Consider the following 97,274-nt stretch of genomic DNA (forward strand, 5'->3'; position numbering starts at 1 on the left):
AGCCGAACCACCTATCGCCACCCCTGCGCCAGCCGGCAGCAGGTAACCACCGCTCCATCAAAGCGGGGGAAACTCAGAACTGCCTCTAGGCCACACGTGTCCGGCAACCAGCCTGGCGTACCGGTGGCTGGTCCAGGATCTTGCCGGAGTCGGCTGGCTCAACGATCACCACGGTCTCCTCGATTGAAGCCGGTTAAGCGACCAGAAGTCGAGACGGTTCTGAGCACCGGCAGCTCTTCCTGATGCAAAATCGCGGTATCAGCCTCACCTTGGTTGAACTCGATCATTTACTCATCGAGCGGTTTTGGTTCTCGATCACATACGAGGAAGCAGGACTCGGGTTCAACAACCACAGCTGGTCTCGCGGACCCGTCTATCCCCATTCCAAGAGCGTCTTACTGCGAGCCTTGGAGAACAACAACGAGGGTCGCGCGGGTTCACCTGGACAACGAGGTCGGCGTCGATCATTACGCCGACGTTCCGCCGCTTGGAGCGTCGGCTCGTGGCATTCTGCGTGCGCCGACGGCTTCTGGCATCTCTCGGTTGGCGTCGGCACCTTCGCGCCGCTCCCGGAGAGGCGTCGTACTTCCGACCACTCTTCATCCAGCCACAGGCATGAGACGCTGCCGCCGCGCGGACGAGGCGCCCGGAAACCCCTCGGGCCTCGTCGGCTCGTAATGAGCCTGGCGGGGTAGTGCCATTGCCCTGTCGGTGCGCGCTTATCGACAGATCCAAAAGCCGAGCGGCGCGGCGCTCGGCTTCCGACCGTCACGCGGTCTGAGCCACCCGTACCCCGGGGGCGGCGAGAACACTCCTCGCCGCCCCCGCGTTCGGTGTCCGGTGCGGGTCAGGCGACCGTGCAGGCGGTGCCGTTGAGCGTGAAGGCGGTCGGCTTGCCGGCGTTGCCGGTGTGGGTGGCCTGGAAGCCGATGTCGACCGACGTGTTCGGTGCGATGGTGCCGTTGTAGGAGACGTTGCGGGCGGTCACCGCGCCGCTCGTCGGGGAGTAGCTGGCGTTCCAGCCGCCGGTGATGGTCTGGCCGCTCGGCAGCGTGAACGCCAGGGCCCAGCCGTTTATCGCGCTGCTGCTCGTGTTGGTGACCGAGACGGCCGCGGTGAGCCCGTTGTTCCAGGCGTTGACCGTGTACGTGACCCGGCAGCCCGCCGCCGGCGGTGGCGTGGTGGGCGGGGGAGTGGTGGGCGGCGGGGTCGTCGGCGGCGGCGTGGTGGGCGGCGGGGTCGTCGGCGGTGGCGTGGTCGGGGGTGGGGTGGTCGGTGGCGGAGTCGTGGTCGGCGGCGTGTCCCCGCCGATGCTGCCGGGAACCGCGCGCAGCGCGTCGTACCAGGCGACGGCCATCTTGCGGTAGCCCGTGGCGTTGGGGTGCACGCCGTCGGCCAGGTCGCTGAGCGTCAGCGCGCGGTACATGTCGACCAGGTGCACGCGCTTGCCGGCCGCAGCGCGGGTCTGCACGATCCCCGGGATCGCCGCGTTGTAGCCCCGTACCACGTTGTCCGCGCCGGACTTGGGGATGATCGTGGCCACGAACACGTCCGCGTTCGGTGCGGTGTTGGTGATGCGGTCGACCAGGGTGGCCAGTCGGCCCGGCGCTCCGGAGGTGTCGCCGTACATGTCGTTCGTGCCGATGTGCAGCAGCACGGTGCGCGGGTTGGTGGCGCGCAGCCAGTTCACGAAGTTCGCGTCGATCTGCGAGATGGTCCAGCCGGAGTGGCCCTCGTGGTCGTGGTCACCGAGGTTGGACGGGCCGTTGAACATCGAGCCGACGAAGTCGATCCGGTAGCCGCCGGACGCGAACCGTTGCCAGAGTTCGATCCGGTAGCCACCCGCGACGTTGAAGCCGTCGGTGATCGAGTCGCCGAGGGGCATGACGCGTACGCCGCCGTTGGACTCGGCGCTCGCGGGCGCGGTCGCCACCGGTACGGCGGCGGTCATGGCCGCGACGGCGGCCAGCGCGGCCCACCACAGCCGGGCTCGGCGGGGCCTCGGGGTCTTCGCGGGCCTGTCGGGTTTCGGGGGGACGGGTTTACCAAGGGTCACAGTGCTCATGGGACTTCCTCGGGTGGTGGAGCGACGACCAGGAACCCGGACGTCGGGATGTGCCCTTCACCCCGCCCGGACGCACCATAGCTTGTTATCGCTAACACCGGCAATGCATCGATCGCCGACCATGGGTACGGTCAGCTCGCGAGCGTCTCGGCGAGCCAGCGCAGTTGCCGCCGGACGTGCAGGGCCTCGCCACTCTCGTGACCGTTGAACGGGTACACGTGCATCTCCCGCCGTGGCGCGTCGGGCCGACCGGTCGCGGCGCCGTACTGGTTGTAGGCCGCGAAGCCGGTGCTCGGCGGGCACACGGTGTCGCGCAGGCCGATGCCGAAGTGTGCCGGCGCGGTGGCCCGCCGGGCGAAGGTCACCCCGTCGACGTAGGACAGCGTGCGCCGGACCGCGGCCTCGGCCTCCCGGTTCACCGCCAGGTACCGGGCGATCTCACCGTACGGCGAGGCGTCGCTGAGCTCGATGGCGTGCTGGACGTCGCAGAGGAACGGCGCGGTGATCAGCGCCGCCGCGAGATCGTCGACCAGGCCGGCGACGGCCAGGGCCACGCCCCCGCCCTGGCTGTTGCCGAGCAGGGCGACCTGGCCGGCGTCCACTCCGGGCAGGGCGCGCACCGCCTCGACGGCCCGGACGGCGTCCGTGATCAGACGGCGGTAGTGGTAGTCGTGCGGGTCGAGGATTCCCCAGGTCGCCGGCCAGGGCCCGCCGGGTGCGCCGTGCCGGTCGGCGGTGTCCCCGACGGCGTACAGCCCGGACTGGCCCCGGTTGTCCATCAACAGGTGCGCGTACCCGGCCGCCGGCCAGACCAGCCGCTCGTGTGGCATACCACGGCCGCGCCCGTAGCCGGCGTACTCCACCACTGCGGGCAGCGGTCCGGGTACGCCCGCCGGGCGGGTGAACCAGGCCCGTACCTCGTCTCCGCCGAAGCCGGCGAACGTGACGTCCCAGGTGTCGAGCACGCGCAGGTCGGTGGGCTCGGGACGGACGTCGACGAGTACCGGCCGGGCGGCGGCCGCGGCGAGCGTGTCGCCCCAGAACCGGTCGAAGTCCTCGGGTTCGGCGACGGTGGGGCAGTATCGCTCAAGCTCGTCGAGGCGCACAGCGGCGTCGGGCACGGGTCCTCGCAGGGGTCAGCGGGGTGGGGCGGGGGGCGCGGTGCTCTCCCGGACGACCAGCTCGGTCACCAGGTCGATCCGGCTGGTCGCCGGCTCGGTGCCGGCGGACAGGTCGAGCAGCATCTGGGTGGCGATGCCGGCCATGTCGCGCAGCGGCTGGTTGATCGTCGTGAGGGGCGGGTCCGTCCAGGTGGCGAGCGGCAGGTTGTCGTACCCGATCACCGAGAGGTCCTCGGGGACACGCAGGCCGCACCGGCGTGCGGCCCGGAGCACCCCCATCGCCTGGATGTCCGAACCGGCGAAGATCGCCGTGGGTCGGTCCGGTCGTTGCAGGAGCTGGAGGCCGTGAGTGTGCCCGGTGCCGGCGGAGAAGCTGCCGAAGCGGACCAGCTCGCGGTCGAGGGTCAACCCTGCCTCGTCGTGCGCGGACTGGAAGCCGGCGGCCCGGGCCCGGCTGCACAGCATGTCGGGTGGCCCGCTGATGACCGCGATCCGCTGGTGCCCCAGCTCGATCAGGTGCCGGGCGGCGAGCAGGCCGCCGTTGAAGTTGTTCGAGCCGACCGTGGGTACGGACGCCGAGGTCGCGCTGTCGGTGTCGATCACGACGAACGGTACGCCCTGACGCCGCAGGAGCTGCTGTTGCGCGTCGGTGAGGTGACAGAGGACGAACAGCACGCCCAGCGGACGCTGACCCAGCAGGATGTCGAGCCATCGCGCCGCCGGGCGGTGCGCGCCGCCGAGCTGGGATACGGCGAGACTGATGCCGGCGACGCTCGTCACCGCCTCGACCCCGCGCATCACCTCCATCGCCCAACCGGTGTCGAACTCGTGGAAGACGAGGTCGATCCGACGGGTGGCGGACGAGGAGCGCCGAGTGCGGCGCTGGTACTGGTGGCGGTCGAGACTCGCCTCGACCCGGGCTCTGGTGCCGGGGGAGACGTCCTCGCGGCCATTGAGGACCTTGGAGACCGTCGCGACCGACACGCCGACGTCGTGGGCGATCGTCGCGATGGTGGTGGTGGAGCCGGGTGGGCCGAGCGGGTGGTGCTCTGTCATCGCAGCCTCATACCGCATCCGAAAGTTTCGGACGACACTAACACGATCAGCCGACGATTCCCGTCGATGCAGCTGAGCGCCCTGGTAGGCATCCCACGACACATCGAAACTCTTGACAGGTCCAGGCGGCGGACTTAGGTTGCCGAAAAGGTTGCTCTGGTTTCCGGAAAGTTTCGGATTGTGGAACCGCGCACCACCAACCGGTCCCACGACGGCGCAGTTCGTGGCCGGAGCTAAGGGGTCTCGGCATGAGAAGTCAGCAGCCCGTCGACGGCGAATCGGCGTCACGCGACGCCGCACCGTGGCGCGACACCCGGCTGTCGCCGGCCGACCGGGCCGAGGCGCTGCTCGCGGTGATGTCCGTCGAGGAGAAGGTCGCCCAGCTCTTCGGGGTCTGGGTCGGCGCCGACGCGTCCGGCGAGGGTGTCGCGCCGCACCAGTCCGACATGGTCGCCAACACCCCGTCGTGGGACACGATCATCCGGTACGGGCTGGGTCAGCTCACCCGCCCGTTCGGCACCGCGCCGGTCGACCCGGTGCTCGGCGCCCGTTCGCTCGCTGCCTCCCAGGAGCAGATCGTGGCCACCAGCCGGTTCGGCATCCCGGCCCAGGTGCACGAGGAGTGCCTGACCGGGTTCGCGGCCTGGAAGGCCACCGTCTACCCGACCCCGCTGGGCTGGGGCGCCTCGTTCCACCCCGAGCTGGTCGAGGAGATGGCCGGGCGGATCGGCGCGTCGATGCGGGCCGCCGGCGTACACCAGGGCCTCGCGCCCGTCCTCGACGTCACCCGCGACTACCGCTGGGGCCGCACGGAGGAGACCATCGGGGAGGACCCGTACCTGGTGGGAACGACAGGTGCGGCGTACGTGCGGGGCCTGGAGAACGCCGGCCTGGTGGCCACCCTCAAGCACTTCGCCGGCTACTCCGCCTCCCGGGGCGGACGCAACCTCGCCCCGGTGTCGATGGGCCGCCGTGAACTGGCCGACCACATCCTGCCGCCGTTCGAGATGGCCCTGCGGCTCGGCGGCGCCCGTTCGGTGATGAACTCCTACGCCGAGATCGACGGCATGCCCGCCGCTGCCGACGAAGACCTGCTGACCGGGCTGCTGCGTGACGAGTGGGGCTTCACCGGCATCGTGGTCGCCGACTACTTCGCCGTACGGTTCCTCGAGACCCTGCACGGTGTCGCCGCTGGTGCCGTCGACGCCGCCCGCCTCGCCCTGCGCGCCGGCATCGACGTGGAACTGCCCACCGTGGACGCCTTCGGCGACGCGCTGGTCCAGGCGGTGCACGCCGGCGAGGTCGACGCGGCGCTGATCGACCGGGCGGTGCGCCGGGTGCTCCTCCAGAAGATCGACATCGGCCTGCTCGACGAGGAGTGGCGGGCCCTGCCCGACGACGTCGCGGCCCTGCGCCTCGACGACGAGGCCAGCCGGGACGTCGCCGTACGCCTGGCCCGCGAGTCCGTCGTGCTGGTGCGCAACACCGGCGTGCTGCCGCTGCCCGTCGCGACCCGGGTCGCCCTGGTGGGTCCGCTCGCCGACGACCCGATGGCGATGCTCGGCTGCTACACCTTCCCCAACCACGTCGGCGTCAACCACCCCGACCACGGCCTCGGGGTGGAGATCCCTACGCTGCGCGACGAGTTGGCCCGCCGCGTCCCGCTGCTGGTCCACGAGCCGGGCTGCGCCGTCACCGGCGAGGACGCGTCCGGCATCCCGGCGGCGGTCACCGCGGCGACCAACGCGGACGTGTGCGTGCTCGCCGTCGGGGACCGGGCGGGGATGTTCGGCCGGGGCACCTCCGGCGAGGGCTGCGACGCCGCCGACCTGCGGCTGCCCGGCGTGCAGGCGGACCTGGTCCGGGCCGTTCTCGCCACCGGCACCCCGGTGGTGCTGGTGCTGCTGACCGGTCGCCCGTACGCGCTCGGCCCGGAGTTCGACACGGCGGCGGCCGTGGTGCAGGCGTTCTTCCCCGGCCAACTCGGCGGGCAGGCGCTCGCGGAGGTGCTCACCGGCGCGGTGAACCCGTCCGGGCGGCTGCCGGTCAGCGTGCCCCGTCACGCGGGTGGGCTGCCGGGCACCTACCTGTCGCCACCGCTCGGGCGACGCAACAAGGTGTCCTCGATCGACCCGACCCCGGCGTACCCGTTCGGCCACGGCCTGAGCTACACCACCTTCGAGTGGTCCGACGCCGTGGTCGTGGGCGGGGTTCACGATGAACCGACCCCCTGGCCGGTGGACGCCGAGGTCCAGGTGCGGATCACCGTCGGGAACACCGGTGACCGGGCCGGCACCGAGGTGGTGCAGCTCTACCTGCATGACCCGGTGGCGCAGACCACCCGCCCGGTGCACCGGCTGGTCGGCTTCGCCCGGGTGTCGCTGGAGGCCGGAGCGCGGGCGCACGTCACCTTCGGCGTACCGGCCGACGTCACGTCGTTCACCGGTCGCTCCGGCCGGCGAGTGGTCGAGCCCGGCGCGGTCGAGCTGCGGTTCGGGCGCTCCAGCGCGGAGATCGAGGACGCCCTGACGCTGCGGCTCACCGGTGCCGAGCGCGAGGTCGGGCACCAGCGGGACCTACTCACGTCGGTGCGGATCGAGCCGCTCGTGGCCGTTCCGCACTCCGCATAGGAGGCGAGGATGACATCCGAGACGTTGCGGCCCCCGCCGCCGGCGCCACCCGGCGACGTGGTGGAGGCCACCGTCCCCGCCCCGCGCGCACCCCGTCGGCGTCGCACCTGGCGACAGGCGGTGCGCCGGGACTGGCAGCTCTACTCGCTGGCCGTCCTACCGCTGATGTTCTTCCTGGTCTTCCGGTACCTCCCGATGATCGGCAACATCATCGCGTTCCGCCGGTTCAAGCCGGGCGGGAGCATCTTCGGTGAGTACTGGGTCGGGCTGCGCTACTTCCGGATGTTCCTCGCCGACCCGACGTTCTGGGACGTCTTCACCAACACGCTGGTGCTCGGGGCGCTGACCCTGCTGTTCTGCTTCCCGCTGCCGATCATCCTCGCGCTGCTGCTCAACGAGGTACGCGCCCGGCGGCTGCGGCGGTTCGTGCAGTCCGTGTCCTACCTGCCGCACTTCCTGTCGATCGTGATCGTCGCGGCGATGGTCATGCAGCTGACCTCCGTCGACGGGACCGTCAACCAACTCGTGCAGGCCACCGGCGGCGGGGCGGTGCCGTTCCTGCAACGCGCCGAGTGGTTCCGGACGATCTACGTGTCGTCCGAGGTCTGGCAGACGGTCGGCTGGGGCACGATCCTCTACCTCGCCGCGCTCACCACCGTCGACGACGACCTGTACGAGGCGGCCCGGATCGACGGGGCCAACCGCTGGCGGCAGACCTGGCACGTCACGCTCCCGGGCATCCGACCCACCATGGTCACGTTGCTGATCCTCAACATCGGCACGTTCATGGCGGTCGGGTTCGAGAAGATCCTGCTGCTCTACAACCCGCTGACCTACCCGACCGCCGACGTGCTCTCGACGTACCTGTTCCGGATGGGCTTCGGGTCCAGCAACTTCAGCTACGCCGCCGCCATCGGGCTGTTCGAGGCGGTCATCGGGCTCACGCTGGTCCTGACGGCGAACCTGATCGCCCGGCGCACGGTGGGGACGAGCCTGTGGTGACCGTCGACGCCACCGACACGGCCCGCGCCGACGACCTGCCCGCCCGCGTCCGGCCCCGCGGTATCCGGCCCACCCGGGGCTACCGCGTGTTCCAGGCGTGCAACGCGGTCGTGCTCACCATCGTGGTGGTGGTGACCCTGTTTCCGTTCGTCAACGTCCTGGCCCGCTCGCTCAGCGACGAGGGGTACATCATCGCCGGCCAGGTCAACCTCGTGCCGCGCGGATTCAACCTGGACACCTACCGGCTCGTGCTGCACGACTCGCTGTTCTGGACGAACTACCGCAACACCGTCTTCTACACGGTTGTCGCCACGACCATCTCGATCGTGCTGACCATCTGCTACGCCTACGTGCTGTCCAAGAAGCACCTCCGGGGGCGTACGGCACTGATCGGCATCGCGGTCTTCACCATGTTCTTCACCGGCGGCCTGATCCCCAACTACGTGCTCGTCACCAGCCTGGGCATGAAGAACAGCGTCTGGGCCATCGCGGTGCCCAACGCGATCAACGTGTTCAACCTGCTGGTGATGAAGGCGTTCTTCGAGTCGCTCCCCACCGACCTGGAGGAGGCCGCGGCCGTCGACGGGCTCAACACGTACGGCATCCTGCTGCGCATCGTGCTGCCCCTGTCGAAGGCGATCGTCGCCACGATGGTGCTGTTCTACGCCGTGGCCTTCTGGAACTCCTGGTTCGCCGCCTTCCTCTACATGGACCAGCAGGAGTTGTGGCCGGTGACCGTGTATCTGCGCAACCTGATCGCCGGGGCCACCGGCGCGGAGAACGTCGGCGCGATCGCCGAGGCCGACGAGGTGCAGGCCGACGCGACGCTCAAGTCCGTGACGATCGTGCTCACGACCCTGCCCATCCTCCTGGTCTACCCCTTCGTCCAGCGGTACTTCGTCCGCGGCGTGATGCTCGGCGCCGTGAAGGGCTAACCAGCACGTCCACCCTTTTCCTCCACCGAACCCGAAAGGACCGCCATGCTCCACCGATCGTGGCGCCGCGTCGCGACAGCGGTAGCCGTGCTGCTCACGGCGACCAGCATCGCCGCCTGCAGTGATGACCCGTCCGACGCCAAGGACCTGTCGGAGAACAAAGCCGGTGCGATGGCCGACTACGGCATCGGCAAGCAGTTCAAGGCGAGCGAGCCGGTCTCCTTCTCGATCCTGTACAACAACCACCCGAACTATCCGCTGCGCGAGGACTGGCTCTTCTGGTCGGAGCTGAAGTCCCGCGCCAACGTCACCCTCACCCCGGTCGCCGTGCCGCTGAGCGACTACGAGCAGAAGCGCAGCCTGTTGATCGGCGCCGGTGACGCTCCGATGATCATCCCGAAGACCTACCCGGGGCAGGAGGACGCGTACGTCTCGTCGGGGGCGATCCTGCCGGTCAGCGACTACCTGGACCTGATGCCGAACCTGCAGGACAAGATCTCGAAGTGGAACCTGAAGCCCGAGATCGACACCCGACGTCAGGAGGACGGCAAGTTCTACCTGCTGCCCGGCCTGCACGAGAAGCCCTGGCACGACTACTCGCTGGCGATCCGCACCGACATCCTCGACGAGCTGAAGCTCAGCCCCCCGAAGACCTGGGACGAGCTGTACACGGTGCTTAAGGCCATGAAGGCCAAGTACCCGGACGTTTACCCGTTCTCGGACCGGTGGAGCAAGCCCAACCCGGCCGGCAACCTGCTCAACCTCCTGGCCGTGTCGTACGGACTCCAGGGCGCGGGCTGGAACTTCCAGCACACGAGCTGGGACGCCGACACCAAGAAGTTCGTCTACACCGGTGCGAGCGACAAGTACAAGCAGATGCTCCAGTACCTCAACAAGCTGGTGAAGGAGAAGCTGCTCGACCCGGAGAGCTTCACCCAGACCGACGATCAGGCCCGGCAGAAGCTCGCCAACAGCAAGTCCTTCGTGATCAGCGCCAACGCGCAGGCCGTGGTGAACGACTACCGCCCGGACCTGGCGAAGACCAACCCCAAGGCCAAGATCACCAAGATTCCGCTGCCGATCGGGCCGGCCGGTGAGATCAACCCGGCCAGCCGGCTGGAGAACGGCGTGATGATCTCCTCGAAGGCCCGCGACAGCAAGAACTTCGTGGCGATGATGCAGTTCATCGACTGGCTCTGGTACTCCGACGCCGGCCAGGAGTTCGCCAAGTGGGGCGTCGAGGGCAAGACCTTCGTCCGGGACGGCGGCATGCCCAAGCTCGCGCCCGACGTCAACGTCATCGGGCTCAACCCCAATGCCCCCAAGCACCTGCAGAAGGACTTCGGCTTCTACAACGGGGTCTTCGCGTACGGCGGAAAGCCGGAACTGGTGCAGGGCTTCTTCGCCCCGGAGGAGCAGGAGTTCCAGAAGGTCATGAACGCGCGGACGCCGGTCGCGGTGCCCCCGCCGCACCCGTTGAACGACGAGGAACGGGAACAGGCGTCCCTGTGGGAGACGCCGCTGAAGGACGCCGTCTACCAGGCGACCCTGCAGTTCGCGCTGGGCCAGCGGGACCTCGCCCAGTGGGACGCCTACCTGGCCGAGCTGAAGGGTAAGAACATGGACTCCTACCTGGACATGGTCAACAAGGCGTACGACCGCTACCAGAAGGACCATCGCTGAGGTGTCGGCCGGTCCGGGGAAACGCCCGGAACGGCCGACCACGGCGGCTCGCGCGACCGGCGCGGGCCGCCGGCCCGATCCGGGAGGAGGACGACGGTGAACGACGCGGCCCAGGCCGGGCGACAGATCGGCGACGGACCCCTGTCCCGGATCGCGTCCCGCGTCTACATCCTGCTCGTGGTCGAGGCGCTGCTGCTCGTCACCACGGTGCCCGCCCTGCTCCCGCTGCTGCTGCTCGACCGCGACCCCAGCAACCTGCCGCTGGTCGCGCTGCTGCTGACGCCGGTCGGACCGGCGGCCTCCGCCGCCCTCTACGCCCTGCGCCACCAGCGACCCGACCTGACCGACCTGCGGCCCGCCGCGCTGTTCTGGCGGGGCTACCGCGGCAACGTCGGGGGCGCACTGCGGGTCTGGACGCCGACGCTGCTGTGGTTGACGGTGCTCGCGCTGAACCTCGCCTACCGCGACGCGATCGGCCTACCGAGCTGGTGGGTGGTCCCGCTGATCGCGGTCGCGGTCGGGGTGACCCTCTGCGCGCTCAACGCGCTGGTGATCACCTCGCTGTTCGAGTTCCGCACCCGTGACGTCCTGCGCCTGGCCGTGCACTTCCTCGTCCGTACCCCCGGTGTCACCGCCGGCAACGTCCTGCTGCTCGCGGCGGCGGCCGGGATCACCGCGGTCTTCTCCGAGGCGGTACCGGCGCTGCTCGCCTCGGTCCTGGCCCTCGGAATTCTCCGCGTCGCCGACCCGATGGTCCACCTGATCCGGAAGGAGTTCACCGCATGAGCCGCTCCACGACCGCTGAGGTGATCGTCACGCGGGGGGTCGCGTGAACGCCGACCTGGAGGATCCGGTGTTCGTGGCGGAGCCGCACGACGTCGAGGATCCGCGCGTACACCCCGCCTGGCTGCCACCGGAGGCGTTCCGGACCCTCGGCGCACGGCGCGTCCTCGTACACGGCGACGGGCTGCTCGTCGACACCGTTCTCGACGAGGTGACGCGCGCCTGCACGCGCTATGGCGGGCGGGTCTGGCACTCCCCGTCCTGGGACGTCGACGTCGACCTGGTGCTCACCCTGCGCGGGGCGCCCGAGCTGCCCAGCTCGGCGGTGCGGGCGGCCCGCGCGGCGGGGGAGGCGGCGCTCGCCGACCTCGGCGAGACACTCGGCGACGAGGGTTTCCTGCTGGCCCGCAGCGGTGAGACGACGGCGGTGCTGGCCGACGCGCCCGCCGGCCTCCTCTACGGGCTGTTCCACGTCGTACGGCTCTGTGCGGCGGCCTTCGACCCGGCCCGCCCACCCGAGCTGCACCGGCCCGCGCTGCGCCGCCGCATGCTCAACCACTGGGACAACGTGGCCGTGCACCCGGTGATGGGCCAGGTCGAACGGGGGTACGCGGGCGGCTCGATCTTCTGGGCCGGTGGCCGTCCGCGCGGGGACCTGACCCGGACCCGGGAGTACGGGCGGCTGCTGGCGGCCAGCGGGATCAACGCCATCTCGGTGAACAACGTCAACGTGGGTCGTGCCGAGGCGCTGCTGCTCACCGACCGGCTCGGTGACGTGGCCCAGATCGCGTACGCGCTGCGCCCGTACGGCATCCGGGTGCACCTGTCGGTCACCTTCGCCGCGCCGCTGGTCCTCGGCGGACTGCCCACCGCCGACCCGTTCGACGAGGAGGTGCGCGCCTGGTGGGCGGCCACCACCCGGCGCGTCTACGAGCGAATCGACGACTTCGGCGGCTACCTGGTGAAGGCCGACTCCGAGGGGCAACCCGGCCCGTTCAGCTACGGGCGGGACCACGCCGACGGTGCGAACCTGCTCGCCGAGGCCCTCGCCCCTTACGGGGGAGTGGTGCACTGGCGGGCGTTCGTCTACAACCACCACCAGGACTGGCGGGACCGGTCCACCGACCGCGCTCGGGCCGCGTACGACCACTTCGCTCCACTCGACGGACGGTTCCGTACCAATGTGGTCCTGCAGGTGAAGTTCGGTCCGGTGGACTTCCAGACGCGCGAGCCGGTCTCGCCGGTGCTCGCCGCCATGCCGGCCACCCGGGTCGCGGTGGAGGTGCAGGTCACCCAGGAGTACACGGGACAGCAGCGACACATCTGCCACCTCGGCCCGTGCTGGGGCGAGGTGCTCAGCTTCGCGCCGTGGGGCCCCGGTGGGCGCACCATCGCCGACGTGGTCACCGGCGAGGCCGGCAAGGGCGGCGGCCTGGTCGCCGTCGCCAACACCGGCGACGACCCCTTCTGGACCGGGCATCCGCTGGCACAGGCCAACCTCTACACGGTCGGCCGGCTCGCCTGGGACCCGCGGCTCGACCCGACGGCGGTCCTCGACGAGTGGATGACCCTGACGTTCCCACCGTCGGCGACGGCCGACCCGGAGCTGGTCCGGCGGACACTGCACGAGATCATGGACGACTCGTGGCGTACCTACGAGCGGTACACCGCCCCGCTGGGCGTCGGCTTCATGGTCCACCCCGGCGACCACTACGGCCCCGACGTCGACGGGTACGAGTACTCGCGGTGGGGCACCTACCACTTCGCCGACCGCGACGGCGTGGGCGTGGACCGCAGCCGCGCCTCGGGCACCGGCTTCGCCGGCCAGTACCCGCCGTACTGGGCCGACGTGTACGAGTCGCCGCAGACCTGCCCGGACGAGCTGCTGCTGTTCTTCCACCACGTGCCGTACGACCACGTCCTGCACAGTGGGTCGACGGTCATCCAGCACATCTACGACACCCACTTCGCGGGCGTCGAGGAGGTGGCGGTGATGCGACGCCGGTGGCAGACCCTGAACGGGATGATCGACCCGGCCGTGTACGAGCGGGTGGCCGAGCGCCTCGATGAGCAGGTCCGCAGCGCCACCGAGTGGCGGGATCAGATCAACACGTACTTCTTCCGCAAGTCCGGGGTGCCCGACGCGCGGGGGCGGCGCATCTACTGACCGGGGCGGATCACCAGGGGTGCACGGTCCCGTCCTCCAGCCGGTTGACCGGCAGGTACGCGGGCGCGTACGGGTAGCGGGCCGCCGCCTCCTCGTCGATGTCGACGCCCAACCCGGGCGTCTCGGCGGGGTGCAGGTAGCCGTCGGCGAAGTGGTACCCGTGCGGGAACACCTCGTCAGTCTGCGCGGTGTGCCGCATGTACTCCTGCAGGCCGAAGTTGGGGATCGAGATGTCGAGCTGCAGCGCGGCGGCCATGCAGACGGGCGACAGGTCGGTGGCGCCGTGTGAGCCGCTCCGGACGTGGTGCAGCGCGGCAAGGTCGAAGATGCGCCGCAGGTGGGTGATCCCGCCGGCATGCACCACCGTGGCCCGGACGTAGTCGATGAGCTGCTCGCGGATGAGCTGAGCCGCGTCGAAGACGGTGTTGAAGACCTCGCCGACCGCGATCGGCGTGGTGGTGTGCTGCCGGATCAGCCGGAAGCCCTCCTGCAGGTCGGCGGGGACCGGATCCTCCATCCAGGTCAGCGCGTACGGCTCCAGGCTGCGGCCGAGCCGGGCCGCCTCGATGGGGGTGAGCCGGTGGTGCACGTCGTGCAGCAGCCGCAGGTCGGGGCCGAACTCGTCGCGGACCCGCGCGAACACGCCCGGCACGTGTGACAGGTAGCGCTGCGTCGACCAGGTCGCCTCGCTGGGCAGGGCCGCGTCGGCCGGCTCGTAGAAGAACTTGTCGGCGCTGACCCCGTACGTCTTGGGCAGGCCCGGCACACCGCACTGCACGCGTACGGCCCGGTAGCCGAGGTCGACGTAGCGGGCGACCTCGACCAGCACCTCCTCGACGGTCTCGCCGTTGGCGTGGCCGTACACGGTGACGCCCTCGCGGGACCGGCCGCCGAGCAGCTGGTAGACCGGCAGGCCCGCCACCTTGCCCTTGATGTCCCACAGGGCGGTGTCCACCGCGGCGATCGCGCTCATGGTGACCGGGCCGCGCCGCCAGTACGCGCCCTGGTACAGGTACTGCCAGGTGTCCTCGATCCGGGCCGGGTCCCGGCCGATCAGCAGCGGCGCCACGTGGTCGCGCAGGTACGACGCGACGGCCAGCTCCCGACCGTTGAGGGTGGCGTCCCCGACTCCGGTGACGCCCTCGTCGGTGACGATCTTGAGGGTGACGAAGTTGCGGCCCGGACAGGTCACGATGACCCGGGCGTCGACGATCTTCACTCGATCTCCTTCGTGCCCGCGGGAGTCGGGTGAGGACGCTCGCAGGGGGGTGCACGCGAGGACGGTCTGGTTATCGGGAACATGCCGATAATAGCCCGCCGCCGGCCGGTGGCGAACGGCCCCGCCGCCCCTGGCACGTGCGCAGGTGACCGCGCAATTCCTTGCGCCGAAAGGTTTCCGGAAGCCTTGACAATCGAGCGACCTCGATTGAAGCTGACATCGGTCACGCGAGCCGCGGTCACGGTCGGGCGAAGGGCAGTCCTCGACTAACCCCCTTCCATGCGCCATTCTCCCGAGGAATCGCGAACCATGACACTGAAGACAAGGCTGCTCGGCGTCCTCACCGCGGTCGCGACGGTCGCCGCCGCCGCGCTGGCGTTCGCCACGCCCGCGTCCGCCGCGACGCTCACGCAGGTGACCGGCTTCGGCAACAACCCCACAAACCTCCAGATGCACCTGTACGTCCCGGACCGGGTGGCATCCCGCCCGGGGATCCTGCTCGCCCTGCACTACTGCACCGGCACCGGCCCCGCCTTCTACTCCGGCACGCAGTACGCCTCCCTCGCCGACCGGTACGGCTTCATCGTCATCTACCCGTCGGCGACCCGCAGCAGCAAGTGCTGGGACGTGGCCTCGCCGCAGGCGTTGCGCCGAGGCGGGGGCAGCGACCCGGTCGGGCTCATCTCGATGATCGACTACGTCAAGCAGCGGTACTCCGCCGACGCGGACCGCGTCTTCGCCACCGGCACCTCGTCGGGCGCGATGATGACCAACGTCATGCTCGGTGACTACCCGGACGTGTTCGCGGCCGGCGCGTCCTTCGCCGGGGTGCCGTTCGCCTGTTTCGCCACCGGGGGCACCTCGGAGTGGAACAGCCAGTGCGCGAACGGGCAGTCCATCAAGACCGCCCAGCAGTGGGGGGACCTGGTCCGCGGGGCGTACCCCGGCTACAGCGGCCGGCGGCCGCGGATGCAGATCTGGCACGGCACGAGCGACGACACCCTGCGCTACCCGAACCTCGGTGAGCAGGTCAAGCAGTGGACCAACGTGCACGGTCTGAGCCAGACCCCGACGTACACCGACTCCCCGCAGTCGGGTTACACCCGCACCCGGTACGGCAGCAGCGGCCCGATGGCCCCGGTCGAGGCGATCAGCATGCAGGGCGTCACGCACAACATCCCCGTCGACGCCGCGCAGGTGATCCGCTTCTTCGGCCTCGACGGCACCGCCCCGCCGACGACGCCGCCGCCGACCACGCCGCCCCCGACGACGCCTCCGCCGACGACGCCGCCCCCGACGACGCCGCCCCCGACGACCCCGCCGCCCACCACGCCTCCTCCGACCACTCCGCCGCCCACCACGCCGCCGCCCAGCGCGGGCGCCTGCGCGGTCACCTACACGGTCAACGCCTGGAACAACGGGCTCACCGCGAGCGTACGGATCACCAACACCGGCGCCACGGCCGTGAACGGGTGGGCGCTGACCTTCACGCTGCCCGGCGGCCAGACCATCACCGGCGGCTGGAACGCCGCCTACTCGCCGACCAGCGGCGCGGTGACGGCTCGCAACGTCTCCTACAACGGCACCATCGCCCCGAACACGTCGGTCGAAATCGGCTTCCAGGCCACCCACACCGGCGACGCCGGCAAGCCCACGGCCTTCGCCCTCAACGGGGCCACCTGCTCGGTCTCCTGACCCACGCCGCACCCCACCCACAAGGAGTCGCACGAATGCGAAACGCGAGATGGAGAGCGGCGTCGAGAGCCGCCGTCGCGCTGGCCGGGGCGGGCGCGCTCGCCGCCGGCATGACGCTGGTCCTGACGGCGCCCGCCGCCGCCGGGACCACGCTCGGCGCGTCCGCCGCCGAGAAGGGCCGCTACTTTGGTACGGCAGTGGCCGGTTTCAAGCTCTCGGACAGCACGTACACCACGATTTTGAACCGTGAGTTCAACATGGTGACGGCCGAGAACGAGATGAAGATCGACGCCACCGAGCCGCAGCAGAACCGTTTCAGCTACGGCTCGGCCGAGCAGATCGTCAACCACGCCCGCAGCCGCGGCATGCAGGTACGCGGTCACACGCTGGCCTGGCACGCCCAGCAGCCGAGTTGGATGCAGGGCATGAGCGGAAGCGCCCTGCGGCAGGCGATCCTGAACCACGTGACGCAGGTGGCCACGCACTTCCGGGGGCAGCTCTACTCCTGGGACGTGGTGAACGAGGCGTTCGCCGACGGCAACTCCGGCGGCCGGCGCGACTCGAACCTGCAGCGCACCGGCAACGACTGGATCGAGGCGGCGTTCCGAGCCGCGCGGGCCGCGGACCCGGGAGCGAAGCTCTGCTACAACGACTACAACATCGACAACTGGACCTGGGCCAAGACGCAGGGCGTCTACAACATGGTCCGCGACTTCAAGTCCCGTGGCGTGCCGATCGACTGCGTCGGCTTCCAGTCGCACTTCAACAGCGACTCCCCGTACGTCAGCAACTACCGCACCACGCTGTCGAGCTTCGCGGCGCTGGGTGTGGACGTGCAGATCACCGAGCTGGACATCCAGGGCGCTCCGGCGAACACGTACCGCAGCGTGGTCGAGGACTGCCTCGCGGTGGCCCGCTGCAACGGCATCACCGTGTGGGGCATCCGGGACAGCGACTCGTGGCGGTCCTCGCAGACGCCGCTGCTGTTCAACAACAGCGGCCAGAAGAAGCCCGCGTACGACGCCGTGCTCGCCGCGCTGAACAGCGGCACCACCCCGACGACCCCGCCGCCCACCACCCCGCCGCCGACGACTCCACCACCCACGACTCCGCCGCCCACCACGCCTCCGCCGGGACAGGGTGACTGCTCCGCCTCCGTGACGGTGAACCAGTGGAACGGCGGCTTCGTGGCGAACGTCCGGGTGACCGCCGGCTCCTCGGCCCTCAACGGGTGGACCGTGACGATCGACCTGCCTTCCGGCGCGACCGTCACCAACGCCTGGAGCGCCACCAACAGCGGTAGCACCGGCACGACGACCTGGAGGAACGTCTCCTACAACGGTCAGGTCGGCGCCGGACAGTCCACCGAGTTCGGCTTCCAGGGCACCGGCAACGCCGGCACCCTCAGCCCAACCTGCGCGCCAGCCTAACCCCAAACCCCCACCCCGGTACCACCCCCGCTCCACCCTCGTGATCAAGAGGTTTGCGTCACCCGCCCCGGCGTGTCGTGACGCAAACCTCTTGATCAACGGGGCCGTGGGGTGGGCCCGGGGTGGGGGGACCGGGGTGGGTGGGGTGGGTTAGCCGTCGATTCGGGTTATGTTGCGGATCTTGTTTGACGCGTCCAGCGCGGCTACCTTGTACGCCTCGGCCAGGGTCGGGTAGTTGAACACCGCGTCGATCAGATAGTCGATCGTGCCGCCGCAGCCCATCACCGCCTGACCGATGTGGACGATCTCGGTGGCGGCGGTGCCGAACACGTGCACCCCGAGCAGGCGGCCATCCTCGGGGGAGACGAGCAGCTTCAACATCCCGTACGAGTCACCGACGATCTGACCCCGGGCCAGCTCCCGGTAGCGGGCGATGCCCACCTCGAACGGCGTCGCCGCGTCGGTCAGCTGGGCCTCGGTCTGGCCGACGAAACTGATCTCCGGGATGGTGTAGATGCCGATGGGTTGCAGGCCGTGCATCTCCCGGATCGGTTCGCCGCAGGCGTGCTGGGCGGCCAGCCGACCCTGCTCCATGGAGGTGGAGGCCAGCGCCGGGAAGCCGATCACGTCACCCACCGCGTAGATGTGCTCGACCGACGTGCGGTAGTTGGCGTCGACGGCGATCCGGCCGCGTCGGTCCGCCGTCAGCCCGGCCGCCTCCAACGCCAGGTCGTCGGTCTGCCCCTGTCGACCCGCCGAGTACATGACGGTGTCCGCGACGATCTTCTTGCCGCTCTTGAGGATGCACAGCGCCGCCGTCTGGTGCTTCTCCACCGCGGCGACCTCCTCGCCGAAGCGGAACGCCACCGACAGGTCGCGCAGGTGGTACTTGAGCGACTCGACGATCTCCTCGTCGCAGAAGTCGAGCATCTGCTCGCGGCGTTCGACGACGGTCACCTTTGTGCCGAGGGCGGCGAACATCGACGCGTACTCCATGCCGATCACGCCGGCGCCGACCACGACCATGCTGCGCGGTACGGCCTGGAGGTTGATGACTCCATCGGAGTCCACGATGGTCCGCTCGTCGAAGTCGACACTGTCCGGGCGGGCCGGGCGGGTGCCGGCCGCGATGACGGCCTTGTCGAAGGTCACCTTCGAGTCGCGCCCGGCGCCCGCGTCGACCCAGATCGAGTGGGCATCCGCGAAGCGGCCGGTACCGGTGATCATCGCGACCCGGTTGCGGGCGAGTTGGTTGCGGATGACGTCGGTCTGGCGTGTGATGACGTGCTGGGTGCGGGCGGCCAGGTCGCTGACCGTGATCTCCTCCTTGACCCGGTAGCTGCTGCCGTACAGGTCGCGCTGGCTCAGGCCGGTCAGGTAGAGCACGGCCTCGCGCAGCGTCTTGGACGGGACGGTGCCGGTGTTGATGCACACCCCACCGAGCATGTCGCGGCGGTCCACGATGGCAACCCGCCGGCCGAGCTTGGCGGCGGCGATCGCGGCCTTCTGACCGCTGGGTCCGGAGCCCAGCACCAACAGGTCGTAGTCATACACGATCGTTAGCGTCGCAAGATGTCGCCGTCGACACCAGACCCCGGACGCGAGCGTTACTCGTCTGCCGCCACGCAGACGCCGCCGTTCAGCGTGATCTCCTCCGGCAGTTGGGTGCCGGTGGCGACGATGCCCAGCGACACCGTGCCGCCGGGCCTGATCAGCGCGTTGTGGCTGGTGTTGCGGACCCGCAGATAGCTGTTGTTCGGCCGGTCGACGACCTGCGCGCCCCAAAGGGCCCGTACCTGCTGGCTGGCCCAGAACCGCCAGGTCATCGTCCAGCCGTTCACCGCCGTCGTGCCGGTGTTCTCGACGGCGAGGTACGCCACGAAGCCGTCCGGCCACTGCCGGACGACCGTGCGGACCGCGCAGCTCGGCGGGGGCGGCAGGGTGGTCACGGTGACCGGCGACGACAGCGCCGACCAGTTGCCCGCCTCGTCGCGGGCGCGCACCACGAAGGTGTACGTCGTGTTCGGCGTCAACCCGCTGACCTGGGTCATGGTGGGGCTCGGCGGGAACTGGTACAACTCCCTGACCAGGGTCAGCTGACCGCTCGCGTCGACCCGCTACACCTCGTACCGGTCGAGCACGACGTTGTCGGTCGACGGGGTCCAGCGCAGCCACACCAGGGTCGCCGCGACGTCGTACGCGACCGGCTGGCCGGGCGCGCTCGGCGGCTGGCTGTCACCCGGTGGCATGGTCAACCGCAGCGTCGGGTTGGACACCGACCGGTTGCCCGCCGCGTCCAGCCCCGCGACGCTCAGGGTGTACGTCCGGGACGGGAGCAGGTCGGTGAGGCGGATGGTGGTGGTGTCGGTCGAGTACGCCCGGCCGGTGTCCTCGAACAGCGCCGAGACCGCGTAGCCGACCACGCCCACGTTGTCGGTCGACGCCGTCCAGGTCAGCTCCACCGAGGTGGTGTCGATGGCGGTGACCGTGATCGGGCCGGGGGCGGTGGGGCGTTCGGAGTCGTCGGCGGCGTGCGCCGGACTCGGGCCCAGCACGACCGCTGCGGCCACCAGCGCGGCGACGGCCCGGGTGGTGGCCCGTGATCGGGGCCGTGTTCGGATTGGGTGCACGATGAATCCCTCGCCTCCGGTTGTCCGCAGCGGGCCGGCGATTCACTGCCGTCGATCTTACGGCAGCGGGAGGTTCGAATATGCCCCGTCGCCGCACTCACCCCGAGGGCCGCCTGAGTTGGTCGGTGCCGGCGGGATCCGGCAGGCAGGGTGTTGCCCGGGTCCTTTGGAGCTGAATCGTCTACGACATCGCCGGCGTCAGACCAGCGGGCCAGCGGCCTAGCGGCCCGACGGCCCAGCAGGCCGGCGGCCCGACGGCCCAGCAGGCCGGCGGCCCGACGGCCTAGCGGCCCGACGGCCCAGCAGGCCAGCGGCCCGACGGCCCAGCGGCCCGACGGCCCAGCGGCCCGACGGCCCAGCGGCCCGACGGCCCGACGGCCCAGCGGCCCAGCGGCGCGTCGGCTCAGCGACCCGGCGGGCCCCGCGACTAGTCGGCCGGGTCTGATTCGTTTGCGGCATCAGCTCCAAAGGCTTCCCGCAAGGCATCCGCCTCCCATGAGGTTGGCGCGATCTCGTCGCCGGATCGCGGTTCAGCGGCCGGCACTGTCATCGGTGCGTGGCGCGATCGGCAACGCGATCGGCAACCGGAGCAGCCGGTCAAGGTGGCCGCTAGCTGACCAGGCGGCGTTCCCAGGCCCAGGCGGCGATCTCGACGCGGTTGCGGGCCGGGAGCTTCGCCTGCACGCTGGCCAGGTGTGTCTTGACCGTGCCGACGGCGATGAAGAGTTGGCCGGCGATCTCGGCGTTGGTCAGCCCCCGGGCGACGAGCTTCACGACGTCGAGTTCCCGTGGGGACAGGCCCGCGTCGTCGCGCGGCGCGGCGGGCGAGCTGAGGTGCTCCAGCAGCCGTACGGTGATGGACGGGCTGATCAGCGCGTCACCGGAGACGGCGGCGCGGACCGCCTCGACGAGCAGCGTCGGGCCGGAGTCCTTGAGCAGGAAGCCGCACGCGCCGTGGGACAGCGCGGTGTGCACGTACTCGTCGAGGTCGAACGTCGTCACCACGACCACCCGCACCGGGTCCGCGACGCCCGGCCCGGCGAGCAGCCGGAGCGCCTCCAGGCCGTCGAGGCGGGGCATCCGGATGTCCAGCAGCACCACGTCCGGACGTAGCCGACGGGTCATCTCGACGGCCGCGATCCCGTCGGCGGCCTCACCGACCACCGTCATGTCCGGCTGCGCCCCGATGATCATGCCGAAGCCGGTGCGGACCATCGCCTGGTCGTCGGCGATCAGCACCCGGATCATCGGGTCACCGCCACGCGCAGGGGAAACGCGGCGTCGAGCACCCAGCCGCCGGAGACGCCCGGTCCGGCGGTGACCGTGCCGTCGAGGGCGCGTACCCGCTCGGTGAGGCCGACCAGGCCGAAGCCGTGCCCCCGGGCCGGCGTCGAGCGCGGGCCCGCGCCGTCGTCGGCGACCCGGACCAGCAGCCAGTCCGGCGTACGGTGCACGGACACCGCCACCGATCGGGCGTCCGGCGCGTGTTGGCGGGCGTTGGTCAGCCCCTCCATCACCACCCGGTACGCCGAGGTGGAGACCTCCACCGGCAGCCCGTCGAGCGGACCGTCGACGTACAGCCGGGCCGGCGTGTTGGTCGTGCCGTTGTGGCCCTCCAGCAGGGGCGCGAGATCGGCCACACCGGCCAGCGGGGCCAGCGGCGCGTCCGGCGGGGCGTCCGGATTGCGCAGCACGCCGACCATCCGCCGCATCGAGGCCATCGTCTCGGCCCCGGCCCGCTCGATCTGCTCCAGGGCGACGATCACCCGTTGTGGGTCCTGTTCCGCGACGAACCGGGCGCCCTGCGCCTGCACCACGATTCCGGTCACGTGATGGGCGATGAAGTCGTGCAGGTCGCGGGCGAACTCGGCGCGCTGCTCGGCGCGTACCAGCGCGATGGCCCGCTCCCGGCCGCTGGCGACGACGCGCAGGTAGATCCCGGCGGCGGCGGCGCCGACCGCGCCGAGCGCCTGGAGCAGCCCGAAGATCACGTAGACGAGGTCGGCGCCGCCGCGCAGCGGAAGCGCGGCGGCGGCGAGCGCGGCGACCACGGCCGCCCACGGGGCGAGCCGGGCGGAGCCCCACCGGGTCACCACGAACACCACCGCGATCATCCCCGCGGACTCGGCCAGCCCCCAGGTGCCGCCCAGCAGAAGGAACCGGCTCGTCCTGAGCACCAGGAAGCCCAGAGTGACGGCGAGTGAGATGACGCCGAGCACGAGCGCCGCGATCGGCAACGACCGGGAACCCTGCCGGTGCACCGGCAGCCAGACCACCGTGGTCGCCGCCGCCATCCCCACCTGTAACAGGGCTCGCAGCGCTTCGGCCATGCCCATCCCGCTGTAGAGGCCGTACCGCAGGTCGAAGGCACAGAGCAGGACCAGCGCCGCCAGGCCGGCGAGCTGACCCAGGCGTACCCACCAGGCTGAGAATTTCGGCGCGTTCATCGTGACCCAGCGTAGCCACGCGGGCGGCTCGGGCAGATCGGCCGAAAGACAGACCCCTCGGCCGCGTTCCCCGACCGCGGACCGATGCGGCCGCCGCCCGGCGGGGGCGAGGCTTCCGGCGGTCACATCGCAACCACCGGAGGAACCCATGACAACCCACGCCCCACCGCAGACCGGGCCGGCGGCCGTCGCGGCCGTCGACCTCGTGAAGGTGTACGGCAGCGGCGACACCGCGGTCCGCGCCCTGGACGGCGTCTCGGTCGGCTTCGGCCGGGCCGGGTTCACGGCGATCATGGGCTCGTCCGGGTCCGGCAAGTCGACGTTGATGCACTGCCTCGCCGGCCTGGACACCCCCACGTCCGGGCGGGTCCTGCTCGGCGGCACGGAGCTGACCGGTCAGTCCGACCGCACGCTGACCCGGGCCCGCCGTGACCGGATCGGCTTCGTGTTCCAGTCGTTCAACCTGCTGCCGCAGCTCACCGCCGCGCAGAACATCACCCTGCCGCTGGACCTCGCCGGCCGGGAACCCGACCGTGACCTGCTCGCGCACCTCGTCGACGTGCTGGGCCTCGGGCAGCGGCTCGGGCACCGGCCCAGCGAGCTCTCGGGCGGCCAGCAGCAGCGGGTGGCGCTGGCCCGGGCCCTGGTGTCGCGGCCCGAGGTCGTCTTCGCCGACGAGCCGACGGGCAACCTCGACTCCCGCTCCGGCGCGGAGGTGCTCGCCATCCTGCGCGACTCGGTACGCGACCTGGGCCAGACGGTGGTCATGGTCACCCACGATCCGATCGCCGCCGCGTACGCCGACCGGGTGGTGCTCCTCGCCGACGGTCGGATCGCCGGTGAGATCAACGAGCCGGACCAGGGCTCGATCACCGACGCGCTGCGCGCGCTGGCGGTGGCCGCATGAGGGCGACCGTGCTGCGTACCCAGGTGATCGCCGCGGCCCGACGGCCGGGCCGGCTGATCCTCACCGGCCTGGCGATCCTCGTCGCGTCGTTTGTGGTCTTCGGCACCGTGCTGGCGCGGGACATCACCGAACGGACCGCCCGGGACACCCTCAGCGGCACACCGGCGGTCACCGACCTGGCGGTCGGTGACCCCGAGCGGCCGCCCGCCCTGACGGAGTTGCGGGACGTCCGTGCGGTGCCCGGCGTCGTCGAGGCGGTGGGTCGGGTGACCCTCGGTGTCTCGGTCGGCGGGGGATACGTCAACCTCCAGGCGGATCCGGGCCGGGGCCCGCTGGCCACGGTCCGCCTGGTCCAGGGCAGCTATCCCGACCAGCCCGGCGAGATCGCGGTGAGCCCGCGTACCGTCGAGCGGCTGGGGCTGACGGTCGGCACGGTGACCACCGGAACGGGCGGCAACCTCACGGCCGAGTCGCCGCTCACCGTCACGGGAGTGGTCGACACCCCCGCCGACGACGGCGCGAACGCCTACGCGCCGGACGACGTCGTGGCCGCGTGGTGCCATTTGACCTTCGTGGAACGGATCGACCTGCGGGCGGCCCCGGGCGCGACGCAGGCGGTCCACCAGCGCCTGGCCGCGGCGGTCCCCGCCGAGCAGCCGATCCGCTCGGGCGCCGAGGTACGCGACGCCGAGGCCGACGCGGCGGCCGAGCAGGTCGGCAGGCTGTTCGCGCTGGTCGGGATGTTCGTCGGGATCGCGGTGGCCGCCGCGGCCCTGGTGGTCACCTCCACGTTCCGCATCGTCTTCGCCCAGCGGATGCAGCACCTCGCGCTGCTGCGGGCGGTCGGCGCGGGCCGGGGAGCGTTGGTGGGCGCGCTCACGGCCGAGGGCGCCCTGACCGGGTTCGTCGCCGGTGTCGTCGGGGTGGCCGCCGCGCTGGCCGTCGGGCAGGCGCTTCCGCCGGTCCTGCGCGCCTTCGGCACGGTGGTGTCGTCGCCGGGGCTGCCGCTGACGGCGGCGGTCGCGGTGGTGGTCGGGGCGGTCGTGATCACCGTGCTGGCGGTCCTCGCCCCGGCGTTCTCCGCCGCTCGGGTCTCGCCGCTGGAGGCGTTGCGCGCGGCCAGCGTCACCGCCGGCCGGCGTGGCATCGGAGCGGCCCGCCTGGTGTCCGGGGCGCTGCTGGCCCTCGGTGCGCTGCTGGCCGGCGTCGCGGCGGTGCGCCGCATGCCGACGCCGGGCGCGGAGTCGTACGACCCGACGCTCGGCCTGCTCCTGCTGGTCGCCTCGGGCGCGTTGGCGTTCTTCGCCCTGCTGACCCTCGGGCCGCTGCTGGTGCGTCCGGTGCTGGCGGTCGTGGGCTGGCCACTGCGCCAGCTCGGCGCCCTCGGACGGTTGGCGGTCGGCGGGATCGGTGGAACACCGCGCCGAGCCGCGGCCGTATCCGTGGTGGTGGCGCTCGGCGTGACGCTGATCTCCGGCGTGGTCATCGGTGGCGCGTCCATGCGGGTGGTCGCCGATCGCGACATGGCCCTCTCCGCGCCGGCCGACTTCGAGGTCGCCTCCGCCGAGGGTACGGCCCTGCCGGTCGCCGTCCTGGCGCGGGCGCGGGCGGCCAGCGCGGCGCTGACCCGGGTCGTGCCGTACCGGATGCTCCACGACGTCACGCTGTCGCGGGGCGGTGAGCGCATCGGTGACGTCGAGGCCGGGTACTCGACGACCGACCTGGACCTGTCGGCGTTGCCGACCCTCGCCGACCTGCCCGTGGCGCAGGGCAGCCTCGCCGACCGGGGACCCGGCCGGATCGTGCTCGGCCAGGCGGTCGCCAGCGTCACCGGGCTGCGGGCCGGCGACACGGTCACCCTCGGCCGCGACGCCTCGACGGTCGACGTGCGCGTGGCGGCGGTCCTGCCCGACCGTGGCCCCCTGTACGCGGGCATCCTCGTCGACCGTGCCGACCTGGACCGGATCGGTGGACCGACGGCGTACAGCGGCCTGCTGGCCGACGCCGCCCGCGCGGGTGAGGACGGCCGCACCGCCGGGGCGCGTGCGCTGCGGCAGGCGGTCGGGAACGCCACCGGGCTGCAGATCAGCGTGCTCGCCGACGATCGGGACCGCAACGACGCGGTGCTGACCGCGCTGGTCTGGATCACCGCCGGCCTGGTCAGCCTCACCGTCCTGATCGCCGTGGTCGGGGTGGGTTCGACGACCGCCCTGTCGGTCGTGGAGCGGGTACGCGAGTCCGGGCTGCTGCGCGCCGTCGGCCTGTCCCGGGCCGGGCTGCGCACGATGCTGACCGTCGAGTCCGGCCTCTACGGGGTGATCGGGGCGACCTTCGGTCTGCTGCTCGGCGTCCCCTACGCCTGGTTGGCGGTGCGGGCGCTGGGGCTCAACGCGCCGCTGACGCTGCCGGTGCTGCCCCTGGTCGGGCTCTTCGTGGCGCTCGTCGCGCTGACCGCGTTGGCCGGGGTGCTGCCGGCGCGGCGGGCCTCGCAGGTCAGCCCGGTGGTGGCGCTGGGCGTCGAGGGATAGGTGCGGGGCGGGCCGGCGTCGAGGGTGCGACGCCGGCCTGCCGCGCGGTCAGTTGGGGTTGCTGGCGTGGGTCAGCGTCTCCCAGGCGACGAAGAGGTTGTTGCTGCCGGCGGGACGTTGTTGCAGCGTGAGGGTCTGCGTGTTGGTCATGACGTTGCCCAACCGGTTGCTCATCGCGTTGAAACCGACCTCGGTGATCGGGCCGAGGCCCCGGGTGAGGGTGCCGCCGCAGAGCCAGGAGGGTGCCGCCTCGCCGAGTTGGTAGCGCGAGTGGAAGCCGAGGGCCTGCCGCAACCGCTCACCGACCTGCGGGTACAGGTCGCGCTCCTGGATCCGTGAGGTCTCCGCGACGTGTGAGATGGCGGAGATGCCGTACCCGGTGTGGACGAAGTCCCGGCAGGTCTCCTGCGCGAGTCCGGCGACGAAGGTGGACTGGCCCTGCCAGTAGCCGATGATCTCGCCGCTGGTGTCCAGGCCGCTGCCGGGCACGGTGTACGGGAGCGCGCCGTCACTGGGCAGGTAGATGAAGGCGCGGGCGCGGTTGAGGAAGCGGGTCACCGCCGCGTCGTAGGCCGTCCGGTCGTCCAGGTGGACGGCGATCCCGATGGCGGCCTCCATCATGGTCAGTTCCCAGTTGCCGTTGCTGTTCGAGCCGTTGCGGACCACCGGCAGGTAAACGGTGCGCAGCATGGTGGCGAACCGGTTGGCGTTGGGCCAGCTGCTGTACGTGTACTTGATGATCTCGGCGGCCCGGGGCCAGGTCGAGCCGCCCAGCCGGTCTGCAGGGGCGCGTTGCTGCCGGTGTGGGAGGTGATCGTCGCCGACCAGGCGTCCATGATCTGGATCGCCTTCTGCGCGTACCGGGCGTCGCCGGTGATGTACCAGGCGAGCGCGTCGGTGTACGCGGCGATCGCGTCCTCGCGCTCTTCGGTGCAGCCGTTGTTGGGGTTGGAGTAGGAGCCGCACTCGACAACCGCGCGCGGCGCCGGGGTGCGGGACAGTGAGGCGTACCGGCTGGACATCATCTGGTTGTAGGCCGCCGCCCAGGGCTGTGCTCCCGCCTGGACCCGCCCGCGTACGAAGTCGAGCTGACCCCTGCTGACCAGCACTCCGGGGTGGGTGAAGCCGCTCGACGGCGGTGGGGTGGTGCCGCCGGTGGGCAGCGTCCAGAGCTGGTTGGCGGTGCCGGTGCAACTCCAGATCTGTAGCGGCGTGCCGTCGGCGGAGCTGGTGCCGGTCGCGTCGAGGCACTTGCCCGAGGCCGGGTTGACCACCTGCCCCGCGCTGGACGACCACTGCTGCGCCCCGGTGCCGTTGCAGTCGTAGATCTGCGCCCGGGCGCCGTTGGCGGTGCTGGCGGCCGCGATGTCCAGGCACTTGCCCAGGGCTCGGATCGTGCCGTCGTCGGCCACGGTCCACTGCTGCGCGGTGGAGCCGTTGCAGGTGTAGAGCTGCACCGGGGTGGAGTTGGCCGGGTTCGCGGCGGCCACGTCGACGCACTTGCCGCCGTACCCGGTGATGGCGCCCGTGCCGGCGGCGGACGCGGGGGAGACGCCGACGACAAGGCCGGTCGGTACGGCGAGCAGGGCCGCGGCGAACGCGGCGGCCAACCTGGTGCGGCGGGGCGTGTGCCCGACCGTTCGTCGCGCCATGGCGGGGTCCTTCCGGGGCGGCGGAAACAACTGTAAAGTGTGTTAATCATTACAGCCGCAGGCATCGATATCAATGTCTTCGCCGCAATTGCCGCCGTGCCGGCCTCGACGCTCAGACGAGCTGACCTCCGGTAACGGAGAGTAGGCGCAACCTGTCGTCGCTCTCGGAACCGGGCACCGCCGTGAAGACCAGCAGGGTCTGGGACTGGTCTGGATCGACGAGCGTCTGGCAGTGCAGCTCCAACGCGCCGACCTCCGGGTGCAGGAGGTGCTTCGGTGGGCACTGGCCGCCCGGCACCGGGTGCTCGCGCCACAGTCGGGCGAACTCCGGGCTCGCGGCGAGCAGGTCGTCGACGAGCGCCGCGGCCCGCGAGCCGCGGCCATCACGGGTGTACGCGGCGTGCAGGTGCGCCACCAGCAGCCGGCTGTGCTGCTGGTGGTCCTGTGCCCGATACCGCTGGCGGACGTGGGGGTCCGTGAACCAGCGGTGGTGCGCGCTGCGCGCCAGCCCGGTGTGCCGGGTCTCGTCGCCGAGCAGGGCGACGGCCGGCGCGGTCTGCGCCAGGGTCTCGCCGAGGTGGTTCACCACCTGGGCCGGGGTGTCGTGCAGCCGGTCGAAGATGCGCATCATCCCGGGGTTGACGTGGTCGGCGCGTACCGCGCGGTGGGGCACGGCGTGCCCGGCGAGCTGGAACAGGTGGTCCCGTTCGGCCAGGGACAGGCGCAGGCCGCGGGCCAGGGCGGCGAGCATCTGCTCGGAGGGGTGCGGCCCGCGCTGCTGCTCCAACCGCGTGTAGTAGTCGGTGGACATACCGCTCAACGCGGCGACTTCCTCGCGCCGCAGCCCACCGGTGCGCCGCCGCGGGCCGCGCGGCAACCCCACGTCCTCGGGGCGCAGCGCCTCGCGTCGGGTGCGCAGGAAGCTGGCGAGGTGGGCGCGGTTCACGGTGACTCCGATCGGGGTGGGCGCCGGCGGGTGGACCGGCACGGTGGGTGCAACAGACGGGCCGGCGCAGGATGTTCCGCGCCGGACGCTGGCTGCTCGACGCTGTGGGCCACTCCGCCGACCGGCTGCAATCGGACAGCTGATCGGTTTACGCCACACGGCCGTCACGAAATCCGGAGGCAGAGCGTCACAGTCCCCGGTTAGTCTGCCTCCGCGCGTCGTCGCCCCGGCACGTCGCGTCCCGCGCCTGGTCGGCGCGGCGATCGCCGCCACCGCCCACCATCGGTCCGGATCAACCGACCTCAGGAGAGTTAGTGACACAGCAATCCGTCGCGACATCGGACAAGCTCGACGCCGCGGTGCTCAAGGTGGCGGGTGTCGTCGTCCTTGGCGCGATCATGTCGATCCTCGACGTGACCGTGGTCAGCGTCGCGCTGCCCACGTTCCAAAGCGAGTTCGACGCCACCTACGCCCGGGTGGCCTGGACGATGACGGGCTACACGCTGGCCCTGGCCACGGTGATCCCGCTCAGCGGGTGGGCGGCCGACCGGTTCGGCACGAAGCGGCTCTACATGGTGGCGCTCGCCCTGTTCACGATCGGGTCGGGGCTCTGCGCCACCGCCGACTCGATCGGCCAGTTGATCGGCTTCCGTGTCCTGCAGGGCCTCGGCGGCGGCATGCTCATGCCGCTCGGCATGACGATCATGACGCGGGCGGCCGGGCCGCACCGGATCGGCCGGCTGATGGCCGTCCTCGGCATCCCGATGCTCCTCGGTCCGATCGGTGGCCCGATCCTCGGTGGCTGGCTGATCGACACCGCGAGCTGGCACTGGATCTTCCTGATCAACCTGCCGATCGGTGTCATCGCCCTGATCTACGCGCAGTTCGCCCTTCCGAAGGACGCCCCCGAGCCGTCGGAGTCCTTCGACTTCCTCGGCATGCTGATGCTCTCCCCGGGTCTCGCGCTCTTCCTGTACGGCGTCTCGTCGCTGCCGGAGGCGGGCACGTTCAGTGCGAACAAGGTGTGGGCCCCGATGCTGGTCGGCGGCGCGCTGGTGGTGGCGTTCGTGCTCTACTCCTTCAAGCCCCGGCACCCGCTGCTCGACCTGCGACTGTTCCGCAACCGCAACCTCACCATCGCGGCGTCCACGCTGTTCGTGTTCATCATCGCGTTCATGGGCGCCGGCCTGCTGTTCCCGAGCTACTTCCTGCAGGTGCGCGGTGAGTCCACGCTGGCCGCCGGCCTGCTGATGGCTCCGCAGGGCATCGGCGCGATGATCACCATGCCGATCGCCGGAACCCTCGCCGACCGGGTGCCCATCGGCCGTACCGTCCCGTTCGCGCTGGCCCTGATCGTCGTCGGGTTCTTCGGCTTCACCCAGGTCGACCCGCAGACGTCGTACTGGCTGCTCGGTGGGTCGCTGTTCGTGATGGGCCTGGGCATGGGCGGCACGATGATGCCGATCATGACGTCGGCGCTGCGGACGTTGCAGGCGCAGGAGGTCGCGCGCGGCTCGACGCTCGTTAACATCCTGCAGCAGATCGGCGGCTCGGTCGGCGCCGCCGTGATGTCGGTGATCCTCACCAACGAGCTGAACGGCTCCCGGCCGATCCCCGGCCTGGTGGACGAGAGCGGCAAGCCGGTCACCGAGGCCGGGCTGGCCATCGCCTCTCAGCAACGACCGGAGGTGCTCGCGCAGGTGCCGGTGGACCCCTCGACCCTCGCCTCGATCATCGAGCGCGGTCTCGACTTCGCCGCGAAGTCGTTCGCCCACACGTTTTGGGTGGGGTTCGCGCTCGTGCTGGCCACCTTCATTCCGGCCGCCCTGCTGCCGCGTCGGCGTACGCCCGCGCAGCCGCTCGGTGACGAGCAGACCGAGCTGCCGAAGACGCCGGTCGTCATCCACTAACCGACGCGCCCGCCGCGCTCGACGCCCGTTGCGGTGTCGAGCGCGGCGGTGTGCCGGTCAGCGCAGAGGACCGTCGCCCGGCCCGTTCGGTTCCTCGACCACGTGCACCGCAGCCTCCTCGGCGCTCGCGCCGCCCGCGTCGATCCCGGCGTCCCACGCCACCGAGTCGGCCTCGTCGTCCTCGCGGACGCCCTCGTCGTACTCGACGAGACGGCCCGCGCGCGCCTCGGTCTCGTACCCCCGGCGGGTCAGCTCGTCCTCGTCGTCGCCACCCTCGGCGTACGGGTCGACGTCCGGCTCCTCCTGGGCGAGGTACTGGTCCAACGACTCGCCCGCCCGCTCCTCGGCGGGGGTGGTGCCGAACCGGTTCGCCGCCGTCCAGTGGTCCGCGGCGACGATGCCGGTGTCGAGGGGGTCGCCGACCCGATCGTCGTCGAGGGTGTCGGAGGCGTCCAGCACCCCGTCGTCCTCGGCCACGTTCCACTCGTCGACGGAATCCGTCTGGCTCACGGCGATCTCTCCTTCGTCACGGCGCAGCGAAGTGCCAAGCCTATGACCGTGCAACACGGCCGGCTCCCGAGGCCTGCCCGCTGTGACGAACAGGCCTCGGGGGCGACGGGCATCACCGCTTCAGCAACTCCACCACGGCTTCGGTGAACTCCGCCGGCTGCTCGATGTGACCGAAATGCCCGCTCTGCTCCAAGATGGTCAGCCGCGAGTCCTTCAGGCCGGCGTGCAGTTCCTCGGCGTAGCGCGGGCCGCAGATGAAGTCGTACGCCCCGACGATCACCACGGCCGGAGCGGTGATCTCACCGAGCCGGTCGCGCACGTCGAACGGAACCGGGTCCTGCGCGCCGGCCGGCGCCGCCCAGGCCCGCAGACCCGCCTGCAACGGGGCGAACTCGGCCTGTCGAGCCCAGAAGTCCGCGAAGTAGACCGGCAGCGCGGCGCCCAGACCGGCGCTCAGCGTCTCGTCGTCGGTGGCGGTGAGGGCCCGTTGGAGAGCGGCCGGGATCTCCGCCGCCTCCGGCCGATCCGGGTGCCGCTGCGGGTAGGCGGCGAGGTTGGTCATCGCCTCGGCCCAGAAGTCGGCGCCGGTGAGCGGCGAGGTGTCGTACAGGATGAGCCCGGCCACCCGGTCCGGGTGCTCCAGGGCGTAGCGCTGAATGACGAAACCGCCGTACGAGTGCCCGAGCAGGTACACCCGGGGCTCCCCGAGGTGCGCGACGACCGCGTCCAGAAAGCGGACATAGGTGTCCATCCGGTAGTCGTCGGCACTGTCGAGTCTTCCCGACGCGCCGGTGCCGACCGGCTCGAGGTACACCATCGTGTAGTGCTCTTCGAGGCTCGGCGTCCGCAGGTAGGACCACTCGATGCCGGGGCCGCCCGAGTGCGCCACGCAGACCGGGCCGGTGCCGGCGACGTGGTAGACCTGCCGCACCCCGCCGACGGTGAACGAGTGGGCGCCGGGCGCGAGCGCGCCGGTGTCGTGGTGGGTGGAACCCATGAACTGTCTCCCGATCTCCTGGCCCGTGCGGCGTGTGCCGCGACGGCAACTGGTGGCTGGACACCGACCAGATGCGCGGGTCGCCGGGAAAGTTCGCTCGGCGGGAAAGTTTTCTCAGAGCCGCGCCGGAACGGGGTGGAACAGCGTGAGCTGACGTACCCGCCCCTCGCGCAGCACCTGCAACCACAGCGCCGCCGGTGGGCAGTGGTCCGGGTTGTCCGGCGGGCTGAGCAGGTCGGTCTCCCAGATGAGCACGTCGCCGCTGGACACGACGGTGCGCAGCCGTTGTCGTACCCCGGCGTGCAGGTCGCTGGTCATGCCACGCACCGCCAGCTCGCGGCCACCGCGTGGCCCACCGGGAACGACCATCTGAGCGTCCGGCCACCAGGTGTCGTGGACCACATGGTCGAAGTCGCCCCGCATCGCCGTGGCGATCATGTCGACGCCCTCGCGCCACCGCGCGTCGCCGGCCGCGCGGACGTCGGCGTGGGTCGAGGTCGCCGCCGCGCGCAGGCCGCCGGCGAGGGCCCGCCGGGCGTGGCTGAGGCGGCTGCGGACGGTGCCGACCGGCACGCCGCACACGGCCGCGATCTGGTCGTACGACGAGGCGTCGCTGAAGTACCGCAGCATGGTGACCAGGCGGTCGGGCTCGGACAACTCCCCGATGGCGTGCCACACCCAGTCGCGCAGCGCGCCGGAGTCCAGGGACTCCTCCGGGGTGGGTTCGGTGGCGGGGTGGGCGAACCATCCCGGGTCGGCGACCGGCGTCGGACGCGGCGCGCGCAGTGTCATCCGGGCGTTGTTGCGGACGACCGTGCGCAGCCACGGCCCGACGGCTGCCGAGTCACGGATCTCGCCGACGCGCCGCAGCGCCGTCACCATCGCGTCCTGCACGGCGTCCTCGGCATCCGGTCCGTAGCCGAGCAGGCTCACCGCGACCGCCCGCATGCCCGCCTCGTGGCGGGTCAGCAGCACGCCGAGCGCCCCCGCGTCGCCTGCCTGCGCGAGCGTCACCAGTTCGGCGTCACCCACCGTCATGCCCAGTTCCTCCCCGAACCGCCCGTTCTGAACATGTCTGCTCTTCAAGCGTACGGCGGACGCGGCGGGCCGCTACCGCAGGCGGTGTGGAGCGCAGGGGCGCCGGCCCGGGCCGGTCCCCGCCGCAGCTACCCGGCCCGTCGGCGGGCCGTGGGTCGGTGCGCGCGACTGCGTCAGGATGAGGGGCGTGGACATCGAACCGGTCGACGACGCGCCCCGCCGAACGTTCCCCCGGACGATCCTGCGCCAGCGGTGGGAGGACCTCACCTTCCTGCACTGGGCTGTCGCTCCGGAACTCGTCGCGCCGCTGCTGCCCGCCGGCACTCGTCCGGACACGCTGGACGGCGTGAGCTTCGTCGGCCTGATCGGCTTCCGGATGGTCGGGCTGGGCTTCGGTCGCGGGCCGGGGGTGCCGTACTTCGGCACCTTCGCCGAGACGAACGTCCGGCTCTACTCGGTCGACGACACCGGGCGGCGGGCCGTCGTGTTCCGGTCGCTCGACGCCTCCCGCCTGGTGCCCGTGCTGGTGGCCCAGGCGACGCTGCGTCTGCCGTACCTCTGGTCGTCGATGCGGTTGGACCGCGACGGCGACCGACTCACCTACCGGTGCCGGCGTCGCTGGCCCGGCCCGGCGGGTACGACGAGCCGGATGGAGGTCCGGGTGGGGGAGGGCATCGCCGACCCCACCCCCCTGGACCACTTCCTCACCGCCCGGTGGGGGCTGCACACCCGGGCATACGGTCGCACGCTGCACCTGCCGAACTGGCATCCCCGCTGGCCGTTGTACCGGGCGGAGCTGCTGCGCCTGGACGACGAACTCGTCGCCGCCGCCGGACTGCCGGCACCGGTCGGACCGCCGGTCAGCGTGCTCTACTCGCCCGGCGTCGGGGTGCGGTTCGGCCCGCCGGTGACGGTCCGGCAGCCCGGCTGAACGCCGGGCCGCCGGATGCTCAGTAGCGACCGCCCTCGGGAGCCGGCAGGGCGTCGAGGTCGGCCAGTTCCTCGGCGCCGAGTCGCACGTCGCCCGCCGCGCAGTTGTCCACCAGGTACTTCGGGGTCTTGGTGCCGGGGATCGGAATGACCTGATCCTCCTGGGCGACGACCCACGCGAGGGCGACCTGCGCGGGGCTGACGCCGGCCCGGTCGGCGATCTCCCGGACCCGGCCGACGATGGCGAGGTTGGCGGCCAGCGCCTCCTGCTGGAAGCGCGGCAGGCCGCGTCGGAAGTCGTCGGCCGGCAGGTCGTCGAACGACGCGAACCGTCCGGTGAGGAAACCTCGACCCAGCGGGGAGAACGGCAGGAACGCGATGCCCTGCGTGGCGCAGTACGGCAGCACCTCGGTGAGCGGATCCCGGGTCCACAGCGACAGCTCGGACTGCACCGACGCCACCGGATGCACCGCCTGGGCCCGTACGATCTGGGCCACCGTCACCTCGGACAGGCCGATCTGTCGCGCCTTGCCCGCCGCGACGACCTCCGCCATCGCGCCCCAGGACTCCTCAATGGGCACGTCGGGGTCGACGCGGTGCAGTTGGTAGAGGTCGACGTGATCGGTGCCGAGGCGGCGCAGACTGTCGTCGATCGCCGCGCGGATATGCTCCGGCCGGCCGTTGTTGCCGAGCTTCGGTGAGTTGCCGGTGCCGCCGGTCCGGGACGTCGCGACCAGCCCGACCTTCGTCGCCAGGACGGCCCGCTCCCGGTGGCCGCCGGCCAGCGCCCGCCCGACCAGCTCCTCGTTGGTGTACGGCCCGTACACATCGGACGTGTCGATCAGCGTGGCGCCCAGATCCAGCGCCTGCCGGATCACGGAGATCGAGGTGTCGTCGTCGCGAGGACCGGTGATGTCGTATCCGTGGCTCATGCCCATGCACCCGAGACCGATGACGCCGACCTCGGGCCCCGCACTGCCCAGCGTGGTGGTTCGCATGACCCCCACGCTACGACCGCTGGCCGCCACCCGCTGCGCCGGCGGCGCCCTGTCGTAGCCCTGTCGTAGCCCTGTGCTGAGCTGTCGGCCATGGAGAACCCACGATATCTCGACTGCCTGACGGACGACTTCGTCCGGCTGCGGGCGCTCGTGCCCACGGACCCCGGCGCCGCCGTGCCGAGTTGCCCCGGTTGGACCGTCGCCGACCTGGCTCGCCATGTCGGCGAGGTCTACCTACACAAAACCCTGGCCATCCGCGAGGGCGTCGAACCCGAGCCGTGGCCGCCAGCGGAGCTGGCATCGGAGGACCCGCTGGCGTTGCTCGACCGCGCGTACGCCGGGCTGCGTGCCGAGTTCGTCGCCCACGACCCGGCGGACCCTGCGGGTTCGTGGTACGCGCCCGGTCGGCATGTCGGCTTCTGGATCCGCCGGATGGCGCAGGAGACCGTCATCCACCGCGTCGACGCCGAGCTGGGCGTCGGGGCGCCGATCGCGCCCATTCCCGACGACCTCGCCGTGGACGGCGTCGACGAGCTGCTCCGGGTGTTCGTGGAGTACTCGGTGGCCGAGTGGACCCCCTACTTCAGCGAGATGCTGGCGGGCTCGCCGGGTTGGACGATCGCCGTCCGTACCGACGGCGCGGCCTGGTCGGTGCGTACCGGACGGGATCTGTTTCGGGTGACCGACGGCGTGGCCGACGTCGCCGACGCGACGGTGACCGGACCGCCCGCGGCGATGCTGCGCTGGGTGTGGGGGAGGGAGCTGCCCGGCGGGTCGAGCGGCGTCACTGTCGAGGGGGCGCCCGAGGCGATTGCCGAGTTGCGGCGTTGCATCGTGATCGCGACCCAGTGAGGCCGTGCCGCCCGGCCAGGTGCACTGGCTGCCGGCCTGCCGGCCTGCCGTTCGGCGTGGGCCCCGGTGATGATCGTCGGCCCGCACTAGAATCGACAACGCTCACTGCTTTTGCCGGTGTGGGCTGGGGGCTGGCGCGAAGGGCGGTGGGCGGCATGGGACCGGACGAGCGGCGACGGTTGTTCGAGCAGGCACGGGAGCGCTCGACGCGACAGGAGACGTGGGCGGAAGCCGACCGGCTCTGGACCCGGGTGATCGAGGCGTACCGGGAGGCCGTGCGGGGGCCGGGCCGGGCCGCGCGGGAGGACCAGCAGCAGTTGGCCCGGGCGCTGTGGCGGCACAGCATGCTGCTGTCCGCGCGGGGCCGGGCCACCGACGCGATGGCCCCCGGCGGTGAGGCGGTCGTCGTCTTCGAGCGGGTGTACGACGCCGTGGCGGCCGAGGGCGGGAGCATCGCCGCCGCACCCCGGGACGACGCCCTGGCCGAACTGATCACCGCGCTCGTGGATCTGGCCGAGGTCTCGTTCGCCGCCGGTCAGCCCGCCACCCGCAGGGACCTGTTGGAGCGTGCCGTGACGGTGGGCCTGACCTCCGCCGGCTCGCCCCCGTCCGCCGGGCCGCGGACGCGGGAGGCGATGGGGACGGCCTACCACAACCAGGCGGTGGCGCTGCTGCACCGGCACCTCACCCGGCCGTCGCCGACCGAGGGCGCCCAGGAGGCGGCGCTGGCGGCATCGCGGGCCTGTGAGCTGCGACAGGGTCTGCTGGACATGGCGCGTCCGCTGTCGTTCTGGGAGATGGCCAACACCTACGGGGTGTACGCCCAGTGCCTGATCCTGATCGGTGACCTGGACCGGGCGGCCATGGTGCTGTCGATGGGCAACCGGTTCGTCGAGACGCTGGGTCCGGCCGCCGCCGAGCCGGCCCAGAAGTTGCGCGTCGCGGCCGAGATGCTGGCCCGGGAGAAGGGTGGGTCGCGGGGCGCGGCCGGTTCGCGTCGCTGGGGCTGGCGGCGCTGAGCCGTCCGACCTGGCTTGCATGACATCGTCAACGATCGATACTGTGCGCGAAGGCGCCGCCCCGCCGCAGACCACCACCGTCGATCCGAAGCGGGTTCCGCATGCGCACACTGAGACTTGTCACGTCGCTGGCCGTCGCCGGCCTGCTCGCCGGCGCGGTGGCGACGATCGCCACGCCGGCCAGCGCGGCGACCGCCGCGTTCTCCGTGACCAACAGCTGGGGCAGTGGCTATCAGGGCCAGGTCACGGTCACCAACGACACCTCCGCGCCGATCAGCGGCTGGCGGGTCGAGTTCGACCTGCCGGCCGGGTCGCGCATCAGCCAGTCCTGGAACGCCCAGCAGACGACCTCCGGCAGCCACTACACGTTCAGCAACGTGTCGTGGAACGGCACCCTCGCGGCCGGCGCGTCGACGTCGTTCGGCTTCCTCGTCGAGGGCTCGGGCACGCCGGTGAACTGCACCGTCAACGGCGCCGGCGTGTCCTGCTCCGGCGGCACGCCCCCGCCGCCGACCACGCCGCCACCGACCACGCCGCCGCCCACGACTCCGCCGGCGACGACCCCGCCACCCACCACGCCGCCGCCCACGACCCCGCCGCCGACCGCCGGTACGCCGGTCGAGCGGTACGGGCAGCTCCGGGTCTGCGGTACGACGATGTGCGACAGGTCCGGCGCCCGGGTGCAACTGCGCGGCGTCAGCAGCATGTGGCTCAACTGGGAGACCGCTCCCTACGCCGAGAACCTGTCCGCGCTGCGCTGGATGCGGGACAACTGGAACCTCCAGGTGATCCGCGCGGCGATGGGTGTCGAGCCGGCCGGGGCGTACCTGAGCGATCCGGGCAGGGCGCGGGCGCAGGTGGAGACCATCATCAACAACGCGGTCAGCGCCGGGGTTTACGTGATCGTCGACTGGCACGCCCACGAGGCGCAGAACAACCAGTCCCAGGCGGTGGCGTTCTTCGGTGACCTGGCACGCCGCTACGGTCACCTGCCCAACGTCATCTGGGAGACGTGGAACGAGCCGTTGCAGTTCAGTTGGACCGGCGTCATCAAGCCGTACCACCAGGCGGTCGTCTCCGCGATCCGCGCGGCCGACCCGGACAACATCGTGGTGCTCGGAACGCCGACGTGGTCGCAGGACGTGGACGGCGCGGCGGCCAGCCCGCTCTCCGGCACCAACCTCATGTACACATTGCACTTCTACTCCTGCACCCACGGCGCGTCGCTGCGCGCCAAGGGCGACGCGGCGATCCGGGCCGGCCTGGCCCTGTTCGTCACCGAGTGGGGCGCCAGCAACGCCGACGGTGGCCTCGACGGCCGGGCCTGCCTGCCGGAGGCGCAGTCCTGGATCGACTGGATGAGGGCGAACGGCATCTCCTGGACCGCCTGGAAGCTCGACGTCGGCACCGACACCACCAACCTGCTCAGCCCTGGCGCGCCGGTGACCGGCGGATGGAACAACTACCTGCACGGTCACGCGCCGTTCGTGGTGGCCAACATGCGCTGACCCGACCCGCCCCGGGAGGGCTCGCACGAAGGACGAGCGGTGTGCCGCGCGGTCAGAACGATGACCGGCGGCATGCCGCTCCTCGCTGTCCGAAGGTGATCAGAGGGGCCGTTGACCACGGGGCGGAACAGCGCGTCACCTTAACGTGCCGGAAACACCCTCGGTACCAAGCCTGGGAACGCTCGTCGGACAGTCGAGACCACCGACACGCGAACCGGGGTGACCATGGTCGACAACACCACGAACGCGGCGACGTTCGACGGGCCGGTGGGCCGGTCCGGCAACGGAAGAGCCGTACCCGCATCCCGTCCGGCTCCGGCCCCACCGGGGCACGACGACCCGGCGGACCTCGCCACCCTCGGCGTGGAGGAGGAGTTCCACGTCGTCGACCTGCACACCCGGGAACTGGTGCCCCGGGCCGGCGAACTGCTCGACCGGCTGCCGGCCACGTCGTTCACCGCCGAACTGCACCGTAGCGTGGTGGAGACCAACACCGCCGTCTGTCGCACCCTGGACGAGATCCGCGCCGAGCTGACCCGGCTGCGGCAGTCGGCGATCCAGGTCGCCGACCGGGCCGGGCTGGGTATCGTGGCGGCCGGTACGGTGCCGCTGCGCGCCGACGGCGACCCGAGCGTCACACCCACCTCGCGGTACCGGCGGATGGTCGACGAGTACCAGTTGCTCGCCCGCGAGCAGTTGATCTGCGGCGCGCAGGTGCACGTGGGCGTCTCCGACCGGGACCTGGCGGTGGCCGTCACCCGCCGCGTCCAGCCGTGGCTGCCGGTGCTGCTCGCCCTCTCCACCAGTTCGCCGTACTGGATGGGTCAGGACAGCGGCTACGCCAGCGTCCGCTCGCTGGTCTGGCAGCGCTGGCCCACGGCCGGCGACCCGGGCGAGGTGACCAGCGCGGCCGACCACGAAGCCCTGGTCGCCGAGCTGATCGCGTCCGAGACCATCACCGACCCCGCCATGATCTACTTCGACGTCCGGCCGTCGGCGCACGTGCCCACCGTCGAGCTGCGCATCACCGACGCCAACGCCGACGTCGAGACGATCGTCCTGCTCATCGGCCTGTTCCGGGCGATCGTGCGGCGGGAGGTCGCCGCCCTGCGCGCCGGTGTCGAGCGCACCGCCGTCCGGCCGCCGGTGCTGCGCGCCGCCGTGTGGCGGGCCGCCCGCTCCGGGCTGGAAGGTGACCTGCTCGACCTGCCCCGCTCGGCGCGGCCGGTGCCCGCCGCCGAGGCGGTCCGCCGCCTCGTGGCCGACCTGCGCCCACAGTTGGAGGCGACCGGCGACTGGGAGCAGGTCCGCGAGCTGACCCGGTACGCCCTCGACCGGGGCAGTTCCGCCGCTCGACAGCGACGGGCGTACGAGCGACGGGGTCGGCTGGCCGACGTGGTCGACCTGCTGCTCGACGAGACCCGGGGCCGGGTGCGCACCCCCCTGGCCGGGGCGACGCCCCCGCCCACGCTGCCCACGTACGCCGACGCCGGCGACGAGGTCTTCGGTCCGGCCGGGCCTTCACCCGCGTACCGTCCGCTGCTCACCGCCCTGCGCGCCCTCGGGTCCGTCGGCCTGCGCCACCGCGAACACGACCGGGACGAGGAGCAACGCGCCCGGGGCGTGACCTTCAGCGTGGCCGGCGAGGCCAGCACCCGTCTCTTCCCGGTGGACCTGGTGCCCCGGGTGGTGCCCGCCGACGACTGGCGGACGCTGCGTGCCGGCCTGGTACAGCGCGCTCGACGCGTTCCTGCGCGACGTCTACGCCGACCGGGCCGTGGTGGCCGACGGTGTCGTACCGGCCTGGGTGGTCGAATCCTCGCCGGGGCTGCGCCCGACCGGCGCGCTCATGGGCCGACACGGCACGCGCGCCCAGGTGTCCGGAACCGATCTCGTGCGCGACCCCGACGGCGGCTGGTACGTGCTGGAGGACAACCTGCGGGTGCCCTCGGGCATCGGTTATGCCGTGCAGAACCGCCGGCTCACCCAGGCGGTGCTGCCCGAGCTGCCGGTGCCCGACGATCTGCTGCCCGCCGACGAGACGCCGGCGATGCTGCGCCGGGCGCTGGTCGCCGCCGCGCCGGCCGCCGCCGACGACCCCGCCGTGGTGGTGCTCAGCAGCGGTCCGGGTGACCCGGCCTGGTTCGAGCACCGGCTGCTCGCCGACGAGATGGGTGTGCCGCTGACCGAGAGCGGTGACCTGCTGGTCCAGGACGGCCGGGTGCACATGGTCGCCGAGGGGCACCGCAGCCCGGTGGACGTGATCTACCTGCGGATGGACGAGGAGGCCCTGCTGCACGCCCAGGGCGCGGACGGTGTGCCGCTGGGCTGGCCGCTGCTCGCGGCGGTGCACGCCGGGCGGCTCACGCTGGCCAACGCGCTCGGCAACGGCGTCGGGGACGACAAGGCGCTGTACGCGTACGTGCCCCGGCTGATCGAGTACTACCTCGGGGAGAAGGCGCTGCTCGGCGACGTGCCGACGTACCTGTGCGGGGTGCCCGAGCAGCGCGCCGAGGTGCTGGGCCGGCTCGGCGAGCTGGTGCTCAAGCCGGTCGACGGGTACGGCGGCGACCGCGTGGTGATCGGCCCTCGCGCGGAGGCGGAGGAGCTGGACGCCGTCCGGGAGCAGATCCTCGCCGCCCCACACCGGTGGATCGCCCAGGAGATGGTCACGCTCACCACCCACCCGGTCTTCGACGGTACGGCGCTCGCGCCTCGCCACGTTGACCTGCGGGCCTTCGTGTTCCTCGGCGAGACTGCGGAGGTGGCGCCGGTGGCCCTGACCCGGGTCGCGCCGGCCGGCAGCATGATCGTCAACTCGTCGCGGGGAGGTGGGTCGAAGGACACCTGGCTGCTCGGTGGAGCCGGAGAGCCCCCGGTGTAACCCACGCTTGATGTGGATGTCATCGGGACGCAACCGGGTCCACCAAGCCTGGACCGGTCAGCGGCCCGAGCGGACCGAGCCGATGAGAGGTGTGTGCCATGTGCGGTATCGGAGGCGAGTTCCGCTTCGACGGGGCGTCACCGGATCTGGCGGCCCTGGAGCGGATGCTCCCCGTCCTGTCCTCCCGCGGTCCGGACGGTGAGGGGCGGTGGCAGCACGGTCCGGCGGCGCTGGTGCACCGCCGGCTGCGCATCATCGACCTGTCCGACACCGGCGCCCAGCCGATGGTCGATGCTGAGCTGGGCCTCGCCCTGGTCTTCAACGGCTGCATCTACAACTACCGGGAGCTGCGCGACGAGCTGAGCGCCGCCGGCTACTCCTTCCGGTCCACGTCGGACACCGAGGTGATCCTCAAGGCGTACCACCGGTGGGGGACGGCGTGCGTCGAGCGGCTGTTCGGGATGTTCGCGTTCGCCCTGGTCGAGCTGGCCACGCACACCCTCGTGCTGGCCCGCGACCGGCTCGGCATCAAACCCCTCTACCTGGCCGAGACGCCGGGCCGCATCCGCTTCGCGTCGACGCTGCCGGCGCTGCTCGCCGCCGGTGACGTGGACACCGACCTGGACCCGGTGGCGCTGCACCACTACATGAGCTTCCACTCGGTGGTGCCGCCGCCGCGCACCATCCTGGCCGGCGTCCGCAAACTCCCGCCCGCCACCGTGCGGGTGATCACCGCCGACGGCCGCAGGACGGACACCGTCTACTGGCGGCCCGAGTTCAACCGCGCCGCCGCGCCGGCCATGTCCGCCGAGGAGTGGCAGGAACGGATCATGGCGGCGCTGCGGACCGCCGTACGGCGGCGGATGGTCGCCGACGTGCCGGTCGGGGTGCTGCTCTCCGGGGGGCTCGACTCCAGCCTGATCGTCGCCCTGCTCGCCGAGCAGGGCCAGACCGGGCTGGCCACCTTCAGCATCGGCTTCGAGGCGGCGGCGGGGGAGACCGGCGACGAGTTCCACTACTCCGACCTGATCGCCCGCCACTTCGACACCGACCACCAGCAGATCCGCATCGACGCCGCCCGTTTCGTGCCGGCCGTGCACGACGCCATCGCGGCGATGAGCGAGCCGATGGTCAGCCACGACTGCGTGGCGTTCCACCTGCTCTCCGAGGAGGTCTCGAAGCGGATCACCGTGGTCCAGTCGGGCCAGGGCGCGGACGAGATCTTCGCCGGCTACGACTGGTATCCGCCGATGGCCAACGTCTCCCGCGAGGACGCCGTCGAGGCGTACGCCCGGGTGTTCTTCGATCGTCGCCACGACGCGCTGGCCGGCCACCTGGCACCCGAGTGGATGCTCGACCACGACGCGAGCCTGGAGTTCGTCACCGCCCACTTTGGCGCGCCGGGCGCGGACACCGCGCTCGATGCGGCGCTGCGCCAGGACAGCCTGGTGATGCTTGTCGACGACCCGGTCAAGCGGGTCGACAACATGACGATGGCGTGGGGGTTGGAGGGCCGAGTGCCGTTCCTCGACCACGAGGTCGTCGAGCTGGCCGCCGCCTGCCCACCGGCGCTCAAGCTGGCCCTGGGCGGCAAGGGCGTGCTGAAGGCCGCGAGCCGGGGCATCGTCCCCGACGAGGTGATCGACCGGCCCAAGGGCTACTTCCCGGTGCCGGCGATCCGGCACCTCTCCGGTCCGCTGCTGGACGACGTCCGGGACGCGCTGACCGCGCGCCCGGCGCGCGAGCGTGGTCTGTTCCGCAAGGACTACCTGGAGGAGTTGCTGGACACGCCGAACGCCCAGCGGACCACGTTGGGTGCCAACGCGCTCTGGCAGCTCGGGCTGCTGGAGCTCTGGTTGCAGCGGATCGGGGTTTAGATGAGCGTACGGACCGAGGTACCGCGCCGGACCCGCCCCGCGCGGCACCGGCCGACGGTGACCCCGCCTCCCGGCGAGGACTTCGCGCCCGCGCCGTCGCCGGACGGCCGGCGGGTGGCGTACGTGTCCGACCGGGCGGGCACCCCGGCCGTCTGGGTCCGGGACGTGGACGCCATCGAGGCCGTCGCGCTGCCCGGCGGCGACGAACCGGTCCTCTCGGTGAGCTGGTCCTCGGACGGGCAGTGGTTGGCCTGCGTCGTCGCGCCCGGCGGCGCGCCCCGCACCGAGCTGTGGGTGCTGCGCCCGGACGGTACGGGACTCTGCCAGGTCGCCGGCTTCGGCCGCCGCAGCGCGAGCCTGTCCCGGTGGCTGCCCGGCGGCGCGCTGATGGCGGTCACCGAGAGCGCCGAGCGGAGCGCCGCCGTACTCGTCGACGCCGAGACCGGGCACCGGCGGGTGCTCGCCGAGGACGACCTGCTCACCCTCCTGGACGTCACCGACGACGGCGGGTCCGCCCTGCTGCGGCGTGGCCCCCGCAACGCCCGCTGGCTGGAACTGCTCGACGTGACCACCGGCGACCGGGTACGCCTGCTGCCGGACACCGGCCGGGGCAGCACCGACCAGGGCTGGTTCGGCCCCGACGGGACGAGCGTGCTGGCGCGTACCGACGCGTTCTCCGAGCTGGCGGCGCTGGTGCGCGTCGACCTCGCGCGACCGGCGCTGACCCCGACGCGCGTCGCGGCGCGGCCGGACGCGGAGCTGGAGCACGTCGCGCTCGACACCCGGCGGGAGCGGGCCGCGCTGCTGTGGAACACCTACGGCGGGCGCAGCGAGCTGAGCCTGTTCGACCTGACCAACGGTGTCCAACGGGCGGTGACCGCCCCCGGCGAGGTGCTCAGCGACGCCGTCTTCGCCGACGGCGGTGACCTGCTCTGCCTCACCGCGCAGGGGCCGGTGCAGCCCCGTGAGGTGTGGCTGGTCGACCCGGCGACCGGCGATCCGCGCCCATTGCGGCCCGACACCGACGCCGCGCGTACGGGTGGCCCGGGTGTCGCGCCGCAGCTGGTCGACCTGCGTGCCCACGACGGGTTGCCGCTGTCCGGTTGGCTCTACCGCCCGGCCGGCCCGGGCCCCTGGCCGACGGCGATCAGCCTGCACGGCGGACCGGAGGCGCAGGAACGCCCCGGCTACAACCCGCTGTTCCAGGCCCTCGTGGCGCAGGGCATCGCGGTGTTCGCGCCGAACGTGCGCGGCTCGTCCGGCTTCGGCCGCTCCTTCGTCACCGCCGACAACCTCGCCGGCCGGTACGGGGCCATCGCCGACGTGGCGGCGTGCGCCGAGCACCTCGTCGACAGCGGTGTCGCGATCCCGGGCCACCTTGGCTGCCTGGGCCGCTCCTACGGCGGCTACCTCGTACTCGCGGTGCTGGTGAACTTCCCCGGCCTGTTCGCCGCGGGTGTGGCCGAGTGCGGCATCTCCGACTTCCGCACCTTCTACGCCGGCACCGAGCCGTGGATCGCCGCCGCGGCCGTCAGCAAGTACGGCGATCCGGCGCGTGACGCGGAGCTGCTGCGCGACCTGTCGCCGATGACCCGTATCGACCAGCTCGACGTGCCGGTGCTGCTCATCCACGGCGCGAACGACACCAACGTGCCGGCCGGGGAGTCGGCGCAGGTGGCGCGGGCGCTGGCCGCCCGGGACGTGCCGCACGGGCACCTGGTGCTCGCCGGTGAGGGGCACGACTTCCTGGCCCGCGACAACGCCGAGGCGGCGCGTACGGCCACCACCTCCTGGCTGACCCGGCACCTCGCCACGACGGTGATCACCCTCGGCTGAGGCGTTATCCTGCGCTGGTGGACGTCACGGCGCAGGGTGAGCGGCTGGCCGCCGACCTGGGCCGGTCCCTCGCCGAGCTGACCTTCGTCGACCTGGACACGGACGAGGTCACGGCGCTGGTGATCGACGCGGTGGTGCGGTGGGCCAGGGCGCAGGGCTGGCGGGTCTACCGGCGGGCGCGCAGCGTGCTGCCGTTGCCGCCGCCGATGCAGCAGCGGCACTCGGTCCTCGACGTGGCGTGCGCCCGCCCGGACGGGCCGCCGGTGGTTCTGGAGGTCGACCACACCGACCGCGCCCGTACGGTCCAGAAGCTGACCGCGGAGGCGGACGCCGGGCGGATCCCCATCTGGGTGCGCTGGGGCGTCGGCCGGTTCACCGTCCCGCCACCACCGGTGGCGATGGTGACCGTCGGGGTCACCCGACGCCCCGGGCCGGCCGGGCGGGGACGCCTGCACAGCCGCGTCGACGACCGGCCCGCGCCGGAGCACTCGGCCGGCGGCGGCACGGCGGCCCCGCAGGCGCTGCCGATCCCGCTGGTGGAGCCGCTTCCGGACCCGCTTTCGGACCCTCGCAAGGGCATCTGAAGCGAATCGTAAGCGGGGCCCGGCAGTGTCCTGGGTGTCACCGGAGAACACGACCGACACCCAGGAGATACCGATGCGCAAGCTCGTCAACTCGACCTACATCACCCTCGACGGCGTCATCGAGAACCCGATGTGGACCGCGCCGTACTTCGACGAGGAGGCCATGGGCCTCGCCGGCGAGCTGACCGACGCCGCCGACGCGATGCTGATGGGCCGGGCCACCTACGACGGCATGTCCGTCGCCTGGCCGCAGCAGGACGAGAGCGACCCGAGGACCGGCGCGGCCTACTTCAACAACGTCAAGAAGTACGTCGCCTCGACCACCCTCACCGACCCCACCTGGAACAACACCGAGGTGCTCCAGGGCGACCTGGTCGAGGCGGTCCGCACGCTCAAGGCCCAGGACGGCAGGAACATCATCCAGTACGGCTTCGGCTCGGTCACCGCCCAGCTCGTCGACGCGGGTCTGGTGGACGAGGTCCGCTTCTGGATCCACCCGGTGTTGCAGGGCGCGTCCAGCGTGACGTCGCCGCTGAACGACTTCACGGCATCGTTCGACCTGGTCGACACCCGGGTGCACAAGAGCGGCGTGATCGTCGCGACGTACCGGCCGAAGAGCGCCGCCTGACTCCTCGCCGGGGCCGTCGCCCGACGGTCGCCTCAGAGCTGGGCCCGGGCCTCGCCCGGGCTCAGCTTCGTGCCCTCGGCGACGAGCGCGTCGAAGCGGTCCGGCCCGAGTGCGGCCCGCAGTCGCCGGGTCACGCGGTCGATCTCGTCACGTTCGGCGGGCGCGCACGGCGAACGGGTGGCCAGTCGGGCGGCCGTCGCCGCGCCGAGCAGCCGGGCCGCGACCTCCGGCACGCGTACCGCCGACGCCATCCCCTCCAGCGCGAAGATCGCGTCCCGGGGCGCGGCCATCGCCTCGGCAGCCTCGAACGCCTCGACGTGCAGGGCCAGCGCGGCGTCCGGGTCGCCACCCTGCTCGATCGCGTGCCCCAGCTCGACCAGGACCGGCGGCAGGTACAGCGCGGTCTGCGCCTCCGCGCGCCCCCGCTCGGCGAGGTTGCCGAGGTGGGTGACGGCCAGGTCGAGCTTGCCGTCGCGGCGGGCGGCCAACCCGAGGCTCAGCTCCGCGAAGACCAGCGCGCCCGGGGCGTCCTGCTGCACCGCCAGGTGGTACGCGCGTTCGGCCAGCTCCCGGGCCTGCGGATAGTCCCGGGTCTGCACCGCCAGCCAGGCCAGCCAGGACAGTTCGGTGCACACCTGCGGCCACAGCCGTAACTCCTCGGCCCAGCGCAGCCCTTCGGCGTGCAGCGCGGCGGCGCGTTCGTGGTCGCCGCGCATCTCGGCGAGCCCGCCCACCCACTCGGTGGCCTGGAGCCGGCCCCACCGGTCGCCGATCTCGGCGAAGAGCGTCGCGCTGCGGGTCGCCGTACGCTCCAGGGTCGCCTGGTCACCCGCGACGTGCGCGATCTTGGCCTGCGAGGCGAGCACGGCCGCCTCGGTCCACGTGTCGACGTCTGCCGGCATCAGCTCCATGGCCAGTGCCAGGTCACTGTGCTCGATCAGCGCGTTCGCCGCGAACCACGCGCCCCGGCCGCCCGGGTCGCCGGCGACTGCCGCCCGGACGTCGGCCGGCGCGACCGCGGCGCCCCGCAGCAGCGCGAACCCGACCCGCCAGAGGGCTGCTCTCCGCTCCTGTTCCGGGTCGCCGGTGACGGCGAGCGCCCGGCCCGCCTCGGTGAGCCGGCCGCGCAGATACCAGTACCAGCTCAGCGCGACCGCCAGTCGCAACCCGCCCCCGTGGGTCAGCGCCGCGCGCAGGTTCGCCGTCTCGGCGTCCAGCAGCGCCAGCCACCGCCGCTGCTCGGGCCCGCGCAACTCCGGGTCGGCGCGCTCGGCCAGCTCGGTGTAGTAGCCGGCGTGCCGCGTCCGGACCTCGTCGGCGTCGTCCAGGCGGTCCAGGCAGAACGCGGCGACCGATTCGAGCAGCCGGTAACGCGGCCCGTCCGGTGCGTCGTCCAACACCACCAGCGACCGGTCCACCAGCCGGGCGAGGGCGTCTAGGTCGGTGCGGCAGACCAGCTCGGCGGCCTCCGGCGTGCAGCCGTCGCGGAACACCGCGAGCCGGGCGAGCACCTGCCGGTCGGCCTCGTCGAGCAGGTCCCAACTCCAGCCGATCACCGCGGTCAGCGTCCGTTGGCGCGGCGGCACGTCGCGCTGCGGGGTGCTGAGCAGCCGGAACCGGTCGTCCAGGCGTTCCACCACGCCCTGCACGCCCAGGGCGCGGACCCGGGTCGCGGCCAGCTCCAACGCCAGCGGGAGACCGTCCAGGCGACGGCAGAGCTGGGCGACGGCCGGCGCGGTGCGCTCGTCGAGGCGGAAACCGCGCTGCTGGGCGGCGGCGCGGGCGGCGAACAACCGGGCCGCCGCCGAGCGCCGGACCGCGTCCGGGTCACCGTCCGACGGCGGCAACGACAACGGGGGTACGTCCCAGAGCAGTTCGCCGGTCAGGCCGAGGGGTTCCCGGCTGGTGGCGAGCACGCGCACCCCGGGCGCGTCGCGCAGCAGCCGGGCGACCAGCGCGGCGACCGCCTCGACGACGTGTTCGCAGTTGTCCAGGACCAGCAGCAGGTGCCGTTGGCGCAGCGCCGTGACGAGCCGGTCGGTGGGGGACAGGCTGGCGCCGGCGGCTTCGCGAACGTCCAGCGCGCCGAGCACCTGCTCGGCGACGCCCGGGTCGCCCGCCGGCAGCGGCGCCAACTCGACCAGCAGGACGCCGTCCGGCGGAGACTGGGTACGGGCGGCCTCGGTGGCCAGCCGGGTCTTGCCGACACCACCCGGCCCGACCAGCGTGACCAGGCGCTGCCCGGGCAGCAGGGCACGCAGCTCGGTCAACGCCTCGGCCCGGCCGACCAGCTCGTCGAGCTGCGCCGGCAGGCTGTTGCGGATGATCGCGGCCTTCGGCGGCGCACTCAGACCGGCGTCCTGTTCGAGGATGCGGCGGTGCAGGGCAACCAGTTCGGGGCTCGGGTCGAGGCCCAGCTCGTCGGCGAGCCGATCCCGCAGGTCGGTGTAGCTGTCCAGCGCCTCGGACTGGCGGCCGGCCGCGTACAGCGCGCGGAGCTGCACCGCCCGCAGCCCCTCGTGCAGGGGATTGCGAGCCACCAGCTCGGCCAGGTCGGCGGCGGCCAGGTCGTGCTCGCCCCGGGCGACCCGCGCCTCGGCCAGTCGCTCGTGCACGGCGAGACGCTGCTCGGCGAGGCGGGTCGCCTCGGCGCGGACGAACTCGGCGTCGGCCACGTCGGCGTACGCCTCGCCCCGCCACAGCGCCAGGGCCTCGGTCAGCCGGCCGACGTCGGTGTGCCGGGCCAGTTCGGCGAACCGGTCGGCGTCGACCGTCCCGGCCCGCAACAGGTAGCCGGGCGCGCGGGACTCGACCAGGTCGCGGGCACCCGGCTCGGCGTCGTTGAGCGCCTTGCGCAGCTGCGACACCCGCACCTGGAGCGCCCCGGTGGGGTTGGCGGGGGAGTCGTCACCCCACAGGTCGTCGATGAGCCGGTCGGCGGAGACGACCTGATTGCGGTTGGTGAGCAGGTCGGCCAGGAGGACGCGGACCTTGGCGCCGGGCACCACCACCGGCTCGCCGGCGTCCGTGGTGACGGCGAGCGGCCCGAGCACCCCGAACTGCACGGCGGTCATCTTAAGCCGGTGTCGACATCCCCGGTCGGACCGAAGGCTTCGGCACAGTTCCGAACGCCGGTAAGCCGACCTGAAGCGGACCGTAAGCGGGCCGGCGCACCGTGTGGGCATGGACATCTACCACGAGACCCACGGCGCCGGCGAGGGCCGGCCACTGCTGCTCATCCACGGCGCGCTCTCCGGCATCGGCACCTCGTTCGGCACGATCCTGCCGCTCCTCGCCCGGTCCCGGCGGGTGATCGCCGTAGAGTTGCAGGCGCACGGCCACACCCCGGACGTCGACCGTCCACTGACCGTCGAGCACTTCGCCGCCGACGTGGTCGAGCTGCTCGACCGCCTCGGTGTCGCCCAGGCCGACGTGTACGGGTGGAGCATGGGCGCGGCGGTGGCGCTGCGCCTGGGCACCCACCACGCCGACCGGGTGGGGCGGCTGGTGCTCGCCTCGGTGAGCTTCGACGACGCGGGCCTGCACCCCGGACTGCTCGACGGCATCCAGGACCTGCGACCGGAGCACCTGCACGGGTCGGAGTTCCACGACGAGTACCTGCGCACCGCCCCGGACCCGGCCGGCTGGGCCAACCTGGTCACCAAGATGAAGGTGCTGGACGCGAACCTGCCCCGCTGGACGCCCGAGCAGATCGCGGCCCTGTCCGTACCCACCATGATCGTGCTGGCCGACGCGGACATCATCCAGCCCGAACACGCGGTACGGATGTTCCGGCTGCTCGGCGGCGCGGTGCCCGGCGACCTGACCGGCCTACCCGCCTGCCGCCTGGCCATCCTGCCCGGCACCACCCACACCACGATCCCGCACCGCGCCGACTGGCTAACCCCGATGATCGACGAGTTCCTGGCCGAGCCGGCGCCAGCCCGGTGACCCACACTCCTCGCGGCCCGGGCTGCGGCGTCGATCATGGACTTGTGGTGGCCACTTTAGCAACCAAAGTCCCTTTTGCACGCCACCACAACTTCATGATCGACGGAGCGGGAGGCGGAGCGGGAGGCGGAGCGGGGGCGGAGCGGGGGCGGAGCGGGTGGGTTACGGCTGTTCGGGGGAGCGTCGGAGCCACAGCCAGGCGCCACCGAGGCCGCACGCCACGCCGACAACCGCGATCGCCGTTCGTGCCGCCAGCGGGGCGTCGTCCAGGAACGGCGCGGCCTTCGAAGCGGCCAGGCTGAGCAGTGCGACTACCAACAGCAGTCCCGCGACGGTCCGATCACGCGTCATGGTTGCTCTATATAGCAGCAACACGCCCAAGCTCTTCGTGCGCCTCCTGCGGCGATCTTGCACTTTCTGCGGTGATATAAGGCGCGAAAGCCGCAGAATGTCGACACGAAGTGCAAGATCGCGGGGAGGTGGGGGGCGGGGCTCAGGGGTGGAAGGCTTGGCGGTAGGCCGTGGGGGTGGCGGCGAAGGCCCGGCGGAAGTGGGCTCGCAGGTTGGTGGCGGTGCCCAGCCCGGTCCGTCGGGCCACCTCGTCGATGGTGACCGTGCCGTCTTCGAGCAGACCACACGCCGCCCGTAGTCGTTGCTGCGTCAGCCATGCCTGCGGGCTGAGGCCGAAGCGCCGCCGGAAGTTGCGGTGCAGCGTACGGGTGGACTGGTGGCCGCGCCGGGCCAGGTCCGCAACGGTCAGTGGCAGGTGCAGGTGGGCTGTCGCCCATTCGGTGACCAGCGCCAGGTCACTGTCGTCGGTCGGTTGGAGGGGAATGAACTGCGCCTGACCGCCGGCTCGGTGCAGTGGTGTGACCATGACGCGGGCGCGCTCGATGGCCGCCGTCTGGCCGTGGTCCCGGCCGACCAGGTAGAGGCACAGGTCGAGGCCGGCGGCCAACCCGGCGCTGGTCAGCACCCGGCCTTCGTCGACGTACAGTGCGTTCGCGTCGACGGTGACCCTGGGGTGTTCGCGAGCCAGCGCCTCGGCATGGACCCAGTGGGTGGTGGCCCGCCGGCCGTCGAGCAGCCCGGCCTGGGCGAGCGCGAACGCGCCGGTGCAGATCGACGCGACGCGAGCACCCCGGTCGTCTGCAGCGACCAGGGCGTCGAGGGCTCGGACCGGCGCGGGTCCGCGTCTGAAGCCGGGCACGATGACGGTGTCCGCGTGGCGCACGGCCTCGAGGTCACCGTCGACCGTCATGCCGAGTCCTGCCGTTGTCGTCGGCACCGCACCGCCGTCCGGGGAGCAGATGGTGGTCGCGTAGCGGCCCTGGCCCTCGTGCCCGAAGACGTGCGTCGCGATGGTCAGGTCGAAGGCGACGACGGGCGGTAGGGCGAGTACGGCCACCCGGTGCGTGGCGGATTGCTTGTGCACGGTGGCAAGAATGCCACTCGCCAGGGCCGGCGGCCGGACGAGATCCTGACCGGGTGCGAGTAGAGATCGTGGTGTTCGACGGCTTCGACGAACTGGACGTGTTCGGCCCTTTCGAAGTGCTGGCGATGGCGGGATTCACCGTCGAACTGGTCGCGGTCGAGCGGCCGGGGCCGGTACGCAGCATGCGGGGCGTGAACTTGCACGTGCCAACGGTGCTCGGGCCGGCCGACGGCATCGTCGTATCGGGTGGGGGCTGGCTCAACCGGGCCGCGGCGGGGTCCTGGGCGGAGGCGCAGCACGGGGTGCTGCCTGCCCGGCTGGCCGAGCTCGCACCCGCGACGCGCTGGATGGCGTCGGTGTGCACCGGTAGCCTCCTGCTCGCCGCCGCCGGACTGTTGACCGGCCGACGGGCGACCACCAATCGCAACGCGTACGAGGAATTGCGGGCGTTCGGTGTCACCGTCCTCGACCAGCGGGTGGTCGACGACGGGGACCGCATCACGGCGGGCGCTCTCTCCGCTGGGCTGGACCTGGCCCTCTGGATCACCGAACGCGAGCTGGGCGTCGTCACCGCGGATCGGGTCGCCGCGACGATCGAGTACCAACGAGCGGTCAGAAGCGTCGGCGGCACAATGGTGGACGATGACTGACCCTGCCCTGTCCGTCCTGGGTCGCGAGATCGACGCGTTTGTCGGTGCGCTGGCTCAGGTGTCGGCATTGGGGTGGGAGCGGCCGACGCGCTGCGACCCGTGGCGGGTACGCGACGTGGTGGGGCACGTTATCGTCGTACTCTCGCGGGTGCCGGACATGGTCGCCGCGCCTGCTCCCGAGCGGGCGGTGACCACCGCCGCGGGTTACTACCGCGCGGACGGGCGGTTCAGCGACGACACGAACGACGAGCGGGTACGGACGGCGCAGCGTCGTGCGGCCGACCCGGACGCGGCCACCCTCGTGCGGGATCTCGCGAACATTGGGCGGACCGTCGTCGAGGTGTGCCGCGAGGAGCCCGTGGACCGGGTGGTCCGGACCCGGCACGGCGACGCCATGCTGCTGTCGGACTTCCTGACGACCCGCCTCGTCGAGGTGGCCCTGCACGGGCTCGACGTCGCCGACGCGCTACCCCACGAGCCGTGGCTCACCCCGGCCGCCACCGAACACCTGTTGCGCCTGCTCTTCGGCTCACAGTGGCGGGTCGCGGTCAAGGCCACCGGAGACCCGATCACCCTCCTGCGCAAGGCGACCGGGCGCGAACCCGTCACCGCCGACGATCGCCGCGCCCTGGACCACCTGGGCCTGCGCCCCCTGACCCTGGGCTGACCACCACGGGGCCGCCGGCCTCCCCGGCAGCAACTTCGGGGATGTTGCTGCCTCCGGCGCGTCTCAGGCAACAACATCCCTGATGTTGTGACGATCTTGAACGCGACTCGCGGCGCGGTCCATTCTCGGCTCCACCGTGGACGTCGTCGACCGGGGCGATGGCGTACGGGGCGTCGAGCGGGTAGAAACGGGGTCAGAGAGCGCTCTCACCGTCGAGTGCGCCCATGGTCCGCCCAGTGGATAGGACGAACCACATGACGAGCCCGTCCCGACGTACCTTCACCCTTGCCCTGCTGGTGACCGCCGCCGTCACCATGAGCGGCACCGCGGCCAGCGCCGGCCGCCCGACGCACAGCACACCCGATTTCGGGCCGAACGTGACCATCTTCGACCCGTCCACGCCGGTCGGGGAGATCCAGCAGACCCTCGACGCCGCGCACGCCCGCCAGGTCGACAACGAGATGGGCACCGAGCGGCACGCGTACCTCTTCAAGCCGGGCAGCTACGGCACGGCCGAGCAGCCGTTGCAGGCGAAGGTCGGCTACTACACCGAGGTCGCCGGCCTCGGCGCGTCCCCCACCGACGTCGCCGTCAACGGCAAGATCGAGGTCTACAACCGTTGCCTCGCCGATGGCGGCACCGGCAACTGCCTCGCGCTTGTCAACTTCTGGCGCACCCTGTCGAACCTGTCGCTCACCGTCAACGCCGCCGGCCAGGACGGCTGCCGCTCGACGGCGAACTTCTGGGCCGTGTCCCAGGCGGTCTCGATGCGCCGGCTCAACATCACCGGCGGCGGACTGTCCCTGATGGACTACTGCACGGCCGGCCCGCAGTACGCCAGCGGCGGCTTCATCGCCGACTCCCGGCTGCCCGCCACCACCAACGGCTCCCAGCAGCAGTGGCTCACCCGTAACAGCGAGGTCGCCGGGTGGTCCAACGCGGTGTGGAACCAGGTGTTCGCGGGCGTCGAGGGCGCCCCGGACGACGCGACCTTCCCGGACCCGCCGTACACCACCCTCGACACGACCCCGGTGAGTCGGGAGAAGCCGTACCTGTTCGTGGACGCCAAGGGCCACTACAACGTGCGGGTGCCGGCTGCCCAGCGCGACAGCCGGGGCGTCTCGTGGGCGAACGGAATGACCCCCGGACGGACCATCGGCATCGACGACTTCTTCATCGCCAAGCCGTCCGACCCGGTCCGCGTGATCAACGCGCAGCTCGCGCGCGGCAAGCACCTGCTGCTCACCCCCGGCGTCTACGACATCGCCCGCACCATCGAGATCCGGCGGGCCAACACGGTGGTGCTCGGCATCGGCCACGCCACCCTCACCGCCGTGAACGGCGCCGTCCCGCTGGACGTCGCGAACGTCCCCGGTGTCATCGTCGCGGGCGTCACGATCGACGCCGGTACGGTCGAGTCGCCGGTGCTGCTGCGGGTGGGCCGGCAGCACGGCCACGACGCCAGCAGCGCGGCCAACCCCACCACGCTGTCCGACGTGTACTTCCGGGTCGGCGGCCCGCACATCGGCCGGACGAACACCGCCCTGGAGGTCAACAGCGACAACGTGCTCATCGACCACACGTGGGTGTGGCGCGGCGACCACGGCGTCGAGGGCTTCACCGAGGGCGTCAACGGCGACACCGACCGCTGGCGTACCAACACCGGTCGGTACGGCGCGGTCATCAACGGCGACCACGTGACCGCCACCGGCCTCTTCGTCGAGCACTTCCAGCGTTACAACACCGTCTGGAACGGCGAGCACGGCACCACGGTCCTGTACCAGAACGAGCTGCCGTACGACCCGCCCACGCAGGCCGACTGGATGAACGGCCCGGTCGAGGGCTACGCCGGCTACAAGGTCGGCGACCGGGTACGCCACCACGACCTCTACGGCGGCGGGGTGTACGTGTTCAACCAGAACAACCCGTCGATCCACACCGAGAACGGGTTCGAGGTGCCGAACCGGCCGGGTGTGCGGCTGCACCACATCATGACCGTCAACCTGAGCGCCGGCACGATCGACCACGTCGTCAACGGCGTCGGCGACGCGGCCGACATGACGAAGGTCGGCGTGCCGGTCTACCTCGCGCAGTACCCGACTTCGTAACGCTTTCAGGCGTACCGAAGGGGGCCGGAGCCGGCGTGCGGCTCCGGCCCCGGCGGTGTCACTCAGACGGCGTGGTGGCGATGGTCTGGCTGTGCTTCGACGGCGCGGTCACGGCCGGAATGCCCGGTATCTTGCTCTCCGGCCTGACCGCTGTCGTGGCCCGGCTCGGCGGGACCAGGAACGTCAGGTCCGGCGTGCCGGACCGGTTGGCGCGGCGCAGCGCGGCCCCCGCCTTCGGAATCGGCTGCGTCGACCGGCCGTGCCGCGCGCCGGCCTGGTGCCGGCCGGTCGATGGGCGTGTCTCGGCCCTCGCAACGCCCACCGGGCCGGTGGCGCGCTGCGGACGTTGCCGGGCGGCCTGGTTGGCGACCCGGTGCCGGGCGCGTCCGCTGCCGGTCTTGAACCCGAGTGCGGGACGTTCGACCAGGTGCCAGGAGAGGGCGGCGCACAGGACGCTGCCGAGCAGACTCAGCACGATGTAGCCGATGATCCCGAACCGGGTGCCGCCGAGCAGAGCGACCATCTGCTGCACCGGGAAGCCGTAGATGTAGATGCCGTACGTGTAGTCGTTCCGGCGGCTGATGTGCGACCACCTCTTGGGCAGCGCGACCGCCGCGAACAGCACGAGGTAGGCGAACGCCGGGAGACCGACCGCGAAGAATCCGCCCAGCCACAGCGAGCCGACCAGCGTGACGGCGGCCAGCACGGCCAGCCGGGAGTTCACGGGGACCCGGTGTGCGTACAGGCGTGCGGCGGCTCCCAACAGGAACAGGAAGCCGAGCATCAACGTCCAGTCCGCGGCGAACGCCCCGATCAGCGGGAACGGCCCGACCGCGCCGTGCTGGGGCGGCCGGGAGCTCCAGCCGGGCGCCGCGAAAAAGTCCGCCAGGATCAGGGCGTAGCAACCGCCGGTCAGCACGAGCACCGCGCGAGGGGCGCGGTGCAGCACTGAGGTCACCATGAGGACGGCGACGACGGCGTACAGCGCCAGGTCGTACCGCAGTGTCCACAGTGAACCGTCGAAGGCGCTCGGTCCGCCGACAATCTGTCCGTACGGGGTGTCGGCCAGAAGCCCGGAGATGGGGAACTGCTCCATCGAGGCGATGACGTTGGTCGTGACGTAGTCGAACGGGCCGTCCGGGTGCCCCCAGAACCCGTCGAGGTTGCCGTTCTCGTACAGCGCCGCCAACGGGGCGAACACGAACGCCGTGACCAGCAGGCAGACCCACAAACCGGGGAACACTCTCAGCACTCGGGCGCGGACGTACTGGCGCAGTGTGGAGCGCAGGGCACTGTCGGCGATGAGGAAGCCGGAGATCAGGAAGAAGCCGTACAGGCACATGGTGCCGAGGTCGCTCTGCCGGCCGAACGTCGCCGCGCCGATGTTCGCCCGGCCGAAGCCCAGCGGCCCGGTGTGCGCGATGATCACGCCACAGGCCATCGCCAGGCGTAGCACGCCGAAGGCGTTGTGTTGGGCGGAGAACCTGCTTTGCAGAGTCGGGGACTGCTGCCCGTTGAACAACGCCTGCACCTGACGACTCCTTCGATCACTGATCAGTGAGAACCTCGGCGCGGAACGCTGCCGATCGATGGGTCAATTATCAGGTGATCGAAGAGGTTTGTCCCAGAATTCTAACGATTGTCCGAATTCGTGCGTGTCAGGTTGCGGCCCCGATCGTCCGGCGGACCTGCGTGACGCGCCGAGCCGACACGTCCAGGAGCCGCGCCATGGCGGCGACGCACCGTTCGGCCGCCCGTCCATCGCCGAACGGCGAGCCGACCGCCGACGCGCGTGGTGTGGCGAGGTGCCGGAGGCCCGCCGACAGCAGCAGCTCCGGATCGGTGCCGACCAGCTCGCCCCGACCCGCTGCCAGAGCCTCCGGACGTTCCGTGGTGTCCCGGGTGACCAGCAACGGCACTCCCAGGGTGGCCGCCTCCTCCTGAAGGCCGCCGGAGTCCGTGACGACCAGGTCGGCCATCCGCAGCAGCCCGACCATCTGCGGGTAGGCCAGCGGCGGGGTGACCCGCGTGTTGGCGATGCCCGCGAGGCCCGCGCTGACCTCGGCGCTGAGGCGGGGATTCGGGTGGGCGACCATGACGACCTGCACGTCGGGGCGTTGCCGTGCCAGACGGCGCAGCCCGTCTATCGTGGCCGCCACCCCCTCGCCCCAGTTCTCCCGGCGGTGCGCGGTCGCCACCACCAGCTTGCGGGTCGGCTCGACCCAGGCCGGTGGCCGGGCCGCGCCGCGCTCGATCAGGTCCTCGAGCGCGTCCACGACGGTGTTGCCGGTCACCGCGATCGCCTCGGCGGCGATGCCCTCGGCCAGGAGGTTCGCCCTGGCGGCTTCCGTGGGCGCGAGGTGCAGCGCGGCGATCCGGGCGAGCATCGCGCGGTTCGCCTCCTCCGGGAACGGCCGGTCCAGGTCGTTGGTCCGCAGGCCGGCTTCCAGGTGCACGATGGGGATGCGCCGCCAGAAGGCGGCGGTCCCGCCGGCCAGGGCGGTCGTGGTGTCCCCCTGCACCACGACCGCCGCTGGACGGTGGTGTGCGAGCAGGTCGTCGACCCCCGTGATGAGGGCCGCCGCCAACTCCGCAAGCGAGCCGCTGCGCCGTTGTGGGCGCAGGCTCACCTCGGGGCGGAGGCCGAACGGGAGGAGTGCCTCGGCGACGCGTCCCGGTTGTTGGCCGGTGTCCGCCACCCGCACCGTGAACCTCGGATCATCGAGGAGACGGCGGATCAGAGGCGCGGTCTTCACACCCTCCGGCCTGGTGCCGGCGAGAATCAGGACCTCTCGTGTCGTCGACCTGCTCGCACACATGGTGGGTCAGCTCCTGGCGGTCGCGCGGCGACGCCGGTAGAGCGAGAACCCGCCGGTGGTGCCGGCCACGAGCGCGCCGATACCGAGTGCGAGCGGAGCCCCGGCGAGCGGGATCACCGGGATGGGCGGCGCGACCGCGTTGGCCCCGCAGTTCGACGTGCCGATGGTCACGCCCGCCAGCGCCCCGCCGAGAGCCGTGAGGTTCAGCGCCGTGACGCTGAGCTGACCGACGCCCGAGCTGGACTGCGCGTTGAGGGTCAGGTTGAGCAGCCCCGGAACGTTCAGCCCGGTGTTCGGCGCCGGGTTGACCGGCAGGCTGAGCAGCGTCGTCTCGATGCCGAGCAGCGTCGACGTGATCCGGGCGTTGACCAGGCTCGTCGAGCCCGTTGCCGACGGGCTGCTGGTGGCCGTGCACTGCGAGGTGATGGCGTCGGCCACCAGGGCGATCGTGGCGAGGCCGCTGGTTCCGAGGGTCAGGGTGACCCCGGCACCCGGTGTGACGAGGCACGACCCACCGGGACCGATGGTCACCGTGCCGCCGACGCCGAGTACGCCGGCGCAGGCCGCCGAGGAGCCGTCGTTGAAGGCCCTGACGTTCTGCGCCAACACCCCGGCGGTGATGACGGTCTGTCCGCCGAGCACACCCAGCGGGGGATTCTGGTTACCGGAGATCGACTCGGTGGTGCCGTCGTTGGTCGCCGACGCGGTGCCGGAACTCGCGAGCCCTCCACCGAGCAGGCTGATCTGCAGCGCGGAGGCCGAGGACTGGGAGGTGTCGGCCAACGCCGGGGAGGCCGCCAGGACGGCCATGGCGAGGCCACCGGCCAGCACCACAGCGGTACGGGCGAGACCGGATCTGACTCGTGGCATAGATGTCTACTTTCTGACGTGGGCGGTTGTGGGGCGGTCTGTGGTGGGGGTGGCGGTCAGGTGCGTGAGGTGGGTCAGGTGGCGGGGCGGCCGGATCGAGCGGGGCCCATCCGCACGGCCCGATCGGCGCGGCGGTTGCACCCGGTTCGGCTGGGTCGGAACGGACACCCGGCCGATGGCCCGGACCGGAGTCGACGGTGCCGGCGGGTCGGCGGCGCGGGCGGTCTTCTGCCAGTCGGTGCGGGCGGTCACCATGCGGGCGAAGGCCAGCCAGACCGCGAGCGACTGGGCGTAGCTGTAGAGCCAGTGGCAGACGCCGAGCAGCAGAGCCTTGCCCACCGACAACTGCGGCTCACAGCGAACCCGGTAGACGACTCCCCACAGGGCGAACGGTCCGACGCCGAAGACGAGCACCAGCGGCGGTACGCCCCACCCGCCGCTGTCCCACCAGCCGCCCAGCCCGCCGGCGGTGTGGTCGACGTAATAGATCATGACCGCCAGGCAGGCGACGTAGATCGGCGTGCCGAGGAGCTGAGTCCACGGTGCGGCCAGGAAGTGGGCGATCTCCAGTGTCGCGGAGTTTCTGATCCGGGGGGAGCGCAGCACCCGGCCCAGATAGCGGCCACACTGCATCGAGCCCTGAGCCCAGCGGGTCCGCTGCCGCACCAACGGTCCGATCCGGGTCAGCGCCTCCTGGGCCACCCAGCTCTCCGCGCAGTACTCGGTGCGTCCGCCGGCCAGCAGGATGTGCAGGCCCAGCTCGAAGTCCTCCAGCAGGGCGCCGTGCCATGGCGTGCCGTGCTCGGCGGCGATGTCGTTGAGCAGCGACAGGCGGGTGAACTGGCCGTTGCCGCCCATCGCCACGCTGCCGGTGTGCCGGCGCAGGGACTGCATGGCGGCGATCGGCGCGCGGAACTCCATGTCCTGTAGCCGGATCAGCAGCCGTCCCCAGCGACTGACCGCGGTCGCCGGGGCGTACCGGCGCGGCGCGCACTGGAGCATGCGTACCTCCACCTGTACGGCGCCGACGCCCGCTGCGCCGAAGTACTGCCGGCCGGACAGGGCGACGGCCCCCTGTGGGTCGAGCCGGCTGTCCGCGTCCAGGACCCCGACGATCACCCGGCTGCGGTCGACGTCGACCGGAAGCGACTGCTCGATACACCGCCAGGCGGCGTTCAGCGCGGCGCCCTTGCCCTGCCGCGCGTCCGGCAGCTGACGCCGGATGACGTGCACCCGGGGCTGGTCGGCGAACGCGGCCAGTTCGGCGAGCGTGCCATCGTCGGAGGCGTCGTCGACGCACCAGACGGTCACCTGCGGGAAGTCGCCGAGCAGCCGCCGCAGCGTGTCGCCGATGACGGACGCCTCGTTGCGACACGGCACGATGATGTGCCAGTCGAAGCCGTCCGGGCTACCGCCCCGACTACGTCGGGTCTTCAGGTGGAAGACCAGGATGCTCAGCACGTACGCGCAGAAGCTGACGCAGAGCAGGAACGCCGCCGTGTTGAGCAACGCGAGGGTCTGGGTCTCAGCGGACACCGGCGACCGCCCCTCGCATGCGCGTGGTCCGGCTGACCAGGACGATGAACAGGATCGCCACGGCGATCAAACCGGCCGTCGTGATCACGGATCCGATCAGCACGTGGCTGCGCTCGTAGCCGAGCCGGAAGCCCCAGGTCTGCATCGAGACCACCACCGCGGCGAGGCGCACCTGGTTCACCGTGACCAGCAGCAGGGTGGCGATTCCCAGGGCGTTCAGTCCCCGGAACATCGAGATGCGCCGGAACCCGACGAGGGTCGAGGCCAGCACGATCGGCGGTATCAGCAACATGGCGACCGAGCATCCACTGGAGACCATGAAGCCGACCCAGCGCTCGTCGAGCGGGAAGATGACCGCCGCGCCGATCGACCTGGTGTGCGCCAGGCCGACGGCGTCGACCAGGCGGGCGTTCAGCCAGGCCTCGCCGCTGGCGATGTCGTGCCAGCGCCACAGGGTCGCGGCGGCGGCGGCGACGCCGAACAGGATGCCCGTCGCCGCCCGCAGCCATGCTCCCCAGGTGGAGGAGCCTGTCATCGCTCGCGGCCCAGCATGGCGACGAACCACAACGCCAGGCCGAGCACGACCAGGCCGATGCCGACCAACAACCACGACTGGACGGCGACTCCGGTGGCCGCCAGCCCCCCGCCGATGTGTGGACCCTTGGTAGGTCTTCCGTACATGGCCAACCCCCTCGTGAACTCGAAGGTCAGGATGGCATCGGCAGAATCGGGCAAACGGGATAAAAGCCTATAGAGACCCTAAAGGGTGATTAAATACCCCTGGTGTGGGTGACGCCGCGGTGGTCTGGCGGCATCCCTTGCGCCGCAACAGATTCGACGTCCCGACAGGTGGTGCAGAGGTGGTCAAGATGGTGACCGGTACCCGCCGGACGGGCCCGCCGGCAACGTCCCGATGGCGGGCCTTGCCGGGCTGGCAGAAGGCCATGGTCGCGTTGACCGCGATCTTCGCGGTGCTCTGCGCGGGCGTCGTCACGGTCGGCTTTGGTCTGAAGCACCGGTACGAGAGCCGGGTGCAGCGCGAGGACATTCTCGGTCAGGGCACCGGTCCCCGCGACGAGCGCCGCTGGAAGTCGGGGCCCCTCAACCTGTTGCTGCTCGGGTCGGACTCCCGCGACGGTGAGCCGGATCAGGCGCTCTACCCGGGTCAGCGCTCGGACACCATCATGCTGGTGCACGTCAACGCCGCTCGGGACGCGGCCACCATCGTCTCGATTCCCCGGGACAGTTACGTCGACGTTCCCGCGGCTGGAACGGTGTGGTCCGGCGGCCTCAACAAGATCAACGCTGCCTTCGCCTTCGGCGGCGCCGCGCTGGCCGCCGAGACGGTCGCCAAGCTCACCGGCCTACCCCTGGACGGGGTACTGGTGGCCAACTTCGCCGCCGTCCGCAAGCTCGTGGACGCGGTGGGCACCATCAACGTCTGCCTGCCGTACGCGGTCACCTCCTCGGACACGAAAGTCACCTGGACCGCCGGCTGTCACGACCTGGACGGCAGGGCGGCCGACGACCTGATGCGGCAGCGGCACGGCGTGCCCGGCGGCGACTTCGGGCGCATCTACGACCAGCAGCTGGTGGTCCGTGCCCTCGCGGAGCGGATCAGCGCGACGAGTCTGCTCACCAACCCGACCCGACTCGACCGGGTGCTCACCACGGCGGCCGAGTCGCTGGTCGTCGACCGTGACCTCGACCTGGCCGACCTCGCTCTCGCGGTGCGCCGGGTCCGGCCTGAGACCGTCCAGTTCGTCACGGCACCCTTCAGCGACGCCAACCTCCAGACCCCGGCCGGTTCCGCGGTACGGCTGGACGAGGTCAAGGCTCCGGCGCTCTTCGCGGCCGTCCGCGAGGACCGTGTCGCGCAGTGGCTCGCGGCCAACCCGCAGAGCGCGCCGACCAACTGAGCCGCGCACGGACGTATCAGCACGCCGCCGGCTCCCGCACCCAACCCGTTTGCCTACCGTGAAGACCGTGAACAAGCGACAGCGGAAGAAGATCGCCAAGCGCCTGATGGAGGCGGTGCTCCGCGAAGACCCGGCGGCCGCCAGCGCGCTCCTGCGCGTCGGAGCGGACCCCAACGCCGCCGACCGCGAGGGCACGACCCCTCTCTACCAGGCATCCGTGCATGGCGCGGTCGATCTCGTGCGGCTTCTCCTCGCCGCTGGCGCTACGCCGGACACCGAGAGTGGGCACGGCCAGGAGGGAACGCCCCTGTGCGCTGCGGCGGCCTGGGGATACACCGACGTGGTGCAAGAACTTCTCGCCCACGACGCCGACCCGAACCTTCGCGAGGATCGAGGGACCGGCTACTCGCCACTGGACTGGGCGCTACGAGGCGACCACTCACGGACGGCAGAGCTGCTCGTGACCGCTGGCGCCTGCTCCGCCGCCGCTGACACCTGAAACACGCCCTGAACGAGTGGTTCCTGACCTCGTCGAGGCGGACGCGGTCGTGAGCGGTATACCTCAGAGTCATATTGATACCTCTGAGGTATACCGCTCAACAGCACATCGACACGGCGGGCAGCCGAGCGGATCGCCGGCGCCCGTCGGCGACCACTCGTCTAGCGCGACCGCTGCCAGTAGCGGCACGTCCAGTCGACCTGGTGCAGCTCGTCCTCGATGCCGTGCTCGGCACGGAAGTCGTCGACGGCCTGCTTGCATCCGCGTACGGCGTGGTAGTCGTCGATGATCACGTACCCACCGACCGACAGCTTCGGGTAGAGCGAACGCAGCGCCACCATCGTCGAGTCGTAGAGGTCCCCGTCGAGACGCATCACCGCCAGGCGTTCCACCGGCGCGGTGGGCAGCGTGTCCGAGAACCAGCCCTTGAGGAACCGGACCTGGTCGTCGAGGAGCCCGTACCGTTCAAAGTTCTTCATCACCTGCTCCTGCGACACGGCCAGGAAGGGCACCTGCCACAGCGCGTCCTCGACGTCCTCGACCCGCCGAGGATCCGGCTTCGGCAGGCCGCGGAACGAGTCCGCGACCCACACCGTGCGGTCCCGGTCACCGTAGGCGCGCAGCATCCCGCGCATGAAGATGGTCGCGCCACCCCGCCAGACCCCGGTCTCGATCAGGTCGCCGGGCACGCCCCGATCCAGCACGTCCGCGATGCACCGCTCCAGATTGTCCAGCCGGCGCAGACCGATCATCGTGTCGGCCTCCGGTGGCCAGTCCCGGCCGTTGGCCCGTGCCTCCGCGTCGAAGGGGAACTGGAGCACCAGTTCCAGCCCCTTGCGTTGCAGCAGGTGCCGGCCGCGCTGGTAGAGCTTCCCGTGCAGGGAACCGCGGCGCGGCTGGTAGGGCATCCACGTCTCGCGGAAGACGTATCTGGTCAACGCCTTCTTGAGCAGGTCGCAGTAGAGCGCGCGGGGATCGTCCAGCATCGGGTCGGACGACTGGGTCGGCGCCAACATCTCACTCATCGGCAATCTCCTTGTCGGTGTTCCTGATCGGCAACTGGCGGCTCGCCTCGGGGCGTGCGGGCAGCCGCCCCCTCGTTCGTCAGCCCCAGCGTTCGGCGTCGCCGACGGCGACCGCGCGGCGCAGAACAATGGATGTGGAAGAGAGTCGTTCCGTACTCGGTCGTCCTGCGGGCAGTAGTTCCTGCCCGTAGGCCGACCACCGGCCCGCCAGGTCGGGGATGGGCGTCTGCGGGGACGACGGCGGCGGCACGGGCTCGGGCATCGCCGTCTGCCAGGTCGCCTCGGGCCGGGCCAGTGGCCGTCCGAGCACGCTCACCCCGGCACTGCCGCCCCGGACCGGTGAGCCGTTCGCGTGCTCGGGACCGCGCGGAACGTCGGTAACGACCGGGTTGGGCTCGGTGATGGCGTCCTCGATGCGGGTCGACCTGACCGGCGTCTGAGGGGGGTGGGCCTTCGCGTCGCCCACGGCCCGCTCGGCCGGCATGGCCCGTTCGGCCGGCGCTGCCCGTTCGGCCGGCGCTGCCCGTTCGGCCGGCGCTGCCCGTTCGGCCGGCGCTGCCCGTTCGGCCGGCGTCGCCCGGTCGGTCGGCGCCGCCCGGTCGGTCGGCGTCGATTGCTCGACGACGGTGCCTTCGACCGTCCTGCCGCTCCCGGACGTTCGAGCCGAGCCGCCCGACTCTCCGGTCTGCCGGCGGTGCCGCCCGCCCGTGCTGCCGGAGGAGTCCTCGACGAGCGCGCTGACCAGCTCCCGGATGACGGCGCCCGACCTCGACGCCGGCACCGAAAGGGTCTCGTGTGCCACGTCCGGCGTCGGAGTCGGCTGCTGACCGGCAACCCGGTGGTCCGTACGCGCCTCCGCGCCGATCACCACGACACCGGCCAGGGGGAGCCCGAGGCGCTGCACGAGCCGGGCTGCCCGCGTACCGTCGTCGAGGTTGGTCCGGCCGGCCCGAATGACCAGCAGCACACCGTCCGCGTGCTGAGCGAAGGCGGAGATCTCCCGGCCCGCCAGGATCGGCGGCGCGTGTACGAGTACGCAGTCCTCGTCCTCACCCAACGCGTTGAGAAGTCCGCCCAGGTCGTGCAGGGCCTGCGTGTCGGCGCCCTCGCGGGGTTCGGCCGGCAGCACGGTCAGGGTGGGTAAGTCGACCAGGCGCACCGGAGAGCACTTCTGCGTGAGGACCTGTTGCCAGGTGTGTGGCGCCTCCGGGAAGTGACCGGACAGCACCGGGTCCCGTACCGCCCCGTCCACCAGCGTGGCCCGGCAGTGCTCGTCGGCCAGACCGAGACCCAGCAGCGCGGTGACCAGCGCCTTTCCGTCGTCGTCGTGGGCGCTGGTGACCAGCAGCCTCCGGCGCGGCAGCGGGGCGGTGAGCACACTGAGGGTCGAGATCGTGGCACGTACGGCGTCGGTGACGTCGGTCCGCGCGTAGAGCGCGCTGGCGTGGTGGCGGGAGAACCGGCGCGGCAGCTTCGGCAGCACGCCGAGGACCGGCAGGCCCAGGCGGGTCTCGACCTGCCCGACGTCGCGCAGTCGGCTGTCGAACCGGTCGCGCAGGATTGTCGCGCCCCAGCCGGCGAGCAGTCCGGCCAGGGCTCCGAGCACGCCGTTCAACAACGGTTTCGGAAAGGCCGGGGTGGCGGGCGCGCTCGCGGTGTCGAGCACCCGTGCGCTGATGCTGGTCGAGCCGCCCATTTCCAGTCTGCTCAGGCGGTCGCTGGCGGCACGGGAGGCCACGTTCGCGATCGCGGCGGCCTGGGCCCCGGAACCGGCGCTCGCGTGCACGGTGATGATCTGTAGACCGAGCTCGTACTCACCGCTGACGTGGCCGAGCACCGCGTGCTCGGGCAGTCGCAGCGTGCGCGCCGTCTCGATCGCGACCTCCCGGGAGCCGACGAGCCGGGCGATGGTGGGTGTGAGGTTCTGCGCGAGAGCCAGATCCGCAGGTCGGCTCTCGTCGGTCTGTTCGGCGCTGACCAGTACAGACGCCTCGGCCTCGTAGCGGGCCGGCAGGAGTGCGGTGACCCCCTGGGCGGCGGCCAGGCCCGCGCACAGGCCGATCAGCGGTACGCCCACGCGGCGCCGTGAGGCACCGAGCAGGCCCTTGACATCTATCGACGCGCTCATCAGGCGATCGCCTCTCTTGTTGAGTGCCCGGCCTCGGCGGGCGGTGTGCGAAGGGGGCGAGTGGGGGAGCGAAGCCCGCGCCAGGTGGCGCAGAGGGTGTCGACGATGCGTTCCCAGTCGAACTCGGCGTCCGCTCGGCGCAGCCCCTGGTTGGCCAGTCGGCCGGCGAGTGGGGGATCGTCGCGGAGTCGCGCGAGGCAGGCCGCCAGCGCGGGTACGTCGCCGGCGGGAAAGACCAGGCCGGCGTCGCCCACCACGTAGGGGATCTCGCCGACGTCGCTGCCCACGACCGGTACGCCACAGGCCATGGCCTCGACCAGCACCCGGCCGAACTGCTCGCGCAACGGGATGCCGACCCACGGCAGGGTGTTGCGCTGCACCACCTCGACCGACGGCATCGCCAGCGCGTCCATCCGGTTCAGCAGACCGGGCAGGTCGGCGTGCCCGGCCCAACCGTGCCGGTGCACCCGGCCGGGCCGTCGCGCGGCCGCCCGTTCGATCTCGCCGCGCAGGCTGCCGTCCCCGACCAGCGACACGTCGCAGTCGATCAGCTCGGCGGCGCGCAGCAGGTCCGTCACACCCTTGTGCGGCTCGAACCGCCCGACGAATCCGGCCGTGAACGGGCGCATCGCCGGATCGGTGGGCAGTGGGCGGAAGACCCGGGTGTCGACACCGAGCGGCACGATCGTGGCCGGACCGCGGTATCCCTTGACCCGTAGGACGTTGAGCGCCGCGGGCGTGATCGGGAAGGCGTGGTCGACGGACAGGTACGACTGCCGCTCGATGCGGGGGAACGGCGCCGGGAACCGGGTCACCACGTTCTGCGCGGCGTACAGGGTGGTGGGTACGCCGGCCCAGCAGCGCTGACGCAGCCGCAGGGCCTGCCAGGTGGTGAAGTAGGCGGCCTCGCCGATGACGTGCAGGATGTCGGGGCGTGCGGTGGTCACGTCGTGCTGGCCGGGCAGCCGGAACAGCACCGAGGCCATGTGCCCGGTCAGCGACTCGCCGAGCAGGTGCGGGACGATGTGGTACCGCAGGCCCAGGTGCCGGCCGGCGAGCCGGGCCAGCTCGCGTCGCGTCACCGGCGACACGTCCGCGGCGAGGACGGTCAGGGTGACGTCCGGCTGTTCACACAGGACGTCGAACAGGTCCGTCCAGTGTTCGGTGCGCTTGCCGACGACCGTGATCAGGACGTGCATCACGCTCCTCCTCTCGTCTCTCCTCGGGTGACCGCGATTCGGCCGATGCGGGTCCAGGCCCGCAGCCGCGCCGTTCCGGCGCGGGGTTGCAGCGGCATTCGCGCTCCGGCCAGACCGATACCGATCAGGGCGCGCAGCAGCACCGCGCCGCGTACGGCGCGCAGGGTGCCGGCACGGTGCCGGGCGAAGTACCGCAGCATGCTGCGGTACAGGTGGGGCCAGATCCAGGCCGGGTCGGAGCTGCTCGCGCCGCCGGTGTGCCGGGCGGTCACCGACGGCACGTACAGCACCTCGGCACCCCGCCGGGCGGCCTGGAGGCACAGCTCCTCGTCCTCGTAGTACAGGAAGTAGCCCTCGTCGAGCCCGCCGACCGCCTCGAACAGGTCCGTGCGTACCGCCAGGCAGGCCCCGGAGACCCAGTCCACCGCCACCGGCTGCGCTCCCCGCACGCGGGCGTCGTAGGCGGCTCGGCGCTGCCGGCCGCTGAGCAGCCGGCGCAGCGCGACCGGCGCCAGCGACCCACCGAAACGGCTGGCCAGCACCGTGCCCAGGGACTCGAACCGGTGCGCGCTGATCGCGATCCGGCCGTGCGCGTCGACGAGCCGCGGTCCCGCGATGCCCACCGACGGCCGGCTCCTGATGACCCGGACCAGCTCCGCGGCCATTCCGGGGGTGACCACGCAGTCCGGGTTGACCAGGAGGACGACGTCGGTGTCGATCCCGGCCGCGGCCCGGTTCACCGCGCTGGCGAAGCCGGTGTTGGCCGTGTTGGCGAGGACCGTCACCTCCGGGAAGCGGTGTCGGACGAGCGCGACCGTGCCGTCGGTGGAGGCGTTGTCCACCAATCGGACCGGCAGTCCCTCCTGCCGTAGCGCGGTCAGGGCGGCGACGATCTGCCGCTCCGAATTGTGGGTCACCACGACGGCGGTGGCGTCGGCGTTACTCATACCGTGACTCCCGTCCGGTGCACCGGACGGTGCAGGAGCGCTCCTGCGAATCGTCGGAGCGGTGCGCCTTCCTGTTCTGCGGTGAGCAGGGTCAGTGCCGGCAACAGGCCCAGTTCCCAGTGCCCGTCGGTCGGCGCGGCGAAGACGGCGGCGGCCAGGAAGCCGCAGGAGAGCGCCGCGAACGGCAGCGTGATCCCGTTCCGACTACCCAGGCCGACGCGGACGCTGCGCAGGATCGGCCAGAGGACGAGCAGGAGGCCGACCAGCCCGATGTTGGCCAGCACCGTGACGTAGAAGGCGTGGTAGACCGGCCCGACGTCGGTGAGGGTGAAGCCGGACAGGTAGACGCCCGGCGTGCTCTGGCCGAGGCCGGCGCCGACCAGCGGCTGGTCGGCGAAGACACCCAGGCCCACTGACGACTCCGCACCCCGGTAGCCGGCCGACTGCGCCAGGCCCTTGGCGATCTCGCCGGACCGGTCGCGTACCCCCGGTTGCAGGGCCAGGACCGCCGCCACCGCGACGCCGGCGGCGGCGGTGGCGGCCAGCCCGGTGCGGACGGCCCGACCACCACGGACCAGCATGATCAGCAGGGCCAGCGCGGCGGCGAGCCAGATTCCCCGGTACGACGCCAGGAGGACGTCGACGGCGAAGAACCCGGCGAGCAGGAGGACGCCGTTGCGACGCCACCCCCGCAGTCGACCGGCGGCCCAGATCAGCGGCGGGACCGCCATGAGGGTGATGAGTCCGCCGTGCCGGCCGGGCGTGGTGACGGCGAGCGCGGTGAAGACGCCCGCCAGCACCACGTACAGGACGCCGGCCGCCAGGATCCGGCGGGTCGTGGTCAGGGTGTGTGTCGCGACGAAGAAGTACACCGGGATCGTGGCCATCTGGTAGGCGGCGACCAACACCTCCTCGGCCTGGTTGCCGACGGCGAGGCCGTAGATCGCGGCCACGACGGTCAACCCGATCAGGCACAGCATGCCCACGTCGGCGGGCGTACGCCCGGCTGGCCGTTCCACGCGGAGCCAGTGGCGGACGGCCAGCGCGACGCCGCCGGCGGCCAGCAGCAGCATCTTCACCGCGATGAACCCGCGGACGTCACCGCCGCTGAGCATGGCACCGATCACGGCGCCGCCGATGATGCCGACCGGCAGCACCGCCCAGGGCCAGAGCAGGAACACGCCACAACAGAGGACGCCGGCGGCGGCGGCCAGCCCGACCGGCCCGGGCAGCAGGGTGACCACGGTGACCAGGGCGCCCAGCCCCGCGCCGCCGAGCAGCACGGTCGGTGCGACGATCGGCACTCTCATCGCGGCAACCCCGCCAGCAGTGAACGCAGTCGCACACCCCGCACGGCCCAGGTGTTGCGAACGGCGACCGCCCGGCGTCGGGCGGCCTGCTCGGGTACGCCGGCACCGTCCAGCGCGTCGCCGACGGCGGCGGCGAAGCCCGTCGCGTCGCCGGCGAGGGTGATGACGTCGGCGAGCGCGTGCAGCGCCGGCAGCGGCGTGGCGACCACGGGCTTGCCGAGGGCGAGGTACTCGTAGCACTTCTTCGGGTGCACGTAGTCCACGAGGCTGCCGACCCGGTACGGGATGATGGTGACGTCGCAGGCTCGCAGGATGTTCGGCACCTCCGCGAAGCCGACGGGGTCCACCAGGTGCACGTTGGACAGGTGCGTCAGCGGGGCGCGGCCGGCACGGGTGGACGGTCCGATCAGCAGGAAAGTCCACTCGGGGTGTGCCCTCGCCACCTCGGCGACCAGGTGCGCGTCGAAGGCGCGGGTGTCGACCGCCCCGCTGTAGCCGATCAGCGGCCGGCGCAGCCCGGCCAACCAGGGCGCGACCGGGCCGTCCGGCGAGAAGTGCTCCGGGTCGCAGCCGTTGGCCAGGACCACCGGCGCGGGGTCGACGGCGGGCATCCGTTCCGGCAGGGCGCTGGACGAGGCGAGCACGAGGTCGGCCGCGCCGACGGCGGAGTGCAGCGCACGGCGCAGGTGCCGTCGGTTCCAGGGGCGCGTGAACGTCCAGTCCAGGTCGGTGGCGTCGTACACGACCGCGGACGCGTCCAGTCGGGCGGCGACCGGCGCGGCCAGGTCCTCGTCCAGCCACAGCAGCCGTACCGAGTCGGCGTGCCGGCGGAACCAGCGGCGCAGCCGGAGCGCGGCGAACCAGCGGTTGACCCGGTTGACCGGCGGTACGTGCCGGCCGAACGGCAGGAGAGCCGGCCCGGCGCACTGCCACAGGCCGTCGGCCACCTGCCGGACGCGCAGCCGCCACCGTGGGAGGTGCCCGGCGGGATCGACGAAGAGCACCCGGTGGTCGACGGTCAGTTCGCGTGCCAGCGCGTGCTGCCGGTGGGCGCCGTTCGCCCACGGGATGCCGCTGAAGACGACCACCCAGTCCGGGTCGTCGGTGACCGTCGGGTCGGCCGGTGCCACCGGTCGGCGGGCGGTGCGCTCAGCCACGACCCGACCGTTCCATCGGCCGGGGCGCTGCGGCCGGCAGCACCTCGTCCTCACCGAGCCGGCCCAGCACCGGACGCGCGCGCTCGTCGTCGAGCCGCAGCAGGCGTGCGCCGGCTTGCCGGTCCAGCCAGCCACGCAGCACGCTGGCCGCGACCCGCCGGTTGATCCAGTTGACCGGCGGCAGCGCGTCACCCAGCGGCAGCGCGGTCGGCGCGACCGCGCGCCAGGCCGTCGAGCCGATCGGGGTCATCTCGCACCGCCAGCGGGGACGACGGCCCGGCGGGTCGACGAAGAGCAACCGTTGCCCGGGCGTCAACTGGTCCGACACCGCCTGGTGCCGCTCGACCGACCAGCGGTCGCGGCTGAACAGCACCACCCAGTCGCGGGTGTCGCCGTCGGGCAGCGGACCGACGTCGCCGCGCAGCGCGGCGAGCAGGTCGGTCATTCCGAGCTGTACGGGGCGGCCAAGGAGCCGCTTGACGAGGTGGTCGAGGACCAGGACGACCTGGAACACCGCCATCCGGTGCCGAGGCTGGGTGGTCCGCAGGTAGCTGACCATGCTGCCCAGCAGGTGTCGGAAGCGGATGGCCGGTCCGAGCAGCCGGCAGGACGCGCCCCGGCTGTGGGTCACCACCGCGTCGGGGAGCATCCACAGTTGGTGGCCGGCCTGCTGGAGCTGACGGGCGAGGATGGCGTCGTTCCAGTAGACCGGGAACGTCTCGTCGAAGATGGTCTGCCGACCGAGCACCGAACGGCGCAGCAGCATGCAGCTACCGGAGGCGAGTTGCCGGGGGCGGCTGAAGTCCTCGCCGCGCATCTGGAACCGGTGCAGCGCCTGGCGGAACCCGGGCATGCGGCGCAGCACGGTGACCAGCGCGATGCTGGCGGCGAAGCTGGGCTGCTGGACGTAGTGCTGCTGGAAGGTGCCGTCCGGGTTCAGGTAGAGCGGGCTCACCCCGGCGACGTCCGGCCGCTCCCGAAGATGGTCGATCATCCGGGTCAGCGCGCCCGGATGGAACCGGACGTCGCTGTTGAGCAGCAGGACCAGCTGTCCGGTCGAGCGGCGGTACGCCTGGTTGACGGCGGCGGCGAAGCCGGTGTTGTGGCTGTTCCGGATCAGGCGGACCCGGGGTTGGTCGGCGAGCATGTCGGCGGAGCCGTCGGACGATGCGTTGTCGACGGCCACCACCTCGTAGTCCAGGTCGGCGGGGGCGGTCGCGGCCAGCGACTCCAGGCACTGCCGGGTCTGCTCGCGCGTGTTCCAACTGATCAGCAGGACCGACAGCAGTGGGGCGCCCATCACGACCCGCTCCGGTCGTTCCGGCGGGCGAAGATCCGCAGCAGGTCGCCCTGGCGGGGGTGTGTCACCCGGGGCGAACCGCAGGCGGCGACGTCGGCGACCAGGAGGTTCCGCGCGTTGCGCCACCGGGCCGCCGCGCGCCAGTAGAACCGCGAGAAGACCGTGTCGTGGGAGATGACCCGGAAGCCCGTCTCCACCAACATCCGGCTGAGCGTGTCCGGGGTGAAGTGCCACCGGTGGTACGCCGGGGCGATGGCGGGCCAGTCGGTGCCGAGTCGGCGGGCGGCGGCGGAGGCGATGTTGGGTACTTCGAGGGCGAGCCAGCCGCCGGGGGTGAGGGCGGTGTGGGCGGCGTGCAGGAAGGCGCGGGGGTCTTGGACGTGTTCGAGGACGTGGAAGGCGCAGATGGTGTCGGCGGTGAGGGTGGGTGCGATGGTTTCGAAGTAGCCCTGGCGTACGGGCATGTGGAGGTGGTCGCGGGCGTAGGTGGCGGCGGCGTGGCTGACTTCGATGCCGGTGGCGTTGATGCCGGCGTGGTGGGCGGCTTCGAGGAAGTAGCCGCCGGCGCAGCCGGCTTCGAGGAGCGTGCCGGGGCGGGTGGCCGAGAGTAGCCACCGCAGCCGGCGGCCCGCCTCGAACCGGCGCTGACCGGCCGAGGAGAAGTACTCCTGGTACCCGTCGGTGGTGTAGTAGGCCTCGTCGTACAGCTCCTCGGGGTCCGGCGCGTCGCCGGCCGTCCACACGAAGCCGCAGTCGGCGCAGCGCCAGAGCAGGTCGCCGAGCGTCGGCGAGTGCCCGCCGGCGCGGCCGCAGAGCCGGCAGCGGACCAGCTCGATCCCATCCAGTTTCATCGGGTACTCCGTCGGTGTTGTGGCGTCCGGGCGATCACCCGGAGCAGGTCGCCGAGTCGCGGATGGGTCAGCCGCGGTGAGCGGAGCCCGATCAGGTCGGCGGGTAGGAGGTGTCGCGCGTGCCGCAGCCGGTACCGCAGCGGCATGTAGTAGCGAAAGACGGTGGTGTCCTGCTGGACCACCTCGAAGCCGGCGTCGGTGACGAGCCGGACCAGCGTGGCGGGGGTGAAGTGCCAGCGGTGGTAGCGCGGTTGCAGACCCGGCCAGTCGGTGCCGAGTCGGCGGGCGGCGGCGGAGGCGATGTTGGGTACTTCGAGGGCGAGCCAGCCGCCGGGGGTGAGGGCGGTGTGGGCGGCGTGCAGGAAGGCGCGGGGGTCTTGGACGTGTTCGAGGACGTGGAAGGCGCAGATGGTGTCGGCGGTGAGGGTGGGTGCGATGGTTTCGAAGTAGCCCTGGCGTACGGGCATGTGGAGGTGGTCGCGGGCGTAGGTGGCGGCGGCGTGGCTGACTTCGATGCCGGTGGCGTTGATGCCGGCGTGGTGGGCGGCTTCGAGGAAGTAGCCGCCGGCGCAGCCGGCTTCGAGGAGCGTGCCGGGGCGGGTGGCCGAGAGCAGCCACCGCAGCCGGCGGCCCGCCTCGAACCGGCGCGGTCCGGCCCGGAAGTAGTCGTCGTAACCGCCGTCGGCGAAGTAGTCCTCGTCGTAGCGGCCGTCCGCCTCGGCCTGCTCCTGTGCGGTCCAGGCGAACCCGCAGGCCGCGCAGCGGCGCAGCAGCCCACCGAGTTCGGGTCGGTGGTCCTGCCGCGGTCCACACACGAGGCACCGGGCGGTCCGGCGGTCGACGCTCATCGCGGACCGCCCGCCGTCGACGCGAGGATGGCCGCGGGAGCGCGCAGCAGCCGGTGCAGGCGCATCCGGTCGCCCGCGCTGACGTGTCCGCCGATGACCAGCAGGACGGCGGCGACGAGCAGGGTCAGACCCGTCCGGCTGGACACGGCGAGGGCGGCGTCGAGTCGCCCCGGGCCATCCGGCAGGTATCGGCTTGCCGCGCTCGCGACCAGTCCGGCCGCGACCGCCACGGCGATCGGCGGCCAGACCGCCCGTGCCAGCGGCGTCAGCCGCCGGGCCGTCGCCGCGTGAAAGTGGACCAGGAAGTACGCGGTGCTGAGCACCACGGCCAGGGCGGTCGACAGGGGTACGCCCAGCGGTCCGCAGAGCCAGATCAGCGGCGCCGTGAGGGCCAGGTTGAGAACGACGGACAGCAGCACGTACCGCGTCTCCAACCCGGGTCGGCCCTCGGCCCGGGCCACCACGGTGGTCGCCCCACTGATCAGATTGAGGGCGTAGGCGGGGGTGAGCACGAGGATGTTCACCGTGGCCCAGGTGACCTGGTGTCCCAGCCAGAGCCGGACCAGCGGGTCGGCGCTGACCATCAGGGCCGCGGCGGCCGGCGCGAGGAACAGGGCCAGGTAACGGGTGGCCGCCAGGTGGAACCGGTCCGCCCAACCGATGCCTTGGGCGGCCGAGCGCGCGACCGCCGCGGGGAACAGCACGACCAGGGCGAGGCTCGGCGGTAGCCGCAGCAGGTTGAGCAGGCGGGTGCCCAGGTCGAACTCGCCGGCGACAGCGGGGCTGAAGACGCCGCCGAGGACGAGGCGGTCGAGTTCCACGTTGACCATGCCCGCGCCGGCGGACACCTGCACCCGCATGCCGTACCCGCCGATCCGGCGTACGTCGCGCCGGTGCAGCCGTGCCCAGCGCGGAGACAGGTCCGGACGCTGTCGGTGGGTGGCCCCGGCGAGCAAAAGGGTACGGATCGCGCCGGTGGCGGCGGCCGAGGCGGCCAGTGCCGCGAGGCCGCCGCCGAGGCGTACCACCAGGATGGCCAGTGCCGCGCCGAGCACGGCGGTGCCGGCGCTGATCGCCGCGAGCGACCCGTACCGCTGGCCGCCTTCGAGCACGGCACGCCAGGGCAGCTCGACGGCGCCGGCCACCAGGCCGAGAACCAGCCAGAGCGTGGCGTGCCACGCCTCGTCGGCGAGGTCGCCCAGCCGCAGCAGCCCGCTGATCCACGGCCAGCAGACGCCGAGCGTGCCCACGGTGAGCAGACCGAGCAGCACTGCCCAACCGAGCGTCAGCCCCTGCAGTCGGCGCACCAGGTCCCGGTCCGCCGCGCTCACGGCCTTGGCCACCTCGCGCACCAGCGCGGAGCCGAGTCCGAGATCGATCAGCGCGGCCATCGTCAGCAGGCCGGTCAGCACGATCCAGACGCCGAACTCCCGGGGCCCGAGGCTCTGGTAGACGACCGGCACCGAGACCAGCCCGGACAGCGCCATGACCACCCGCGCGCCCAGCATGCTGGCCGTGTTGCGGGTGACCCGGGTGTCGACCGTGTCGGTGGCGCTACCCACGGGGGAACCCCCGGAACAGCTCGACGACGGTCAGCAGCAGCAGGGCCAGGTCGACCCGCATCGACCGGCAGTTGAGGTAGAGCAGGTCGCAGCGGAGCTTGTCCTCGACGGTGGCGGCGTAGCCGCCGGTGAGTTGCGCGATGCCGGTCAGGCCCGGGCGGATCAGGTGCCGCAGGTCGTAGTGCGGCAGGCGTTCGAAGCCGGCGATGAACTCCGGGCGTTCGGGGCGTGGGCCGACGAGGCTCATCTCGCCGCGTACGACGTTCCACAGTTGCGGGAGCTCGTCGAGGCGGGAGCGTCGTAGCCAGCGTCCGATCGGGGTGATCCGGGCGTCGTCGGGCTGGGCCAGGACGGGCCCGGTGGCCTGTTCCGCGTCGACTCGCATGGTCCGGAACTTGACCAGCCGGAACAGCCGGCCGCCCGCGCCGACGCGCTCCTGAAGGTAGAACGGTGGACCGGTGAACGAGACCACGGCGGTGATCAGCGCGATCAGCGGGATCACCACGACAGCGCCGAGCAGGATCACGGCGAGGTCGAAGGCCCGCTTGAGTCGTTCGTGCCGGGGTCGGCCCGCGCCGGAGGCCAGGCGGATCCAGGGCAGCCCGCCGAAGCGGGCCATCGCCGGCGCTCGCAGCAGCCCGTAGACCGGTCGTGCCAGCACCAGGATCTCGACTCCGGCGCTCAGGCAACTGGTCATGAGGCGCTCGTCGATGCTCTCCAGGGAGTGCTTGAGCAGCAGGAGTCGGGGACGGACACGGGCCAGGACCGCCGCGACGTCCTCGGCGCGCGACGGCATCGGCAGCCGGGCGGCGACGTCGAACTCGTCGTCGAGCCGGTCGGGTACGGCGGCGACGTCGTCCGGCTCAATGACCACCACGCGTACGCGCCGGTTGTTCTCCTCCGACCTCGGGGTCCGCTCGCGCCGCTCGGCGCGGGGCACGGACACCTGGTAAACCGCCGGTGACCTCGACGCCGTACCGACACCGATCGGGACGTCGGCGCGGCCGAGCGACGCCGGAGAGTGGCCCGTACGGATGGGACCCCCGGTCTTCCTCAACGCGTCGACCTCCTCGGTCAGGGACTCGCAGGGCATGCCAGCCAGCACCCCGGGAGCAAGTGTCAAGGACAAAAACCCCAAGAGGGTCAAAACGGCAAAAAAAGGATTCCGGGGACGAGCGCGCCTATATGGCGTCAACCTGGGTGGCGAAAGGTTCCCTTTTTGGGCGTTCCAGGCCAGCGCCCGGTGGCCCGAGCCCGGGTTGCCGCGCCGGCCGACGGCCCTGTCGCACCGAGGAGTTCCAGATGGTCCTGTCCGACATCGCTGCCAGTGGAGAACCGACGGCAGTCCCGGTGCCCCGGCGCGTTCTGGTGATCGGCGGCGCCGGCTTCATCGGCAGCCACGTGGTCGCCCGGATGATGCTGATGGGAAGCGAGGTTCGCGTCCTCGACAACTTCTCCACCGGGCGGCTGGAGAACCTCGCCGACGCCGCGTACGGCGGGCTGACCGAGGCCGACGTGGTGACCGGCGACATCCGTACTCCAGAAGGGCTGGAGATCGTGCACCAGTGGCAACCCGAGGTGGTGGTGCACCTGGCCGCGCAGCCCAGCGTCCCGGCGGCCCGCCGCTCACCCCTCTACGACGCCGACGTGAACGTGTTCGGCACCGTCAACGTGCTCGACGCCTGCGTGCGCAGCGGCGTACGGCTGGTGATCAACGCGGCCAGCAGCGCCATCTTCGGCCGGATCCCCGCCAACGAGCTGCCGATCCGTGAGGACCACGCGATCGCGCCGGTCAGCCCGTACGGCATCAGCAAGGCCGCCGGCGTGCACTACCTCGACTGGTACGGGCGGCAGCACGGCCTGGCGTACACCTCGATGGTCTTCGGCAATGTCTACGGCCCCCGGCAGGAGGGCGGTGACTGCGGCGTCGTGTCCCTGATGGCCGATGCCCTCGTCCGTGGTCGGCAGGTGGTTATCTACGACGACGGCGCTCAGACCCGGGACTTCATCCACGTCAGTGACGTGGCCGAGGCGGTGGCCGTCGCCTCGCACCACCCGGGGGCGGGGATGGTCAACATCGCCTCTGGCCGGCAGACGAGCATCAACGAGGTGTACGACGCCGTCCGGGACGCGTGCGGGGTCGACGCGGCGGCCCGCTACGAGCCACTGCCGTGGCCGGGGGAGGTGCGCGCCATGGCGCTCGACATCCGCAAGGCCCGTGAGCTGCTCGGGTGGTACCCGAAGGTCGGCCTCACCGAGGGTGTGCGGATGACGGTGCGCGACGCTCGCCGTCGCCACGGCGGCCAGGTCCTCACCCAGGCGCGCGACCTCGACCCGGTGGCGGCGACCCAGTAACGGCGTCGGGACGCCCGCGCCGTGCGGTTACCGCCCCAGCGTCTCGAGGCGCGGTGAGCGGGCGCGGGCGGTCCCGGCGAGGGCGGCGAACACCGGTGTCCGCAACGCTTCCTCGAGCTGCTCCCGCCACGGCGCCTGCGGGCTCACCCCGGCCACCCGCCACCGCCCGTGCCCCAGCACGCCGTAGGCGGGACGCTGCGCGGGGCGGGGGAACATCGTGTGCGACACGGGCTGGACCCGCTCCGGGTCCAGCCCGGCAAGCTCGAACAGCGCACGGGTCAGGTCGTACCAGGTCGAGTGGCCCGCGCTGGTGCCGTGGTAGATGCCCGGCGGCGCCACCCCGGCGTGGGCTGCCTGGCCCAGCTCCACCAACTGCCGGGCCAGCGCCCGGCTCCAGGTCGGCTGTCCGGTGTGGTCCGCCACCGCCCGCACCACGCGGGACTCGGCGGCCTGGGCGAGCATGGTGGCGACGAAGTTGCGTCCGTGTTCGCCGTACAGCCAGGCGGTACGGACGATGTAGCCCTGCTCGGGCAGGTACTGCCGCAGCGCCTCTTCACCGGCGAGCTTGCTCCGGCCGTACGCGTTCACCGGGCCGGTGGGTTCGTGCTCCTGGTAGGGGCTGCGGGCGGCGCCGCCGAAGACGTAGTCGGTCGAGATGTGCAGCAGGCAGGCCCCGGAATCCGCGCAGGCCCGCGCCAGGTGACCCACGGCTGTGCCGTTGACGGCTGTCGCCTCGTCCTCGGCGTCCTCGGCGGCGTCCACATTCGTCCAGCCGGCGGCGTTGACCACGATGTCGTGGCCCGGCACGAGGCTCGCGACCGCCGCGGGATCGGTGACGTCGAGCGTGGCGTGGTCGGCGATGGTCACGGACGCGCCGGGGTGGTGTGTCAGCGCGTCGACCATGTCCCGACCCAGCATGCCGTGCGCTCCGGTCACCAACCAACGAGCTGCTATCTCCATCGAAGAAGGATAAAACGTACAAAACAACCAAGCAGCACCTTTGAGGCACGAAACATGGCAGGCCTACATCGCTTCCCGGAATCTGACGAATTTTTGCATTGATCAGTCCTACTCTTGCTGAACCACATTCGGAACTGCCACGATGACCGTCAATGCCTTCCGTCCCGAAGGAGTGGTCCCCATGGCGGTAACCCGCCGCAGGTTCGTCACGTCCGTGTTGGCGGGCTCCGCCCTCGCCGCCGCCTCCACCACCGAACTGCTCGCCACGCTCGACAGCCCCGCAGAGGCCGCCAGCCCTGTCGGGGACGTGGTCGGCAAGGTCACCGTCGGCTACCAGGGCTGGTTCAGCGCACCCGGCGACTCCGCGCCGATCGGCGGCTGGTGGCACTGGAGCCGCGACCGGTTCCAGCCGCCCTCGCCCAGCAACACCACAATCGTGTCCTGGCCGGACATGCGCGAGTACACGCGCAGCTATCCCACCGCGTACCCGAACCTCGGCAACGGATCGCCGGCCACCCTCTTCTCCTCCTACGACCAGCAGACCGTGGACACCCATTTTCGCTGGATGCAGGAGTACGGCTGCGACACCGCCGCACTGCAACGCTTCAACCCGACGGGCGACGAGGGGCCGACCCGCGACGCCATGACGCTCAAGGTCCGCTCGGCGGCCGAGCGCTACAACCGCAAGTTCTACATCATGTACGACGTCACCGACTGGCTCACCATGCAGGCGGACATCAAGACCGACTGGCTGAACAAGATGTCGACGCACACCGCGTCCAGCGCGTACGCCCGCCAGAACGGCAAGCCCGTCGTCTGCATCTGGGGTTTCGGCTTCAGCGAACCGAGCCGGCCCTTCACCCCCGGGCCCTGCCTGGAGGTCATCAACTGGTTCAAGGCGCAGGGCTGCTACGTCATCGGCGGTGTGCCCACCTGGTGGCGGCAGGGCATCGAGGACTCCCGCTCCGGCTTCCTCGACGTCTACCACGCCTTTCACGCGATCTCGCCGTGGATGGTCTACCGGACCGACACCCTCGAAGGCCTCGACTCGTACTACAACAACGTCAACATCGGCGACATGGCCGACTGCGCGGCGCGCGGCATCGACTACCTGCCCTGCGTGATGCCCGGTGACCTCGCCGGCGGGCACCGCCGCCACGGCGACTTCTACTGGCGGCACATCTACAACATGGTCCGGCTCGGCTCCCAGGGCCTCTACGTGTCCATGTTCGACGAGTACAACGAGGGCAACCAGATCGCCAAGACGGCCGAGACGCAGGCGATGACCCCGGCCGGCGCGAACATCCGCGCCCTCGACGAGGACGGCGTCGCCTGCTCCTCCGACTACTACCTGCGGATCACCGCCGACGGCGGCCGCATGCTCAAGGGACAGCTCGCCCTCACCGCCACACGCCCCACCCCGCCCACGGTCGGCACCCCGCCCCCGACCAGCGGCGACCTCGCCGCCGGCCGGTCCGCCTCGGCCAGCAGCCAGAATGGCTCGTTCACGGCGGCGAACGCGGTGGACTCCGACGCCGGCAGCTACTGGGAGAGCGGCGGCGGTTCATTCCCGCACTGGTGGCAGGTCGACCTGGGCGCCAGCCAGCAGGTCAGCCGGCTCGTCGTGCGACTCCCCGCCGGCTGGGGCGCGCGTACCCAGACCATCACCGTGCAGGGCAGCGTCGACGGCAGCTCCTTCTCGACCATCGCCGGCGCCTCGGCGTTCGCCTTCGACCCGGCGACCGGCAACACCGTCAGCCGCACGCTGACGACCACCACGGCCCGCTACCTCCGGCTGAGCATCGCCGGCAACACCGGCTGGCCGGCGGGCCAGCTCGCCAAGGTCGAGGTGTACGGCTCCAGCGGCACCACGGACAACCCGCCGACCGCCCCCAGTGGTCTCGCCGTGACCGCCAAGACGTCGAGCAGCGTCTCCCTGGCGTGGACGGCGTCGACCGACGACAAGGGTGTCACGGGTTACCAGGTACGCCAGGGCGGCACGGTCGTCGCCACCGTCACGGGCACCACCGCGACCGTGAGCGGGCTCAACGCGTCCACCTCGTACACCTTCACGGTCGTCGCCCGCGACGCCGCCGGCAACACTTCGTCTGCGTCGAACGCCGTCACCGTGACCACCGACGCCGCCGCCAACTCCGACCTCGCCCGCGGCCGATCCACCAGCGAGAGCAGCCACGTGCAGAGCTACGGCTCGGGCAACGTGGTCGACGGCGACGCCAACAGCTACTGGGAGAGCGCCAACAACGCCTTCCCCCAGTGGGTGCAGGTCGACCTGGGCGCTGCGCGCACGGTCGGACGGGTGGTGCTGAAGCTGCCGCCGTCGTCGGCGTGGGGTGCTCGTACGCAGACTGTCGCCGTGAGCGGCAGCACGGATGGTTCGAGCTTCGGGACGCTGGTCGGGGCGGCGGGGCGGGCGTTCGATCCTTCGACGGGCAACTCCGTGACGCTGACGTTCAGTGCCGCGCAGACCCGTTACGTGCGCATCACCGTTACCGGTAACACCGGCTGGCCGGCCGGGCAACTGGCGGCGCTGGAGGTGTACGCCAGCTGACCGGACGTGGGGCGGCCGCCGGACGCCGACCGGCGGCCGCCCATCCCGTCAAGCGTGCGCCAGCCGGTGTATCACCGAAGTGCTGATGGCCAAGGGCTGCAGCAAGCGATCGAGGATGACGGCGAGCGTGTAGCCGCTCGGCGATCCACCTGCTCGCAGTGTTTCGGCAAGCACGGCTTCGGCCGGCGCGTCGATAACGGTGAGGATGCCCTCGTGCTCCAATAGCTGACCCGCCATGTAGGCGTCCTTCACGACGAGGGCCTGCCCGATCAGCTCGGCGGCGAAGCTGCGAAACCCAGGCTTATCTATGTCACCTGCAGCGTCGATGATCGAGAGGGCTAGGCGAGTATGGAAGGTGGCGAGACTGGGCGTGGGCGTCAGCCGTAGGCAACTGTCGAGCATCGTGCCGAGGAGGGCCTCTTCCGCCTCGCCAGTGTTGCTCAGGTAGGCCAGGCATGCGGTCACGGCCTCTTCCCAGGGTTCACCGCTGACGGTTTCGGCGACGATCGTGCGTGCCTGCTTGACCTCTCCAGCGATGAGGTGCGCGATGATCGCTACCTGTCGTCCGTCGAGCATCCGTTGGCCGATCCCCTTGTGGCGCTTGAGGTGGTCGTATGCGTCGTGCCACCTGCCAGTGCTGGTCAATGCGCGAGTGCCCTCCGCGAGGAGTACGCCCCAGAGCCACTGCCCTACGTCCCGATGGTCGTCCGCGTTCCGGGTGAGCTTGCTCGCCGCCAGCGGGTAGTCGTCGATCATTGCGTCCGTGCACGTGGAGACCGCACGAAAGAGATTGGCGAGGATTCGATGGGCGGCGTGGCCGTTGCCGCCTCTGATGTGCAGACGGGCGAGGTTCACCAGTGGCTCCAGAGCATGCCGTGCAGCCTGCGCACCCAGTGGGCGGGCAGGTAGAAGATAGGCGTCGGCGTGGTCGTGGCACCACCTCCGGGCCAGCTCGGCCTGGCCGCAGTCGGAGGCGATCAGGGCGGCCTGGTTGAGTACCGCGGAGGCCGCCGAGAGGTCGTCCTCACGCTGTGCAAGCTCGGCGAGCGCACAGAGGTCGTCGATGCGAGCGGCTACTGATTTCGCGACGGGCCGCGGCCGGGCCACCAGGGGGAACCGTCTTAGGAGTTGGCTGTTCGGGTCCATGTCACTGCCAGGTGACGGTGATCGGGTGGTGCGGTCGAGGTAGAACGAAGCGCCCGATGGAGGGGTCTGCGGCGCCGAGTACGTCCGGCATCCCGAAGGAGACGTCGCGGGTGCGGTAATCGGCGTCCCAAGTGCTGATCTCCTCGCTGACCTGCTGAGCGAGATCCTTGCCGCCGGGGCCGTGGCCGAGGACGCCGACCTCGTAAACCTTGCCGCCGTCGCGCGCCGGAGGTGCCGGGCGGAGGGTGAGGTAGGCGAGGTCTTGGCCGCGCGCGGTTGCCATCGCGCCCCATTGGAACATCGGAGCGACAGCGCCTCGCTCCTTGGCCTGAGGCTGCACGTTCATCCGCATGATGGCGTTGTCGAGGCGACAAGCCAGCCAGAGGTCCATCCACTCGAACGAGACCATCGGCGGGAAGAGCACGCCGGTCCACAGCTCGTGCCGCTCGGAGTCGAGTACGCCGTAGAGCGCTGTGCCGTCGACGGTCTGATCTTTGTTGACCTGCAGGGTCACGTCCTGCTCCGTGTTCAAGGCGACCAGTCGTCGGGCGTCGTCGCCGATACCGCGTAGTGGCATGAAGACGGCAAGTTGGCTGCCGTTGTCGCGCCATCCATTGTTGTGCCGTTCGAAGGTGATGCAGCGGGATGCGGCGCCGCGCAGGCGCAGTGGCACCACCAGCCGACCGCCGGGGGCGAGCTGATCGAGCCACTGTGTGGGCGTCTCCCAGGCTCCGACGGTGGCGATGATCCGCTCGTATGGAGCGCCGGTGGGATGTCCGAGTGCTGCGTCAGCGTGGATGACCTCGACGTTGGCCACGCCTGCGGCGGCGAGGTGTTCGCGAGCTCCGGCGACGAGGTCCTCATCGACATCGATCGTGACGACGTGTCCCGTGTCGCCGACGATCGCGGCGAGGAGGGCGGCGTTGTAACCGGTCCCGGCGCCCGCTTCCATGATGCGGTGGCCAGGTAGGGCGTTGAGTTGTTCGAGCATCATGGCGACGATGCGCGGTTGGGAGGCGGCGCTGATGGAGGTGCCGCGGCCGTCGGTCTTGGTGTAGACCGGTGCGTCGGCGTATGCCTGCTCCAGCGGGACGCCGGGCAGGAACAGGTGCCGGGGCGTCTGCCGCACCGCGGCCTCGACTCCGGAGGTCCGGATGACCTTGTCCGCGCGAAGCTGATCCACGCGCTGGTTTCGCAGGTCCGCGGGTTCGATGTGCGTGGTCACCTGGACGACGCTAACGGCTGGCAGCGTGGGTTCTGGGGTCGACACGGCACTCCTTCGTGGGTTGAAAACCGTCTCTACCGCGAGTGCGGCGAGGATGGACTGGTCCTCTAGAGGCAGGCCGATCCGGTTGGCATGGAAGATGACGTGATGGGCGATGACCGCACGCAGGCCCCGTCGGAGGCGACCGTGCCGCGCCAGGTCGGCGAGGTCCTGACCAGCAGCCTCGAACGCGTCGAGCCAGGTGCTGTAGCTGGCGAGTGGGCTGTCTGAATTGGGACGGGCGAGGCTGTGGACGTCCGCGGTCATGAGCCGCTTCACTGCGCGGCCCAGTACTGCGGCCGCCTGGTCCGGTAGGACTGCGGCGGGTCGGTGCTCGGCGACCTTGGCCCACACGTCGCCCTGCTCGTACCAGTCCAGGCCGGCGCCGCGCATCAGCACGCTGCACAGCAGCACGGCGAGTTCGCGTCTGCCGAGCGGAGCCGACTCCGTGCAACCAGGATCGAGGAGCAGGTGCCGGGAGTCGTCGTGGAAGAGGCGGTGCGCGATCTGCATACCGGCCGTGCCACCGAACGCCAGCGTCTCGGGCTCGTAGACACCTCTGGTCCAGTTCGTGATCAGCTTGTCGACGGTGAGCTTCTCCAGCAGGTCCTCGACCACGCAGGAGGCGGGGTCGTCGGCGAGGTATCGCAACCGCCACCAGGGGTACTTGCGGATGTACCACCAGTTGTGGAGGACGCCCTCGTTCTGCGCGGTGGCGAGTGCGGGGGCGAGCAGGGTGGTGGCGACGTGTTCGGCCGTTGCGGGATCTGCGCTTTCGACGGTGTACTGCCGCCAGGCGGGCACGGGCATCAGACTGGGTGTCCTCACGTGAGGGGGCGAATGGCTGGCATGGTGAGCAGGCAGGAGTCCCAGGCGCTGCCTGTTGATGCCGGGCCGCTATAGCTCAGCGCGGCCAGAGCGACTCCGGCGGCGCCGTCCAGAAGCCCAGGGCGCGTCTGGTCGCCGAGCAGGGCGGCGGCCGTACGCTGCGGGTCTGTTTCTGCCGGTCCGATTCCGTCAAGCAGGCGCGGAACGAGACCCTTCAAGCGAGCGGCGGTTTCGTCTGAAGCGTCGGAGGCAGTGCGGTGTGCAAGGTGGGCGAGGCCCGCATACCCATGACACAGCGACGCGTCGGTCACTAGGGCGAGTTGGTGGGGGTCGCCGAGGGCGTGTGTCAGCGCGTCCTCGGCGGCGGCGCGACGGACCGGATCGCCGACGGCAAGCCCGGCGAGTTGCTGAGCGCGGCCCAGCCCGGCGGTGCCATAACACCATGATGGCCGCTGTGCACACCCGGTCGGAGCACGGCCGGCGTACAGCTGGGCTCGGCTGATCCAGTACGGCCAGGTCGGGCCCGCGTCCGTCCCGCCGCGCCACCGGTCGAGCCAGGCGCAGATGGCGGTGATCGCGGCGATCTGGCCGTCGACGATGATGCCTCGCAGGGCGGCAAGCGACAGCAGGGCCAGAGGTCCGCCGATGCCATGGGCCACCCCGTTGTTGCTGTGACCGCCGGGGAACCGGTCATCTGCGCGTCCGTCGGGGCCACTGCCGGTCCACCAGCCGGGTAGCACCTCATTGTCCTGGCGCAGGGGAGCGGTGAGCCGGACCAGGTATTCGAGCACGGCTCGTAGTTCCTGATCGCTGCTGGGGCGGGACAGCAGGTAGGCGCCGACCCCGGTGAGGCCGCGGATGGCGTCGAACTCGGCCAGGGCAGGCAGGACGCCGGCGTCGATCCGGGCGTGGCCGGCCGCCACCCGGCAACGGGCGTCGGCGGCGATGGCTGCGTCCAGCTCGTCCAGGGCGCGGGCGTACGTACCGGGCCGGTGGGCGGCAGCGCAGGCAAGGACATGCGCCAGTGCCGGTGCGCCGTGGAACGGGTGGCTGTCCGCGCCTGCCGTTACCGGACCGCCGGTAACGACGGCGAGCCATCGGTGGACCCGTTGCCAGGGTCTTAGCCCCGCCGCTGCCAGCTCGACGTGCAGCAGCGCAATGCCGGGTACGCCGAGGGCGAGCGACTGCCGCCACCACGGTTGGCGGGTCGGTAGGGCGGGGGCGTCGGGATGGGCCAGCAGGTCGCCAACCGTGACGGCCAGCTGCTCGCACTGGGTCGGGTTCACGAACGGCTCCGGGCGAAGTAGGCGAGGGCAGTAGCGCGGGCGAGGTAGCGGCACTGGTCCTCGTCATCGAAATCGATGCCCACCGCACGGATGAAGTGGGCGTGCAGGAGCGAGCCGAGGACGTCGTCGACGTTGATGCCCTCGGTGTGCGGGCCTGGCAAATGGGTGCGGTAGGCGGCGAGTGCCACGTCGCGGTTCTTCCAACCGTCGACAATCGCGGCGCCACCGTCGAGCTCGCGCAGGGCCGCCCAGTCGTCGCCGGGGTGGGCGAGCCGCACCGCTTCACGGAACACCGGCCGGGCGATCGGGTGCGGTGCCGCCGCGGGTACGTGGTCGATCAGCCAGCGCATGCCCGCTTCCAGGCCACCGGCGTACGCGATGGCGATCGCCACGATGTGCGCGGCGACCAAGGCCTGACAGCTCGGGCGTACCGGCTGCCGCAGGTGCGTGACTACCGCGTGCGAGTCGGCGACGAAGACCGCCTCGGCCGCTCGCATCGCCGGACCGGAGCCCCACCGGCCGGTTTCCGGATACGAGGTGGCGTACTGCACCTCCCGCAGCAGACCACGTTGACGTAGGTCGTCAGCCCAGGCGCTGACCCGTCGCGCCGCAGGTCCGAAGGCGGACACGTCGGGTAGCACGATTCGTAGACGCAGGTGCTGGTCGGGGTCGCGGAACCGGAGGAACCACCAGTCGGGTGTCACCTCCCATTCGGCGAGCAGCCGTGGCAGATGCTCGGCGAGGAGGAGGTCCTGGCGGCGGATGTCCCCGTAGAGCTTGGCGAGCAGGATCCGGGAAGCGGCCGGCGTCTGGCCCTGATCGCGCGTGATGACGCGGGCTGGGCTCGGTGTGGGTAGAGGTGGCCAGGGCGGCGGCTCGGTGGCGTGTAGGGCGACGATGACCTCGTGCGCCCGCCCGGCGCACCATCCGAGGCTCTCGGGGGTGGGTGCCTCTGCGAGGACCGCTCGGGGCGCGGTGAGCAGATGGGTGCGCAGCAGGACCCGGTGCGCCGACTCCTCGAGGTTCAGCGGCAGACGCCGGTCGGCCTCGACGAGATACACCAGGCGCGGCAGGTGACGGCGAGTTCTCCACCTATCGAGGGCGTCGTCCCAGGCGTACCAGGGTTGGTGGCGGTCGGGGAGTTCGGTCGCCTGCAATCGCCACGTGGCTGGGGCCAGGATCGCTCGTCCGTACCGCAGTCGGGGAAGGAAGGGCAGCTGGGCTCGGGCTGCGGCACCCCAGTCGAAAGCGGTCACCTGCGCGCACTGGGCGCGCCCGACCTCGACGATGAACCGGGCCAACGGCGGGGTGTGAGTCCGCAGGTTCAGCGCGTGCATCCCGACCGCCTCGACCCGGCGACCTCGCTCGGGCACGGCGAGGAACATGCGCCGGCCGTCGCACCCGACGGCCAGATCGTCGACGGTGAGTACCGACCGTGCCGGTCGACGGTGCTCGGCCAGACTTAGCACCGTCGGCAGAAGCTGAGCAGCGCGCGCAACGTGGGCGGTCGCCGGGTCCAGTGGTGGGAAGGACAGCTGGACGGGCACCGTTTCCCGGTCGCCGGCGGGCAGATCGGTGAGCCCGGCGGCCAACCGCCCGGCGTCAGCCGACCGCAGAACGCTCAGGAACCTTCCGGTCATTCCGCCGGCCGCTCGGGAGACGGCGACAACCTCGATCCGGAAGTCGCCGCGGGCCAGGGCGGCCTCGTCGCCTGCGTGAACGCGGACACTCGCCTCCAGGTGCGGAGGCAGCCGTAGCCGTTGGGAACCCAGCTCCATCTGTGCGATCAGCGCGTCGTCGAGGACAACCTCGTCCGCGGTATCGAGCGCAGCGCGCTGGGCGATGGCGAGGAGCACCTCATCTCGTCGGGAGGTCGGCGTGCGAGCTTCGGCCGGTGCAGCCCCGGGGTACCCGTCCGGGAAACCCAGTCCGCTGTCCGGGTCGACGACATCTCGCAAGGGCACCAGTGACCCGATCCCGTATCGCTCGTAGAAGCGCTGGTGGTACACCTTCCAGGCGGCGGTGCCAAAGGGCTGGGCGCTGAGACGTGTCAGAACGAGGGTGGCGCGCTCGACGTCCCGTGCTACCTGATCGGGAAGTGTCACCGAGGCGTCCAGGCGAAGGTCCACGGCGAGAGGTTCGTGCGTCGACAGGGCGAGGCTCCGCATCTGTGAGGTCACCTGCCGGCGTGCCGCCCGGGCGTCTGTGGATTGCGCGGTGTTGTGGCGGTGCAACTCGGCATGTGCCTCGCGGAGCACCTGCACAACGTCCGCGACCACGGCGACCGTGGCGGCACCCGCCTCGTCCAGTTGGAGCAGCAGGTAGCCGAGTGCGTCCGGCTCAGTGCTGGGCGCGTGGAGGTTGGTGATGAGGGCGTTATGAGTGATCAGCTGGGTGACCATCGACGTCACGGTCGTCGCACTGGCGTGGGGAAACGCGGCATGCACCCGTGAGACGAGCACATCAACCCGGATCGGGCTCTGCGTGGCTGCGAGGGCAATCCGTACCGGTGCCGAATACCGCAGCGACACCTCCGCTGCGGTCGGTCCGCCCCTGGGACGGGCTTGTGGCTGGTAGGGGACGACGAGCCGACCGTCGCGTACGGCCATCGTGTTGTTCGCGACCACCGCAAGTCGGGCGACCAGCTCAGGACATGCCTCCAGGTGCGCGATCACGTCACTGATCCACGCCGCACCGGCCCTTGCTACAGCCTGATGCGAGGTGCCCCACCGGCTGGGCATCCGTGAGCCGAACACCGCCGGCGCCACGCCCGCGAGGAGTCCGAACGGGGTGGGGCGGCCGACAAGACGCTGCGCGTATCGGCCAACGGACTGTATTACCCGCCGTGTCTCACGGGCCGTGGGCGCGGTGCCCGCAAGCATCTTGCCCACCTGTTCGCTGAGAACCGGACTCGCCTGACTCACCGCGTCAGCCACCGCGTCGATGGCCCAGACCTGGCGCAACCAGGCGACCCAGACGGGCACCAGATCGGCGCGAGGTTCGGTCAGGTCCGGCCACGGCGGCAGCGCGATGCCCGGCTGGGCAACGGCGCGGACGAGCGCGGTGTCGGTTGATCGGTAGGCGGGAGAGCCTTGGGGAGAGCGCACACTGCACCTCGGTGAGGATCTGGACGGGTGGCCGGCCGGCGCGAGCGGCACCGCTGCTTGCCGTCGCGCCGGCCGGCGTTGGACTATTGCCGGTCAGGCGACGTTGGTGGTGCAGGCGGTGCAGGTGCTGCCACAGCCGTCGTCGGTCAGGTTGACCAGGCCCGCCAGGTCGGTCACCTCCAGAAGGCTGACGTCGAGGTCGAACTCGTCGTCATTGCCGGTGACCGTCTGCTCCAGGGTGCTGTTTGCCATTTCTCCTCCGATCCGGAGATCCGGGCCAACCTGACCCGGGGTGATGCTGAGGTGGCGGCGGTGCCACCCCTACCGCCCCTTGCGGGCGGAGCTGCGCTGCCGGTAGCTGCCGGGTGTGGGCAGGTCAGGGCCGTGTGGGATCGCCGGCGCCGATGGTCTTGCCGCGCTCGACGGTGAGCACGTACGAGAACAAGCCGGGCCGACGTCCGGTCACCCGTTCCTGAGCCGCGAGGATCTCCCCGGTGCGCGGGTCAATCACGAGCTTGGACGTCGACCGTCGGCGGACACGGCGAAGCCCAGCCCGCTGCGCCCCACGAGGGTCACAGCGACCGCCGACCCGGCAACGGGCCGCTCGTGGGAAAGCCACTCGGTCGGGCGGCGTACGGCTGCCCCCGCCACATCCGCCAGATCGTCGGTCCGCTCGTGGGCAGGATCAACGGTGGCCCGGCGCAATAGCCGAGTCGGACGTACAGCTCCCGGTTGCGCCCGTTGCTCGCCTCCAGGTACGCCGGCATGCCGAGCTCGTCGAGCTGGCGGTGGCGGTAAGTGAGCAATGCCGCGCCAACGCCGCGGCTCTGCTGCTCGGGCTTGACAGCGACGTACGCGAGATAGTGGTGTGGCTCGCTCGGATGGAAGGCTTCGAACACGGCGTCGAGGAGGGCGAACTTTGGCGCGTACGCCTCCGTGGCCGCTTCTAGCGCTGCCTGATACCCCGGCGACTCTCCGAGCGGAGGTTCGGCCCTGGGATACCAGATCGACACGGCGGAGAGGTCGGTGGTGGTGTCCACGCGACCGTGGTCGAGGCCGTGGTTGAGGACGAGTTCGAAGTACTGGTGGTAGACGGCCTTGCGATCGCCATGATCAGGGACCAGCCAATCGGCAACGGGCCCGTCGAAGAATGCCGCAGCGAGAACGGAGGTCAGGGGCCTCATGTCGTCGCGAGTTGCCTGGCGCACGGTTGGGGTGGTGCTGGTGGCGGTCATGCTCACTCCCTCGTTCGGGGTCAGGCTGGCTGGCGGATGGCGTTAGAACTGCGCAGGGACGCGGTAGCGCTCTCCGCGCCGAGTCCGACGGCCTGATAGATGTCGGGCTTCGTGGCGCGGAGAATGTGCGCCCAGACCGTGCCGACGAGCGCGGCAGCGACGTACGCGGCCGGGAAGAGCCAACGGAGCGGCGATTGCGGGGCGACGCCGAGGAGGGTGTCGAATTCGCGCACGGTGATGGCGAGGATCGCGGCCAGTGCCAGGGTGGCGATCATCGGCGTGATCGTGCACCGCCAGGGCCCCTCGGAGGGCCGGATGCGGGCGAAGAAGCCAACCACCGCAGCTGAGGTGACGGTCATGAGGACCAGGACGCCGAGGCCGCCGGTAACGGTGACCCAGAAGAACAGGTGCACGACCGGGTCGGCGCCGGCGACGGCGTAGCCGATGAGGACAGCGATCGCGAGCGAGCTCTGGATGATGGAGCCGATCTTCGGCGCACCGGTGCGGTGGCTGGTCCGGCCGAGGGCGGCAGGCAGGACGCGCTCCCGTCCGAGCGCGAACAGGTATCGGGCCACGGTGTGGTGGAACGACAGCAGTGCGGCGAACAGACTCGTGATGAAAAGGACCCGGCCGATCGTGACGACACTCGCCCCGAGATACGGCGACACCAGATTGAAGACCAGCTCGGTGCCGTCCGCGCGGGCCGCGTCCACGATCATGTCCGGCCCGGTGGCGACGGACATCGCCCACGCCGACAGGCCGTAGAGCAGGCCGGTGGTCGCTACCGCGATGTACGTGGCCCGCGCGACGGTCCGGTGTGGGTCCTTGGTCTCCTCGCTGAAGACGACGGTGCCCTCGAAGCCGACGAAGCCCGTGATCGCGGTGACCAGCGCGGCACCGATACCAGCGGCAACCAGGTGTGACGGGTCGAGCGTGTCGAAGGTGACCGTTCCGCCGGCAGGGTTGCCCACCATCCCCGCGTCGAAGATGAGGGCGACTGCGCATTCACCGACGAGCATCGCGGCCAGCACCTTGCCGTTGAGGTCGATGCGCAGCAGACCGAGGACGGCGACGACGGCCCAGGCGGCCAACGCGCAGACCCACCATGCGACGTTCCAGCCGTACTGGCTCTGTAGGAACTGGGCGAGGACGGCGCCGAACCCGCCGTACAGTCCGATCTGCATGGCGTTGTACGCGAGGAGCGCGACCATGGCCGCCGCGACGCCGGCCGGTCGGCCCAGTCCGTGCGTCACGTAGGTGTAGAAGGCGCCGGCGTTGACGATCCGCCGGGACATGGCGACGTAGCCGACCGCGAACAGGGCCAGCACCGCCCCGACGATCAGATACGACACCGGGATGCCACGGACGCCGGTGACGGCGTACCCGGTGGTCGCGCCGCCCGCGATGACGGTGAGGGGTGCCGCTGCGGCGATCACGAAGAACACCACGGAGGGGATTCCAAGTCGGCCGCGGGCCAGAACGGTGGCGACCGTGTCGGCCTTCGAGTGGTGCATGGTCTCTCTTTCGCTCGGGGGTGTCTGGTCAGGGCAGGTCACGAGGTGCGGTGGCTCAGAACGCCTGCGCCGACAGCGGCGGCGAGTTCGGCGAGCAGGTCACGCAGGGGTGGCCACGACTGGTCGAGCAGGCGGCGCAGGTGCGCGTGAGCCGCGTACGGTGCGCCATCGAGCAGAGCCGCATCCAGCTGGGTGTGCAGCGTCAGGCCGGCCAGCGCGACGTCGAAGTGAGTGAGCTGCTGGTAGGTACGCAGCTGCTGGGAGAGCCGAGCCGACGACCACGCCGCGGTGTTCATGTCTGCCGGCACGTAGACGGTGCGTTGCCGCCAGAGCCGACTGGTCTGTTGCTGCTGAAGAAGCCCGACCTGCCACATGCGTGTCGCGACCTGCTCGTAGGCAGTGGTGGCGAGGAAGGACAACCAAATCCGTGTCTCGACGTACTGCGGCTGGCCGATCAACCGGTCAAGAACAACGTGTTGCAGCCAGTCTTTCGGCGGAGAGTTCGCCAGCACGCGAACGCGCCCACGGTCGAAGGTGATCCGACCCTCGTAGTACAGCTCGGCGAGTAGCGCAGCGGACAGGCCCAAAGCCAGCGCGGTGCGGTGAAGCCTGGGCTGACCGGTCCGGTCGTCATGCGCCATGAAGAAGAACTCGTCGGCGATGCGGGGGGAGATTGCGACGGCGGTACCGACGGCTCTGACCGGCCGTTGTGGCACTCGCGGTTCGCTCTGGTCGGGATCGGCGTACTCGTCGGCTGTGCCAGGGGTTCGGTTCACCTCGGCTGACCTCCCGGGGAATAGATGTCGGCGGGGGAGAGGAGACCGAGCCGGCTGAGGAGTTCTCGGCCGCCGGCATGGCCGGTGAGCTCCTCCACCGCCCAGCTCTGCTGCTTGCACCCGTCGTCGCCGCAGTTCAGGCAGGTGCCACCGCCCGCGTGTTGCAGTACCGTCAGCCGCGCAGACGCGAAGCGGTCGACGGAGCGACAGCCTTCGTCAGTGCTGGTCATGGGGCGTCTGCGCGATGCGTCGTAGCGCGGCGACACTGACGCGCAGTTCCATGGAGGGCGGGTGCTGGTCCACCCTGAGGGAGTCGCACTGTGGGTGATGGCCGCGCACCCACATCCACTCCTCGCTGAGGTGGGTGAGGTCGGTGCGTAGCCAGGCGACGACGACGTCAACGCACGTCCCGGGGATCAGGTCCCGGCCGAACGACCAGTCGTCGGGCCCGAGCCGTAGCAGCGTTCCGGCCTCGATCATGGACAGATCGGTCGAATCGGTCACCGCTGAGACTTCCCGTCGCGGCAGAGCCCGGGGCCAGCCGGCCGGTGGGCGCGGCCGGCTCGGAGGCGGTCCAGAAGGCACGGTTCTCGACGGCGATCTCCTGCGCAGACGGTCGAGCCGGATCGGATGCGCGAGTTTGATTCCACCCGCCGTGGTCGGCGAACAGCGTTGCCGCGCCTTCGCAGTCGATGCTCAACGGCTGGTAGCGCTGACTGTCCTGTGCCGGGACAAACCACTTGATTCGCTTCATCACCGTCATCTCCCTCACTGGATGTGTGCGTGACTCGGGCGCTTTCCGGGGCTGGCCGCTGCCCGCCTATCGGGTGCAGGGATCGCCGCGCATGGGGGGACGCGACGAGCCCCGCACCCTGCTGGTGGGGGTGTGTCGTGGCAGGCATACGACCAGTTGGAAAGCCAGGCCGGGTCGTCGCTGCTTCGCTGCGGTGCGCTGTCCGGCGAGCTCGTGGCTCGCTGACGAATAGCTGATTGCGATTCAACGATCACGGACCGCTGAGCGGCTGGGAATGCCGACCTTCGGTCCGACCTCGTGTACCTACCTTCGGTCCGACCAGGCTCTGAGCTGGGCGTTCATGGTCGTTCGGCAGCCGCCGCCAAGATCGATCCGTCGCTGTCGGGGTTACATTGAGATCACCGAGCCGGCCGTGTGGTCGACCGGCTCGACGAAGCCGTGGAGGCCGCCGGTGACCAGACCCAGCCCGTACGTCCGGCGGCGTTGGCTTGGTCGCGAGATCAGGCGCCTGCGTAACGAGCACGGGCTGGCGGCCGAACCACTAGCGCGCACTGTCGGGTTCCCGCGGCAACAGCTCAGCGCACTCGAGAACGGGCACCTCGGCCCCGACATCGACCTGGTCAGCGCGATCTGCGACTACCTGGCCGTAGGCACCGTACGGCGGCGAGCCATGATGGACGCGGCGACCGACGGTTGGACGCGTGGGTGGTGGATGGCCGACGCGGAGCGAATGGGCACCCGGCAGGCCATCTACGCCGACCTGGAGAGCGGCACCAGTGCCATCACGGAGTACGCCTTGGCACTGGTTCCCGGTCTGCTTCAGACGAGCGCGTTCGCCGATGCTCGCTTGCGGAGTGACCCTGCCCGCCATGCCGAGACCTTCGATCCCGTTGCAGCGGTCGCCGCGCGGGCGTACCGGCAGCAACTGCTGCTCGCCGTCGGTGGGCCGCGCTACGACGTTGTGCTCGACGAAATCGCGATCCGACGCTACGCCGCCGACCCACACATCGTCGCGGACCAGCTCCGGCACATCATCGGCGTCTGTGCTGCACACCCAGACGTGACCGTCCGCGTCTTACCGATCGGCGCCTCCATCAAAGGCCACAGCGCACCCAGATCCGCGTACTCGATCTACCGCTACCGCGACACGCCGGACTGCTTGGCTGTCGCCGCCGATACGCTCACGAGTGATCTGATTTACACCGAGCCGGATGAGATCCAGCCCTATCTCAGCCTGCACAGCCGACTGAAGGCCGCAGCGCTTGCACCTGACGTCAGCATCCCCCTGCTTCGTGTCGCGGCGCAGGAACTGGTCCCCGCCAAAGGAGTCTCAGCATGAGATCACCCTCTACGGCATGGCGTAAGTCCAGCCGCAGCGACGATGGCAACTGCGTCGAGGTCGCCCACGGGAGTGATGGTGCTGTCGGCGTACGCGACTCGAAAGACGTCGTCGGCCCGATACTGGAATTCGGCTCCGCCGCCTGGAACGCCTTCACCGACAGCATCCGGACCGGCAGGCTCGGTGGGTGACTATGGCCAGAGTGAGCTGTAGCGCCTTACCGTGTTACCTGGCAAGCGGTGCCCGAGCGTGAGCCGAGGGAACGTAGCCCCTATGGGCTCGATGGTGGCTCCTAGGCATCGATTCATACTGCTTTGCGTAGCTGAGCAGCAGCGAGGCGCCCGCTACGGGTGGATGTGGAGGGGGCCGGTGTTACGTCATCCTGACACTGCGGCGCGCGTCGGTCGGCAGCCCAGAGTCGGTGGTGAAGAAGGTTTCGCCCTTCGAATGCAGACTCGTCGGGACTGATAATGCCCCGCCACCCGGACACGGTGATCAGCCCGAATACGCTGCTTAGCGATGCTCGCCGCCGTCTACCATCGCCGTGGCGGGCAGGTCAATCCATGTCACGCAGCGAGCTGGCCGACTCCGTCAACGTCGCCCTTGATCGGCTCTACCCCGGCAAGGTTCTCACCGCCTATTACGTCGACTCCCGGTGGGTCGGAAAGCTCGAGCGTGGCGAACACCGATGGCCCAGTGAGGAACGTCGTGCCGCCCTCCGCCATGTTCTCGGTGCCGCAAGCGATGGTCAGCTCGACCTCTACAGCCCACGGCGCACCGAAGTCCCCAGCACCACCTACGGCATTGAGCAGCCACCGCTGGGTAGCTGGGATGAAACGATCTATCAGCTACGCGCCCAGTGGCACCTGTTGGTCCAGAACGACAAACTGTTCGGACCGCAGTATGCGTTGATCGGAGTCGCGGCTCAGCTCATGCTGCTCGACCGGCTGCTCACCGACGTGCCAACGCCCATTCGTCCCAGCCTCATACGTCTCGCCGCCCAGTACGCCGAGTCAGCAGCATGGTTGAACCACTCACTCAATGACGCTCCCGCCGCTCAGCATTGGACAGGGAAGGCCCTCAGCTGGGCTGATCAGATTGCTGATCCGACCATGACGGCATGGGCGACGTACCGCAGTAGTCAGCATTGGCTTGTTGGTGGAGAGCCGCAGCGTGCTGTCGACGACGCCGAAGCTGCCATGCTGCAGGACAAGAAAGTGCCCAGCCCGGTACGGGCGGCCCTTCGTGTGCAGCATGCCCACGCTCTCGCCACGGTCGGCGAGCACCGTAAGGCCATGCAGCTCTTGGACGACGCACATAAGTGGGCGGCAGACCGCGGTCCAGGTAAGCCCGAAGGTGAGCACGCCTCCTTCTGCACGAGCGGCTACATCGAGGTGCATCGAGGCACGTGCCTCAGGATAGGACGGCGGCCCGACGAGGCTGTTGCGGTGCTCGACGCCGCGCTGCCGTCGATTCCCTCGCTCCATCGCCAGGATTTCACCGTAGCTCTGTTAACCAAGGCCGCAGCCCATGTAGCGGCCGACCAGCCTGAACAGGCTGCCGCCGCAGCGCACATTGCCCTGCCGATCGCCCGGCGAGCGGGTGCGCGCCGGATCCTGCATCAACTCGCCCAGATCGGCTCTGCTGTGGACGAGCATCGTCACCTGGCCGACGTCCGTGAATTCCTCGACGACCTTCGGGAGACCTCCTGATGGCGTCGGACCTTGAGCTGTCCGCGATGCGGCATGCCATCGCACTCTCTGCTCTTGGGCTGGGTACCACGAGTCCAAACCCGCCCGTCGGGTGCGTAATCCTGGATCAGCACGGGACGGTAGCGGGTGCGGGGTTTCACCGCCGCAAGGGCGAGCCGCACGCCGAAGTACACGCGCTCAACGCGGCGGGAGCCGCGGCTCGCGGCGGGACGGCTGTCGTCACGCTGGAACCATGCAACCATGTCGGCGTCACGCCGGCGTGCCGACAGGAGCTGCTCAACGCGGGTATCTCCCGGGTGGTCATCGCGGTCATCGACCCAACCTCCCGTGGCGAAGGGGGTGCCTCGGCGCTGGCCGCAGCAGGGGCCGAGGTCGAGACCGATGTATTGCGTGACGAGGCCCTGGTTGTCCTTGCCCCGTGGCTGACTGCCACAATGCGCCGTAGGCCGTACTTAACCTGGGCGTTTGCACTTGATGACGAGCATCAACAGGAAGCGGAAGAACGTCTCCTGCTCGACCTTTGCGGGAATACTGACCTCGTCATCGCGGGCCAGACCCTCGACGAGGGCATCCCAGGTGGCCACGCCAGCGCGCACTTCGCACTGCCCGGAGGTGCCGACATCGGCGTCGGTCTTCCGCAGTGGCTGTCAGGCGCCTACGAAGGTGGCGTACGCAGCGCGCTCGTAGTTGGTCACGAGCACGGCGCTGCGCTGCAGACGCACCTGCACACCGTCGACCAGCTCGTGGTCGCAGTGCCACGAACTGACCCGTCCCGAGCATCGGAGTTGGTACACCCTGACCTCATACCGATCGATTTCGAACTGGCCGAAGTCGCTGCTGACGCGTGCTCGTTGACGTTCCGAATACGCCGCCTCCGCACGTAGCGCAGAAGAGGGCTCGCAATCGGACACTTGCTGATCATCGCGGAGTGTCGGCTGCAGGTACATCAAGACACGTCACCCGGAGAGGGGCGCCAATTCAGCCAAGGAGCGGCGGCCTTCACACTGCGGTTGATCGTCTATGGCCTACTGAGGTGATCTCAGCAAGATTCGGCGGCCGAGTGGGGATGACACGGGCGTAACGTCCATACCGGACGGCGTTGGCTATGGACGTGGAGCCATCGATAGACAGGTTCTTGCGACAGAATCCAGTCTTCGAGAGGGCTCCACGTGATCGCCTAT

81 protein-coding genes and 1 pseudogene are annotated in these 97,274 nt (G+C 71.1%); 33 read left to right on the forward strand and 49 right to left on the reverse strand.

What is annotated here, in order from left to right:
• Positions 1-158 precede the first annotated feature (158 nt).
• The 4 genes from ACLQ25_RS15750 to ACLQ25_RS15765 form a co-directional block, all read right to left on the reverse strand.
• On the reverse strand, positions 159-287 hold the full coding sequence (locus ACLQ25_RS15750; protein WP_425731608.1) for a hypothetical protein: 129 nt from the start codon (positions 285-287) through the stop codon (positions 159-161).
• Between the two features lie 560 nt (positions 288-847).
• Positions 848-2,065, reverse strand: a complete 1,218-nt coding sequence (locus ACLQ25_RS15755; protein ID WP_425731609.1) for a cellulose binding domain-containing protein — start codon at positions 2,063-2,065, stop codon at positions 848-850.
• 131 nt (positions 2,066-2,196) lie between these two features.
• On the reverse strand, positions 2,197-3,186 hold the full coding sequence (locus tag ACLQ25_RS15760) for an acetylxylan esterase (RefSeq protein ID WP_425731610.1): 990 nt from the start codon (positions 3,184-3,186) through the stop codon (positions 2,197-2,199).
• A gap of 15 nt (positions 3,187-3,201) precedes the next feature.
• A complete protein-coding gene (locus ACLQ25_RS15765; RefSeq protein ID WP_425731611.1) occupies positions 3,202-4,242 on the reverse strand; it encodes a LacI family DNA-binding transcriptional regulator in 1,041 nt (346 codons plus the stop codon).
• 248 nt (positions 4,243-4,490) lie between these two features.
• Here ACLQ25_RS15765 and ACLQ25_RS15770 point away from each other — a divergent pair, with 248 nt between their 5' ends.
• The 6 genes from ACLQ25_RS15770 (at position 4,491) to ACLQ25_RS15795 (ending at position 13,442) form a co-directional block, all read left to right on the forward strand.
• Positions 4,491-6,872, forward strand: coding sequence for a glycoside hydrolase family 3 N-terminal domain-containing protein (locus ACLQ25_RS15770; RefSeq protein ID WP_425731612.1), 2,382 nt, complete (start codon positions 4,491-4,493; stop codon positions 6,870-6,872).
• A 9-nt stretch (positions 6,873-6,881) separates the two neighbouring features.
• Positions 6,882-7,874 carry an ABC transporter permease gene (locus ACLQ25_RS15775; protein ID WP_425731613.1) on the forward strand — a complete coding sequence of 331 codons (993 nt, stop codon included), beginning with the start codon at positions 6,882-6,884 and terminating at the stop codon, positions 7,872-7,874.
• Complete coding sequence (locus tag ACLQ25_RS15780; protein WP_425731614.1) at positions 7,871-8,809, forward strand: carbohydrate ABC transporter permease; 939 nt, start codon at positions 7,871-7,873, stop codon at positions 8,807-8,809. Before ACLQ25_RS15775 ends, ACLQ25_RS15780 begins: the two co-directional genes overlap by 4 nt.
• A gap of 45 nt (positions 8,810-8,854) precedes the next feature.
• Positions 8,855-10,492: an extracellular solute-binding protein gene (locus ACLQ25_RS15785; protein ID WP_425731615.1), complete on the forward strand. Its 1,638-nt coding sequence runs from the start codon at positions 8,855-8,857 to the stop codon at positions 10,490-10,492.
• 96 nt (positions 10,493-10,588) lie between these two features.
• Positions 10,589-11,278, forward strand: a complete 690-nt coding sequence (locus ACLQ25_RS15790; protein WP_425731616.1) for a hypothetical protein — start codon at positions 10,589-10,591, stop codon at positions 11,276-11,278.
• A 43-nt stretch (positions 11,279-11,321) separates the two neighbouring features.
• The gene (locus ACLQ25_RS15795) at positions 11,322-13,442 is read left to right on the forward strand and encodes an alpha-glucuronidase (RefSeq protein WP_425731617.1); all 2,121 of its coding nucleotides are present in this window, start codon (positions 11,322-11,324) and stop codon (positions 13,440-13,442) included.
• A 10-nt stretch (positions 13,443-13,452) separates the two neighbouring features.
• On the opposite strand, the gene manD is transcribed toward ACLQ25_RS15795, so the two are convergent.
• Positions 13,453-14,661 (reverse strand): D-mannonate dehydratase ManD, encoded by a 1,209-nt coding sequence (manD, locus tag ACLQ25_RS15800; RefSeq protein ID WP_425731618.1) that lies wholly within the window; start codon positions 14,659-14,661, stop codon positions 13,453-13,455.
• Between the two features lie 309 nt (positions 14,662-14,970).
• On the opposite strand from manD, the gene ACLQ25_RS15805 reads away from it, so the two are divergent.
• Together ACLQ25_RS15805 and ACLQ25_RS15810 are read left to right on the forward strand one after the other, a co-directional pair.
• On the forward strand, positions 14,971-16,356 hold the full coding sequence (locus ACLQ25_RS15805) for an extracellular catalytic domain type 1 short-chain-length polyhydroxyalkanoate depolymerase (RefSeq protein ID WP_425731619.1): 1,386 nt from the start codon (positions 14,971-14,973) through the stop codon (positions 16,354-16,356).
• A gap of 35 nt (positions 16,357-16,391) precedes the next feature.
• Positions 16,392-17,786, forward strand: coding sequence for an endo-1,4-beta-xylanase (locus ACLQ25_RS15810; protein ID WP_425731620.1), 1,395 nt, complete (start codon positions 16,392-16,394; stop codon positions 17,784-17,786).
• A 150-nt stretch (positions 17,787-17,936) separates the two neighbouring features.
• Here the strand turns inward: ACLQ25_RS15810 and sthA are convergent, their stop codons facing one another.
• From sthA to ACLQ25_RS15835, 5 genes are all read right to left on the reverse strand, one after another.
• Positions 17,937-19,340 carry a Si-specific NAD(P)(+) transhydrogenase gene (gene sthA, locus ACLQ25_RS15815; protein ID WP_425731621.1) on the reverse strand — a complete coding sequence of 468 codons (1,404 nt, stop codon included), beginning with the start codon at positions 19,338-19,340 and terminating at the stop codon, positions 17,937-17,939.
• Between the two features lie 53 nt (positions 19,341-19,393).
• Positions 19,394-19,837 (reverse strand): cellulose binding domain-containing protein, encoded by a 444-nt coding sequence (locus ACLQ25_RS15820; protein ID WP_425731622.1) that lies wholly within the window; start codon positions 19,835-19,837, stop codon positions 19,394-19,396.
• Between the two features lie 66 nt (positions 19,838-19,903).
• On the reverse strand, positions 19,904-20,416 hold the full coding sequence (locus ACLQ25_RS15825; RefSeq protein ID WP_425731623.1) for a fibronectin type III domain-containing protein: 513 nt from the start codon (positions 20,414-20,416) through the stop codon (positions 19,904-19,906).
• Positions 20,417-21,025: 609 nt separating this feature from the next.
• Positions 21,026-21,664: a response regulator gene (locus tag ACLQ25_RS15830; RefSeq protein WP_425731624.1), complete on the reverse strand. Its 639-nt coding sequence runs from the start codon at positions 21,662-21,664 to the stop codon at positions 21,026-21,028.
• On the reverse strand, positions 21,661-22,863 hold the full coding sequence (locus tag ACLQ25_RS15835; RefSeq protein WP_425731625.1) for a sensor histidine kinase: 1,203 nt from the start codon (positions 22,861-22,863) through the stop codon (positions 21,661-21,663). The genes ACLQ25_RS15830 and ACLQ25_RS15835 overlap by 4 nt, the downstream gene beginning before the upstream one ends.
• A 148-nt stretch (positions 22,864-23,011) precedes the next feature.
• On the opposite strand from ACLQ25_RS15835, the gene ACLQ25_RS15840 reads away from it, so the two are divergent.
• A complete protein-coding gene (locus ACLQ25_RS15840) occupies positions 23,012-23,770 on the forward strand; it encodes an ABC transporter ATP-binding protein (RefSeq protein WP_425731626.1) in 759 nt (252 codons plus the stop codon).
• Positions 23,767-26,298: an FtsX-like permease family protein gene (locus ACLQ25_RS15845; RefSeq protein WP_425731627.1), complete on the forward strand. Its 2,532-nt coding sequence runs from the start codon at positions 23,767-23,769 to the stop codon at positions 26,296-26,298. Before ACLQ25_RS15840 ends, ACLQ25_RS15845 begins: the two co-directional genes overlap by 4 nt.
• 48 nt (positions 26,299-26,346) lie before the next feature.
• Here ACLQ25_RS15845 and ACLQ25_RS15850 read toward each other — a convergent pair whose 3' ends face one another.
• From ACLQ25_RS15850 to ACLQ25_RS15860, 3 genes are all read right to left on the reverse strand, one after another.
• Entirely contained in the window at positions 26,347-26,988 is a 642-nt protein-coding gene (locus ACLQ25_RS15850; protein WP_425731628.1) for a hypothetical protein, read from the reverse strand.
• Entirely contained in the window at positions 26,922-27,950 is a 1,029-nt protein-coding gene (locus tag ACLQ25_RS15855) for a ricin-type beta-trefoil lectin domain protein (RefSeq protein WP_425731629.1), read from the reverse strand. Before ACLQ25_RS15855 ends, ACLQ25_RS15850 begins: the two co-directional genes overlap by 67 nt.
• A gap of 112 nt (positions 27,951-28,062) precedes the next feature.
• Positions 28,063-28,896, reverse strand: a complete 834-nt coding sequence (locus ACLQ25_RS15860; RefSeq protein ID WP_425731630.1) for a helix-turn-helix transcriptional regulator — start codon at positions 28,894-28,896, stop codon at positions 28,063-28,065.
• A gap of 314 nt (positions 28,897-29,210) precedes the next feature.
• Between ACLQ25_RS15860 and ACLQ25_RS15865 the strand changes: the two genes are divergently transcribed.
• Positions 29,211-30,806, forward strand: coding sequence for a DHA2 family efflux MFS transporter permease subunit (locus ACLQ25_RS15865; protein ID WP_425731631.1), 1,596 nt, complete (start codon positions 29,211-29,213; stop codon positions 30,804-30,806).
• A 57-nt stretch (positions 30,807-30,863) separates the two neighbouring features.
• Here ACLQ25_RS15865 and ACLQ25_RS15870 read toward each other — a convergent pair whose 3' ends face one another.
• From ACLQ25_RS15870 to ACLQ25_RS15880, 3 genes are all read right to left on the reverse strand, one after another.
• A complete protein-coding gene (locus ACLQ25_RS15870) occupies positions 30,864-31,316 on the reverse strand; it encodes a DUF5709 domain-containing protein (protein WP_425731632.1) in 453 nt (150 codons plus the stop codon).
• A gap of 112 nt (positions 31,317-31,428) precedes the next feature.
• Positions 31,429-32,313, reverse strand: coding sequence for an alpha/beta fold hydrolase (locus tag ACLQ25_RS15875; protein ID WP_425731633.1), 885 nt, complete (start codon positions 32,311-32,313; stop codon positions 31,429-31,431).
• A gap of 114 nt (positions 32,314-32,427) precedes the next feature.
• Positions 32,428-33,351, reverse strand: a complete 924-nt coding sequence (locus ACLQ25_RS15880; RefSeq protein ID WP_425731635.1) for an RNA polymerase sigma factor — start codon at positions 33,349-33,351, stop codon at positions 32,428-32,430.
• Between the two features lie 187 nt (positions 33,352-33,538).
• On the opposite strand from ACLQ25_RS15880, the gene ACLQ25_RS15885 reads away from it, so the two are divergent.
• Complete coding sequence (locus ACLQ25_RS15885) at positions 33,539-34,282, forward strand: YqjF family protein (RefSeq protein WP_425731636.1); 744 nt, start codon at positions 33,539-33,541, stop codon at positions 34,280-34,282.
• Between the two features lie 19 nt (positions 34,283-34,301).
• Here ACLQ25_RS15885 and ACLQ25_RS15890 read toward each other — a convergent pair whose 3' ends face one another.
• Complete coding sequence (locus ACLQ25_RS15890) at positions 34,302-35,279, reverse strand: aldo/keto reductase (protein WP_425731637.1); 978 nt, start codon at positions 35,277-35,279, stop codon at positions 34,302-34,304.
• Between the two features lie 90 nt (positions 35,280-35,369).
• On the opposite strand from ACLQ25_RS15890, the gene ACLQ25_RS15895 reads away from it, so the two are divergent.
• The 9 genes and pseudogenes from ACLQ25_RS15895 to ACLQ25_RS15935 all read left to right on the forward strand — a co-directional run bounded on the left by ACLQ25_RS15895 (position 35,370) and on the right by ACLQ25_RS15935 (position 46,467).
• A complete protein-coding gene (locus tag ACLQ25_RS15895; protein ID WP_425731638.1) occupies positions 35,370-36,131 on the forward strand; it encodes a maleylpyruvate isomerase family mycothiol-dependent enzyme in 762 nt (253 codons plus the stop codon).
• A 155-nt stretch (positions 36,132-36,286) separates the two neighbouring features.
• Positions 36,287-37,150, forward strand: coding sequence for a hypothetical protein (locus ACLQ25_RS15900; RefSeq protein ID WP_425731639.1), 864 nt, complete (start codon positions 36,287-36,289; stop codon positions 37,148-37,150).
• 101 nt (positions 37,151-37,251) lie between these two features.
• Positions 37,252-38,658 carry a cellulase family glycosylhydrolase gene (locus ACLQ25_RS15905; protein WP_425731640.1) on the forward strand — a complete coding sequence of 469 codons (1,407 nt, stop codon included), beginning with the start codon at positions 37,252-37,254 and terminating at the stop codon, positions 38,656-38,658.
• Positions 38,659-38,883: 225 nt separating this feature from the next.
• Positions 38,884-40,020 (forward strand): annotated as a pseudogene (locus tag ACLQ25_RS15910) (carboxylate-amine ligase); the annotation flags it as partial.
• Positions 40,021-40,438: 418 nt separating this feature from the next.
• On the forward strand, positions 40,439-41,542 hold the full coding sequence (locus tag ACLQ25_RS15915) for a circularly permuted type 2 ATP-grasp protein (RefSeq protein WP_425731641.1): 1,104 nt from the start codon (positions 40,439-40,441) through the stop codon (positions 41,540-41,542).
• A gap of 98 nt (positions 41,543-41,640) precedes the next feature.
• The gene (locus ACLQ25_RS15920) at positions 41,641-43,419 is read left to right on the forward strand and encodes an N-acetylglutaminylglutamine amidotransferase (protein ID WP_425731642.1); all 1,779 of its coding nucleotides are present in this window, start codon (positions 41,641-41,643) and stop codon (positions 43,417-43,419) included.
• Positions 43,420-45,255, forward strand: a complete 1,836-nt coding sequence (locus ACLQ25_RS15925; RefSeq protein ID WP_425731643.1) for a S9 family peptidase — start codon at positions 43,420-43,422, stop codon at positions 45,253-45,255.
• A 17-nt stretch (positions 45,256-45,272) separates the two neighbouring features.
• The gene (locus ACLQ25_RS15930) at positions 45,273-45,839 is read left to right on the forward strand and encodes a hypothetical protein (RefSeq protein WP_425731644.1); all 567 of its coding nucleotides are present in this window, start codon (positions 45,273-45,275) and stop codon (positions 45,837-45,839) included.
• A gap of 73 nt (positions 45,840-45,912) precedes the next feature.
• Positions 45,913-46,467: a dihydrofolate reductase family protein gene (locus tag ACLQ25_RS15935; RefSeq protein ID WP_425731645.1), complete on the forward strand. Its 555-nt coding sequence runs from the start codon at positions 45,913-45,915 to the stop codon at positions 46,465-46,467.
• Positions 46,468-46,499: 32 nt separating this feature from the next.
• On the opposite strand, the gene ACLQ25_RS15940 is transcribed toward ACLQ25_RS15935, so the two are convergent.
• Positions 46,500-49,541 carry a BTAD domain-containing putative transcriptional regulator gene (locus tag ACLQ25_RS15940; protein WP_425731646.1) on the reverse strand — a complete coding sequence of 1,014 codons (3,042 nt, stop codon included), beginning with the start codon at positions 49,539-49,541 and terminating at the stop codon, positions 46,500-46,502.
• A gap of 109 nt (positions 49,542-49,650) precedes the next feature.
• Between ACLQ25_RS15940 and ACLQ25_RS15945 the strand changes: the two genes are divergently transcribed.
• Entirely contained in the window at positions 49,651-50,418 is a 768-nt protein-coding gene (locus tag ACLQ25_RS15945; protein WP_425731647.1) for an alpha/beta fold hydrolase, read from the forward strand.
• Positions 50,419-50,580: 162 nt separating this feature from the next.
• Here ACLQ25_RS15945 and ACLQ25_RS15950 read toward each other — a convergent pair whose 3' ends face one another.
• Both ACLQ25_RS15950 and ACLQ25_RS15955 read right to left on the reverse strand, forming a co-directional pair.
• On the reverse strand, positions 50,581-50,769 hold the full coding sequence (locus ACLQ25_RS15950; protein ID WP_425731648.1) for a hypothetical protein: 189 nt from the start codon (positions 50,767-50,769) through the stop codon (positions 50,581-50,583).
• Between the two features lie 142 nt (positions 50,770-50,911).
• Positions 50,912-51,853 (reverse strand): GlxA family transcriptional regulator, encoded by a 942-nt coding sequence (locus ACLQ25_RS15955; RefSeq protein ID WP_425731649.1) that lies wholly within the window; start codon positions 51,851-51,853, stop codon positions 50,912-50,914.
• Between the two features lie 53 nt (positions 51,854-51,906).
• Between ACLQ25_RS15955 and ACLQ25_RS15960 the strand changes: the two genes are divergently transcribed.
• The 3 genes from ACLQ25_RS15960 to ACLQ25_RS15970 all read left to right on the forward strand — a co-directional run bounded on the left by ACLQ25_RS15960 (position 51,907) and on the right by ACLQ25_RS15970 (position 55,278).
• Positions 51,907-52,503: a DJ-1/PfpI family protein gene (locus ACLQ25_RS15960; protein ID WP_425731650.1), complete on the forward strand. Its 597-nt coding sequence runs from the start codon at positions 51,907-51,909 to the stop codon at positions 52,501-52,503.
• Positions 52,496-53,170, forward strand: a complete 675-nt coding sequence (locus ACLQ25_RS15965; RefSeq protein ID WP_425731651.1) for a maleylpyruvate isomerase N-terminal domain-containing protein — start codon at positions 52,496-52,498, stop codon at positions 53,168-53,170. The genes ACLQ25_RS15960 and ACLQ25_RS15965 overlap by 8 nt, the downstream gene beginning before the upstream one ends.
• 254 nt (positions 53,171-53,424) lie before the next feature.
• Positions 53,425-55,278, forward strand: a complete 1,854-nt coding sequence (locus ACLQ25_RS15970) for an adenylyl cyclase (RefSeq protein ID WP_425731652.1) — start codon at positions 53,425-53,427, stop codon at positions 55,276-55,278.
• A gap of 58 nt (positions 55,279-55,336) precedes the next feature.
• Here ACLQ25_RS15970 and ACLQ25_RS15975 read toward each other — a convergent pair whose 3' ends face one another.
• The 6 genes from ACLQ25_RS15975 to ACLQ25_RS16000 all read right to left on the reverse strand — a co-directional run bounded on the left by ACLQ25_RS15975 (position 55,337) and on the right by ACLQ25_RS16000 (position 61,184).
• Positions 55,337-56,809, reverse strand: coding sequence for an acyltransferase family protein (locus tag ACLQ25_RS15975; protein WP_425731653.1), 1,473 nt, complete (start codon positions 56,807-56,809; stop codon positions 55,337-55,339).
• Between the two features lie 127 nt (positions 56,810-56,936).
• Entirely contained in the window at positions 56,937-58,097 is a 1,161-nt protein-coding gene (gene wecB, locus ACLQ25_RS15980) for a non-hydrolyzing UDP-N-acetylglucosamine 2-epimerase (protein ID WP_425731654.1), read from the reverse strand.
• Positions 58,098-58,103: 6 nt separating this feature from the next.
• Positions 58,104-58,967: a choice-of-anchor P family protein gene (locus ACLQ25_RS15985; protein ID WP_425731655.1), complete on the reverse strand. Its 864-nt coding sequence runs from the start codon at positions 58,965-58,967 to the stop codon at positions 58,104-58,106.
• Between the two features lie 6 nt (positions 58,968-58,973).
• Entirely contained in the window at positions 58,974-60,503 is a 1,530-nt protein-coding gene (locus tag ACLQ25_RS15990) for a glycosyltransferase (protein WP_425731656.1), read from the reverse strand.
• Positions 60,493-61,038: a hypothetical protein gene (locus ACLQ25_RS15995; protein WP_425731657.1), complete on the reverse strand. Its 546-nt coding sequence runs from the start codon at positions 61,036-61,038 to the stop codon at positions 60,493-60,495. Before ACLQ25_RS15995 ends, ACLQ25_RS15990 begins: the two co-directional genes overlap by 11 nt.
• Entirely contained in the window at positions 61,035-61,184 is a 150-nt protein-coding gene (locus ACLQ25_RS16000; RefSeq protein ID WP_396798679.1) for a peptidase, read from the reverse strand. The genes ACLQ25_RS15995 and ACLQ25_RS16000 overlap by 4 nt, the downstream gene beginning before the upstream one ends.
• A 188-nt stretch (positions 61,185-61,372) precedes the next feature.
• Between ACLQ25_RS16000 and ACLQ25_RS16005 the strand changes: the two genes are divergently transcribed.
• Positions 61,373-62,422 carry an LCP family protein gene (locus ACLQ25_RS16005; RefSeq protein WP_425731658.1) on the forward strand — a complete coding sequence of 350 codons (1,050 nt, stop codon included), beginning with the start codon at positions 61,373-61,375 and terminating at the stop codon, positions 62,420-62,422.
• A 67-nt stretch (positions 62,423-62,489) separates the two neighbouring features.
• Positions 62,490-62,921, forward strand: coding sequence for an ankyrin repeat domain-containing protein (locus ACLQ25_RS16010; RefSeq protein WP_425731659.1), 432 nt, complete (start codon positions 62,490-62,492; stop codon positions 62,919-62,921).
• A gap of 161 nt (positions 62,922-63,082) precedes the next feature.
• Here ACLQ25_RS16010 and ACLQ25_RS16015 read toward each other — a convergent pair whose 3' ends face one another.
• The 11 genes from ACLQ25_RS16015 to ACLQ25_RS16065 form a co-directional block, all read right to left on the reverse strand.
• Positions 63,083-63,946, reverse strand: a complete 864-nt coding sequence (locus tag ACLQ25_RS16015) for a TylF/MycF family methyltransferase (RefSeq protein ID WP_425731660.1) — start codon at positions 63,944-63,946, stop codon at positions 63,083-63,085.
• Positions 63,947-64,025: 79 nt separating this feature from the next.
• On the reverse strand, positions 64,026-66,074 hold the full coding sequence (locus tag ACLQ25_RS16020; protein ID WP_425731661.1) for a hypothetical protein: 2,049 nt from the start codon (positions 66,072-66,074) through the stop codon (positions 64,026-64,028).
• A complete protein-coding gene (locus ACLQ25_RS16025) occupies positions 66,074-67,273 on the reverse strand; it encodes a glycosyltransferase family 4 protein (protein WP_425731662.1) in 1,200 nt (399 codons plus the stop codon). The genes ACLQ25_RS16020 and ACLQ25_RS16025 overlap by 1 nt, the downstream gene beginning before the upstream one ends.
• Complete coding sequence (locus ACLQ25_RS16030) at positions 67,273-68,220, reverse strand: glycosyltransferase family 2 protein (RefSeq protein ID WP_425731663.1); 948 nt, start codon at positions 68,218-68,220, stop codon at positions 67,273-67,275. The genes ACLQ25_RS16025 and ACLQ25_RS16030 overlap by 1 nt, the downstream gene beginning before the upstream one ends.
• Complete coding sequence (locus ACLQ25_RS16035; RefSeq protein ID WP_425731664.1) at positions 68,217-69,530, reverse strand: O-antigen ligase family protein; 1,314 nt, start codon at positions 69,528-69,530, stop codon at positions 68,217-68,219. Before ACLQ25_RS16035 ends, ACLQ25_RS16030 begins: the two co-directional genes overlap by 4 nt.
• Positions 69,527-70,687: a glycosyltransferase gene (locus ACLQ25_RS16040; protein ID WP_425731665.1), complete on the reverse strand. Its 1,161-nt coding sequence runs from the start codon at positions 70,685-70,687 to the stop codon at positions 69,527-69,529. Before ACLQ25_RS16040 ends, ACLQ25_RS16035 begins: the two co-directional genes overlap by 4 nt.
• Complete coding sequence (locus tag ACLQ25_RS16045) at positions 70,680-71,987, reverse strand: glycosyltransferase family 2 protein (protein ID WP_425731666.1); 1,308 nt, start codon at positions 71,985-71,987, stop codon at positions 70,680-70,682. Before ACLQ25_RS16045 ends, ACLQ25_RS16040 begins: the two co-directional genes overlap by 8 nt.
• Positions 71,987-72,838: a class I SAM-dependent methyltransferase gene (locus ACLQ25_RS16050; RefSeq protein WP_425731667.1), complete on the reverse strand. Its 852-nt coding sequence runs from the start codon at positions 72,836-72,838 to the stop codon at positions 71,987-71,989. The genes ACLQ25_RS16045 and ACLQ25_RS16050 overlap by 1 nt, the downstream gene beginning before the upstream one ends.
• Positions 72,835-73,686 (reverse strand): class I SAM-dependent methyltransferase, encoded by an 852-nt coding sequence (locus ACLQ25_RS16055; RefSeq protein WP_425731668.1) that lies wholly within the window; start codon positions 73,684-73,686, stop codon positions 72,835-72,837. The genes ACLQ25_RS16050 and ACLQ25_RS16055 overlap by 4 nt, the downstream gene beginning before the upstream one ends.
• The gene (locus ACLQ25_RS16060) at positions 73,683-75,248 is read right to left on the reverse strand and encodes a lipopolysaccharide biosynthesis protein (RefSeq protein ID WP_425731669.1); all 1,566 of its coding nucleotides are present in this window, start codon (positions 75,246-75,248) and stop codon (positions 73,683-73,685) included. Before ACLQ25_RS16060 ends, ACLQ25_RS16055 begins: the two co-directional genes overlap by 4 nt.
• A complete protein-coding gene (locus tag ACLQ25_RS16065) occupies positions 75,241-76,194 on the reverse strand; it encodes a sugar transferase (RefSeq protein ID WP_425731670.1) in 954 nt (317 codons plus the stop codon). Before ACLQ25_RS16065 ends, ACLQ25_RS16060 begins: the two co-directional genes overlap by 8 nt.
• Positions 76,195-76,550: 356 nt before the next feature.
• Between ACLQ25_RS16065 and ACLQ25_RS16070 the strand changes: the two genes are divergently transcribed.
• Complete coding sequence (locus ACLQ25_RS16070) at positions 76,551-77,603, forward strand: NAD-dependent epimerase/dehydratase family protein (RefSeq protein ID WP_425731671.1); 1,053 nt, start codon at positions 76,551-76,553, stop codon at positions 77,601-77,603.
• A 27-nt stretch (positions 77,604-77,630) separates the two neighbouring features.
• Here the strand turns inward: ACLQ25_RS16070 and rfbD are convergent, their stop codons facing one another.
• Positions 77,631-78,563 (reverse strand): dTDP-4-dehydrorhamnose reductase, encoded by a 933-nt coding sequence (gene rfbD / locus ACLQ25_RS16075; protein WP_425731672.1) that lies wholly within the window; start codon positions 78,561-78,563, stop codon positions 77,631-77,633.
• Between the two features lie 181 nt (positions 78,564-78,744).
• Between rfbD and ACLQ25_RS16080 the strand changes: the two genes are divergently transcribed.
• Positions 78,745-81,132: a discoidin domain-containing protein gene (locus ACLQ25_RS16080; RefSeq protein ID WP_425731673.1), complete on the forward strand. Its 2,388-nt coding sequence runs from the start codon at positions 78,745-78,747 to the stop codon at positions 81,130-81,132.
• Positions 81,133-81,180: 48 nt separating this feature from the next.
• On the opposite strand, the gene ACLQ25_RS16085 is transcribed toward ACLQ25_RS16080, so the two are convergent.
• The 11 genes from ACLQ25_RS16085 to ACLQ25_RS16135 form a co-directional block, all read right to left on the reverse strand.
• Entirely contained in the window at positions 81,181-82,278 is a 1,098-nt protein-coding gene (locus ACLQ25_RS16085) for a hypothetical protein (RefSeq protein ID WP_425731674.1), read from the reverse strand.
• 1 nt (position 82,279) lies between these two features.
• A complete protein-coding gene (fxlM, locus tag ACLQ25_RS16090; RefSeq protein WP_425731675.1) occupies positions 82,280-84,352 on the reverse strand; it encodes a methyltransferase, FxLD system in 2,073 nt (690 codons plus the stop codon).
• A 14-nt stretch (positions 84,353-84,366) separates the two neighbouring features.
• Positions 84,367-85,656, reverse strand: coding sequence for a lanthionine synthetase C family protein (locus ACLQ25_RS16095; protein WP_425731676.1), 1,290 nt, complete (start codon positions 85,654-85,656; stop codon positions 84,367-84,369).
• Entirely contained in the window at positions 85,653-88,763 is a 3,111-nt protein-coding gene (locus ACLQ25_RS16100; protein WP_425731677.1) for a lantibiotic dehydratase, read from the reverse strand. The genes ACLQ25_RS16095 and ACLQ25_RS16100 overlap by 4 nt, the downstream gene beginning before the upstream one ends.
• A gap of 93 nt (positions 88,764-88,856) precedes the next feature.
• A complete protein-coding gene (locus tag ACLQ25_RS16105) occupies positions 88,857-89,015 on the reverse strand; it encodes an FxLD family lanthipeptide (protein WP_425731678.1) in 159 nt (52 codons plus the stop codon).
• 124 nt (positions 89,016-89,139) lie between these two features.
• Positions 89,140-89,274 (reverse strand): hypothetical protein, encoded by a 135-nt coding sequence (locus tag ACLQ25_RS16110; protein WP_425731679.1) that lies wholly within the window; start codon positions 89,272-89,274, stop codon positions 89,140-89,142.
• 61 nt (positions 89,275-89,335) lie between these two features.
• Entirely contained in the window at positions 89,336-89,998 is a 663-nt protein-coding gene (locus ACLQ25_RS16115; protein WP_425731680.1) for a GNAT family N-acetyltransferase, read from the reverse strand.
• A gap of 20 nt (positions 89,999-90,018) precedes the next feature.
• On the reverse strand, positions 90,019-91,512 hold the full coding sequence (locus tag ACLQ25_RS16120) for an APC family permease (RefSeq protein WP_425731681.1): 1,494 nt from the start codon (positions 91,510-91,512) through the stop codon (positions 90,019-90,021).
• A 38-nt stretch (positions 91,513-91,550) separates the two neighbouring features.
• Positions 91,551-92,288, reverse strand: a complete 738-nt coding sequence (locus ACLQ25_RS16125; RefSeq protein WP_425731682.1) for a GOLPH3/VPS74 family protein — start codon at positions 92,286-92,288, stop codon at positions 91,551-91,553.
• Complete coding sequence (locus tag ACLQ25_RS16130; RefSeq protein ID WP_425731683.1) at positions 92,285-92,518, reverse strand: hypothetical protein; 234 nt, start codon at positions 92,516-92,518, stop codon at positions 92,285-92,287. Before ACLQ25_RS16130 ends, ACLQ25_RS16125 begins: the two co-directional genes overlap by 4 nt.
• On the reverse strand, positions 92,505-92,792 hold the full coding sequence (locus tag ACLQ25_RS16135) for a hypothetical protein (RefSeq protein ID WP_425731684.1): 288 nt from the start codon (positions 92,790-92,792) through the stop codon (positions 92,505-92,507). Before ACLQ25_RS16135 ends, ACLQ25_RS16130 begins: the two co-directional genes overlap by 14 nt.
• Positions 92,793-93,493: 701 nt before the next feature.
• Between ACLQ25_RS16135 and ACLQ25_RS16140 the strand changes: the two genes are divergently transcribed.
• The 4 genes from ACLQ25_RS16140 to ribD all read left to right on the forward strand — a co-directional run bounded on the left by ACLQ25_RS16140 (position 93,494) and on the right by ribD (position 96,977).
• Complete coding sequence (locus tag ACLQ25_RS16140) at positions 93,494-94,381, forward strand: helix-turn-helix domain-containing protein (RefSeq protein WP_425731685.1); 888 nt, start codon at positions 93,494-93,496, stop codon at positions 94,379-94,381.
• Positions 94,378-94,572 carry a DUF397 domain-containing protein gene (locus ACLQ25_RS16145; protein WP_425731686.1) on the forward strand — a complete coding sequence of 65 codons (195 nt, stop codon included), beginning with the start codon at positions 94,378-94,380 and terminating at the stop codon, positions 94,570-94,572. The genes ACLQ25_RS16140 and ACLQ25_RS16145 overlap by 4 nt, the downstream gene beginning before the upstream one ends.
• A 372-nt stretch (positions 94,573-94,944) precedes the next feature.
• Entirely contained in the window at positions 94,945-96,093 is a 1,149-nt protein-coding gene (locus ACLQ25_RS16150) for a hypothetical protein (protein WP_425731687.1), read from the forward strand.
• Entirely contained in the window at positions 96,093-96,977 is an 885-nt protein-coding gene (gene ribD, locus ACLQ25_RS16155) for a bifunctional diaminohydroxyphosphoribosylaminopyrimidine deaminase/5-amino-6-(5-phosphoribosylamino)uracil reductase RibD (protein ID WP_425731688.1), read from the forward strand. The genes ACLQ25_RS16150 and ribD overlap by 1 nt, the downstream gene beginning before the upstream one ends.
• Positions 96,978-97,274 lie beyond the last annotated feature (297 nt).

Origin of the sequence: Micromonospora sp. DT44, from assembly GCF_049841635.1 — a bacterium.
Classification (GTDB): Bacteria; Actinomycetota; Actinomycetes; order Mycobacteriales; family Micromonosporaceae; genus Micromonospora.

Bases quoted from the DNA above. Each gene is read 5' to 3' on its own strand.
- ACLQ25_RS15750 (WP_425731608.1), bottom strand. From the start codon at position 287: ATGATCGAGTTCAACCAAGGTGAGGCTGATACCGCGATTTTGCATCAG.
- ACLQ25_RS15755 (WP_425731609.1), bottom strand. From the start codon at position 2,065: ATGAGCACTGTGACCCTTGGTAAACCCGTCCCCCCGAAACCCGACAGG.
- ACLQ25_RS15765 (WP_425731611.1), bottom strand. From the start codon at position 4,242: ATGACAGAGCACCACCCGCTCGGCCCACCCGGCTCCACCACCACCATC.
- ACLQ25_RS15770 (WP_425731612.1), top strand. From the start codon at position 4,491: ATGAGAAGTCAGCAGCCCGTCGACGGCGAATCGGCGTCACGCGACGCC.
- ACLQ25_RS15775 (WP_425731613.1), top strand. From the start codon at position 6,882: ATGACATCCGAGACGTTGCGGCCCCCGCCGCCGGCGCCACCCGGCGAC.
- ACLQ25_RS15785 (WP_425731615.1), top strand. From the start codon at position 8,855: ATGCTCCACCGATCGTGGCGCCGCGTCGCGACAGCGGTAGCCGTGCTG.
- ACLQ25_RS15805 (WP_425731619.1), top strand. From the start codon at position 14,971: ATGACACTGAAGACAAGGCTGCTCGGCGTCCTCACCGCGGTCGCGACG.
- ACLQ25_RS15810 (WP_425731620.1), top strand. From the start codon at position 16,392: ATGCGAAACGCGAGATGGAGAGCGGCGTCGAGAGCCGCCGTCGCGCTG.
- ACLQ25_RS15820 (WP_425731622.1), bottom strand. From the start codon at position 19,837: ATGACCCAGGTCAGCGGGTTGACGCCGAACACGACGTACACCTTCGTG.
- ACLQ25_RS15830 (WP_425731624.1), bottom strand. From the start codon at position 21,664: ATGATCCGGGTGCTGATCGCCGACGACCAGGCGATGGTCCGCACCGGC.
- ACLQ25_RS15835 (WP_425731625.1), bottom strand. From the start codon at position 22,863: ATGAACGCGCCGAAATTCTCAGCCTGGTGGGTACGCCTGGGTCAGCTC.
- ACLQ25_RS15840 (WP_425731626.1), top strand. From the start codon at position 23,012: ATGACAACCCACGCCCCACCGCAGACCGGGCCGGCGGCCGTCGCGGCC.
- ACLQ25_RS15845 (WP_425731627.1), top strand. From the start codon at position 23,767: ATGAGGGCGACCGTGCTGCGTACCCAGGTGATCGCCGCGGCCCGACGG.
- ACLQ25_RS15850 (WP_425731628.1), bottom strand. From the start codon at position 26,988: ATGCTGCGCACCGTTTACCTGCCGGTGGTCCGCAACGGCTCGAACAGC.
- ACLQ25_RS15855 (WP_425731629.1), bottom strand. From the start codon at position 27,950: ATGGCGCGACGAACGGTCGGGCACACGCCCCGCCGCACCAGGTTGGCC.
- ACLQ25_RS15875 (WP_425731633.1), bottom strand. From the start codon at position 32,313: ATGGGTTCCACCCACCACGACACCGGCGCGCTCGCGCCCGGCGCCCAC.
- ACLQ25_RS15880 (WP_425731635.1), bottom strand. From the start codon at position 33,351: ATGACGGTGGGTGACGCCGAACTGGTGACGCTCGCGCAGGCAGGCGAC.
- ACLQ25_RS15890 (WP_425731637.1), bottom strand. From the start codon at position 35,279: ATGCGAACCACCACGCTGGGCAGTGCGGGGCCCGAGGTCGGCGTCATC.
- ACLQ25_RS15895 (WP_425731638.1), top strand. From the start codon at position 35,370: ATGGAGAACCCACGATATCTCGACTGCCTGACGGACGACTTCGTCCGG.
- ACLQ25_RS15900 (WP_425731639.1), top strand. From the start codon at position 36,287: ATGGGACCGGACGAGCGGCGACGGTTGTTCGAGCAGGCACGGGAGCGC.
- ACLQ25_RS15905 (WP_425731640.1), top strand. From the start codon at position 37,252: ATGCGCACACTGAGACTTGTCACGTCGCTGGCCGTCGCCGGCCTGCTC.
- ACLQ25_RS15920 (WP_425731642.1), top strand. From the start codon at position 41,641: ATGTGCGGTATCGGAGGCGAGTTCCGCTTCGACGGGGCGTCACCGGAT.
- ACLQ25_RS15925 (WP_425731643.1), top strand. From the start codon at position 43,420: ATGAGCGTACGGACCGAGGTACCGCGCCGGACCCGCCCCGCGCGGCAC.
- ACLQ25_RS15935 (WP_425731645.1), top strand. From the start codon at position 45,913: ATGCGCAAGCTCGTCAACTCGACCTACATCACCCTCGACGGCGTCATC.
- ACLQ25_RS15940 (WP_425731646.1), bottom strand. From the start codon at position 49,541: ATGACCGCCGTGCAGTTCGGGGTGCTCGGGCCGCTCGCCGTCACCACG.
- ACLQ25_RS15945 (WP_425731647.1), top strand. From the start codon at position 49,651: ATGGACATCTACCACGAGACCCACGGCGCCGGCGAGGGCCGGCCACTG.
- ACLQ25_RS15950 (WP_425731648.1), bottom strand. From the start codon at position 50,769: ATGACGCGTGATCGGACCGTCGCGGGACTGCTGTTGGTAGTCGCACTG.
- ACLQ25_RS15965 (WP_425731651.1), top strand. From the start codon at position 52,496: ATGACTGACCCTGCCCTGTCCGTCCTGGGTCGCGAGATCGACGCGTTT.
- ACLQ25_RS15970 (WP_425731652.1), top strand. From the start codon at position 53,425: ATGACGAGCCCGTCCCGACGTACCTTCACCCTTGCCCTGCTGGTGACC.
- wecB (WP_425731654.1), bottom strand. From the start codon at position 58,097: ATGTGTGCGAGCAGGTCGACGACACGAGAGGTCCTGATTCTCGCCGGC.
- ACLQ25_RS15985 (WP_425731655.1), bottom strand. From the start codon at position 58,967: ATGCCACGAGTCAGATCCGGTCTCGCCCGTACCGCTGTGGTGCTGGCC.
- ACLQ25_RS15995 (WP_425731657.1), bottom strand. From the start codon at position 61,038: ATGACAGGCTCCTCCACCTGGGGAGCATGGCTGCGGGCGGCGACGGGC.
- ACLQ25_RS16000 (WP_396798679.1), bottom strand. From the start codon at position 61,184: ATGTACGGAAGACCTACCAAGGGTCCACACATCGGCGGGGGGCTGGCG.
- ACLQ25_RS16005 (WP_425731658.1), top strand. From the start codon at position 61,373: ATGGTGACCGGTACCCGCCGGACGGGCCCGCCGGCAACGTCCCGATGG.
- ACLQ25_RS16015 (WP_425731660.1), bottom strand. From the start codon at position 63,946: ATGAGTGAGATGTTGGCGCCGACCCAGTCGTCCGACCCGATGCTGGAC.
- ACLQ25_RS16020 (WP_425731661.1), bottom strand. From the start codon at position 66,074: ATGAGCGCGTCGATAGATGTCAAGGGCCTGCTCGGTGCCTCACGGCGC.
- ACLQ25_RS16025 (WP_425731662.1), bottom strand. From the start codon at position 67,273: ATGCACGTCCTGATCACGGTCGTCGGCAAGCGCACCGAACACTGGACG.
- ACLQ25_RS16030 (WP_425731663.1), bottom strand. From the start codon at position 68,220: ATGAGTAACGCCGACGCCACCGCCGTCGTGGTGACCCACAATTCGGAG.
- ACLQ25_RS16035 (WP_425731664.1), bottom strand. From the start codon at position 69,530: ATGAGAGTGCCGATCGTCGCACCGACCGTGCTGCTCGGCGGCGCGGGG.
- ACLQ25_RS16045 (WP_425731666.1), bottom strand. From the start codon at position 71,987: ATGGGCGCCCCACTGCTGTCGGTCCTGCTGATCAGTTGGAACACGCGC.
- ACLQ25_RS16050 (WP_425731667.1), bottom strand. From the start codon at position 72,838: ATGAAACTGGATGGGATCGAGCTGGTCCGCTGCCGGCTCTGCGGCCGC.
- ACLQ25_RS16055 (WP_425731668.1), bottom strand. From the start codon at position 73,686: ATGAGCGTCGACCGCCGGACCGCCCGGTGCCTCGTGTGTGGACCGCGG.
- ACLQ25_RS16070 (WP_425731671.1), top strand. From the start codon at position 76,551: ATGGTCCTGTCCGACATCGCTGCCAGTGGAGAACCGACGGCAGTCCCG.
- rfbD (WP_425731672.1), bottom strand. From the start codon at position 78,563: ATGGAGATAGCAGCTCGTTGGTTGGTGACCGGAGCGCACGGCATGCTG.
- ACLQ25_RS16080 (WP_425731673.1), top strand. From the start codon at position 78,745: ATGGCGGTAACCCGCCGCAGGTTCGTCACGTCCGTGTTGGCGGGCTCC.
- ACLQ25_RS16085 (WP_425731674.1), bottom strand. From the start codon at position 82,278: ATGGACCCGAACAGCCAACTCCTAAGACGGTTCCCCCTGGTGGCCCGG.
- fxlM (WP_425731675.1), bottom strand. From the start codon at position 84,352: ATGCCCGTGCCCGCCTGGCGGCAGTACACCGTCGAAAGCGCAGATCCC.
- ACLQ25_RS16105 (WP_425731678.1), bottom strand. From the start codon at position 89,015: ATGGCAAACAGCACCCTGGAGCAGACGGTCACCGGCAATGACGACGAG.
- ACLQ25_RS16115 (WP_425731680.1), bottom strand. From the start codon at position 89,998: ATGACCGCCACCAGCACCACCCCAACCGTGCGCCAGGCAACTCGCGAC.
- ACLQ25_RS16120 (WP_425731681.1), bottom strand. From the start codon at position 91,512: ATGCACCACTCGAAGGCCGACACGGTCGCCACCGTTCTGGCCCGCGGC.
- ACLQ25_RS16130 (WP_425731683.1), bottom strand. From the start codon at position 92,518: ATGACCAGCACTGACGAAGGCTGTCGCTCCGTCGACCGCTTCGCGTCT.
- ACLQ25_RS16145 (WP_425731686.1), top strand. From the start codon at position 94,378: ATGAGATCACCCTCTACGGCATGGCGTAAGTCCAGCCGCAGCGACGAT.
- ACLQ25_RS16150 (WP_425731687.1), top strand. From the start codon at position 94,945: ATGTCACGCAGCGAGCTGGCCGACTCCGTCAACGTCGCCCTTGATCGG.
- ribD (WP_425731688.1), top strand. From the start codon at position 96,093: ATGGCGTCGGACCTTGAGCTGTCCGCGATGCGGCATGCCATCGCACTC.